This window comes from Pseudomonas sp. Irchel s3a10 (genome assembly GCF_900187525.1).
Lineage (GTDB): Bacteria > Pseudomonadota > Gammaproteobacteria > Pseudomonadales > Pseudomonadaceae > Aquipseudomonas > Aquipseudomonas koreensis_G.
The window spans coordinates 172103-284038 of record NZ_FYDR01000005.1 but is presented as its reverse complement, the minus strand read 5'-3'; the positions used below and the strand labels follow the sequence as shown (position 1 = coordinate 284038).

The following is a 111936-nucleotide window of genomic DNA, read 5'->3' as shown; positions in this document are numbered from 1 at the left end:
TCGCCTCGTTTGACTTTGGCGCAGGCTCGGCAGCTTTTACTGCGGTTTCTTCAACCGCCCCAGCCTTGGCCGCTTCAGCGATTCCGGCCTTGGTATCGCTGTCCGGTTTGCAGGGCTCGCCATAAACCCGTTGCAGGTTGGCGCCATAGAAGTCGTACCAGCGCCCGTTGCCATAGCCGCGGCCCTGATCCGCGCCGTTGCCGCCACGGTTATCGCCTTCGCCAAAATGACTGGCAAGTGGTTCGTCAGGCTTGGGCAGGGATTCGAACATCCACTCACGTCCGGCGACATAGGTCTGATTGACCTGCGGGCTGACGGTGTTGACCCCCAGCGAATAGAACGGATGTCCTTCAGGGGTCACCAGATACCAGCGACCGTCGCGTTTTTCGGTGCGGAAAAAGCCGCTGGCCTTGAACGCCGGGCCTTTGTTCCAGCCACCGAACTTGTCCAGCGAGGACTTTTCGCGCTCGGCCAGCCAGGTTTTCAGCTTTTGCTGTTCCTTGGCGGCGGCAGATTTCAGTTGTTCGTCGTTGCTAATCTTTTCCGGCCATTTGCTGCGGGTCGATTGACCGTAGGCATCCACCAGATTGCCGTAGACAGCCTGGGTTACAGCATCGCCGTCCTGCACGCCGAAACGTTCGAGCAGCAGGCTCTGCGCGGCTTTCGGCTGATCCATCCACAGGCTCACCGACACCACCTGGCTGCGATCCAGTTCACCGCTGCTGCTGGCCAGCAGAATCCGCTGGCCGTCGACAGTCATCGGCATCGGCGGCCCGGCCTTCATGCCCTGGCTCAGCGGCGAGGTTGCCACCAATGGCACCAAGAGGGTTTGCGCCGGGCCGGCCGGCAGGTCGACGCGGCTGGTCAGCGTCTGGCCGTTGTTGCTCTGGATTTGCACGTAGACCGTCACGGCCCAGTTCATTGCGCTCTGCAGACGCAGGCTCATCATGCCCGACTGCGACCAGTCCCAGGCGCCGGTCTGCGGGGTCAGGCGCAGGGTCGGGCGAGCCACCGGGTTGAACGTCACCCGGCGCAGCACTTCACCTTCGGGGGTTTGCTCGGCGTTGGCTTGGGGCAGGTCAGTGTTTTCGGTGAAGACTTTCACCACGTCGGCAGGACGGACGAAGTTGAACAGGGTCTGCTGACCCGCAGGCGCCGCCAGTAACGGGGCAGCAAAAATCAAGGCGAATACGGCAGGCAACGAACGGCGAATCATAAGAACGGAGTTCTCCCTAACGACCAACTAAGGCCAATGGAAAAGCATGGCAGAGAGATAGACAGCGCGGCGGGCAAAACTGCCCACCGTTGTCTCAGGATATTTCACGACGGAATGGCGGCAACGCATTGAGGATCGCCTTGCCGTAGCGCTGGGTGACCAGGCGCCGATCGAGCAAGGTGATGGTGCCGCGGTCTTCTTCGGTACGCAGCAGACGGCCGCAGGCCTGCACCAGTTTCAGCGAGGCGTCGGGCACCGAGATTTCCATGAACGGATTGCCGCCACGGGCCTCGATCCACTCCGACAGCGCCGCCTCGACCGGATCGTCCGGCACCGAGAACGGGATTTTGGCGATAACCACGTGCTCGCAATAGGCACCCGGCAAGTCCACGCCTTCGGCGAAACTGGCGAGGCCGAACAGCACGCTGGAATCGCCACCATCGACCCGCGCCTTGTGCTTGTTCAGGGTTTCCTGTTTCGACAGGTTGCCTTGAATGAACACTTGCTTGCGCCAGTCGCGGTCGAGGCCGTCGAACACGTCCTGCATCTGTTTGCGCGAAGAAAACAGCACCAGCGTGCCCCGTGAGCCTTCGACCAGATCCGGCAACTCGCGGATGATCGCCGCGGTGTGAGCGGCGGCGTCACGCGGGTCGGCCTTCAGGTCCGGGACCCGCAGCACACCGGCGTCGGCGTGATGGAACGGGCTCGGCACCACAGCGGTGACGGCTTTTTTCGGCAGGCCGGCGCGCATGCGGAAACGGTCGAAAGTGCCCAGCGCGGTCAGCGTTGCCGACGTCACCAGACAGCCGTAGGCCACGTTCCACAGGCTGCGACGCAGGGTTTCGGCGGCAAGAATCGGGCTGGCGTTGACCTCGATGTCGAACAGCGAACCGCTTTCGGCCAGCGTCAGCCAGCGGGCCATCGGCGGGCTGTCCTCCGGGTCTTCGGCGGTGAATGCAGTCCACAACTCCCAGTTGCCCGACGCCCGCGACAACAGGCTGCCGAACAGCGGATACCACTCCTCGGCCTGATTACTGGCGATGCCGATGTTGACCTCGCCGTCCATGCCTTCCTTGAGCAGATCGGTCAGGCGGGTGAACAGATCGTTGAGCCGCGAGTAGCCCTTTTTCAGCTCGATGCCCATTTCGCGCATGTGCTCGGGAATCACCCCGCCGACGAAACGATGGCGAGGCCGCTCGCGGCCTTCGACGTCTTCGCCGGGTTTGAAATCGGCAATCTGCTCGCACGCGGTGAACATGAACTGCTGCTGTGTTTTGATCTCGCGCGCCAGCTCGGGCACTTGCTCGATCAGCTTGCCGAGATCCCCCGGCAACGGATGCTGGGCCAACAGTTTGGTGAGGTTCTTCGCGGTGGTTTCCAGCCAGTCGGCGGTGGAACGCAGGCGCGTGTAGTGGGCGAAGTGGCCGATGGCCTTGTCCGGCAGGTGATGGCCTTCGTCGAACACGTAAATGGTGTCGCGCGGATCCGGCAATACCGCACCGCCGCCGAGCGCGAGGTCAGCCAGCACCATGTCGTGGTTGGTGACGATCACGTCGACCTTGCCCATGCCTTCGCGCGCCTTGTAGAAGGCGCACTGGCCGAAGTTCGGGCAATGGCGGTTGGTGCATTGGCTGTGATCGGTGGTCAGGCGCGCCCAGTCGGCGTCTTCCAGCGCGTTGGGCCAACTGTCGCGATCGCCGTCCCACTTATTGCCGGCGAGCTTCTCGATCATGCTGGTGAACAGCTTCTGACTGGCCTCGTCGACCTCGATCTTGAAGCCTTCTTCTTCGAACAGCTGGGCGGTGGCGGTTTGCGCGTGGCCTTCCTGCAGCAGCATGTCGAGTTTGGACAGGCACATGTAGCGACCACGGCCCTTGGCCAGCGCGAAGCTGAAGTTCAGCCCGCTGTTGCGCATCAGGTCAGGCAAATCCTTGTAGACGATCTGCTCTTGCAGGGCCACGGTCGCGGTGGCGATCACCAGGCGCTTGCCGGCCAGCTTCGCCGTCGGGATCGCCGCCAGGCTGTAGGCCACGGTCTTGCCGGTACCGGTGCCGGCTTCCACCGCGACAATCGCGGGGTCGCCACTGCGCCGGCCTTCGTCGTCGGTGTCGATATCCCCGAGGACTTTGGCGATTTCAGCGATCATCAGGCGCTGGCCGTAACGCGGCTTGAGGCTCTTGGCTTCAAGAAAACGCGAATAGGCGCCCTGGATCGTGGTTTTGAGTTCAGTGCTGATCATTGAGTGTCGGGCGCAAAAACGCTGGATAAATTTTCAGTGGTTCGGTTCGGCGGCTATCATACCCCGCGAATCGATCCCGCGCAGAACGGAGTACCCCAATGACACCTTTTAGCCTCGTTTATCCGCTGCATGTCCTGTCAGCCCTGGTCTGGGTCGGCGGCATGTTTTTCGCCTGGATGGTCCTGCGCCCGGCGGCGGTCAAGGCTCTCGACGGCCCCGCTCGCCTGACCTTGTGGGTGGAAGTGTTTCAAGGTTTTTTTCGTTGGGTCTGGGTCGCGGTGATCCTGTTGCCGATCAGCGGCGTGGGCATGTTGCACTTGCAGCAGGTCGGGTTCGAGACCGCGCCGAAGTACGTGCAGGTGATGATCGGGCTGTACGTGGTGATGACGGCGCTGTTTATCCGGATTCAGGGCTTGATGCTGCCGGAATTGCGTAAAGCGGTGGAAGCCAAGGACTGGCCGGCGGGTGCGGCGGTATTGGGGCGGATTCGCCGAGTGGTGGGGATCAACCTGATTGTCGGGTTGGTGCTGGTGGCGATTGCGGCGGCTCGGCCGATGTTCTGACCCGCGGACGGCAAGCACTACAAGCACAATTTGTGGTGAGGGGATTTATCCCCTCACCACAATTGTGAACAGTGCTGTTATTCAGAGGCGCTGTACGGTCACTGCCCCCGCCGCACCCGCAGGCCCCGGCTGACCATCCGCCCCGGCCTTGCCGTTCTTGCCGCCATCGGCGCGATACACCAGGCAGCCCTTGGACTGGCCGCCCTTGCCCGCCTTGCCGCCAACACCTGCCGGGCCTCCTGCGCCGCCAGCGACGTTGACCTTGATCAGCTCGGCCGGGAACTCGCGCGGTACTTCGAGACGCACCAGCGCCCCCGGTGCACCGGGCTGGCCGTCGCTGCCATTGCTGCCATCAAAACCGTGACCGGCCGCACCCCAGGTGCAGCCCGGATCTTCACCGTTGCCGCCATCCAGGCCGACAAAACCCGGCGCGCCGGTACCGCCACGGGCATCCACAAACAGTTTTGGTGCGTTCAAGGCCTTGAACTGCAAATTCAGATTGCGCCCGGCACGGGCGGCTTTTTCATAAGTGCCCGGCGCACCACGTGCGGTAATCAGGCTGCCTTCGGACAGTTCGGCACGAATGACCTTCATGTCCAGCGCTTGTTCGCTCGGAACAATCGCGATGCGTGCTTCATGGCCCAGGCGCAATTCGCCGACGGTCAGCTCGGTCACGTTGGAAGGAATCAGCAAAGTGCCGTAGTCCGCCACGTCCAGCCGTTCCAGCTGCAAGATGCTGGCGGTGTTGGGCAAACGCATCAGGGAATTGGTTTCGACGCTGACCACCTGGGCGCAGGCCAGGGGACTGATGAATGCAGCGAGCAGGCAAAGTTTACGCATGGGAAGAAGCCTCCGGAGCGGCCGGGGCCGGGATGGTTTGCAGGTGAAAAATGCCAAACAGCAGGATGCGCAGACGGTCACGCCACGGGTTGGTACGCCCCTTGAGGCGCGAGAACAGCAACTCCAGCACGTGCAGCGCGAGCAACAAGCCGCCGGCCAGATTGACCAGCAAATGCAGCGGATGCACAAACGGCACCAGCAGATTGACCACCACCACGCACCAGAACAGCAGGGTCAGCAAACGCCCCAGCCCCCAGAAAAACTTCATACGCTCCCCCGTCTCGGAATTATTCTTTGGGCGCACAGTAACGGCTTACGCGGGGGATAAGCCAGAGGCGCAAAAGAAAAAACTTTTGTCAGTCGTCGGATCGCTGCCGGATCGCCGAAAATCGGCGACCGGCAGCTCTAGTCTGCGGACTACAGACGCGTCCTAGCGATTGATATGCAACTCCACCCGACGGTTTTGCGCCCGTCCCTCTTCGGTCGCATTGTCAGCCACCGGCTCGCTCTCGCCGCGCCCTTCACTGGTCAGTTTGTTCGGTGCCAGGCCCTGACTCAGCAGATACGCCGCGACACTGCTGGCACGCCGCTCCGACAGCGCCTGGTTATAGGCATCCGAACCTTTGCTGTCGGTATGGCCGATGACCTTGATGCTGACCACGTCGGCGTTGCGCAACTTGTCCATCAGCGTATCGAGCTGCGCTTTGGCGGCCGGGGTCAGGTCCGATTTGTCGAAATCGAACAACACGTTGCCGGCATCGCTGAGGGTGATGACTTCCGATTGCGGCGCAGGCTCGGGGGCTTTCGCAGTGACCGGATATTGCGGCAGCGGACAGCCGCGGTGATCGACCGGAGTATTTTCCGGGGTGTCCGGGCAACGGTCGCGGCGGTCGAATACGCCATCGCCGTCTTCATCGCCATCCTGGGCATAACAGATCAGCCCGCCAGTCAGAATCCCCAGCGCCGCACCGCCGCCGGCCCAGCCGCCACTTTCAATGGCGCCAAGACCGCCACCGACCAGCCCGCCGATCAGGCTGCAGATCGGCCACGTACGTTGATTGAGGGGGGCATCGCCATCGCTATGAGTGGCGCAACCGGTGAGCAGGCTGCCCAGCAGCAGCACCGGCAAGACGGACCTTGAGAAAACAGTCATTGTGAAAGCTCCTGTGTCACCGGCCCATACCGGTTACACAGGAGTAAAGACCCGCATCCGCGACTGCACAAGCCGCGGATGCGAGAGGGGCTAGCGGACGATTTTGATTTCGGTACGACGGTTCTGTGCGCGACCGTCTGCGGTTTTGTTATCCGCCACTGGCTGGCTTTCACCCATGCCCGAGACCGAGACGAAGCTGGCACGTGGTACACCTTGCTGGATCAGGTAATCCACCACCGAGTGCGCACGACGATCCGACAGTTTTTTGTTGTAGGCATCGCTGCCGACGCTGTCGGTGTGGCCGGTCACAGTCAGTTGCGCCGTGGAGGACTCTTGTTTCAGGCGCGTGGCAACTTTATCCAGCACCTGTTTGTCGGAGCCGGTCAGGGTGGCTTTGTCGAACTGGAAGTGCACATCACGGATAACAATGGTTTCTTCCTTGACCACTACAGCTTCTTCGACCACGGGTGCAGGCGCTGGTGGAGGGCAACCGTCAGCATCAACCTGTACGCCTTTAGGCGTGCCCGGGCACTTGTCGCGACTGTCCGGCACACCATCGCCGTCTTCGTCACCATCACCGTGCACCCAGCAATAGGCCGCTGCCGTACCGCCGACCAAAAGGGCGCCGTAGCCGGCCCACGCCGAACTTTCCGTCGCACCGAGACCGGCACCGACTACACCACCGACCGCCGCACAGGTCGGCCAGTCGGTTTTCTGCAAACCTGCGCAACCAGTCAACACACTGGTTAGCAGAATCAAAGGTAATGCTGTCCGAACTATGCTCATCTGGTTTTCTCCTGAGGGATCGGCTTAGAACCGATTCACGGAGTAAAGACCGGAGTTTTAATCTCCGCCAGCAATAGGCCACTGGCATTTGGGAGCGTGTTCACAGGGATTTGGCACTTTTGCCAGGCGCGACAAATCGGGGTCTAGGCCGGATCCGTCTGGCGCGCTAGTCTTGGCGATCTGATTGAGGAGCTTCGATGAACGTCGCCATTTCTTCGCGCACGCCGCAACAGGCGCTGGCTGCTTTACTGGATCGCTATGCCCCGGCGCGTCTGCTGCTGATCGGCGCCAGCGAATTTCCGGCGCTCGCCGCTTTCAAGCAGGCACATCCGGACACCTGCGTGGCCCACGCCGCACCTGGCGCGCTGCCCGCCGAACTCGCGGCGCGGCGCTTCGACCTGGCGCTGGTGGTCGATTGCCTGGAGCATTTGCCCAAGCGCGACGGCCTGAATCTGCTGGGCGGAATCCGCAATCTCAACGCCAGTCGCATCGCGGTGCTGGCGGATCTGCCGGCCAGCGGCTGGCAGGAAACCGATTTCTATTCGCTGGCGCTGCAGGCCAGCGAACGCTTTCAGCGTGACGAGCAGGTACTGACCCTGTTCACCTATGATCTGCTTGACTACAAACAAGTCCCCGACTGGCTCAACTCGCGGTTCTGGGCCAATCCGGAAAACTTCGGCAAATACTGGTGGTAATGCAATGAGTACAGCCATTTGCCCGTGCGGCAGCGGCAATCTGCTGGAGGCCTGCTGCGGTCACTATCACGAAGGTCACCCGGCGCCTTGCGCCGAAGCGCTGATGCGTTCGCGCTACAGCGCCTACGTGCTGGGGCTGATCGATTATCTGGTGGCCACCACCCTGCCCGCCCAGCAAGCCGGTCTGGATCGCCAGTCGATCAGCGCCTGGAGCGCGCAAAGCACCTGGCTCGGTCTTGAAGTCGAAAGCTCGGAAGTGTTCGGCGGCCAGCCCGAGCACGCTTTCGTCACCTTCACTGCACGCTGGCACGACAGCCAGGGCGAACACAGCCACCGCGAGCGCTCCTCGTTCGTGCAAAACGCCGGGCGCTGGTACTTCATCGACCCGACCGTGCAGTTGAAGCTGGGGCGCAATGACGCGTGCCCGTGTGCCAGCGGGCAGAAGTTCAAGAAGTGCTGTGCGGGGTATTTCGGCGCATAAGAGCCAAAGATTGCAGCCTGCGGCAGCTCCTACAGGGACGCGACTCACTGTAGGAGCTGCCGCAGGCTGCGATCTTTTAGCGTCTAGACTGCCAGCAAAGGGAGTCAACTCATGCTCGGACTATGGCGCACACTCAAAATTCTTCCCCTGCTGCTGATCCTGAACCTCGGCGGTTGCGCCTCATGGTTCAGCGACGACAGCGTCGACCCCGCCGTGCACCTGGTAAAAGTCGAGGTAGTGCGGGCCAAGTTGCTTGAACAGAAATTCATCCTGCACTTTCGCATCGACAACCCCAACGACAGCGACCTGACCGTGCGCGGTCTGGAATACCGGATTCATCTGGCGGACCTGTTGCTGGCCGAAGGCGAGCATGAGCACTGGTTCACCGTCGGGCCAAAACGCAGTGCATATTTCAAAGTGCCGATCCGCACCAACCTGTGGCCTCGGGTAAAAGACGTGGTGAAAATGCTGAAAAACCCCAAACAGCAGATTCCCTATCGGTTGCAGGGCGAAATGGAAACCGGTTTATTCATCGCCCACTACGTGCACCTGGAGCGCAATGGCGTGATAATCCCCGCCGATTTAATTCCGGAGTACAACCGATGACTCAGCAACCTCATGTCCATGGCCCTGACTGCAACCACGATCATGACCATCATCATGATCACGACCATGGCCATGTCCACGGCCCGAACTGCGGCCATGCCCACCAGGAACCGGTGCGCAACGCCCTGAAAGACGTTGGCCGCAACGACCCTTGCCCATGCGGCAACGGCAAGAAATTCAAGAAGTGCCACGGCGCTTGATGCTTCAGGTGAAGATATTCTTCGCCTGACACATTGCCTTCGCGAGCAAGCCCGCTCCCACAGTTGACCGCGTTCCTCCAGCTGGAACGCAATCCACTGTGGGAGCGGGCTTGCTCGCGAAAGGGCCGGTACATTCACCCCGAAATGTTCAGACAGCCGCCAGAATCTGCGCAGCGCTGATCACCGTCGCATATTCCCCGTGCAGATTCCCCAGGGACATCCCGTGCACTTCTTCGGCTGAACGCGGTGTGCCGAAATAATCGGCCTTGTCGAAGGTGAAACACGCGTCCTCCGCCACCCACGTCTCGAACCCCAGATTGCCCGCCGTGCGCGCTGTGGATTCCACCGAGTTGTGGGTCGCTACACCAACAATGATCAATTGCCCGATCCCTGCCTCACGCAACTGTGCCTCAAGCTCCGTGGCACAAAACGCATCCGGCACCTGTTTCTGGATCAGCCATTCGCCGTCCTGCGGCATGAATCTCTGCTGAAATTCCACCCCTGACTGCCCGGGCCAGAACACCGAATCCGGTTCACGCGACAGGTGCTGCACATGAATCACCGGACGATTACTACGGCGCCAAAGCCCCAGCAGATCGAGCATCCGCTCTTCAGCCTGCGGATTATTCCGCCGCCCCAGGCGCGGCTGCAGAATGCCTTGTTGCTGGTCGATGATGATCAGTGCGGCGCTGGCCTTGAGCTCCATGGCTTTTTTCTCATGCAGGGTCAGTGAATTTCCCGCACTTCAGCATCACCGCCACGGGGTGAGCAAGCTCTGATTCAACCCGATCAAGGATCGCCCGGCGACGGTGAACGCGTATGTCTTGGTGCAGAAGATCAACCCGCCGAAATCCTGATATCTGGAAGGATCGTTGTTGTGGCGAGGGAGCTTGCTCCCGCTGGAGTGCGAAGCGCTCCCAAACTGGTCGCCGCGATCTATCAGAAAAATGCGCAGTCTGGATAACGACTGCTGCGCAGCCGAGCGGGAGCAAGCTCCCTCGCCACAAAAACACTGTTATCTCTGCAGATTTGCTGTTGGTCAGACAAATACAGAAATAACCGCTCGCCCCGCTTGCGCGGCCATCTCCCGCTCACTAACGTAGCGGCTTTATTGCGCCCCCAGCCTCTACACCCCGCAGGAGCTTTGCCATGGCCTCGCCAGCCCTCACACATTTTCTTCCCCGGTTCGGCGTTGCCGCAGCAGTGACCGGTGTCTTGAGCCTGTCCGGTTGCCAGACCTGGAACGCGCAGGACACCCTCCCGCCCACCTCCGGCGTGCAACCGCTCAAGGGCCTGGCGCAGAACGTGTCGGTACGCCGCAATGCGATGGGCATGCCGTTGATCGAAAGCAACAGCTTCCACGACGCGCTGTTCGCCCTCGGTTACGTGCATGCCAGCGACCGCATCAACCAGATGGTCACCCTGCGCCTGCTGGCCCAGGGTCGTCTGGCGGAAATGTCCGGTGCCTCGATGCTCGACGCCGACCGCTACATGCGCGCGGTCAACCTGAAGAAAAGCGCCGACGAGCTGTACAAGGCCTCGTCGCCACGCCTCAAGCGGTTCTTCGAAGTCTATGCGCGGGGCGTCAACGCCTACCTGTTCCGCTACGCCGACAAACTCCCGGGCGACCTCGCCGCCAGCGGCTACAAGCCGGAATACTGGAAACCGGAAGATTCGGCGCTGATGTTCGCGCTGTTGAACTTCAGCCAGTCGGCCAACCTGCCGGAAGAGATTGCCTCGCTGGTGCTGGCGCAAACCGTGACCAGCGACAAACTCGCCTGGCTGACCCCGTCCGCACCGGATGAAAATCTGCCATTGGCCGAGGCCGACAAGCTGCAAGGCCTCAAGCTCAACGGGCAGATCCCCGGCCTGAGCGAACTGAGCAACGCCAGTCAGCAATTGGCGGGGAATCTGCTCGGCACTCACACTTCGAACAACTGGGCCATCGCCCCGCAACGCAGCCGCAGCGGCAAGAGCATTCTTGCCAGCGACAGCCATGGGCCATTGGCCGCGCCGTCGCTGTGGACCTTCGTGCAGATTCGCGCGCCGAAATATCAGGCTGCGGGTGTCACCGTGGCGGGTCTGCCGATGGTGCTCGGTGGTTTCAACGGCAAAGTCGCGTGGAGCGCCACCAGCGTGCTCGGCGACAACCAGGACCTGTTCCTGGAAAAAATCCGCCGTCAGGGCACCAGCCTGACCTATGAGGTTAACGGCAAATGGCAGCCGCTGGGCGTGCGCAACGAAACCTATTTCGTCAAAGGCCAGCGACCGATTCGCGAAGCGGTATACGAAACCCGCCACGGTGCGCTGCTCAACAGTGCCCAGGCGGCGCAGGGCAACGGTTTTGGCCTGGCCCTGCAAACCCCGAGCTTCACCGATGACAAATCGCTGGACGCGTTTTTTGACCTGACCCGCGCGCAGAACGTTGAACGCGCGTCAGACGCCAGCCGCGAGATCCGCGCCATCGCCCTGAACATGGTATTCGCCGACGCCAGCAACATCGGCTGGCAGGTCACCGGACGTTTCCCCAACCGGCGCGAAGGCGAAGGCCTGCTGCCATCGCCGGGCTGGGAAGGTCGCTACGACTGGGACGGTTATGCCGACCCGATGCTGCACCCGTACGATCAGGATCCAGCCCAGGGCTGGCTCGGCACTGCCAACCAGCGGGTCATTCCTCACGGCTACGGCATGCAGTTGTCCAACTCTTGGGCAGCGCCAGAACGCGGCGAGCGCTTGGCGGAACTGGCCGGCAGCGGCAAACAGGACGGTCGCAGCGTGATCGCCATGCAGTACGACCAGACCACGACGTTTGCCGCCAAGCTGAAGAAAATGTTTGAAGCGCCGGGCATGAAGCAGCCGCTGAAACAGGCAATCGACGCCCTGCCGGAAGCCGATCGCAGCAAGGCGCGCGAGGCCTTCACCCGATTGATGGCGTTTGACGGCAAGCTCAGCCCGACCTCGGCGGATGCGGCGATTTATGAGCTGTTCCTGCAAGAAAGCATGAAGCAGATGTTCCTCGACGAACTCGGCCCAGAGTCGAGCGCGGCGTGGAAAGCCTTTGTTGCCAATGGCGACTTGTCCTACGCGGCACAGGCTGATCACCTGCTCGGGCGCGAAGACAGCCCGTTCTGGGATGACCTGCGTACCCCGCAGAAAGAAGACAAAGCGCAGATTCTGGCGCGCAGTCTGGCCGCCGCGATCAGCGCTGGCGACAGTCAGTTGGGCGGCGATCGCAAGGCCTGGCAGTGGGGCAAACTGCACAGCTACACGTGGAAAAACGCCAACGGCCAGACCGTTCGCGGCCCGCTGGCTGCCGGCGGCGATCACACCACGCTCAATACCGCAGCGTTTGCCTGGGGTCAGGACTTCAACACCACGCGGGCGCCGTCGATGCGTTTCATCGTCGATTTCAGCCAGAGCGAGCCACTGATGGGCCAGAACGGCACCGGCCAGTCCGGCAACCCGGCCAGCCCGAATTACCTCAACGGCATCGATGCGTGGCTCAAGGGTCAGTACATCGGTCTGCCAATGCAACCGCAGAACTTTGACCGGGTTTACGGCAAGACGCGTTTGACCCTCACACCGGGAAAATAAACGCAATCTCCCTGTGGGAGCGGGCTTGCTCGCGAAGGCGTTGTGTCAGTCCACACATCTCGTGCTGACGCACCGCCTTCGCGAGCAAGCCCGCTCCCACATTGGTTTTGTAGCGACTCGAAAATAATCGATAGAACTTCCAGACTCGCGCCAACCTCATAGCTAACAAGCCCTCCATTCTGGTAACGACATGGACCTTGTTATCGCCCGCCCCGAAGGTTTGTACTGCCCTGCCGGGGACTTCTATATTGACCCCTGGCGCCCGGTCGAGCGCTCGGTGATCACCCATGCCCACGGCGATCACGCGCGTACCGGCAATCAGCATTATCTGGCCAGCAGCGCCAGCGAAGGGATTTTGCGTGCGCGTCTGGGTCAGGACATCAACCTGCAAACCCTCGCCTACGGCCAGCGGCTGACCCACCACGGTGTGACCTTGAGTTTCCATCCCGCCGGGCATGTGCTGGGTTCGGCCCAGGTGCGTCTGGAATACGGCGGTGAAGTCTGGGTCGCGTCGGGCGACTACAAGATCGAACCCGACGGCACCTGCGCGCCGTTCGAACCGGTGCGCTGCCACACCTTCATCACCGAATCGACCTTCGGCCTGCCGATCTACCGCTGGCAGCCGCAGGCGCAGGTGTTCAGTGAGGTCAACCAGTGGTGGCAGGCGAACATCGCTGCGGGCAAGGCCAGCGTGTTGTTCTGTTACTCGTTCGGCAAGGCTCAGCGGATTCTGCATGGCATCGACGCCAGCCTCGGCCCGATCCTCAGTCACGGTGCGGTCGAGCCGCTGAACCGGGTCTACCGCGAGGCCGGGATATACCTGCCACCGACGATCTACGCCGGCGATGTGAAAAAGTCCGACCCGCTCATGCGCCAGGCGCTGGTAATCGCCCCGCCCTCGGCGGGCGGCAGCACCTGGATGCGCCGGTTCGGTGATTACAGCGACGCCTTCGCCAGCGGCTGGATGCGCCTGCGCGGCACCCGCCGGCGGCGCGGCGTGGATCGCGGTTTCGTGCTGTCGGATCACGCCGACTGGCCCGGCCTGCTTTGGGCCATCGAACAGACTGGCGCCGAACGGGTGATGGTCACCCACGGTTCAATCGGTGTGCTGGTTCGGCATCTGCGTGAACAAGGCCTGGATGCGCAGGGTTTCAACACCGAATACGGCGACGACGAAGAGGAAAACATTGGCGCCGAGCCGGTTATCGCCGAGGTGCAAGCATGAAAGCCTTCGCCGAGCTGTACGCCGAACTCGACGCCACCACATCGAGCAACGCCAAACTGGCGGCGATGCAAACCTACTTCGCCCAGGCTGCACCGCAAGACGCGGCATGGGCGGTGTACTTTTTGTCCGGTGGACGCCCACGGCAATTGGTACCGGTGCGCATCCTGCGCGAACTGGCGGTGGACGTCTCGGGGCTGCAACCATGGCTGTTCGAGGAAAGTTATCAGTCCGTCGGCGACCTGGCGGAAACCATTTCGTTGGTGCTGCCGGAAAACCTGCGCAGCTCTGAAGCCGGTCTTGCCGAATGGATCGAAGACAAGCTGCTGCCACTGCGCGGCGAAACCCCGGAATACCTCGCCCGCCAATTGCCCGCACTGTGGGCGCAACTGGATCGGCCGAGCCTGATGCTGTGCATCAAGTTGATCACCGGCAGCTTCCGCGTCGGCGTGTCGAAACTGCTGGTCACCCGCGCTCTGGCGTCGATGGCCGGCCTCGACAGCAAACGCGTGGCGCAGCGCCTGGTGGGGTACACCGACCTGTCGAACCGGCCGAACGCTGCCAGCTACCTGAAACTGATCGCGCCGGAATCCGCCGACGAACACGCGCAACGTGGCGGCCAGCCCTACCCGTTCTTCCTCGCCCATGGCTTGTCACAACCGGTGGAGGAATTTGAAGCGCTGCTGGGGCCGGCGAGCAACTGGCAGGTGGAATGGAAATGGGATGGCATCCGTGCGCAGGTGGTCAAGCGCGAGGGTCGGCTGTGGGTCTGGTCGCGGGGTGAAGAACTGGTGACCGAGCGTTTCCCCGAGTTCGATACATTGATCCACGCGTTACCCGACGGCACGGTGATCGACGGCGAAATTGTAGTCTGGAAAAGTACCCATCCGACCACCGAAGACGCCTTCGATCCGCAATCGACCGCCCCACCGGCGGTGCAACCTTTCGCCCTGCTGCAGCAACGCATCGGCCGCAAAACTCTCGACAAGAAAATCCTCGAAGAAGTGCCGGTGGTGGTGCTTGCCTACGATTTGCTGGAGTGGCAGGGCGAAGACTGGCGCAACCGTCCGCAGGCAGAACGGCGTGCGCAACTGGAGCAAGTCATCGCTCAGGGTAACAACCCGGTGTTACTGGCCTCGCCGATTCTGACCGGCAGCGACTGGTTCGATCTGGCCCGGCAGCGTGAGGCCTCACGGCGCCTGGGGGTCGAAGGCATGATGCTCAAGGCCCGCGATGCGCTGTATGGCGTCGGCCGGACCAAGGACATGGGCGTGTGGTGGAAGTGGAAGGTCGATCCGTTCAGCGTCGACGCGGTGTTGATCTACGCCCAACGTGGGCATGGCCGGCGCGCCAGTCTGTACAGCGATTACACCTTTGCGGTGTGGGATGGCCCGCCTGAGTCCAGCCAACGGGCGCTGGTGCCGTTCGCCAAGGCCTATTCGGGGCTGACTGACGAGGAGATGCGCCAGGTCGACAGCATCGTGCGCAAGACCACCGTGGAAAAATTCGGCCCGGTCAGCAGTGTCAAACCGAGCCTGGTGTTCGAGCTGGGTTTCGAAGGCATCGCCCTGTCGCGCCGGCACAAGAGCGGCATTGCCGTGCGCTTTCCGCGAATGTTGCGCTGGCGCCAGGATAAAACGGTGGATGAGGCGGACAGTCTGGCGACGTTGCAGGACTTGCTGGCCTGACCCGGTTTACCGGGTCATTCATCACTTTTTGACCCAACGAAGCTCCTGTGGCGAGGGAGCTTGCTCCCGCTCGACTGCGCAGCAGTCGCACAATGACGGTCTGTCCGAAAAACGCAGGGGAGTGCTTCGCCCTCCAGCGGGAGCAAGCTCCCTCGCCACAATGGCTCGTCCCACCACTTAAAAACGCGTGCATCGACCCAACATGGTGCAGCCTTCCACAGCCGCCCATTCCCGTGCACCAATCCCTCTCGCCGCCCCCTCCCGCCACCTTTTAAAACACTTGTTCGGGACTCTGGTTCGGAAATTGCTACTTTCTATAGGTCGTACGCGTTCCAGTAACAATAATTCTGCGCCACAAGCGCTCATATTGGTTCTTAGGGATTGAATAATGAAAAAAGCATTGCTGACCCTTTCTGCACTGGCGTTGTGCATGGCCGCCGGCTCCGCGCTGGCCAAGGAATACAAAGAGCTGCGTTTTGGCGTTGATCCTTCCTACGCACCGTTCGAGTCGAAAGCGGCCGACGGCAGCCTGGTGGGCTTCGACATCGACCTGGGCAACGCGATCTGCGCCGAGCTGAAGGTCAAGTGCAAATGGGTCGAAAGCGATTTCGACGGCATGATTCCGGGCCTCAAGGCCAATAAATTCGACGGTGTGATCTCGTCGATGACCGTGACCCCGGCCCGCGAGAAAGTCATCGACTTCTCCAGCGAACTGTTCTCCGGCCCGACCGCTTATGTGTTCAAAAAGGGTTCCGGCCTGAGCGAAGACGTCGCGTCCCTCAAGGGCAAAACCGTGGGCTACGAGCAAGGCACCATTCAGGAAGCCTACGCCAAAGCCGTGCTGGACAAGGCTGGCGTGAAGACTCAGGCCTATCAGAATCAGGACCAGGTTTACTCCGACCTGACTTCCGGTCGTCTCGATGCCGCCATTCAGGACATGCTGCAAGCCGAACTGGGCTTCCTGAAGTCGCCAAAAGGCGAAGGCTACGAAGTCAGCAAGCCAGTCGACAGCGAATTGCTGCCGGCCAAAACCGCTGTCGGTATCAAGAAAGGTAACACTGAGCTGAAAGCGCTTTTAGATAAAGGTATCAAAGCGTTACACGACGACGGCAAATACGCCGAGATTCAAAAGAAACACTTTGGCGATCTGAATCTGTACAGCGGCAAATAATGCCCCGGCGCCCATCCTCGATGGGCGCCTTTTCCATCCGCTCAGGTTGCTGATTTATGTTCGAAAACCTCTTACAAAATCTGGGGCTCTCCGCGTTCAGCCTTCAGGGTTTCGGCCCGTTGCTGTTGCAAGGCACCTGGATGACCATCAAATTATCGGCGATGTCGCTGCTGGTGGCCGTGTTGCTCGGCCTGCTCGGCGCCAGTGCCAAGCTGTCAAAAGTCAAACTGCTGCGTCTGCCCGCCCAGCTCTACACCACGCTAATTCGCGGGGTGCCGGATCTGGTGCTGATGCTGCTGATCTTCTACAGCCTGCAAACCTGGCTGACGTCGCTCACCGACTACATGGAATGGGAATACATCGAGATCGACCCGTTCAGTGCCGGGGTGCTGACTCTGGGCTTCATTTATGGCGCGTACTTCACTGAAACCTTCCGCGGGGCGATCCTTGCCGTGCCGCGCGGTCAGGTCGAAGCCGCCACCGCCTATGGCCTCAAGCGCGGCCAGCGCTTTCGCTTCGTGGTGTTCCCGCAAATGATGCGCTTCGCCCTGCCGGGCATCGGAAACAACTGGATGGTGATGCTCAAGGCCACCGCGCTGGTCTCGATCATCGGCCTGGCCGATCTGGTCAAAGCCGCGCAGGACGCCGGTAAAAGCACCTATCAACTGTTCTACTTTCTGGTACTCGCCGCCTTGATCTATCTGCTGATCACCAGTGCTTCGAACGTCATCCTGCGCTGGCTCGAGCGCCGTTACGCCGCCGGCGCACGGGAGGCCGTACGATGATCGAACTTCTGCAGGAATACTGGAAACCCTTCCTTTATACCGACGGCACCAACATCACCGGTCTGGCGATGACCCTGTGGCTGCTCAGCGCTTCGATCTTCATCGGCTTTCTGGTGTCGATCCCGTTGTCGATTGCCCGGGTTTCCGCGCATTTCTATGTGCGCTGGCCGGTGCAGTTCTACACCTACCTGTTCCGCGGCACGCCGCTGTATATCCAGTTGCTGATTTGCTACACGGGTATTTACAGCCTGGCCGCCGTGCGCGCGCAGCCACTGCTCGACAGTTTCTTTCGCGATGCGATGAACTGCACGATCCTCGCGTTCGCCCTGAACACCTGCGCCTACACCACGGAGATTTTTGCCGGGGCGATCCGCAGCATGAACCACGGCGAAGTCGAAGCGGCCAAAGCCTACGGCCTGACTGGCTGGAAGCTGTATGCCTACGTGATCATGCCTTCAGCCTTACGGCGTTCGCTGCCGTATTACAGCAACGAAGTGATCCTGATGCTGCACTCGACCACTGTAGCCTTCACCGCGACCATCCCCGACATCCTGAAAGTTGCGCGGGACGCCAACTCGGCGACCTTTCTGACCTTCCAGTCGTTCGGTATCGCCGCGCTGATCTACCTGACCATCACCTTTGCGCTGGTCGGCCTGTTCCGCCTTGCCGAACGCCGATGGCTGGCCTTCCTCGGGCCGACTCACTAGGCCCATCTCAGGAATAAAGAGATAAAAAATGCGCCACCTGATTCATGACTTGCTGGCCCCGCTGCCGGGGACCGCACGACAGATCCACAGCTTCCACTTCGGCCCGGAGCAGGCCAAAGGCAAGGTCTACATTCAGTCCTCGCTGCACGCCGATGAATTACCCGGCATGCTCGTGGCCTGGCACCTCAAGCAGCGTCTGGCGGAGCTGGAAGCCGCCGGGCGCCTGCGCAGCCAAATCGTGTTGGTGCCGGTGGCCAACCCGGTCGGCCTCGAACAAGTGCTGATGGACGTGCCGCTGGGCCGCTACGAACTGGAGAGCGGGCAGAACTTCAACCGCTGGTTCGTCGATCTCAGTGAAGAGATCGGCAACGCCATCGAAGGCAAGCTGAACGACGATCCGCAACACAACCTCGAACTGATCCGCACACATCTGCGCGACGCCCTCGCCCGCCAGACCGCCAGCACGCAACTGCAATCCCAGCGTCTGACCCTGCAACGGCTGGCCTGCGACGCGGACATGGTGCTCGACTTGCACTGTGACTTCGAATCGGTGGTTCACCTCTACACCACGCCCGAAGCGTGGCCGCAGGTCGAACCCCTGGCGCGCTACATCGAAGCCCAGGCCAGCCTGCTGGCCACCGATTCCGGCGGCCAGTCGTTCGACGAATGCTTCACCCTGTTGTGGTGGCAATTGAAGGAACGCTTTGGCGAACACGTCGAGATTCCGCTGGGCAGCTTTTCGGTGACCGTGGAATTGCGCGGCCAGGGTGACGTCAATCACCCAATGGCCAGTCGTGACTGCCAGGCCTTGATCGATTACCTGATCCAGTTCGACGCGATCGTCGGCGAAACCCGGCCGCAGCCGCCCTTGCCGTTCCCCGCCACACCGCTGGCCGGTGTCGAGCCGGTCACCACTGCGGTCGGCGGCCTGCTGGTGTACACCGCGCAAGCCGGGCAATACCTGCAAGCCGGGCAACAGATTGCCGAAATCATCGACCCGATCAGTGATCGGGTCACCCCCATTTGCTGCACCGCTGCCGGCCTCATGTACGCCCGCTCGCTGCGACGCATGGCCACTGCCGGCATGGTGATCGCCCACGTGGCGGGCGCCGAAGCCTACCGCAGCGGCTACCTACTTTCGCCTTGAGGATGTCTGTCCCATGTACAAATTGACCGTTGAAGGCCTGCACAAAAGCTACGGCGACCATCAGGTACTCAAAGGCGTTTCGCTCAAGGCCAAAACCGGCGACGTGATCAGTCTGATCGGCGCCAGCGGCTCGGGCAAAAGCACCTTCCTGCGCTGCATCAACTTCCTCGAACAACCCAACGACGGCGCCATGAGCCTCGATGGCCAGGCGATCCGCATGGTCACCGACCGCCATGGCATGCACGTCGCCGACCCGAATGAACTGCAACGCCTGCGCACGCGGCTGGCGATGGTGTTCCAGCACTTCAACCTGTGGAGCCACATGACCGTGCTGGAAAACATCACCATGGCCCCGCGCCGGGTGCTGGGTTGCAGCAAGCAGGAAGCCGAAGACCGCGCCCGCCGCTATCTGGACAAGGTTGGTCTGCCGGCGCGGGTTGCCGATCAGTACCCGGCGTTTCTCTCCGGCGGCCAGCAACAGCGGGTGGCGATCGCCCGGGCACTGGCGATGGAGCCGGAAGTGATGCTGTTCGACGAACCGACCTCGGCACTCGACCCGGAGCTGGTAGGTGAAGTGCTGCGGGTGATTCAGGGACTGGCCGAGGAAGGCCGGACGATGATCATGGTGACCCATGAAATGAGCTTTGCCCGCAAGGTTTCCAGCCAGGTGTTGTTCCTGCATCAGGGGCTGGTGGAAGAAGAAGGTGCGCCGGAAGACGTGCTGGGCAATCCGAAGAGCGAGCGGCTGAAGCAGTTCCTCAGCGGTAACCTCAAGTAACTGGCGCACATAAAACCGGTGGGAGCGGGCTTGCTCGCGAAAGCGGTGGGTCAGTCAGCATTGTTTTGACTGACCCACCGCTTTCGCGAGCAAGCCCGCTCCCACAAGGGTGTATGTACTCGCACAAAATTAAACTTGTCCCTCACCGGCGCGGTCACTGAAGGAACAACTTCAGAGCGCACGCCGCCGGTATGCCCACCTCCACCGACCTCGCAAAACTCTGGTTCAGCGCACGCAACTGGAAGCCGTTCGCCTTTCAAAAGCAGGTGTGGGCCGCCGTCAAACAAGGTCAGTCGGGGTTGCTCCACGCCAGCACCGGTGCCGGCAAAACCTACGCCGTGTGGTTTGCAGCGCTCAATCGCTTCGCCCGCATCAAACCCAGCGTCGCAGACAGCAAAAAACGCAAAGCGCCTGCCGAACCGCTGACCGTGCTGTGGATCACGCCGATGCGTGCCCTCGCTGCCGACACCGCGCGCGCCTTGCAAGCGCCGGTCAGCGATTTGCAGATTCCGTGGAGCATCGGCCTGCGCACCGGCGACACCAGCAGCGCCGAACGCGCGCGTCAGGGCCGGCGCCTGCCGACCACACTGATTACCACCCCGGAAAGCCTGACCCTGCTGCTCGCTCGCGCCGACGCCAAGACTGCGCTATCGAGCCTGCGGATGATCGTCGTCGATGAATGGCACGAACTGCTCGGCAACAAACGCGGCGTACAGCTGCAACTGGCCCTCGCCCGCCTGCGCCACTGGCAGCCCGAGCTGATCGTCTGGGGCGTGTCCGCCACCCTCGGTAATCAGGCCCACGCCGAACAGGTGCTGATCCCACAGGGTGGCGGCATCAGCGTGCAGGGCCAGAGCGAAAAGTCACTCAAGGTCGACACCTTGATCCCACCGGCCATCGAGCGTTTTCCGTGGGCCGGGCACATCGGTCTGAAGATGCTGCCGCAGGTTGTTGCCGAACTGGACGCCTGTGCCAGCAGCCTGGTGTTCACCAACACCCGCGCGCAGTCGGAAATCTGGTATCAGGCGCTGCTCGAAGCGCGGCCGGACTGGGCCGGGCTGATCGCGTTGCACCACAGCTCACTGTCCCGCGAAACCCGCGACTGGGTCGAGCAAGCGTTGAAGGATGGGCAGTTGAAAGCCGTGGTCTGCACCTCGAGCCTGGATCTGGGCGTGGACTTTTTACCGGTGGAACGGGTGCTGCAAATCGGCTCGGCGAAAGGCGTGGCGCGGCTGATGCAACGGGCCGGGCGCTCCGGTCACGCGCCGGGGCGCACCTCGCGAGTGACACTGGTGCCGACACACAGCCTGGAACTGATCGAGGCCGCCGCCGCAGGCGACGCCGTGGAGCAACGACTCATCGAACCGCGTCTGTCGCCGCACAAACCGCTGGATGTGCTGGTGCAGCATCTGGTCAGCATGGCGCTGGGCGGTGGCTTTATTCCCGAAGAGCTGTATGAAGAAGTGCGTGGTGCCTGGGCTTATCGTGATCTGACACTGGCAGATTGGGCCTGGGCGCTGGCTTTCGTACGTCACGGCGGGCTGTCTCTGACAGCCTATCCGGATTATCGCCGGGTCGAACCGGACGAACACGGTGTCTGGCGGGTACCCGATGCGCGATTGGCGCGTCGTCATCGCATGAGCATCGGCACCATCGTCAGCGACGCGAGCATCAATCTGAAATTCTGGAGCAAGGGTGGCGGCGGCAAGCAGTTGGGCAGTGTCGAGGAAGGTTTTATCGCGCGGCTGAAACCCGGCGATGGCTTTCTGTTTGCCGGGCGCCTGCTGGAGTTGGTGCGGGTGGAAAACATGACCGCGTACGTCAAACGCAGCACCGCGAAAAAAGCCGCCGTGCCGCGCTGGAATGGCGGGCGAATGCCACTTTCCAACGAACTGGCCGCCGCCGTGGTCAGCCGCTTCACGGCGGCAGCACGGGGCGAGTTCGTCGGCCCGGAAATGCACGCGCTGCAACCGTTGCTGCAAACCCAGGCGCACTGGTCGGGTCTGCCCACCTCTGACAGTCTGTTGGCGGAGGTGCTGAAATCCCGCGAGGGCTGGCACCTTTTCCTCTACCCGTTTGCCGGGCGCCAGGTGCATCTGGGGCTCGCCAGCCTGTTGGCCTGGCGCGCGAGTCAGCGCCAGCCGCTGACGTTCTCGATTGCGGTGAATGATTACGGGCTGGAGTTGCTCAGCGCCACGCCAGTCGACTGGTCCAGGCAATTCGACGCGGCGCTGCTCAGCCCCGAGCATCTGCTGCGCGACGTGCTGGCCAGCCTCAATGCGGGAGAGCTGGCGCTGCGGCGCTTTCGTGAGATCGCACGGATCGCCGGGCTGGTGTTCGCCGGCTATCCCGGCGCGCCGAAAAGCACCCGACAGGTGCAGGCGTCCAGCGGATTATTCTTTGAAGTGTTCAAGCAATACGACGCTGACAACTTGCTGCTGGCCCAGGCCGGGGAAGAAGTCCTGCGCGAAGAACTGGATATTCGTCGTCTGGAACAGACATTGGAGCGGATCAACCGGATGAAACTGGACATGCATCTGATCAAACGTCCTACACCGTTAGGCTTTCCGTTGCTGGTGGAGCGCATGCGCGAAAGCATGAGTTCGGAAAAACTCGCTGACCGCATCCGGCGCATGGTCGGCGATCTGGAGAAATCCGCCGACAAGGGTAACGCTTGATGAGCAGCGGCTATCCAGTGCGGCTGGCCGGCGAAGACCTCTGGTTGCTGCCGGAAAAGGCCCTGTACTGGCCGGCGCAGCAAGCGCTGCTGATCGCCGATGTGCATTTCGGCAAGGCCGCGGCGTACCGCAGCCTCGGCCAGCCAGTGCCGCAGGGGACCACGGCGGCGAATATCGAAGTGCTCGACCGCTTGCTGGCGAGACTGCCTTGTCGGCAGCTGATTTTCCTCGGTGACTTTCTGCACGGCCCCGGTTCGCATGCGGCGGGCACGCTCAATGCCTTGGCCGAATGGCGTGCACGGCACGCGGATCTGCCGATGACGCTGATTCGCGGCAACCACGACAAACGCGCCGGGGATCCACCGCCGGCGCTGAATATCCGCGTGGTTCCGGAGCCGCTGCTGCTCGGGCCGTTTGCCCTGCAACACGAACCCTACCCGCATCCCGAACGGCATGTGCTGGCCGGGCACGTGCATCCGGTCTATCGGCTTAACGGCAAGGGGCGCCAGCGTTTGCGGCTGGCGTGTTTCCGACTGGGTGAGCGATTGAGCCTGCTGCCGGCCTTTGGTGCCTTTACCGGTGGCTATCAGGTCGAGAAAGATGCGCAGTGCAGGATTTTCGTCATCGGCGACAACGAAATATGGCCAGTCAGCTGAGGTCTTGGGCAAACCTCGACTGACTGGCCATTATGGGGCAGCGGCTCAAGCCACTGGCGCGGGTGGCGGCTCGTCCGGCAGCGTCGGCTCGCCCGGTTCGGTCGGTTGTTCGTTGGGGGTATCGGGATCAGGCTGACCGGGAATGCCGCCAGCCATGTGGAAAGCCGGGTGTGCCAACAATGACCAGGCCAAAACGCCAATCTGATTGGGCTCAAGCCTTGCCAGTTCGGCGGTGATATGCGGATCGATCTTCATGCAACCTCCTCGGCGAAGGCCCGCTTTGCCAGAAGCAAAAACGGGCAGTACACCCCATAGAGTGTCTGCCCGCCAAAGAATTCCCGCGAACCGCCGGATGGATCAGGTACGCGGCAGGGTCACGCCACGCTGGCCCTGATATTTGCCGCCACGATCCTTGTAGGAAACTTCGCATTGCTCGTCGGATTCGAGGAACAGCATCTGCGCCACGCCTTCGTTGGCATAGATTTTCGCCGGCAGGTTGGTGGTGTTGGAGAATTCCAGGGTCACGTGGCCTTCCCACTCAGGCTCGAGCGGGGTGACGTTGACGATGATGCCGCAGCGCGCGTAGGTGCTTTTACCCAGGCAGATGGTCAATACATTGCGCGGAATGCGGAAGTATTCGACGGTGCTGGCCAGGGCGAAGGAGTTCGGCGGGATGATGCAGACGTCGCTGTGGATGTCGACAAAGCTGCCGGCATCGAAGTTCTTCGGATCGACGATCGCCGAATTGATGTTGGTGAACACCTTGAAATGATTGGTGCAGCGCACATCGTAGCCGTAGCTCGACACACCGTAGGAGATCACACGGCTGTCGTCGCTGCCGCGCACCTGGCGCTCGACGAACGGCTCGATCATGCCCTGTTCCTGCGCCATGCGGCGAATCCACTTGTCCGATTTGATGCTCATGGCGGGTGTCCTGAATAGCGAGGTGGAAAAAATCTGTCCGGCATCTTACCGGGCGCGCCGCCGCGTTCAAAGTCCGCGCTGCAATTCTCGCCGAACACGCTGGAAATACAGGCTCTGGCGACGAACCGTCACACCGCCGATCCCTAAAACAGAGAAACCTTCGCAAGAAACATTGGCACGTTCCGGAAAAAGGGTTAAGGTGGCGCCACTGTGTTGCTTGTGTCACTGAGAATCTCTACACGATATGTTGAATTTCGATCCAACCATCTACAAGAATTTTTCCTGCTCTTTGCACTCAGTCTCGGCCAGGGTTCTTCCTGAGTCGCAGTTATCTTTGTTCAAGGAGTTACACCATGTCTAATCGCCAAACCGGTACCGTTAAGTGGTTCAACGATGAAAAAGGCTTCGGCTTCATCACTCCACAATCCGGTGACGACCTGTTCGTTCACTTCAAAGCTATCCAATCCGACGGCTTCAAAAGCCTGAAAGAAGGCCAACAGGTTTCTTTCATCGCTACCCGCGGTCAGAAAGGCATGCAAGCTGAAGAAGTACAAGTTATCTAACTTGTAGCTTCTTTAGAAAAGAGCCCCGCCCTCAAAAGCGGGGCTTTTTTGTGGGCGCGTGTTTTTCGCGGCCAAAAAAAAGCAGCCTCGCGGCTGCTTTTTTTTACTTCGCCTTACCAGGCCACGCCAAACCCTGCGGTATAACGGGTCTTGTTCAAATCCGCGTCGTTGGTGCCGCTGATGATGTCTCGCTCAGCCTTGAGGTTCAGCGAAGCCCACTCGGTAACCTTGTAGCGCAGGCCCATTTCGGCATCCAGCGCATAGTCCGCGACACCGGACAATGGCTTGCCGACTTCGCCGTTGGTGAAGAACTCAACCTTCTTGCCGATCAGGTAGCGGTTGTAGTCCCACTTCATGGCGACGGAATAGAAGTTATCCTTGCTGCCATCGCTGTATTCGTAGTCGGTGCGGTTCAGCAACGAACCCAACGAGAACGCCCCCAATTCGTCATCCCAGAACTGATAGCCCGGACCGGTACCGACTACGCGCTGGCGCGAGAGCTCTTCGATATGATCGCGCTTGTAGTTCAGACGCCCCTGCCAGAACCACTGATCGGTCAGGAAGCGATCAAGGGAGTACTCGGCGCGCCAGTTGTCAGTGGTGGTCACTTCATCCTGCACTTCGCGGTTGTATTCGCCTTCGGCGATGTGCCGCCAGCGCCCGTGACGCGCCGTAGTCTTGAAGCCGATGTCGTAGTCGTCGGTATCCTTTTCCGCACGCTGATAATCCAGCGCCAGATCGACGTTGCCCTTCCACACCAGATCCTCGACCACCGGTTTGGGTTTGAGAATCTGCTGGATGCTCGCCAGCTCGACGGTTTTTGGCGCCTCGCCGTTGGCCAGGGTGACCTTGCCGTCATCGGCGGCGCTCAACGACTTGGCCTTCTCGCCGGAGTAGGCATCCTGCTTGACCAGTAGCTCCTGATCACTCTCCAGGGTCTTGACCTCTTTCCAGTCGATGGTGACCGCACCCGCGTACTGGGTCTGGATCAACAATTTGCCGCCATCGAAAAGGGAGATCTTGCCGCTCAATTTGTCACCGTTCTTCAACCAGACGGTGTCGGCAAGCAAGGGCGTGGACGCACTGAAAACAGCAAGGCACAGCAAGGTTCTGGACAACATAAGCAGATCGAGGGCTCAAGTTTGCGAAAAAGGTCGGCATTATCCGTGGGAATAAGACCCTGACAAGGACTGACCGAACGATTTCCATTGAGTTCATTTCTCATCTGGCCAACCAGCGATTACGCTTGAGCCCATCGATACGTCTATTGTTCAGGAACCGCGCAGGTGAAAGAGCCGAACCCTCCCGATGAAAGTGAAGCGCAAATCCGACGCACGGCGCTTTATTCCACCCTTGCCCAGGTGCCTGAGGGCAAGGTGGTCAGCTATGGTCAACTGGCTGACCTCGCGGGACTGGGGCGTGCCGCCCGCTGGGTTGGCCGCACCTTGAGCCAGTTACCCGGCGATACCCGGTTGCCATGGCACCGGGTGGTGGGCGCCGGTGGTCGGATCAGCCTGCCGCCGGGCAGCCCTTCTGGGGACGAGCAACGGGCACGATTGCGTTCTGAAGGCGTCACCGTCCTGAACAATCGTGTGGATATTCGGCGCCATGGCTGGCGTCCGATAGAGCACAGCGGTTAGAGTGCGCGCTTTGTTTTCGCAATCTTGAGGCAGACTTCAGCCCATGCCCCGTAAAACCTGGCGCGCCGCGCTCGCCGCCTATGCCAGTCCTTCGACGCTCGTGCTGTTGTTGCTCGGTTTTGCTGCCGGCCTGCCGTACATGCTGGTGTTTTCGACGCTGTCCGTCTGGCTGCGGGAAGCCGGCGTTGCCCGTGAAACCATCGGCTACGCCAGCCTGATCGGCCTGGCCTACGCGTTCAAATGGGTCTGGTCACCGCTGCTCGACCAATGGCGCTTGCCTTTATTGGGCAAACTTGGCCGCCGCCGATCATGGCTGGTGCTCTCGCAAACCCTGGTGATTCTGGGCCTGATCGGCATGGGTTTCTGTGATCCGCAGAAACACCTGTCCTGGCTGATCGCCATTGCCGTCGTTGTCGCCTTCGCCTCCGCTACCCAAGACATCGCGGTCGACGCCTATCGCCTGGAGATCGCCGACGACAGCCGCCAGGCCGCGCTGGCCGCCAGTTACATGTCCGGCTATCGCGTTGCCGCCCTGTTGGCCACGGCCGGTGCACTGTTCTTCGCTGAAGGCTTCGGCTCCACCGGCTTCAACTACAAACATTCGGCCTGGACCGGCACCTACGCGCTGTTCGGCGTGTTGATGGTCCCTGCCCTGCTGACGTCGCTGCTGATGCGCGAACCGCCAGTGCCCCTGCGCACGCAGCTGCAGGCTGGCCGCTACAGCTTCGTGCATCAACTGGCCTCGGTATTCGTGCTGATCGTGCTGCTGGTGTCGGTTCCGGCGATGTTTACCCAGCTCTACAACACTGATTTCGCCAGCGTACTGTTCGGTCAGATGAGTCCGCTCGACCTGCTGCTCGAAGACCGCGCCTTCCTGCGCGCGATCCTCTATACCCTGCTCACCGGTCTGTGCCTGTCGACCATGGGCCGTCGCGGCCTGGCGCCGGTACTGACCCCGGTTAACGACTTCATCCTGCGTTACCGCTGGCAGGCGTTGCTGCTGCTCGGGCTGATCGCCACCTACCGCATGTCCGACACGGTGATGGGCGTGATGGCCAACGTGTTCTACATCGACCAGGGCTTCACCAAGGATCAGATCGCCAGCGTCAGCAAGATCTTTGGCCTGATCATGACCTTGGTCGGCGCCGGCATGGGCGGCCTGCTGATCGTGCGCTTCGGCATCTTGCCGATCCTGTTCATCGGTGGCGCGGCTTCGGCGGCGACCAACCTGCTGTTCGTGATGCTGGCGGACATGGGCCCGAACCTGCAGATGCTGGTGGTGACCATCTCCCTCGACAACTTCAGTTCCGGCCTCGCGACCTCGGCGTTCGTCGCCTACCTGTCGAGCCTGACCAACCTCAAGTTCTCGGCCACCCAGTACGCCCTGCTCAGTTCGATCATGCTGTTGCTGCCGCGCCTGATGGGCGGTTATTCCGGGGTAATGGTCGAGAAGTTCGGCTACCACAACTTCTTCTTGATAACCGCGCTGCTCGGCGTGCCGACGCTGCTGTTGATTGCCCTGCACTGGTTCCAGGAAAACCGCCGCGCGGGCCCGACGCCAACGCCCGAGCCTGCACCGACCTCCGTCGTCGAAGAGTCGTAGGACATTTCAGCGACGGCGGGAGGATTCCCGCCGTCGAGCCTCACCGCCGAGCGCAATCCTGTACGTCGGCAAATCTCGCCGGTACACTGCTCCGTCATTTCCAGTCATAGCAACCGACAACGGCCAACCATGCGCACCAGTCAATTTTTGCTCGCCACACAGAAAGAAACGCCTTCCGATGCGGTCGTCGTCAGCCACCAGCTGATGCTGCGCGCCGGCATGATCCGCAAACTCGCTTCGGGCCTGTACACCTGGCTGCCGATGGGCTTGCGGGTAATGCGCAAGGTTGAAGCCATCGTTCGTGAAGAAATGAACGCTGCCGGCTCTCTGGAAGTGTTGATGCCGAGCACCCAACCGGCCGAGCTGTGGCAGGAATCGGGGCGCTGGGAAGAATACGGCCCTGAGCTGCTGCGCATCAAAGACCGCCATGGTCGCGATTTCTGCGCGGGCCCGACCCACGAAGAAGTGATCACTGATCTGATGCGCAACGAGTTGAGCAGCTACAAGCAGCTGCCGATCAACCTGTACCAGATCCAGACCAAATTCCGTGACGAAATCCGCCCACGCTTCGGTTTGATGCGCGGCCGCGAATTCATCATGAAGGACGCCTACTCGTTCCACGCCGATCAGGCTTCGCTGCAGGTCACCTATGACCGCATGCACGAGGCTTACTGCAACGTGTTCACCCGTCTGGGCCTGAAGTTCCGCCCGGTTGAAGCCGACAACGGCTCGATCGGTGGCGCGGGCTCCCACGAATTCCACGTACTGGCCGAGTCCGGCGAAGACGATATCGTCTTCAGCAACGGTTCCGACTACGCGGCGAACATCGAGAAAGCCGAAGCCGTGCCACGCGAAACCTCGCGTCCAGCGCCGGCCGAAGAGCTGCGTCTGGTCGATACCCCAGATACCAAGACCATTGCCGCGCTGGTGGAAAAATTCAATCTGCCGATTGAAAAGACCATCAAGACCCTGATCGTCCACGCCGAAGAAGAAGGCAAGCTGATTGCCCTGATCATCCGTGGCGACCACGAACTGAACGAAATCAAGGCCGCCAACCAGCCAGGCGTTGCCAGCCCGCTGGTGATGGCTTCCGATGCCGAGCTGCGTGACGCCATTGGCGCCGGCGCCGGCTCGCTCGGCCCGCTGAACCTGCCGCTGCCGATCATCATCGACCGTTCGGTCGAGCTGATGAGCGACTTCGGCATCGGTGCGAACATCGACGACAAGCACTACTTCGGCGTGAACTGGGAGCGTGACCTGCCAGTTCCGACCGTCGCCGACCTGCGTAACGTGGTCGCCGGTGACCCAAGCCCGGACGGCAAAGGCACCCTGGAAATAAAACGCGGCATCGAAGTCGGACACATCTTCCAGCTGGGCAACAAGTACAGCAAGGCGATGAAGTGCGAAGTGCTGGGCGAGAACGGCAAGCCGGTCACCCTGGAAATGGGTTGCTACGGTATCGGCGTATCCCGCGTGGTCGCTGCCGCCATCGAGCAGAACAACGACGAGAAAGGCATCATCTGGAGCGACACCCTGGCGCCGTTCCAGATCGCCTTGGTGCCGCTGCGTTATGAAACCGAGCAGGTGCGCGAAGCCACCGACAAACTGTACGCAGAACTGACTGCGGCCGGTTTCGAAGTGCTGCTGGACGATCGCGACAAGAAAACCAGCCCGGGCATCAAGTTCGCGGACATGGAGCTGATCGGCATTCCTCACCGGATCGTGGTCAGCGACCGCGGCCTCGCCGAAGGCAACCTGGAATACAAGAGCCGCACCGAGGCCGAAGCGCAAGCGCTGCCGGTCGCCGACGTGGTGTCCTTCCTTCAGGCCCGTATCCGCCGCTGAATCCAGATAGAGACCTCATGTTCAAGCGAAACACCTTGGGCCTCGGTGGCGCCGCCTTGTGCGGCGCCCTGCTGGTCAGCGGCTGTGCCAATCAGATGTCACAGCGCAGCGAGCACGAAGAGCGGGTCGAGCGCAAACTGCTCGATCACAGCCTGCAGATCGATGTCGGTGAGCCTAAGGTGCTCGAACTGCCGCAACGACGCGTGAAGATCAACGAACAGAAGTCCTTCGAAGTCACCGAGTTCGAAGTCACTCGTCGCTACGATCGCTACACGCCTTACCAGCCCTGGCGCGAAATCTACGAGATTCCGCTGGGCGCGGTGGCTGTGGTCGCCGGTATTGGCGCCAATGTGGTCAACGTGTTCGCTTTGGGCAATCTGCCGGACAGCGTGACCAAGGACTGGTTGAACTACGGCATTGCCGGGGTCAACCCGTTCATGAACGTGCAGTCTCACGGTCGTGCGCAACAGAACCTGGCCGGTATCGATGAAGTCCAGCGCGACAAGCGCACGGAGTATTCGAGCCTGCCATGGAGTGAGCGCCCGGTGCAGGTCAAGGCCGGCAAGCAGACCTTCGACATGACCACCGACCGCAACGGTGTACTGCGCCTGAACCTTCTGGACAGTCCGTTTGCCGAAAATGACCTCAACCATATCGGCAAACTGCAGATCAGCGTCGAAGACGGCAAGGATGACGTGCACAGCGATTCATCGCTGGCAATCAGCAGCCATTTGCGCAGCAAGTTGCTGGAAGCGCACGGGCTGATTTACGACGATCTGGAAGACGACGAAGTGAGCCAATGGGTCCACCGGGTCAAACGTCTGTCGGAGCTGGGTCTGGAAGAAGAAGCCAGCGAGCTGGAGCAAAGCCTGATCGAACTGACACGTAATGATCCGGAGTTGCAGGCTGAGTTTCTCAAGTCGCTGACCAAGGATGCGGGGCGTCTGGTGGCAGATCCGGGACCGAATTAAGCCTGAAAAGCTTCGCGAGCAAGCCCGCTCCCACAGTGATTGCATTCCATTGAAGGAACTCGATCAAAGGTGGGAGCGGGCTTGCTCGCGAAAGCGGCATCAGCAACACCACAGGCATTAGCGCTCAAACAACTCCATCTGCTCAAACCCGCCGCGCAAATCCTCCAGCCTCACCCCTACCCCCAACAACCGCACCGGTTTCCCGCCCCGGTTGAACGCCTGCGTCAGCATCAACTGATAACTGCCCAGATCACGCCCTGCCCCGGCCTGTTCCAGTGTGGTCTGGGTAAAGTCATGAAACTTCACTTTGACGAACGGCTTGCCCGGTCGATAACTGCTGTCGATCCGCGCCATGCGGGTTTTCAGGGTTTCGAGCAGCTCCGGCAGTTTGTCGAGGCAACTGCGCAGATCCGGCAGATCGACGTCGTAGGTATTTTCCACACTGATTGACTGACGGCGACTGTCGTTGTGCACCAGCCGGTCATCAATCCCACGGGCCAGACTCCACAGTCGCTCACCGAAACTGCCGAATTCACGCACCAGCGCCAACTTGTCCCACTCGCGCAGTTGCAGGCAATCGACGATGCCGAACTTGCCCAGTTTGTCGGCAGTGACTTTGCCGACGCCGTGCAACTTGCTCACCGGCAAGCCACTGACAAAATCCTCGACCTGATCCGGGGTAATGACGAACAGCCCGTTGGGTTTCTTCCAGTCACTGGCGATCTTGGCCAGAAACTTGTTCGGGGCTACGCCGGCAGACACAGTAATGTGCAACTGATTGGAGACCCGCCGCCGGATATCCTGCGCGATGCGCGTGGCGCTGCCGCCAAAATGCGCGCTGTCGGAAACATCGAGATAGGCCTCGTCCAGCGACAGTGGCTCGATCAGGTCGGTGTAATCGCGAAAAATCGTATGGATTTCCTTCGAGGCTTCGCGATAGGCATCCATGCGCGGCTTGACGATGGTCAGGTGGGGGCACAGCTTCAATGCATGCCCGGATGACATCGCCGAACGCACGCCGTACGCCCGCGCCTCATAGTTGCAGGTGGCAATCACCCCACGCCGATCCGCCGACCCGCCCACCGCCAGTGGTTTACCAGCCAGGTTCGGGTCGTCGCGCATCTCGATGGCGGCGTAGAAACAGTCACAGTCGACGTGGATGATTTTTCGCTGGGTCATGACGGAAAAGGAAACATGGCGAGCCGGATCCGCAGTATCTCACTGACACCTGTATATAGCACCAGTGGTCTGAAGGTTCTTTTCAGACTGTAGGAAAACAACCATGAATTTATTTTCTCAATCGAAAATCACCGCTCGATAGAGCTGAAAGCCTTGCCCTATCTGCCCTGCGCTCCATTCGTCCACACCGCAAAAAGCGCTAACCGATTGAACAGGAACAGATTTATCCAGATTCAAGGTTGACAGCCCGACGATCCTCTGTAGAATGCCGACACACAGACGCGGGATGGAGCAGTCTGGTAGCTCGTCGGGCTCATAACCCGAAGGTCGTCGGTTCAAATCCGGCTCCCGCAACCAAACATCAAAAAAGGCTACTCGAAAGAGTGGCCTTTTTTGTGCGCGCCTGTTTTACCAATGAGTCACTGTGCCAAGCGCACCTGAGCGAACAGGAAGTCTTTGCATTTCCGAAACTTACCGCCCCGCTGCGACCGTTTGACGCAAATTCACACTTATTTGACCCTTTACGGGATTAGCGGTTGACACCTCGCCGTTCGCCTGTAGAATGCCGCCACACAGACGCGGGATGGAGCAGTCTGGTAGCTCGTCGGGCTCATAACCCGAAGGTCGTCGGTTCAAATCCGGCTCCCGCAACCAAACATCAAAAAAGGCTACTCGAAAGAGTGGCCTTTTTTGTATCTGTGGAAAAAGTCCTTTCGCAACAATGATCTGTCACGCTGCAGTGAAACGCTCAGGACCATCAGACCGACCGAGTTGCGACTATGCTTGAGTCGCAGGCAAGACGTCTGCAATCCATGACCCGCCCTCGCCGATCCCGGATGAGAGGCGTAGTATTTTGTGATTATTTTTTTCTACAGGGATTGGTAACTTGGCTGGATACCTCCATCCTGTCGCGCACAATCCAAGAGGTGATTGATGCGCGCCAACTCGTCTGATCCACAAGACACCGTCACAGCAGAACATCCGATCAAACCCGAGCGCCTGCGCTTGCTGGATCGGTTAAGCAAGTACCGTCAGCCGATCGGTCTGGCAGTCACGTTGCTGCTGTTTGCCATTGCGCTGATTGCCTGCCGCCATCTGCTGAGCGAACTCGATCTGTATGCCCTGCATGACTCGATCCTGGCGGTGCCGAAACCGGCCCTGCTCGGCGCAGTGGCTGCAACGGTGGTCGGCTTCATCATATTGCTCGGCTATGAATGGTCGGCCAGCCGCTATGCTGGCGTGACACTGCCGCCGCGTACTCTGGCGCTGGGCGGCTTCACCGCGTTTGCGATTGGCAACGCCATCGGCCTGTCGCTGCTGTCTGGCGGCTCGGTGCGCTACCGTTTATATGCACGCCATGGGCTGGGCGCCTCCGAAGTCGCGCACATGACGCTGTTCGCCAGCCTGTCGCTGGGTTGCGCCCTGCCACCGCTCGCGGCTCTCGCGACCCTGAGCGACCTGCCCGCTGCCTCCGCCGCACTGGGCCTGTCAGAAGGCTTGCTCGGCACGATTGCCATGGTGGTGCTGGGTCTGGGCGCGATTCTGGCGATCGGCATCTATCGCCGCCGCCTGCCGGAGCAACCGTACCGCGACAACCTGTTGGTCAGGGCCGGTCGCCGGACATTGCGCCTGCCGGGCCGACGCCTGACCTTCCTGCAATTGATCATCACTGCCCTCGACGTCGCCGCAGCCGCCACCGTGCTTTATCTGCTGCTGCCGGAAGCCCCGCCGTTCGGCGCGTTCCTGCTGGTGTACCTGCTGGCCCTGGCCGCCGGCGTCCTCAGCCATGTGCCGGGGGGTGTCGGGGTCTTCGAAGCGATCCTGCTCGCCGCGTTTGCCGACACCCTCGGTGCCGCGCCGCTGGCCGCCGCCCTGCTGCTCTATCGCCTGATCTATGTGGTGCTGCCGCTGCTGGTGGCCTGCCTGTTTTTGCTGATCAACGAAGGCCAGCGCCTGTTCCAGACCCAGACCATGCGCGCCGCATCCGGTCTGGCCGCGCCGATTCTGGCGGTGCTGGTGTTCCTGTCCGGCGTGGTGCTGCTGTTTTCCGGTGCCACCCCGGAGATCGACACGCGTCTTGAACACATCGGTTTCCTGATCCCGCATCGCCTGGTCGACGCCTCGCACTTCGGCGCCAGCCTGATCGGCGTGCTGTGTCTGCTGCTCGCACAGGGCCTGCGCCGTCGCCTGTCAGCGGCGTGGATGCTCACCACCATTCTGTTGCTGGTCGGCGCGCTGCTCTCGCTGCTCAAAGGCTTCGACTGGGAAGAAGCCACGCTGATGACGCTCACCGCCGCGCTGCTCGGGGTGTTCCGCCGTTCGTTCTATCGCCCGAGTCGCCTGACCGAACTGCCGTTCTCGCCGCTATATCTGGTGGCCAGCCTCTGCGTCCTGGGCGCTTCGACCTGGTTGCTGCTGTTCGCCTACCAGGACGTGCCTTACAGCCATCAACTGTGGTGGCAGTTCACCCTCGATGCTGACGCCCCGCGCGGCCTGCGTTCGTTGCTCGGCGCCGCCGTGCTGTTGCTGGTGATCGCCCTGACTTGGCTGCTGCGTACCGCGCGCCCGGTAATCCACCTGCCGACCCCGGACGAACTGGATCGCGCCGCGAAAATCCTGATGGCCTCGTCGCAACCCGATGGTGGCCTCGCGTTAACCGGTGACAAGGCGTTGCTGTTTCACCAGAACGACGAAGCCTTCCTGATGTACGCCCGCCGTGGCCGCAGCCTGGTGGCACTGTACGACCCGATCGGCCCAAGCCAGCAACGCGCCGAGATGATCTGGCAGTTCCGCGACCTGTGCGACATCCATCACGCCCGTCCGGTGTTCTATCAGGTACGTGCGGAAAATCTGCCGTACTACATGGACATCGGCCTGACCGCGATCAAGCTCGGCGAAGAAGCCCGGGTCGATCTGCAGCGCTTTGACCTGGAAGCCAAGGGCAAAGAGATGAAGGACCTGCGCTACACCTGGAACCGTGGCACCCGCGACGGTCTGTCGCTGGAGATCCATGAGCCAGGCCAGGCGCCGATGGACGAGCTGAAAGTGATTTCCGATGCGTGGCTGACCGGCAAGAACGTGCGCGAGAAAGGTTTCTCCCTCGGTCGGTTCAGCGACGATTACCTGAAGCATTTCCGTATTGCGGTGATTCGCTTCGAAGGTCGCCCGGTGGCGTTCGCCAACCTGCTCGAGACTTACAGCCATGACCTGGCCAGTCTCGACCTGATGCGCTCGCACCCGGACGCCCCCAAGCTGACCATGGAGTTCCTGATGGTCGGCCTGATTCAACACTATAAGAGTCACGGATACGCGCGCTTCAGCCTGGGCATGGTGCCGTTGTCGGGGTTGCAACCCCGGCGTGGTGCACCGCTGACCCAGCGTCTGGGCTCGATGGTCTTCCGCCGTGGTGAGCAACTGTACAACTTCCAAGGCTTGCGCCGCTTCAAAGACAAGTTCCAGCCTGACTGGGAACCCCGTTATATGGCAGTGCCCGCCGGACTCGATCCGCTGGTGGCGCTGGCCGATACTGCTGCCCTGATCGCGGGCGGCTTGACTGGATTGGTGAAACGCTGATGATTCAACGCTCCCTGAAGTACATCCTGGCCGCACTGATCGTGCTGGCCGTGATTGCCGGCGGCGGTTACTGGTACCTCAAACGCCCGGCACCGCAACCGACTCTGCAACCACTGACGGCCGCCGACGGCACGGTCATGACCCGTGTCATTCCCGGCACCCAGCCCAAGGCGCAGGTGCTGGTCGCGGTCAATGACGACCAGAAGCTGACCGACAACCAACTGAGCACCCTGAGCCGCAGCGCCTCGGCGCAGATCGTTCAGGTGATTCTGCCCAAGGACTGCCTGCAACAGAGCCGCGCCCTGCAAACCGGCCTGCGCGAACTGAATGGGCCGGCCACACTGGTCAGCGGTATCGGCCCTGGCGCCGTGCTGGCCTGGCGCTGGTTATCCGAGCAGAAGGACGACAAGGCCCAGGCGATCTCGGTTGACCTGGCGCTGGAAAAACCCGGCTGCACCCACCTGCTGCCGAAATCCGCGGCGCATGGCCACTGGCTGGTGGCGTGGAACGACAACCCGGACGACACCAGCGCCGGTTTCGTGCGCGATCAACCGAACGCCGAAACCAGCATCAGCGACTACGACATCAACCTGCCGCAAGTGCTGAACAACGAGCTGCGCAAGATCCTCGTCGGCGGCGACAAGGCCAACGGCGGTCTGGCAATCCCGGTGGTGGAAGTGCCGGCCGGTCAGGCCAAAGACACCGTGACCCTGTTCCTCTCCGGTGACGGCGGCTGGCGCGACCTCGACCGCGACGTGGCAGGCGAGATGGCCAAGATCGGCTATCCAGTGGTCGGCATCGACACCCTGCGCTACTACTGGCAGCACAAGAGCCCTGAGCAAAGCGCGCTGGACCTGACCGAACTGATGCAGCACTACCGGCAGAAATGGGGCACCAAGCGCTTCATCCTGACCGGTTACTCGTTCGGTGCCGACGTCCTGCCGGCGATCTACAACCGCCTGCCGGACACCGAGCAGCAACGCGTCGACGCCATCATCCTGCTGGCCTTCGCCCGCACCGGCAGCTTCGAAATCGAAGTCGAAGGCTGGCTCGGCAACGCCGGCAAAGAAGCCGCCACCGGCCCGGAAATGGCCAAGCTGCCCGCCGCCAAGGTTGTGTGTATCTACGGCGCCGAAGAAACCGACGAGAGCGGCTGCACCGACAAGACCGCAGTCGGTGAAGCGGTGAAACTGCCCGGCGGCCACCACTTCGACGAGAACTACCCGGCGCTGGCCAAGCGCCTGGTGGAGTTGATCGAGAAGCGTCAGAGCAAGGATCAGCCGGCAGAGTGATCTGAGCCGGCAGAACAAAAAGCCCCCGCAACTTCGCAGTTGCGGGGGCTTTTTACATTCCAGGGGATCACCCCATTCTCGGGAACATCCCAAATCCCCTGTGGGAGCGGGCTTGCTCGCGAATACGGTTTATCAGTCAGCCTATTCGTCGACCGACACTCCGCTTTCGCGAGCAAGCCCGCTCCCACTCGGGAATTACGCTGGACCCAAATAATCGTTAGTCCTGGCAAGCGTATCTTGCCCGCATATAGTCATGGCTGATCGCTTGAGCCGGATCGAAGTTGATCAATCGCTCCATAGCTTGCGCTTCAATCCGAAGGCTCTCGAGATCCTCCTGCTTTTCTTGTTCCGATGATTCCGTCATACGCGTCTCGCTCATTTGCACACGCCAGTTCGTGTCAGAAGTTTAGTATCGTTTACTTCCAGTCTCGCAATATCGGATGACGCCCACAGACCTTGTAGGCAAACTCCGAAACTCGTATCTGGGCGCTGTGCCGCTCTATTGCGCTGTTTTTCGACGGGATACTCTCTGGACGTCGCTGACCCATTCAGCACCACGCCTGGGCTGCGCATTACCTGACGGTGATGGGCAAAGCCTTGATTGATGACGTGATCCAAGCGCTGATGCCGCGACCTGCGCGGACGAAGACTGAATCTGAAGAAGAATTGCCTGAAAGCCACTGACACCACAGAATCCTTGTGGGAGCGAGCTTGCTCGCGAATGCGGTGGATCAGCCACCACATGTCTCGACTGACACTCGGCCTTCGCGAGCAAGCTCGCTCCCACAGGGGATTTGCAGTGGGTTAGAGGTTTATGTGAAGCACAAAAAAGCCCCCGCCAGCCTTGAAGCTGACGAGGGCTTTCCAGTTAGGGCGCGGCTACATCTCGACCTGCGTCCCCAACTCAATCACCCGGTTGAGCGGCAGATTGAAGAACCGCAAGTTGCCGTTGGCATTCTTCAACATGAACGCAAACAGCGCCTCGCGCCAGCGGGCCATGCCTTCGAGTTTCGAGGCGATTACCGTTTCGCGGCTGAGGAAATAGGTAGTGCGCATCGGGCTGAAGTCCAGTTCATCCAGGTGGCACAGTTTCAGTGCCTGCGGCACGTCCGGCTCGTCGGTGAAGCCGAAGTGCAGGATCACCCGGAAGAAGCCTTCGCCGTGGGCCTCGACTTCGAAGCGACGCGATGGCGGCACGCGCGGGATGTCTTCGTAGACCACAGTCAGCAGCACCACTTGCTCATGCAGTACCTGGTTGTGTAGCAAGTTGTGCAGCAGCGCGTGCGGCACCGCGTCGGAGCGCGCGGTGAGGAACACCGCAGTGCCCTGCACACGGTGCGGCGGTTGCACGCGGATGCTGCTGATGAAGATCGGCAGCGGCAGCGCGCCTTCGTCGAGACGATCGACCAGCAGCTCCTTACCGCGCTTCCAGGTGGTCATCAGGACAAACAGCACAATACCCGCCAACACCGGGAAGGCACCGCCCTGGATGATCTTCGGTACGTTGGCAGCAAAGAACAAACCATCGACCAACAGGAACCCGAGCAGAATCGGCACCGCCAGCAGCGGTGGCCATTTCCACAGCAGCAGGATCACCGCCGCCACCAGAATACTGGTGATCAGCATGGTGCCAGTGACCGCCACGCCGTAGGCAGACGCCAGTGCACCGGAGGATTCGAAACCGATCACCAGCAGGATCACTCCAACCATCAGCGCCCAATTCACCGCGCCAATGTAGATCTGCCCCTGTTCGGCACTGGACGTGTGCTGAATGTGCATGCGCGGGATGTAGCCGAGTTGAATGGCTTGACGGGTCAACGAGAACGCACCGGAAATTACCGCTTGCGAAGCGATCACCGTGGCCAGGGTTGCCAGCATCACCAGCGGCACCAGTGCCCAGTTCGGCGCCAACAGGTAGAACGGGTTACGTGCCGCTTCCGGGTTTTCCAGCAGCAATGCGCCCTGACCGAAGTAGTTCAGCACCAGCGCCGGCAGCACCAGAACCAACCATGCGCGGGCAATCGGCTTGCGCCCGAAGTGGCCCATGTCGGCGTAAAGCGCTTCGGCGCCGGTCAATGCCAGCACCACCGCGCCGAGAATCGCCACGCCCATGCCCGGGTGCACGATGAAGAAGCGCACGCCCCAGATCGGGTTCAGTGCATTCAACACTTCAGGGTGTCTGACGATCCCGCTGATACCCAGGCCGCCCAGCACCAGGAACCACGCCACCATCACCGGGCCAAACAGCTTGCCGATGCGATCGGTGCCGTGTTTCTGGATCAGGAACAGTGCGACAAGCACCACCAGCGCCATCGGCACCACCCAGCGCTCCAGGCCGTCGAATGCCAGCTCCAGACCTTCAACCGCCGACAACACGGAAATCGCCGGGGTGATCATGCTGTCGCCATAAAACAGCGCTGCTCCGATCAGCCCCAGAATCACCAGTACCGCCTGCAGCTTCGGGTAGCGACTCGATGCACGTCGCGCCAGGGCAGTCAGCGCCATGATCCCGCCTTCCCCCTGGTTGTCGGCGCGCAGTACGAACAACACGTACTTGATCGTGACCACCCAGATCAACGACCAGAAAATCAACGCCAGAATCCCGAAGACCCCGTCGTGGTTGACTGGCACCCCGTAGTGACCAGCGAAAACTTCTTTGAGGGTGTACAACGGGCTCGTGCCGATGTCGCCGTAAACCACCCCGACTGCCGCGACCAGCATGCTCAGCGGTTTTGCAGCCGAATGCTCGGCGCCCGCCGCCTGACTACTTGCCTGACCCATCCAACACTCCTGATTCTCGAACCGGCTTCTTTGATGAAGCACTATGCTTTGTGATGCAGCATGCGCTGTTTTACCTGTTGTTACAGACGTTTTGTTGACTGTAAAAAATCGGTAAAGCTCAACGGCGCGAAGCATAGCGCAGCACTCGTCGTATTTCCCTGCATAAAGCTGGTCAAGTGCGTTACTCATCGCTAGAATTGCGCACTTTTTGATCAGAGGCGCGCCCTAAGCGCCCATCCGTCGGTTTTCCCACACGGCAAGCGACGTCACAAAATACCGAGGTTAGACATGTCCACCACTCCTGCGCCGGCCAATCCAAAGGTTGGCTTCGTATCTCTGGGTTGCCCGAAAGCACTGGTCGACTCCGAGCGCATCCTGACCCAGCTGCGCATGGAAGGCTATGACGTGGTGTCCACCTACCAGGACGCCGACGTGGTGGTGGTCAACACCTGTGGTTTCATCGACTCGGCCAAGGCTGAGTCGCTGGAAGTGATCGGTGAAGCGATCAAGGAAAACGGCAAGGTGATCGTCACCGGTTGCATGGGCGTGGAAGAAGGCAACATCCGCGACGTCCACCCGAGCGTGCTGGCCGTGACCGGTCCGCAGCAGTACGAACAAGTGGTCAACGCCGTGCACGAAGTGGTGCCGCCGCGTCAGGATCACAACCCGCTGATCGACCTGGTACCGCCGCAAGGCATCAAGCTGACCCCGCGTCACTACGCGTACCTGAAGATTTCCGAAGGCTGCAACCACAGCTGCAGCTTCTGCATCATCCCGTCGATGCGCGGCAAACTGGTCAGCCGTCCTGTCGGCGACGTGCTTGACGAAGCTCAGCGCCTGGTCAAGTCCGGCGTCAAAGAGCTGCTGGTGATTTCGCAGGACACCAGCGCCTACGGCGTCGACGTGAAGTACCGCACCGGTTTCTGGAACGGCGCGCCGGTGAAAACCCGCATGACCGAACTCTGCGAAGCGCTGAGCACCTTGGGTGTCTGGGTCCGTCTGCACTACGTTTACCCGTACCCGCACGTTGACGAGTTGATCCCGCTGATGGCCGCCGGCAAGATCCTGCCGTACCTGGACATCCCGTTCCAGCACGCCAGCCCGAAAGTGCTGAAGTCGATGAAACGCCCGGCGTTCGAAGACAAGACCCTAGCGCGGATCAAGAACTGGCGCGAGATCTGCCCGGATCTGATCATCCGTTCGACCTTCATCGTCGGCTTCCCGGGCGAAACCGAAGAAGACTTCCAGTACCTGCTGAACTGGCTGACCGAAGCCCAGCTCGACCGCGTCGGCTGCTTCCAGTATTCGCCGGTAGATGGCGCCCCGGCCAATGATCTGAACCTGGAAGTGGTGCCGGACGACGTCAAGCAGGAGCGTTGGGAGCGCTTCATGGCGCACCAGCAGGCGATCAGCTCGGCACGCCTGCAAATGCGCATCGGCCGCGAGATCGAAGTGCTGGTGGACGAAGTCGACGAGCAAGGCGCCGTCGGCCGCTGCTTCTTCGATGCCCCGGAAATCGACGGCAACGTGTTCATCGACAACGGCAGCAACCTCAAGCCGGGCGACAAGGTCTGGTGCAAGGTGACTGACGCTGACGAATACGACCTGTGGGCTGAGCAGATCTAAGCACCACACAGTACCTGTGGGAGCGGGCTTGCTCGCGAAGGCGGTGTATCAGTCACTGGATATGTCGACGGATACACTGCTTTCGCGAGCAAGCCCGCTCCCACAGGGGATAGTCGTGTCATCAAAAGCCCCGCTCTTTTTACGAGATGCGGGGCTTTTTTACGGCTATCGTTTGCAGTGGGAAGGAATCCCGCTCATCCATTTGAAAAGAGGCAGACGGGCATGCGTCAGCATTCGGTCATTCACACGCCGAAACTCAGCGATTATCAGGAACTGACCCGGGTCTGGGAGGCCTCGGTTCGCGCGACCCATGATTTCCTGCCAGACAGCTACATCGAGTTGCTGCGCAATCTGGTGCTCACCCGCTATCTGGACGCGGTGATGCTGATTTGCACCAGGGATCATCAGCAACGCATCACCGGATTCGCTGGGGTGACGGCGGGCAAGATCGAAATGCTGTTTATCGATCCCGCCCACCGTGGCCAGGGTTTGGGCAAGAAACTGCTCAACTACGCCATGCAGCATCTGAATGCCGATGAACTCGACGTCAACGAACAGAACCCGCAGGCACTGGGGTTTTACTTCAAGCAGGGTTTTGAAGTGATCGGCCGCTCGGAAGTGGATGGCATGGGCCAGCCATATCCGCTGCTGCATATGCGCTTGCGGCAGAACCAGCAGCGTTCAAGCCACGCCTGACATACCAATGAACCCTTGTAGGAGTGAGCCTGCTCGCGATAGCGCCGGACCAGCCGACATCAATGCTGAATGTTAGACGGCAATCGCGAGCAGGCTCACTCCTACAAAAAACACCTACCGAAATGGAACCGGGCTTAACCGGCGCCAGGCAGGTACAATGCCCACCCCTTTTTTGTTACGGCCCTGTCATGACTGACCCGATTCGCCTCTCCAAACGCCTCATCGAACTGGTCGGTTGCTCCCGCCGGGAGGCCGAGCTGTTCATCGAGGGCGGCTGGGTCACCGTGGACGGCGAAGTGATCGACGAACCGCAATTCAAGGTCGGCGACCAGAAGGTCGAGCTCGACAAGGATGCCAAAGCCACCGCGCCGGAGCCGGTCACGATTCTGCTCAACGTGCCGGCCGGCATGGATGTCGACACCGCCATGCAATCGCTCAGCGCCGACACCCTCAGCGACGAGCACCGCTACGGCAAACGTCCGTTGCGCGGGCACTTTCTGCGTCTGACCGCCAGCGCCGATCTGCAGCCCAAGGCCAGCGGTCTGCTGGTGTTTACGCAGGACTGGAAAGTGCTGCGCAAACTGACCGCCGACGCGGCCAAGATCGAGCAGGAATACGTGGTCGAGGTCGAAGGCGACATGGTTGCCCACGGCCTCAATCGCCTGCAGCACGGCCTGACTCACAAGGGCAAGGAGCTGCCGCCGGTCAAGGCCAGCTGGCAGAACGAAAACCGCCTGCGCTTCGCCATGAAGAACCCGCAGCCGGGGATCATCGCGCAGTTCTGCGAAGCGGTTGGCCTGAAGGTCGTCGGCATCCGCCGCATCCGTATCGGCGGCGTGTCGATCGGCAAGGTTCCGGTCGGCCAATGGCGCTATCTGTCCGGCAAAGAGAAGTTCTAAGGCTTCCACTGCTGCCAAACATTCCGGCAGCGCGCCTGCGTGCTGCCCACAACGATTATCAGGATTACCCACATGATTCATAACGACGTACTGCGCAGCGTGCGCTACATGCTCGACATCAGCGACAAGAAAGTCATCGAGATCATCAAGCTCGGCGGTCTGGACGTGGAGCTCAAAGACGTCGTCGCGTACCTCGACAAGAAAGAAGAAGACGAAGAAGGCTTCGTGCGCTGCCCGGACGAAGTCATGGCGCACTTCCTCGATGGCCTGGTGATCTTCAAACGTGGCAAGGACGAAAGCCGTCCGCCGCAGCCGATCGAAGTGCCAGTGACCAACAACATCATCCTGAAAAAGCTGCGTGTTGCCTTCGAACTGAAAGAAGACGACATGCACGCGATCCTCAAGGCTGCCGAGTTCCCGGTGTCCAAGCCGGAGCTGAGTGCACTGTTCCGCAAGGTCGGCCACACCAACTACCGCGCGTGCGGCGACCAGTTGCTGCGTAACTTCCTCAAGGGCCTGACTCTGCGCGTTCGCGGCTGATCTGCGCCACTAGCTCTGAATCGGCGGCGCGGCCTTCGCGAGCAAGCCCGCTCCCACAGGTTTTGTGGCTGACACAACACCGGACTCCACTCGAGACCCCTGTGGGAGCGGGCTTGCTCGCGAAGACGTCGGCCCCGTCATCACCTGCCTTGAAGCCTTGCGGGTTATCATGCCCGCCCCGCTCCCGCCTTGATTACCGAACATGACTTACAACGTCTCACCCATCGGCTTCGTGCGCTCCTGTTTCAAGGAGAAGTTCGCCATCCCGCGCCAGCCGCAACTGGCCCCCGCCGCCCGTGGCGTGCTGGAGCTGGTGGCGCCGTTCGATCAGGGAGACGCCGTGCAAGGTCTGGAGCATGTCAGCCATGTCTGGCTGTTGTTCCTGTTTCATCAGGCGCTGGAAGAGAAGCCGCGCCTGAAAGTGCGCCCGCCACGGCTGGGGGGCAACAAGTCCATGGGCGTGTTCGCCACCCGTGCGACTCACCGCCCCAATGGCATCGGGCAGTCAGTGGTGAAGCTGGACAAGGTCGAGGCCAATCGGCTGTTCATTTCGGGTATCGATTTGCTCGACGGCACGCCGATCCTCGATATCAAACCCTATGTGCCTTACGCCGATATCATCCCCGAAGCCTCCAACAGCATCGCCAGCGCCGCGCCACAGTTGATTGACGTGCGGTGGACGGACGCCGCGCTGCAACAGGCGCATGGCCATGCTCAGCGCCTCGGCGAGCCGCTGGTCGAGTTGATCGAGCAGTGTCTGGCGCAGGATCCGCGCCCGGCGTATCAGACGCCGGCACCGGAGCGCGAGTACGGTGCGCAGTTCTGGGATCTGGACGTGCGCTGGCATTACCCGACGCCGGAGCAGATTTGCGTGCTGGAAGTGATCCCGGCCTCGGCGTAAACCCCGGAAACGAAAAAGCCCGCGCTGCCTTCTCAGGCAACGCGGGCTTTCGCTTTTCTGTAGGAGTGAGCCTGCTCGCGATTGCGTTGGGTCAGTCAAGATTGATACCGACTGACACGGCCCTATCGCGAGCAGGCTCACTCCTACATTTTGTTCCTTACTTCTCGACGAACGCACGCTCGATCAAGTAATCACCCGGCTCGCGCATCCGCGCCGAGATCTTCAGGCCGAAGCTGTCGAGCACTTCGCTGGTCTCGTCGAGCATGCTCGGGCTGCCGCAGATCATCGCGCGGTCGTCCTGCGGGTTGATCGGTGGCAGACCGATGTCGCTGAATAGCTTGCCGCTACGCATCAGGTCGGTCAGACGGCCCTGGTTCTCGAACGGCTCGCGGGTCACAGTCGGGTAGTAGATCAGCTTGTCACGCAGCGCTTCACCGAAGAACTCGTTCTGCGGCAGGTGCTCGGTGATGAATTCACGGTAGGCGACTTCGTTGACGTAACGCACGCCGTGCACCAGGATCACTTTTTCAAAGCGCTCGTAGGTTTCCGGGTCCTGGATCACGCTCATGAACGGCGCCAGACCGGTGCCGGTGCTCAGCAGATACAGATGCTTGCCCGGGTTCAGGTCGTCGAGCACCAGGGTGCCGGTAGGCTTCTTGGAGATGATGATCTCGTCGCCTTCCTTGAGGTGCTGCAACTGCGAGGTCAGCGGACCATCCTGCACCTTGATGCTGAAGAACTCGAGATGCTCTTCCCAGTTAGGGCTGGCGATCGAGTAAGCGCGCATAAGCGGGCGGCCGTTGGGCTGTTGCAGGCCGATCATCACGAACTGACCGTTCTCGAAGCGCAGGCCCGGATCGCGGGTGCACTTGAAGCTGAACAGAGTGTCGTTCCAGTGATGAACACTGAGGACACGCTCGTGGTTCATGTTGCTCATGTACGTGGGACTCCTGGATATTGGGTCTGCGCTCGCCTTTGCGGCCAACAGTGCGCAATTGCATCGCATTCTAATAGCGACGACAATATCTGTTAACTGGATTATTAAGATAAGGGTTATCGGTTATATCGATATGCGATTTACTCTTCGTCAACTGCAAGTCTTCGTCGCCGTCGCCCAGCAGGAGAGCGTATCCCGTGCTGCGGGTCTGCTCAACCTCTCGCAATCGGCGGCAAGCACCTCGATCACCGAACTGGAGCGCCAGTCCAGCTGCCAGCTGTTCGATCGCGCCGGCAAACGGCTGAGCCTCAACGCCCTCGGCAAACAGCTGCTGCCGCAAGCGGTGGCCCTGCTTGATCAATCCAAGGAAATCGAAGACCTGCTCAACGGCAAATCCGGTTTCGGCTCACTGTCGGTGGGTGCCACCCTGACCATCGGCAATTACCTGGCGACCCTGTTGATCGGCGGTTTCATGCAGCGCCATCCGGAAAGCCAGGTGAAGCTGCATGTACAGAACACTGCCAATATCGTGCATCAAGTCGCTCATTACGAAATTGATCTGGGTCTAATCGAAGGCGACTGCAGCCACCCGGACATCGAAGTGCAGAGCTGGGTGGAAGATGAACTGGTGGTGTTTTGCGCACCGCAGCACCCACTGGCCAAACGTGGCAGCGCGACCATGGAAGAGTTGACGCACGAGGCGTGGATCCTGCGTGAACAGGGTTCCGGCACGCGCCTGACTTTTGATCAGGCCATGCGGCACCATCGCAGTGCGCTGAATATCCGTCTGGAGCTGGAACACACCGAAGCGATCAAACGCGCGGTGGAATCAGGGTTGGGGATTGGCTGTATTTCGCGGCTGGCGCTGCGTGATGCGTTTCGACGCGGCAGCCTGGTGGCGGTGGAAACCCCGGATCTGGATCTGGCCCGGCAGTTCTACTTCATCTGGCACAAGCAAAAGTACCAGACCTCGGCCATGCGCGAGTTTCTCGAGCTGTGCCGCGCCTTCACCGCCGGGGTGCAGCGCAGCGACGAGATCGTCTTGCCGAGTATCGCTTAAAGCAGAATCACCGCCCACACCAGGGCAATCATGCTCAGGGCCACGAATTGCGCGGCACTGCCCATGTCTTTGGCGTTCTTCGACAGCGGGTGCAGTTCCAGAGAGATGCGATCGATGGCCGCTTCCACCGCCGAATTCAGCAACTCGACGATCAGCGCCAGCAGGCACACAGCGATCAGCAGTGCCTGTTCGACGCGACTGACATTCAGGAAGAACGTCAGCGGAATCAGCACCACATTGAGCAGCACCAGTTGGCGAAATGCGGCTTCGCCGGTGAAGGCTGCGCGCAGGCCGTCCAGCGAGTAACCGGAAGCGTTGAGGATGCGTTTCAGGCCGGTCTGGCCCTTGAAAGGTGACATAACGTAAAAACCAACCAGAAAGGAGTGGGAAAGCTAGAGCAACAAAAGTCAAAAAAGCGTGAAGGCGCCAGCTTTTACTGGCTCGGAATTGACTCAAGTTGTTGCAGAAGTAATGCCGCCTGCGTCCGGGTGCGCACATTCAACTTGCGAAAGATCGCCGTGACGTGGGCCTTGATGGTCGCTTCGGACACGCTCAACTCGTAGGCAATCTGCTTGTTCAGCAGGCCTTCACAGACCATGGTCAGTACGCGGAACTGCTGCGGGGTGAGACTGGCCAGGCCGTCGCTGGCGGCTTTGGCTTCATCGGAGACACTGACGGCTTCGAACGCCTGCGGGGGCCAGAACACATCGCCATCGAGCACCTTGCGCACGGCTTGCTGAATCACGTTCAGGTCGCTGGACTTGGGAATGAAGCCGCTGGCGCCAAACTCGCGGGACTTGACCATGACCGAAGCTTCTTCCTGCGCCGAAACCATGACCACCGGAATCTGCGGGTACTGCCCGCGCAGCATGACCAGACCGGAAAAACCGAAAGCGCCGGGCATGTTCAGGTCCAGCAGGACCAGATCCCAGTCGGATTTTTCGGTCAGGCGCGCTTCCAGCTCGGCGATGCTCGCCACCTCCACCAGTCGTACATCCGGGCCCAGGCCCAGGGTCACCGCTTGATGCAGTGCGCTACGAAACAGAGGGTGATCATCGGCAATCAGGATGTCGTATGTGGCCATTGTTCAAATGATCCTGTTTTTGATGGCAGACCCGACGCATTCGGGCCTCGCCAAAACAACTCGAGATACCGCCGCACAGCGCTATCCACAGGGGCACGTTCAACACCAATCACGAGCAAACACGGCGTTTCAAACCTTGGCCGCACCCCAATCGGCGCCAAGCATGCCCAGCGTAGCCGGGGTGGTCAAGCAGCACGGCCGCCGCTGGGTGAAGTATGGGCCACTATCGGGCCAACACGGCTTGCGGCTTTCGTATATAAGGCAACAGCTCGGCGTGGGCCGGGGTCGACTCGTTGAGCGGCAACTGTTGTTTGGCGCCCAGATAATGCTGGCTGAACACATCGAAGTAAGCGTCCAGTGCCGACGCTGCGTCGCTGTCCCCGGCCAGTTCCAGACACAACGCCGCGACTTCGGCGGTGCACAGGTGCTCGCTGCGGGTGGAACGGCGCAAGCGATAGCGCGAGAGTCTGTCGGGCAGCAGGCTGAGAATCGGCAAGCGGTCAAAATACGGACTCTTGCGGAAGATCTTGCGCGCTTCGGTCCAGGTCGCATCCAGCAGAATGAACAGCGGACGTTTGCTGCTATCGAGAGCGACAGTGTTGGTCACGCGTGCCGGTTCGACGTATTCGCCGGGAAATACCAGGTACGGCTGCCATTGCGGATCATTGAGCAACGCCAGCATCTGCGGGTCGGGTTCGGTGCGCGACCAGATGAAGGCATGGTTGTCACGCACCACATCGGCAATCAGCCAGCCGGTGTTGCTGGGTTTGAAGACTTCCTTGCCGGTCATGATCAGGCACACGCCGGAGCGGGTTTCGACCGTCGGTCGCCAAGCGCACAGGCAATGGCTGATGATCACCCGGCAATCGCGGCAACGCTCGGAGCGAAAACCTCGGGCCTGAATCGGCTTGATACCTTCGTCCTCGCGCTGGTCACGCAAGCGGGCTACGGCGTTGGGGGCATGATGGATCACGGGCAACGCCTTATGGCAGGAAAACTCGACACGCACAGCACTCGGCAAGGCAATAAAGGCTGGCAGTTTACCAGAGCGGCGAGCGCAAACCTGTACCGTCCCGACCGGCTCCCCTATAATCCGGCGCCACTGAACGCACAGCCACAGGGCTGGTCGAACCACCAGTCACTGAATCAGGAGAGTTTCATGCTGCGCCTTATCGTTCCTACCGCGGCCATCGCACTGGCGTTGTCCTTCAGCGCACAAGCGGCGTCCCTGAAAGAGCAGAATCTGAACAAAGAACTGCGCAACATCGCCGCACAAAGCAGCGTCGGCACACCACGGGCGATCAACGAAGACATTCTCGATCAGGGCTACACCGTTGAAGGCGTTACCCTGATCAACCACCTGAGCGTGCAGGCCAGCCACGCCGAAAAGATGCGCGCCGATCCAAAAGCCGTGTATTTCCAGTTGGGTGCTTCGGTGTGCAACAACCCGTCGTACCGCAAGCTGATGGCCAAGGGCGCGATCATGCGTTACGACTTCAGTGAATATAAAACCAACAAGGCCATCGGTTCGGCCAGCTATCAGGATTCCGATTGCCCGAAAGCCGCCCCGGTGAAAAAGAAGTAATCATCGAGTATTGGCGCGCCGCTGTTCATCTTCGGCGCGCAATTCGGCCACCAGGGCCTGCAAGTAGCGAGACCGTCGTTCTCCGCCTGCCAACCGACGGCAGCACTCCTCTTCGAGACTCACTTGATTGGTCTCGGCTGCCGCTTTCAGCATCCGATACAGCTGCGTATCGATCTCCAGAACCACTCTGGCCATCTCTCCCGCCTCCTTGCCTGCTACCCGCGAATCCTTGAAAAGCGCGCACCCTGCGTACGATTGCTGACTCAAAGCTGTCGTACAGTGCCTGTAGGTTAGTAAATCAGAGTGATTGCTCTACGGCGTACCTTCGGACGAGTGGTGAACACTCATTTCCAATAAACCCGCAACGGTTGCCAGGAAAGCCTGCGCGGCGTAAAGATCAATTCAGCGCAATGGCTCGCGAGGGTCTAGATTCAAAGTATTCCCGATCACCTGTTCACGGCAGAAAAAGGAGCTGCCGAGTGTGTGTTTTTTTGCAGCGCGGCACTGACGCCGCACGTCAGGGCCACCCGCTCTGTGCAGAAGGAGACGTTGAATGCCTTACCAACCGAATGACCTGCTCAGCCGTCATTTTCAGGAAAGCGGCCCCGACCTCATCAGCAAGGTCGAAGAACAGCTCAAGCAGATTTCCCCCAACAGCCCGAATCTGCCGATTTATCGCGACATGATCCTGACCGTGCTGCGCATGGCCCAGGAAGATCACAACCGCTGGAACGCCAAGATCACCCTGCAGGCCCTGCGCGAACTCGAGCAGGCGTTCCGAGTGCTGGAACAATTCAAGGGACGACGCAAAGTCACCGTATTCGGCTCGGCGCGCACGCCGGTCGAGCACCCCCTGTATGCAATGGCCCGAGAGCTCGGCGCAGCCCTGACACGCTCGAACATGATGGTCATCACCGGTGCTGGTGGCGGAATCATGGCTGCCGCGCACGAAGGCGCCGGGCGTGACCACAGCCTCGGGTTCAACATCACCCTGCCCTTCGAACAACATGCCAACCCGACCGTAGACGGCACCGGCAATCTGCTGCCGTTCCATTTCTTCTTCACCCGCAAACTGTTCTTCGTCAAGGAAGCCGATGCGCTGGTGCTGTGCCCTGGCGGGTTCGGTACTCTGGACGAGGCACTGGAAGTACTGACGCTGATCCAGACCGGTAAAAGCCCGTTGGTGCCGGTGGTGTTGCTGGATGCGCCGGGCGGAACCTTCTGGCAAGGCGCGCTGGATTTCATTCGCCAGCAACTTGAAGAAAACCGCTACATTCTGCCCACCGATCTGAAATTGATGCGTCTTGTCTATAACGTCGATGAAGCCGTGGAGCAGATCAACCAGTTCTACAGCAACTTCCACTCCAGTCGCTGGCTCAAGCGTCAGTTCGTGATTCGCATGCATCACAAGCTCAGCGAGCAGGCTCTGGAACATATGCAAGAAGCTTTCGCCGATCTGTGCCTGAGTGATCAGTTCCATCAACACGCTTACAGCGGCGAGGAACATGACGAAGCGCAGTACAGCCACCTGGTGCGGCTGGCTTTCGCGTTCAATGCCCGAAATCATGGCCGTCTCAGGGAACTGGTGGATTACATCAACCTCCCGGAAAACTGGGTTCAAACCAAAACGCAGACCACCCAACGTGCACGTGAGCCATCAAAGGTAAGTTGAAGGCAAAAAAAAACGGCCCGCTATTTTCATAGCGGGCCGTTTTTTTAAACCGATTTAATCGTCCATGCCTCTGCCGCTGAACAAGCGGTTGATCATCTCCATCGAAAACCCCCGATAGGCGAGAAAGCGGCCTTGTTTGGCGCGTTCCTTGGCGTCAATCGGCAAGTGTCCGGAGAACTTGCGTTGCCACGTCTCGCGAAGCTGCTCCTGCCAATCGATACCGCTTTCACGCAGGGCGAGTTCGATATCGGCGCGTTGCAGACCTCGCTGACCCAGCTCTTCGCGAATGCGCAAGGGGCCATAGCCTGAGCGGGCACGGTAGGAAACAAAGCTTTCGAGGTAACGGGCTTCGGAAAGCAGCCCCTCTTCCGTCAACCGGTCGAGGGCTGTTTCGATCATTTCCGCCTCAGCGCCGCGCTGACGCAGTTTGCGCGTCAGTTCGACTCGACCGTGCTCGCGTCGAGCGAGCAGATCCATGGCAGTTCGCCGCACCGCGACGAGGGTATCGAGTACAGCGGTGGTCATCGCTGCGATCAGATATCAGCGTCAGCCAGGTCGTCTTCGGTCTCTTTGACCGCAGAAGCCTTGGAGTCGGCAATCACCGCTGGCGACAGCAGTTTGTCACGCAGCTGCTTCTCGAGCTTGGCAGCGACTTCCGGGTTGTCTGCCAGGAACTTGGCCGAGTTGGCCTTGCCCTGACCGATCTTGGTGCCTTCGTAGGCATACCAGGCGCCGGACTTCTCGACGAAACCGTGCAGCACGCCCAGGTCGATCATCTCGCCATTGAGGTAGATGCCCTTGCCGTAAAGGATCTGGAACTCGGCCTGACGGAACGGGGACGCCACCTTGTTCTTCACAACCTTGACGCGGGTTTCGCTGCCGACCACTTCATCACCTTCCTTCACCGCGCCGGTACGGCGGATGTCGAGACGGACCGAGGCGTAGAACTTCAGCGCGTTACCACCGGTGGTGGTTTCCGGGCTGCCGAACATCACGCCGATCTTCATGCGGATCTGGTTGATGAAGATCACCAGGCAGTTGGCGTTCTTGATGTTACCGGTAATTTTACGCAGCGCCTGGGACATCAGACGGGCTTGCAGGCCCACGTGCATGTCACCCATTTCGCCTTCGATTTCAGCCTTCGGTACCAGTGCCGCCACGGAGTCGACGATGATCACGTCTACTGCGTTGGAGCGCACCAGCATGTCGGTGATTTCCAGCGCCTGTTCGCCGGTGTCCGGCTGGGAAACCAGCAGGTCGTCGACGTTGACGCCCAGCTTGCCGGCGTACTCAGGGTCGAGGGCGTGTTCAGCGTCGACGAAAGCGCAGGTCGCGCCGGCTTTTTGCGCCTGGGCGATCACGGACAGTGTCAGTGTGGTTTTACCGGAAGATTCAGGACCGTAGATTTCAACGATACGGCCTTTTGGCAGACCGCCGATGCCGAGTGCGATGTCCAGACCCAGAGAGCCGGTGGAGATAGCCGGGATCGCCTGACGGTCTTGATCGCCCATACGCATTACGGCACCCTTGCCGAATTGACGTTCGATCTGACCCAGGGCCGCAGCCAAGGCTTTCTTCTTGTTGTCGTCCATTAAAGTCCTCACGTAATCAATAAGGCCTGACGGCCAACACCTGTATAAGTAGCCAGTATTATTCCACAGCGTTCGCGGATCGCCTACCCCTGATTTTCGATTTCTCGTGCCGCTAGTCGCAGCAGCCCCTCTAGCGCGGCCTTCACCGTTTGTCGGCGCACTTCATCACGGTTGCCCGAGAAGTGCTGAACCTCGCTGGAAACAGCATCGCCCACGCCCCAGGCCAGCCAAACCGTGCCCACCGGCTTGTTCGGTGTACCGCCGTCGGGACCTGCCACGCCGCTGACTGCCACGGCAAACCGCGCCAGGCTGTGCTTCTGTGCACCACGCACCATCGACTCGACGACTTCGCGACTGACCGCGCCCACCGTGCCGAACAATTCGGCGGGTACATTCAATTGCTGGGTCTTCTGCCGGTTGGAGTAGGTCACGTAACCGGCCTCGAACCACGCCGAGCTCCCGGGAATCCGCGTGATCGCTTCGGCAATCCCGCCACCGGTACACGACTCCGCCGTGGTGACGTGGGCGTTGAGTAACTGCAAACGTCGGCCAAGCTCGGCAGCCAGTTGAGTGATCTCTTTCACGGTGCGCTCCGGATCGGGTGGAATGACCACCACCGTACACGAGCCGGTTGCGCTTTCAATACACAGACTCATTCAAAATGTTCGGGCGCCAGCGCTCTGACATAGGCCTGACACGCCTGCAAGGCAATCAGTCCGCGGTCACCGGTGTCGGTGATGGCGATAATTCGTTGAGCATGCGCCGGGTCAATTCGGGCGCGTACGGCTGCATGATCCACGCCGCTGGCGCCGGCGGTGGCTGGCACCCCACAGCCTGGGGCAGCATCGCCGGCGTCGATGAGAACTGACAGGCGCAGATCAGCAGTGGCAAGACGATCGCGCAGGCGATCTTGATCACGTTGGGCATCGTTCATGGCTCGATAGTGGGTTTGTTCACTGGCCGCCAGGCGTTGCTCAAGGGCCAGACGTTTATCCTGCTCGATCTGCTGCGCGCTGGCTGCGGCCACATTCAGCTGATTGAGAGTGTCGGCGTTTAACCGCGCCTGCTCTGCCAGTTGCCGCCCGTAGCGCCAGTCCTGAAACTGCCAGGCCAGCGCGGCGCCTCCCAAGGTCAGTAACAAAAAGCCGGTTAAACGCCAGGAGACGGACATAGCACCGCCCTCGCCCGCGCCCAGATATCCAGCCGATCCTGCAGGCCATTCAACCCGCCGTTGATTCGGCGGGTGATGCTGTTGAACTGGTCGCGATCGGCCAGATCGTTCAGGCCGTTCTGTTCCCAGAACCATGCCGCCGATTCCGCTGCCCATTGCGGTTGCTCAAGCAATTCCGGCAAGGACAGCAAGCGCTCGTCGCCGAACAGGCCGAGGCTGCACTGCCGATAGTTACTGCGCCCGGTGATCTGAATCAGCCCACGGCCCCGGTACTTTTGTCCGTCGCCATCGGCCTCGGGCGTGTTGCCCAGACGTAACGCCAGCGTGCCGGTGTCGTATTTGCTCAGGTACTGGTTGTTGCCCAGCTCGCGCACGTATTGCAGTTGCCCCGACTCATGGCCGACTTGCGCCAGGAACGCGGCGATGCGTTTTGGCGAGTCGATATGGCGGCGAGTCATTGCGTTATTAAGTGCAGAAACAAAAACGCCCGCTTGGGAGCGGGCGTTGGGCATGATGGTTTTAAGGTTGTCTTCAGTTATTTGCATGATGCGTGTTCCTCCCTGGAGGCTCCGATTGAATCATGGTTGGCGGACAACGCCCCCCAGCCATTTTTTTGCCAGAGTTGTCAGGGTGTTGTTCGGTGCCGCGACTTCGGGGGCTGTGAACACCCAGCCGAGGGTGCCGAAGTTGGCATTCCAGTCGATTTGCGGTAGCGGAGTGATGTCGGTGATATCGACCCAGATCAGATCCGGGTGGAACATCTCGGCCATGTTGCCGTCAGTCGAGAACAGCTCGACCACGGTGTTGTTGACGATGCGTGCGTAGGTTTTCATCAGGCGTACTCGTAGATGATTACAACGCCACGGGCTCCGGCACCGCCGGGTCTACCCGGTTGATTCGGGGCGTTGGCGATGCCGCCCGCTCCGGAACCATATCCCGAGCCGGGTGCAGCACCAGCTGCCGCAACGCTGCTGCCAAATCCGCCCGCGCCCAAGGGCGAAAGCGCTCCATGTCCGGCAAGAATCGAACTGCTGACGCTGATTCCAGGACTGCCCGCAGCCCCTGCGCTGCTGACAATAGTTACGCCAGTGGCCGCAGTGCTGGGGAAACCACCGACAAACAAGCCAAAATCAGCGAGTCCAATCACACCGACGTTTGGTGCGCCGCCACCACCAGGTGCGGAGACCAAGGATCCGATTGAACTCGTTCCACCGGGCCCTGCATTACCACCGATTACGCCGCCAGCACCTGCTGCGCCCACTGTCACGATCTGGCTAGCGCCGACACTTGAGGAAGGGATCCAGGCTTCGGCATAACTGCCTGAAGCGCCACCTCCCGAGACGGTGATCTGACTGGCATTCGTCGCGGCAATCCCTGCGCTCCCGCCACCTCCGCCGACAATTTTCACCAGCACATTCTTCATCCCCACCGTCGGCACATAAGTGCCAGACGAGGTAAACGTCTTCACTCCCAAAAACCGTCCACTCGCCGCACCGCCACCACTGGCATACACCAGCACCCAACTATCCAGCGCCGCGCTGTACACCACCGAACACACACTGCCGGCGACAATCTCGGCAGGTCGCAACACACTCAACGCCAGACTCAGCAGCGGCTTGGGCAGCAAGCCATTGGGCGCAAACGTACTCGCCCCGGTATTGGCATTGCCAGCGGTAAAGCGCAGCGCCAGACCGTCCTTCAATGAAGCGATGGCGGGCACGTAGTTGGCCATGTACAGATTGGCGGCACCGATATCGGTCGCATGCTTGTCTTCACCGGCCTGACTGATTTTTTTCAGCGCCTGCAACAGTTGCGTCGCATCGGTTTCGCTGGGTTCAAGACCCGCAGATTTGACAACATTCAACAGTTCATCGGTGACGCTGTTGCCCCAGGTTGCCGGGATCAGCGATCCGGGCAGGCCGGCGACGGCGTCTTCATTGACAAACTTGCCGTTCACCAGCCCGACGCTGGGAACGCTTTTTGGATAATCCATTTCAACTTCCCTGATGAATTACAGCGCAGCAGCCAGCCACCTCGGCGCTACCGGTCGATGCTCGCTGAACGGAAAAAATGAACCTTGCGGCCAGTCCCGCAACTCACGGCGATAGGTTTGCAGCTCGGCATATTGCTCGGTGGTCAATGTAGTACCGCCACCATCCTCGAGCTCATCGCGGTCACGTGCTACCAGACCGTCGGTGGCGGACAGTTGCGCCGTACGCCATGAGCGCTCGATATCAGCCGCTTCATCTGGTGAAGGAGGCGGTGGATCGACCAGGATCGGATAGCCGTTATCCGCTCGCACGCCGATCACTTTCGGTGTGATTGCCATCTGCTGCAGCAACGAAATCCAGTAACCCTGAGGAATTTCGATAACGTCGTCGGGAATGTCCGTCGAATTGATACCCGGTACATAGGCGCCCCGGGTACTGGCGCTGAATAAAACATTGAACGGATTCATTCAATAGCCCTTCGCAAGGTAAAAAACACCCCAGTTCGCACTGACGTCACCGTTGTAGCTGCGGACCTTCAGCCGGCAGCCCTGTCTCGTCGCAGAGGTGGAGAGCATGATCACCATCGCGCCGTCGCCCCCCGAGTGGATGGCCACGATCGAGGAAAACGCGTTGGGAAAAGAGATAGGAAAACTGACATTAACTTCGCCTTTGGCATCCGTGGTGCCAACCCCCCACTGGTCGATGTTACCGCTGGGATAGCGTTGATAACCGACGTTGCCTACGACACCGGAATGCGCTGTGGCATACCTGTCGCTGACCGATCCGCCATATAAACGCCACTGATTGCTCAGCTTGATCAGATAAGCGGAATCACCAAGATCCAGCTTCAGCGGTCCGAATGTGCCATTACAGGTTTCAATCTGTTCATTGGCTGCCGGACTGATCGTTAAAATGCCGGTGCCCGCATTGATCACGTGAAGGGTACTGGCGTGGGCAATTCCGTTGGTTGAAGGCAACGTCGCAGTGATCGGCGAGTTACTCGCAAAGCTGGCGACTCCACCGATATTGGCAGCGTTTAGAACTGTGCTCGCTCCATAGGACGCGAAACCGGAAAACTGCAAACCCGTTCGGGTTACGAATTCAGTCGTTGCAACCGATTTGCCACTGTCGAATTGCGGCGCAGTCACAAATAACTTGTTACTGCGTAAAGCCCCCAACAGTTGATCATTGGCGGACTCTGCAGGCGTAAGACCGGCAGCCTGGATGACCTTCAGTAATTCCTGCGTGACGCCGTTCCCCCAACTCGCTGGAATCAACGATCCTGGTTTACCCGCAACCGGATCTTCATCGACAAACTTGCCGTCCACCAGGCCTGCACTGGGAATACTTTTTGGATAATCCATTACTCATCTCCTGATCTGAAAACACATGCAACTTGATGGCGTTAGCCAACATCAGCGGCGAGCCACTCAGGGACCGAAGGCCGGGAAACTGCCGAAGGAAATTGACTTGAATCAGGCCAATCGCGCAGCGCCTGGCGGTACTCCAGCAACTCCAGATATTGCGCAGCCTTGAGCGTCGTCCCACGCCCCAGTTCCTGCTCATCACGATGCCGCGTCACCCACCATTCGGTGGCCGACAGGCTGGACTGGCGCCAAAGGCGCGCTGCCGCCAGAGGCTCTTGCTCATCGGGGACTATTTCGGGGGCAGCGACCGGACTGACCGTTACAGGCAACGGCGCAATCTCCTGGCGCAGTTCGCCGATGGGCGCGCCGATTTCGATCTGCATGCCCTCCGGCACTTGCACCATTGATTCGACGAAAACGGGGGCAAACAGTTGGGTGATTGCGTAGTCGCCGGTGTCGATCAGTTCGACCGCGACACCGTTTTCCATTCGTGCATAACGGGCCATTATTCGTACTCCCAGATTTCACAGAAGGCGTTGCCGCCGGCACCGCTGATGATTGAAGCCGACGCGCTGACCGAGCACGAACCGCTGCCGCCCGAACCACGGATACCTGCGTTACCAGCCGTGTTGGATCCGGTAAAAGCTGCACCGCCGTCGAACGGACTCGGAGCCCCGCAACCCGAGAGCAGCCCCCAATTGGCGTTACTCATCCCGAAGCCCCCCGTGACGCCGCGGGCGCTGCATAAATTGCCTCCAGTTACCGTCCCGCCGACCCCGCCCTGAATGAATCCGGACGATGTAGCCGAAGTCACGATTGCCAGTTTTTGCCCACCGCCCCCACCCGAAACGCTCATGTAGGCGCCAAAAGAAGCACCACCACCCGCCAGACCTGTGGTGTTGCTGACTGCACCGCCCGCGCCCAGCGAGACCGGTACGCCAGCCAGCATTTGGGCGGTAACGTCATACAGGCTTTCCGCGTAAGCACCGGAACCACCACCGCCACCAAGCATCTGGCTACCTGCCGGCACCGGCTCACAACCGCCACCCGAACCACCCGCCCCCACCAACCGCACGCGAATCCGTTTGGCCCTGGGATTGGGCTTGTAAACCGTGATCCCGACCGTCTCGATCTGCCGCACCGCCAACAACCGCCCCACCGCATCGGTGATGCCATAACCGGCCAACGTGGTCGGGGTGTTTTTCAGTTTGCTGAAGTCGACCAAAGCACCGATGGCCATTGCCAACTGGTCGGTTCTGGCTTCATCAGGCGTCAGACCGGCAGCCTTGATCGCGTTGAGAATCTCTTGCGTGACGCTGTTGCCCCACGCGGCCGGAATCAACGATCCCGGTGAACCAGCAATCGGGTTTTCATCGACGAAACCGCCGTTGACCAGGCCAACGCCGGGAATACTTTTTGGATAATCCATTGCACTGCTCCCTGTGCTGAAATCAGTCGGCTACGGCTGCGCCGGGCGCGACCGGCCAGGTAATTTCGTAGGGGAATCCGACCTGCTTTTCGATGCGATTCAGCTCGACGCTGTAGAGCTTCCATTCGATCAGCAGCAGTTGTTCGTCATGGTTGGCATCGCCGATGTCTTCGGCGTATTGCAGCGGCGCGATGCGCAGGACGGCGTCGCGCAGCAACACATCTCTTTGAGCAAGAACGACGCGTTTGCGATCCGCCAACTGCGCGACGTCATCGACCTGCCACGCATTGTCCACCCAGGCATGGAAGCCGCCCGGCCATGGCAACGAGGTGAAGCCTTCCGGCAACTCGCCCAATGCCGTCCAGGTTTGCCTCATGCCGGTGTCAGTGCGGTAAACATCGCCGCGATAGTCCGCTTGCTGTTGCAGAGAGCCATTGACATAAGCCCAGGCAAAACCGCTTGGGGCCGGGGAAAGTTCGATACTCAGCGTCACGGCGTTACTCGGCAGTTGCAAACCGATCCCCGGCACCAGTGGAAACTCGACAGGTCCGGTTAATGCACCGCTATCGTCTATCAGATAATTGAACATGTGCACCTCAGATCAGTTTGATACGCGCGGGATAGGCGATATTTCGCGGACGGGTTTCCGCCGAAAAATTGCCGATGTTGCCGATGTAAGTGTCTGAGTCGAATGCAGGGTTGGGGTACGTTGTTGCCACGGTCGTTGTCGTCGGTGAAAAGTTGACATTGGTGCCGACATCCCAGACACCGTCTGGAATCGCCGGGGCCGGTTTGAAAGATGCCCCTGTTCCCGTGGGCAGGTAATGGTTGTGACTCTGCAACGCATGCATTTGCAGGCTACCGGACACACGACCGGGATCAACATTTCTGGTTTCACTGAGCACTCGCAGAAACTCACCACGAATCTCGGGAATCCGGAAATTCGAGGCACCATCGCCGCTGGTCCAGCCGCCCTCCCGACCGGTTCTGGCCGCTTCGGTCGTCAACGCTCCGGACGCCTGAGCAAAATCCCACAACCAAGGCCATTCGGCGCGTTTGAACAGATCACCGTTGGGAAAGCCATAGCCACCTGGATTGAGCGACAGAGTGGTTTCAAAAAACGGCCGCCCCAAAGCGCTGTTATCAAAGCGACCGATCGGCCACCAACTCCCCGCCCCGTCACTGCGCAAATGCCACCAGTCTCCGTTGCCCATCAGCACCAGAAAGGGGTAACCGCCAGGCGAGAGGTGTGTGTGAAAACGAACCTTGTCAGCGTCGGAGGTCTGCACAACGAGTCGATTGCCGCTGTTGTCCATCCGCCGGACAATAACGTCGCGAATACCCAAGGCAGCGTTGGCCGATGGCAATGTCACCGTCACCGGCGCGGGGCTGCCGTCGATCAAAACAAGTCCCAACTCAGCTTCAGTCAGCGATCTGGATGTCGCCAGACGAGTGACCACCGAGCGCATCGGACTGGCGGTGCCGACAATCGACTGAATCGCCTTGTACAACTGACCGGTGTCGGCTTCAGAAGCCACCAACCCGCCACCGTTAATCACACTCAGGATCTCCTGAGTCACGCTGTTGCCCCACACCGCCGTAATCAACGAACCCGGCGTGCCTGCCACCGGGTTTTCATCGACAAAGCGGCCATCAACCAGACCGACGCTGGGGACGCTTTTTGGATAATCCATAGGTTTCTCGTTCCTCTGAAATAACAAATGAACCGCGTCGTGGCGATCGCGAGTACGAGCCAGCGGCGGTCTGTTTTCTGAAAATAAAAAGCCCACGGTGAAGTGGGCTTGGGTGCTAGATCCAGCAGATGGACACCGGCGTGCCGGTCAGCGGATTCTCATCGGCAATTTGCCGTGCATCCGCCCGGGACTGGGCGCACTTTTTCGGATAATCCATTTATCCGACTCCTCAACGCTGCGTCATGCATCACGATTTGGCCCGCGTCCTTGCCCGGGGCTTTTTCACCACAACGTCGCCTGCTAGCGACAGCACTGGGCGTTGTGCAACGGCGGGAAACTGCGCCGATGAGGGCCAATTGCGCAGGTTGCGGCGATACTGCTGCAACGCTGTGAATTGCTCGGCGGACAGCGTGGTGTCTTGCGCGTTTTCCAACTCGTCGCGGTGACGTGCAACCAGCGGATCTGTTTCGCTCAATTGCGCATCACGCCACTGACGCTCGGTGATCGTGGCCTCTGCCGGCGTAGCGGGCGGTGCATCGGCCAGAATGGGGAAGCCATTGGCGCGACACACAATTACCTGATTGCGCTTGCACCCTTCGATCAACTCGTTGCGGTGCGACGGCGAGATTTCGACGGCATCCTTGGGAATCGTCGAATTGACACGAGAATCAAAAAATCCCTGAACCGAAGGGCTCCAATAAATTTTCATGAACGACCTACTTACCTATGGCGATGTACTGCGCGCCCAGAGACGGACTGGAGCCCCGGGAAACAATGGTAGACAGACTCCGGGTACTGGCTGCGATATAACCGATGGATCCAGAGGAGGCGGTGTAATCGTTGCAAACCATCACCCGAAAAAAGTTTGAATTGAAGCTCACCGGAAGCGTGGTGATCACATCAGTGGTGGCGCTATTGATCCACCCCCACTGAATAATCAAGCCGCCCATCCAGGACGGAAAAGCGAGGTACCCGGTGCCTCCACTGTTAGCCAGACTGAACCCGAGCTTGAGCTTCTTCGGGGTCACTGCCACCGTGTCATCAACACCAGTCCCCACCTGATCCTGAGTCGCGACTTTCATCACTCCGGCAGCGGTTTCGCTCGCCTGTCCAGGCAACCGGTCGCTGATGCTTTTTGTAATCGCCTGCTGCAGCTGAGCGTGATTCTGTTCATCCGGCACGATGGCAGCTGCCTTGATGACATTGACGATTTCTTCCGTCACGCCGTTGCCCCACGCAGCCGGAATCAACGAACCCGGTTTGCCGTTGATGGCGTCCTCATCGACAAATTTCCCATTCACCAGACCGGCGCTGGGCACACTCTTCGGATAATCCATCCCGTCATTCCTCCCTAGTCATAATTGATGTGCACCTTGGTATGCGCCGGCGCACTGCGGTGGATCAGGCACTCCAGCGCCGAGCCCGGGTTGACGCCGAAGCGCTCGCCCCAGTAACTCGCGCCGTAACGCCGGCCGAGCAGCAGGCGGCCGCCGGTGTTGAGGGTCCACATGAATTGCGCTTCCCAGGTACCCCAATGCGCCGAGCCGAAACGCGAGCGGCCCATGCGTGGGGCTTCGTGTTCGGTGATGCTGGCGTTGGGGTAGCCCTGGCTTTTGGCGATGTCGAGGTAATAACCGACGGCCTGGCTGCCGACCGCGAGCAAGCGTCGGCGTACGGCGAGGCGGCGGTCGTCGAACAGCGGTGTAGCGCCCAGGCACGGGTCGGGCAGCTCCATCACCCGCTCCCAGTCCGGCACCAGTTCGCTGACACCGGCCGGGTCCATCTCGTTGAGCAGGTCGGCGGCGCGGGCATCGAGGCGCGCCAGTTCGACGGCGACGCCTTGTAGCACTTCCTCGAGTTCCGGAACGCGCTCCGGGTCCCACGCTGGGCCGCTGGGCAGCAACGCGCGCAGCTGCGCCTGATATTGCGCGGCGGTTCTTATGCCCCCCATACGCAACCTCCGAAGGTCAGCAGTTCGCTTTGCCCGGCAGGCACATCAGCGGCCGGTGCGGTCAGCGTGTGATCGTACTCACCGCCGGCGCTGCTGATGGCTTCGCGGATATGGCTGATCAGCAGCGGTACACCGAGGTCGGCCTCGCGGTTGTGCAGGTCGCGCAATTGCGCTTCAACGGCGGCGCGCACCGCAGTGGTGTCTGGATTGACGCTCTTGAAGCGGTAAACCACCGGCACCTGAATCGGCCGCTGCACGTGCACTTCCGCCGTCACCGGGCGCAGCGGTTCGATGTACTCCTGAACCTCCGCCAGTTGTTCGTCGTTAGGCACCGGTTGCGGGTCTTCATCACGCATGATGAACACCGTCACCGTACCCGGCCCAAGGAAACCACCGCGGCACCAGGCCCGCGTCACGCCCGGCACTTCCAGCGCCCAGGTCTCGTAGTCGCTGGCCGAACCGCCGTGGGGGATCACGCGATAAGAGCGGATCACCCGCGAGCGCAACGACTCCAGGCTTTCCCGCGCCACCCCGCCGCTGAGGCCGGGCGCGAGCACCACAAAACTGTTGCCGACCACGCCGGCGATCGGCTGCACCGGGTTCAGCGCCAGACCGCCATCGGCATTGCCCAGGCTGCCAGCATCGAGCGCCGCGATGGTGGTGGTATTGCTGCCATTGACGGTGGTGCGCGCGGCGGTGACTTTGTAGGTACGGCCATCGCTCGCTTGCAACAGCGTGTCGACATCCAGCACCGCGCCTGCGGTTGCGGTAAAACTGACGCTGCCGGTGGCGACTTGCGCCGGTTTGCGCGGCTGGTTCAGGCGCAGGGCGGCGATGCGTTCGAGGGTCGATTCGTCGGCCTTGTCCGGCAGGATCTGCTCGGCAATCCAGTCGAGATAACCGTACAGACCATACGCGGCGCCACCGAGGGTGCGGGCCAACACTTGCGCATCGGACTGGCGCAGCGAATCGCCGGCCAGGTCGCTTTGGGTGCGTTTGATCAGCACCGGCAGCGAAGGGGTTTCAAACGGCATAGATCACCTGCCAACTGTTATCGGGGTTGATGTCCAGACGTTCGCCGTCGGCCAGGGTCAGGACCGTGCGCAGGTTCAGGCGCTGGGCGTCGAGGCGTTCGCTGATGATGTCGATGGCGCTGCAGTGGCCGTCGTCGATCAGCCATTGCAGGGCTTCGCGGGCATAGAACTCGGCGTCCATCTGGGTCTGTCGGGTCAGCTTGACCCGACGCAAAAGCCACAGCCGCGAACCGATGCGATCGTCGGCGACGCTGGGAAAGCTGTCGCCCCACCAGCCGAAGCGCTCCTCGTCGTCGAGGGCGTCGTCATCGGCGGCGCGGCGCCAGGTGAACAGGCTGATGAGCACGGCGCGGGTCAGTGCGGCGTGGAGGTTCTGGCTGATAAACATCATTGGCCTCCTGCCGGCACACCGGTCTGGCCGCTACCGGCCTGCACGCCGACGTGCACGTGTTTGATCTGGCTGATGCCACCGGCGAGTTGATCGCCGGTGGAAACGATCTTGCCGGTCTGGTTGATCACCGGCGTGTCGAAGTTCACCGCGCTGCTGGCGCGGATGTTCAGGGTGGCGGTTTCGATGTCGATGATTCGCCCGCGCTTGAAGTGAATCCTGTCGCCCTCATCGGTGTAGAGCGCCACTTCGCCCGAGGCCAGCGACTGCAGGCGATAACGGCGATCGGCGACCACCAGGGCGATGGCGTGAGAACGGTCACCGCCGAGAAACGTGACGATGCCTTCGGCGCCGGCCAGCGGGTTGCTGGTGAAACCGTAGGGTTCGAAGTGCTCCAGGTCGTCGTTCACTTCACCGGCGGTGAGGCGCATTTGCAGCGATTGCAGCTTGGATGCCGAATGGGCGAGCACGACAGTGCCGCGCGCCAGCAGGCGTGTCAGTAGGCTCATGAAATGTCCTCAGAGAGCAGACCCGACACGAACAACATGTGGGAGCGGGCTTGCTCGCGAAAGCGGTGGGTCAGTCAATGGGATGTTGGAGCTGCCGACGCTTTCGCGAGCAAGCCCGCTCCCACAGGGGATGGGTGTCAGGCTCAGGTTTTTTTCGGGGGTGTGGGATCGGGATCAAAGGTCTGCGGCGGCGCCACTTGCAGGGTGGTCACCGAGCCTTGCGCCGACAGCGAATACGTCACTTTGGAGATCAGCATGTCGCCGTCGAAGCCGAGCACCGGATCCTTGACCTTCACCAGCGTGTTGTGGCGCCACAGATCGCCATTGGTCTGGCGCCAGCCCTGCACCTGATAGGTAGTGGTCTGCGCCCGACCAACGCGCGTGGCGCTTTCCCAGAGCGCCCGTTTGAGCGACAGATCAGGATTGATCTGCAGGCCCTCGTTGATCACGGTGACGCGGCGGCGCTTGTAGCCCAGATCCGTGGCGATCGATTCAATCTCGCTGACCGCCGCGCCGCTTTTCTGATCGTTGCCTTTCTGCTGGCCAATGACCCGGTATTCAGAGAACACCTGGCTGTAATCCATCGGCGCGTTGGCCGAGAGGATGTTCTTGCCCAGTTCCAGCGCATCGCTGGCGCGGCCAGCGCTGCCGGGTCTGGCCAGTACCAGCCGTCCTGACGCATCGTCGGTGGAGAACACCCGAAACAGCGAAAGCAGACGATCGATCGATTGAAACACCGTTTCCCCCGGCACCAGGGTGTAGCTGCCCAATCGCGTGGTTTCGGCAATCTCGCTGACCACCTTGACCTTGTAAGTCGCCGCCAAAGCCTCGACGATGCCCAGCATGGGCTGGTCTTTCCACTGGTTAGGACGGTTGATTGCGGCACAGTCCACCAGATCCTGAGTACAGGAACTGCCCTCGATGGTCAGGCTGATCTGGCGTCCGTCGTAGCTGATCGGCGCCTTGAACACGTAGCCGGTGAGCACCAGGTCCTGGCCGATCTTCACTTCGCACGGATCGCCCGGTTTGATCGGTTTGTCCACCGTCTGCCCCGGCCACTGCCAGGTGATGTCGAGTTTGAAGGTACGAAACTGACGCTCCAGATCAGCCGTGATTTCCACACTTTTCCAGCCGCCGTATTCCATGTTGTCGACGGTCAGCGTGACGCGGTTGTCTATCTCGCTCATGGTTTACTCCCCGGAGACTTTCACTTCGTTGGGTGAGAAACCGGGATGGGTGATCCCGTTGCGTTGAGTGATTTCCGTGACTCGCGTCGCATCGCCAAGGTACTTGTAGGCCACCACCAGTGCCGGAAAGCTTTCCTGGAACGACTTGCTGACTTGCCGTACACCCGACGATGCCACGGCCTTGAGGTGCGCAATCAGCGCCTCTTTCACATCGCTGATGGCCTGATAGTGCACCGGGCCGGCCTTGTCCAGCATCGGATTGATCGCCACCGCCACGGCCTCTCGCAGTGCCTGCATGTCGTCACTGACCGGTACTTCCTGGCGGGTCACCGGGCTTGTCGCCTGCTGCCCTACCGTAGGTGTCGATGACAGTTTCACCGGGCTTGTCGCCACCGGCATCGACGCCACCCATTGCGCCACTTTGACCAGCACCGTGTCCTGCACCAGATCGGCCATGGCTTGCGCCGCCGCGTTGGTGTCCTTGCCGGTGGTGATCTTCGGCGCATCAGCCTTGCGGATGGCTTCGAGTTGTTGGGACACGTCGGCAATCACGCCACGGTAGCCCTCCTTCGCGAATTCCTTCAGTTCCTTGATATCGCCGAGCAAGCCCTTGAACTCCGCCGCGACTTCCTTGGGCAATTCCTTGACCGCTTTGACCAGTTCGGTGATCTGCCGATACTGCTCAATCAGCGGTTTGAGCTGCTCCTTGATCACCTCGTAAACCCCGGTCAGGCTGTTGCGCAGATTGGCGATGCCGATCCGCGCGGCCTTGATCAACGTCATCGCCTGCTCGAAGCGCGCCACCGCCGAACCCAACAGCGTGTCAGCCTTGGCCAAGAGAATTTTTTGCGTACTGACCGTGGCGGTCGGAAACGGCAACGGCCGGTCGGGATAGAACTTCAGACTGAACGTCACCAGCCCGCCGTCCTGGCGGGTGTGGGTCATATCGCATTCGCCGACCTTGACTTGCATGCGTCCGAGCCACGGATGCACCAGTTCACCACTGCCTGCCTCCAAGGCCTTGAGCAGCTTGTCGCGCTGCTCCAGGCAATCGGCGCCGATGATGAACGCCGTGAGGTCGTGGGTCTTGGCCTGCTGGCCGAGATCCTCGAAATACGGCAGGTCGCGTTGCGGATACTCGTGCAACTGACCTTTGCGACCGACCGGGGTTTTCGCCTGATCGATCCAGAACCCGACACCGCGAAACGATGCCGGCAACAAACGGTCACGCCAGTTCATTGGAACCTCCTGCCGACAGCGAGCGATAGCCGATGCGCGAAGACAGCGCCAGGCCCGGTTGATTGGTTTGTGGTTGATCGGTGCGCAGCCCCGCCGGCGCATTTTCGAAGCGCACGGTCAGGCCGCCTTCGAGTTGCGTGCGGTTGTTGACAGCGCTTTGCTGGATCAGAGCGCTGGAGGTTTGTGGCAGCGATCCGCCCTGCAACGCCCCGTTTCCAGCAGACGCGGGACCTGCGCCAAAGAACGCCGGCGCCAGCTCACCCTTGCCTTCGGCATTGGTCTGGCGCTGCGCCTGGGTCAGCGTTTCAACCTTGCCGGTGACCTTGGCGATCAACCCGGCGAAACCACCGTCGAACAGCTCCTTGATCGGCGCGATGACGGTTTGCAGCTTTTGCCACAACTCGCCGAACCACCCGACAATCGGCCCCCAGCTCTCGATGATCTGATCCAGAGGTTTCCATTCGAACAGCGTGTGCAGGAAGTCCACGACCGGCGCAGACGCCGCCAACACGACATCCCACAGCGCCGAAAAGACGTCGCCGACCGGCTGCCAGTACTGCGCAATCTGTTCCAGCGGCGACCACTCGAACAGACTGGTGAAAAAGCCTTTGACCCGCTGCACTGACGTTTGCAGTGCCGTCCAGATCGGTTCGAAGTACCCGACGACACCACCCCAGGCGCTGGTGATCATTTCCATCGGGAAATAATCGAACAGTTCCCGAAATGTATCCCGGGTGCTTTGCACGGCCGATTGCAGCGTCGTCCACAGCGGCTGGAAGTACGCAACAACACCGCCCCAGGCGCTGGTGATCATCTGCATGGGCGAGAAATCGAACAACGACACCAGAAACTCTTTAGCCGGCTGCGCGACTTTTCGCAGGCCATCGAACATCGGTTCGAAGAACCTGACAACACCGCCCCACGCACTGTTGATCATCTGCATCGGCGAGAAGTCGAACAGGTTTCGGAGGAACGCCATCACCGGCACACTCAAGGCCTTGAGCAGTTCCCAGATCGCCGAAAACAGCCCCGTCAGCGGCGCCCAGTTTTCCAGGATCATGCCGGCGGGCGTCCACGAGAACACCGATTTGAAGAAGTCGATTACCGGCGCAGTGACGGCTTTGACCTCGTCCCACATGCCCGAGAAGAATCCCGCGACCGGTGACCACAGCGCTGCCAGTGCATCCAGTGGTCGCCAGTCAAGAATCGAGCGCAACGTCGCCATCGCACTCGCACCGATGTTTTTCACGCCTTCCCACATGCCTTTGAAGAACGCGCTGATCGGCGTCCAGTTGGCATAGATCAAACCGGCCGCCACCGCGATGCCCATGGCGATGAGCATGATCGGATTGGTCTTGAGCACCATGCTCATGACATCGAACACTTGCGTGGCGCCGGTGACCGCGGTTTGCATCGCCGAGAAGGCGATGGCCCCTGCAGCCAGGCCTTCCACCAGTTGCGGGTTGTCGGCAAGCAGGCTGCCGAACTGAGTCAGCATTGGCTCAAGCCCGACGACCAACGCACCGACTGCTGGCACCAGCGCCGCGTCAACAGCAGCGGAAACCTTTTCCATCGACGCACTGAACACGTTCATGTTTTGTGCTGCGACTTTCGGCGCCGCAGGCAGATCGACGGTTTTCGCCGTCTCGCTGACTTCAGTCAATTTGCCCTGAAACGCTGCCGCCGATTTGATCCCGTCCACGAACGGCGTGATCACGCTGCCGCCCTTGAACAGACCGCTGATGTCCAGTTTGCCGAGGCCGGTCTGTTCGAGATTTTTCTTGAAGCTCTCGACCTTTACTCGCAGGGCGCCGAGTTTGGGCGACAGTTCATCGATGCCCGTGATCAGCACCGGTGTTTGCACTTTCTTTTCTTCGTCTGCCATCACTGCACCTGCTGCATCGCATTGATCCGTTGCGCGTGCTCCAGCGATTCGCGGAGCACATCCAGTGGCCTGGCCATCATCTGTTCGGGGTCAACCTTCCAGAACCAGGCCAGGTCATAGGCGACTGCGATCAGGTCGGTGATGGCTCCGACGCCGCACTCATGAAAAAACTCGCAACGGCCCAGCTCAGCGCGTTGAGGTCAGCCAGATCGAGCTGGTTGACCGACGACGGCGGGATGCCGGCGCACACGGCGATGTATTTGGCCGCCACGTCCATGTCGAGGCTGACTTCTTCGCTTTTATCGATCTTGTACGGCAGCGCCTTGATCGCTCGCACCTCCTGCACCGTCGGACGGCGCAGGACGAGTTCGGTCAGGGGCTCGCCGTGAGCTTCGATCGCAACCTGAAGCTTCACGGCGCCGCTCATTGCCAGGTCCCCTTGATGCCTTCGAATTTCAGTTCGATGGTGGCGTCATCGCCCTTGGAAACCGGCTCTTCGACCAGATAGGCACCGGCCAGCACGTAGACTTTGCCGTTGCTGAATTCGCAGGTGACAGTGATGTCGGTGCCTTCGATCAGCTTCTTCAGCGGGAAGTCGGCGGTGTGCAGCGCGGTCACCTTGAACGATGGCGCGATGTCGGTTTCCTTGTAGAAACCCGGCACGACGGTTTCGCGTTTGACGGCCATCAGCGAGGCTTCGCAGCCGCCGTTGATAGTCAGTTGTGCACCGTCGACTTTGACGTAGCAGGTGCCTGCAATCACTTGACCCATGGTGTTACTCCCTTCAAATAAAAAAGCCCACCGAGGTGGGCTGAATGCTTACGGCCAAACGCGGCGATCAGGCCGCGTCGTCGTATTGCAGACGGAATTGGTTGAGCAGTGCGAACACGCGCAGACCGTTGATGTAATCCGGCGGGAACAGCACGTTCACGCGGCTCGGGTCCTGCACGTCGCGCTCGACGATCAGGTGCTCGGCGAACAGCTCGGCGTTCTCCACGTGGCCTTCCAGTTCCAGCTTGGCGTACTGGGCGATCAGCTCGCCGCGAATGGTCGCCGGGGTGACGATCGGCTGGCCGGCGCCGAAGCGGGTGCCGTCGGAAGCCAGTTTGTGCCGGCCGTACTTGCTGGTGATCACGCTTTGCAGACGGCGCACGATGAACGCCGACTGGTGCATGGTTTCGCTGTCCAGGTAGGAGTTGTCGGCCTGACCGTAAGCGTTTTTCTGGTAGGTGGTGATCGAGCGCTGGATGCGCACGTAGCCGCCTTCGTAGTAGGCGGTGGCGATGCCGTAGTTGAGCAGCGACTGACGCTCGGTCAGGGTGAAGCGTTCGCTGGCCGGTGCCGGGTCAACACCCGGCAGGCTGCCGCTCTGGGTTGGACGGCTGGCGTCGGCGGAGATGAACACCGCGGTGCGTGCAGCCAATGCAGCGGCTTGTACCCAGAACGGTTGCGGTACGCCCGGCTCCAGCGCCTGAATGGTCATGTGCTGGTCGTTACGTGCCTGGCCAGCAGCAACCAGGGTGCCGACGGTGCCGCGCTTGGCGCTGTAGACGTGACCGAACAGTTGCTTGGCCCAGGACCAGCGACCAGTGCTGTCATCCATCACCGCTTGCCAGGTGTTGAGGGTCGACAGATCCGACCACGGCAGCGCGATGAACTCGAACGGCTCGTCGCCCAGTGCAGCCACGGCTTCCACCTGGTCTGGCACACCGGCGCCGCCGGTCATGGCGGTGATCGCAGTGGTCAGGCCGGCCGGGGTTTCTTCGCCGTTGCTCTTGCCCAGGCGATTGAACTGCAGGCTGATGTCGTTACCGCTGTCGCCGGTCCACTTGGCGTTCAGGGTGACCACACCTTCGGCAGCCGCAGCGCTCACCGGCAGATCGGCGGTGGCGTTGATTTTCTGCGCCAGTGCAGTAGCCGCTTGAGCAGCGGTGGCACCGTTGACCACGGTGGCCTGCACACGCACACCAGCGACGTACAGGTTGAGCACGCCAGCCTGAGTCGCGGTGCCAGTCAGGGTCAGCACGCCTTTGGCGATGGCGCCTTCAGTGTTGTGCAGCGGCAGGCACCAGATCTCGCCGATCGGGTCGGCCTTGCGGAAGGTCTCGTACATCGAGGCGAGCATCGAGCCCTGACCACCGATGCTTTTTGCCAGCGCGACGCTGGAGACCAGCACCAGTTTGCCGACTTCAGTCGGGGCGATGTTGTCGTTGACCTGAGCGACGATCAGACGGCGCATGGCCGAGGTCGCGCTATTGGCGGCCGAGTTGTCCATTTCGGCATAGAACAGCGGTACACGAATGTCCGCGGGGATGTTGCTGAATCCGATCGCCATTATTTGGCTCCCTGTGCTTTGACTTTTACGGTTTTGATAGTGATATCGCCGTCGGCCAGACGTCGGCGCCACCAGGCGCTGTCCAGCACTTCACGGCCTTCTTTGGGCAGCAGATCGCCCGCTTCCGGGTCAGGCACGGCACGGCCAGCGGCCGGCAGTACGGTGATGCGATTGCTCATGGGGTTACGTCTCCAGAGAAAGTCAGTTCCACGCGCCCGTCAGGGCCCGGGTGTTTCAGATTGGGGTCGGCCGGATCGATCGCATCGACCCGCACGGTGACCCCGCTAAAGGACGACAAACCGTCCAGTTCACGTTCGTGCCAACTCTCCGCAGGCTGACTGGGCAGATTGCGGCCGAGCTGGAACTCGGCAAAAAAGCGCAGCCGATAGAAGGCCCGGCTGCTGTTGATCGAGACCATCTCGCCGCCGTCGTAGACGATGGCGCTGTAGTTGGAATCGGGTTTGAACCCCACCAGCGCGCGCCACAGTTCGGCGCGCAGGTCGTGCAACAGATCCAGCGCTTTTGTGGCGTCCGTGGCATCAAGCGCCAAGACAATTTCGAAGCGGTCGCGGATCGGTTGCGCGGTGAGGTTTTGTGCGGTGCTGTTGCTGGCCAGATCGGCCAGCGGCAGCACATGGGCCGAGGGTGTCGGCAGATCGGCATTGCCTTGCAGCAACGCCAGATCGACACCCACCGCAATGTGATTGGCAAGGCCTGGGCATTGCGCACGCAGTTGCGTGAGGATCGGGGTGATCTTCATGGTGGTGTTCCAGAGTTGAAATGAGTTGCAGAAAACACCGCGAATCCACTGTAGGAGCGAGCCTGCTCGCGAAGGCGGTGCCACATTCAAAATCAATGTGCCTGACACACCGCTATCGCGAGCAGGCTCACTCCTACAGGGGACTCGTGGGCTGTGAGATCAGTCCTTGGCTTCCGCCTTGGGATCAAGGCCGCTGGCATCGATCACGCAGCGATAGCTGTTCTCGCGATTGCCACTGGCGGTGACTTTTTCGATCGACCAGCGCCCACGCATGAAGTCAGGCCAGGTCTCATCGAGCAGCACCAGACCTTCGGCCGCCAACCGTGGGTCACCGGGACAGGTGATTTTCACCTTGTACTTCTGCCGGAGCATCTTGCGCACTTCGCCCTCGCCGACGGCGATCGCATCGGCTTCGCTGGGTTGCTTCTGACGGAGGGTCTTGAACGGCGCAAACCCCGTTTCAACCCAGCGCAACACACCTGCAGCGCCATCCCAGAAACAGGTCTTGCAACCCTTGGTCTGCTCGCGGGCAGACTCCTCCAGCGTGGCGCTGACGAATGCGTGATCGCCGGGACGGTTGTTGCTGGTGACCGACAAGGTCACGTCTGCCAGCACCTGACCCGACAACGATTTGGTCTGGCCGGGACGGGCCAGCACGTACACGTCGTTGTAGGGTTTGGTCACCGCGTTGTACTTTTTCGCCAGGCGCGTCAGAAAACTCATGTCGGTTTCGTTGGACTGGTCGACGTGCTCGATCCTGATCATCGACACCTCGGGCGCAACGCGCGGTGAAAAGCCATGGCTCGACACCAGTTTGCGAAACAGCGCACCCAATGTGGTCGGGCCATGACTGGCCGTGCGACGTTGCTTGAAGCCCGTCTCATCATCCTTGCTGAACGGCGCCGCCGTGGCCACCAGAGTCAGGCGGAACGGGAACAGCGTCGGCGTCAGGCGCGTCACTTTGAACTGGCCCTTGTCGACCATTCCCGACTCCAGATAACCGACCTCAAGGCCGATTTTTCCACCCAGATCCGGCAGCCCTTCGAGGCCTTCAAGATCGATCGTCAACGTAAGCTGATCGGACTCGAAACCGGCTGCATCGATGTGTTCCCAACTGATCAGGCGTTGATTGAGCAGGGCCGAATGGGCCCCGTAGAGTCTTACCGCCGGGGTGAAACCCAGTGCCATGCAACCTCCTTAATCCCAGGCCGTGAGCGGTTTGATCGTGGCCGGTTTCGAATCGAGTTCCGGCAACGTGACCCAAACGCCCGCAGGCAGGATCGGGCCGTGTTCGGCCAGGGTCGGGTTGAGTTTCCACAGGGCCTCTTCGGCGGTGTCATCACTGCGCCCGGTTTCGCGGTAGAGCAGCAGATTCACTGAATCACCGGCCACGCTTCGTACCTTACGCATTGTTGAACTCCGTTAACCCGACCACCCACTTGATCACCATCGCGGTGCCGTCATCGATGACCTCGCTCTGGTTCTCGTCGATGCTGTTGATCCGCCACAGGCCCCAGTTGCGCCCGATACCGTCAATCAACGGCAGCGGCACCCGCTGTGCCTGAAGTGCGCGTAATTCATCGAGTCGGTCCATGGCCACGGCATACATCGAGGTGCCGCTGATGGTCAGCGATTCCGCTTTCTGCCCGGTCTGACTGGACTTGGGTTTGCTGGTCAGGATCTGGATGTCACTCCAGCCACCGTCGGACTTTCGCGCCAGCGTGCTGTAGGCGAAGTTGCGCGAAAGGCCAAAGATGAAACTGCCCAGCGCCATTTGTTGTTTCATCAGGCGACTCCATCGGTGAGGGCTGCGTCACGGCGGGTGGCGAGAGCGTTGGTGCCTAAAGCGGGTGTGAATGCGGTATCGAAATGGCTGCGCATAACCTGCGAAACCACATCGCCGATTTTTTCGGCATTGAGCGCATCACTGCCGCTGATCTGCACTAACGGCGAGTAGGTGTAATTGGGGAGTTGCGTCTGAGCGCTGGACAGATCCTTGGCCACTTGCGCGGGGGGCGCTAGTTTGTCCTCGACAGGTTTCCCCCATTGTTCCCCCACATAGGAGCCGATTATTCCACCCAGAGTCCCGCCGATGAATGTGCCGATACCGGGCGCAATGAACGTGCCGATCGTGGCGCCAATGGCGGTTCCGGCGAGTTCGCCGGCGGCACCTTTAACAGCTTGATCATCGCCTTCGCGCCAGCCTTTCAATCCGGTATAGGCCGCATGGGCGATGGCCAGAGGTGCACCTATCTTGACGGCAGGCAATGCCTTGGCAGCATACGGTGCGAGTCTGGCACTGGCGCCTTCAGCCAAAGGCATGATTTTGGCGGCAGCCCCTTTGAGCCACTCAGGTCGCATATTTTTTGCAACGTCACCGACCATCCTCAATCGCGTCAGTGCATCATCGAACATCGGTGCGATCCTGGCCGTCACACCGCTCAAACGGCCGCTCCCGCGGGCACCTGACGTCGAGGCACGCGCCCCGATACGAGAGGGTGCGCGTCGCCCCGACCTGCGGGCCGGTCGACGTTTTTTTCCACCACCATCATTGCCGTCATCGCCTGCCATGACGTCGGCAAGATCCGATGGCAAACGCGCGGCAGCAAGGCGTAACAGCTTCGCACTAACGGTGTCGAGCACCGAGGCAACACCGGTTTTCAGCGCCCCTCCCACAAACGGCAGAGCTGCAGCCCCAAGCAGAACCAATCCTGCCGTAAGCGCCGGAAATGCCTCAGCCGCTGTACTCACGCCATTAACCAGTCCGGTGAGCACCACGGCGGCCCCGTCGGCCAAAGGAGCCAATGCCGTGCCGAATGCCGTAGACAATCGGTTCAGACTTGCATCCAGCGCGTTCCAGCGCCCCTGCGATGTATTACCGACAGCTTCGGCGGCTTGCGCTGCTGCACCGCCGTCGGCGCCACGCTCCGAAGTCGCGTATTGGCGCTTGTCGGCCACTTGCGAAAATGCGTTTGTTACATCCTCGGGTTTCTTCAGCAGTTCAAGAACTCTGACGTCGTTTTCGCCGAATAGCGTCTTCGTCAGTGCTGCACGCTCTTGCACAGGTTGTTTATTGAGCGCGGCGAAAACCGCGCTGATGGCAGCGGGAGCATTCTTGCGCATCTCACCCGCCAGCGATTCGGGGTTCAACCCTAACCGGGCCAGGGCCGTACGCTGATCCGTTGATGCTGATTCGCCCTTGGCCAGCGCAGAAACGATGCCCTTCAAAGTGGCGCTGGCGCCCTCCTTGTCTGCGCCACTGTTGAGCAGCGCAGCCGCGAGTGCGGCCACCTGTTCCGGGGTCATACCTGCAGTGATTGCCGTTTCGCCGGAACGCTGCACAACCGCACCGATGTCGGCGGCCTTGGCGTCCAGGCCGCTGCTGCCCAGGTAACTCGTCGCGTCGGCCAGATCCTGACTCTGGTATCGATCCAGCTTCAGCGACGAACGCCAGGCTGCCAACATTTCGCCAGCCGTTTTGACGTCGGTCCTGAACGCCGATGCGTTGACCGCCGCATCTCGGGAGAACCACTTCAGTTCGTTCGCCCGCTGATCACCCTTGGCACCATCGGCAATACCGGCTCGGGCTCCGGTGAGTTGCACTTGCAACAGATCTGCGCTGGTCGCACCGCTGGCTGCTACCTGCTTCTCGCTGGCCAGTTCCAGTGTGCGTTCAGAATGCGTTTGCAGCTGAGCCTTGCTCAGCTTCAGCACCTGATTGAGTTCAACCAGCGCGGTCTCGTTAGCCATCGCCGATTGCAATTTTTTTGGCGGCGGACGCTGCTCGATCTCGGCCTTGAGTTTCGACTTCGGTTCACTATTGGCCGCTGGCGGCGTCGCAACGACCTTGAACAACGATTGCTGGCTGACCAGCAGCTCACGCAACCTGATCTGCTCCTGCGTCAGCAACCGAATGTCCTGGCTTGCCAACGCCAGTGTCAGGTTCAGATCCTGCAGCGATTTGCCGAGGTTATCGGGCAACGTAAATCCGCCGTTTGTGTTACCGCTCTCACCGGCGTATGCGAGCGCATATTTACTCTCTGCCATGCCGCTCTACTCCTGTTTCACGCCAAGGCGAGTGATCGCTATGTCGTAGCGGCGCAACGCCTTTTCGGCGTCCCATTCCAGAATCTCCGCTTCACTTACCGGGTAAATGAGCGGGACGATATCGAGGATTACTTCGATGTCGCGTTCCGAAAGTAGGCCGCCGGCTGGTTTAAAAAATCGTCGATGCGCACCTGCAATTGGGTCCAGTCCGGGACGCTTAGCTGAGCCAGATCGGGGATCATCAGGCCGGTGCAATGGGCGGTGATAAATTCGGCGCGTTCCTTGGCCGTTTTCAGTTTTTTCATCACTTTGGTGGCGCGCAGTGCGGGCATTTCCAGCGACAGCGAGGTCACGGTGCGGCCAGTCACGGCGAGCGGTTGCAGCAGTTGCACTTCGTCAGGATCGGCGGACTTTTCTGCATCCTCGACCTGCTCCAGAAAGTACGACGCCGGACGGATCGACATCTCGTGCACGTACTGGGCGATGCTCACGTAGTCCGGGCGTTTGAGCTGGTCGAGCTCCTTGACCGACAGGCCGGTGGCGAGCAGCGCCAGTTCGAAGAACTGATCGTCTTCATCATCTCCGGCGCGTTCCAGCGCTTCTTTCTGCGCGGCGTAGAACAGCGGCTTGAGTTGGATCTGCTCGATCTGCGCGCCGTCGTCACCGGTGATCGGCGACAGCAGGTCATGCTTGGGTGGCATCCACGACATGTATGAATTCCTTGGTGATTCTTTTTTAGGGGGTATCGCTATTCCCTTGTAGGAGTGAGCCTGCTCGCGATAGCGATCTTTCAGACACATTGATGTTGCATGTGCTGAACTCATCGCGAGCAGGCTCACTCCTACAGGGTTTATGGTGTGCCGAGGGTTACGGCATCAGCACCGCACGGCGCGCATCACCAAGGATGTCGACGCCGTTGAGCACGAACTTCTGGGTGCGCACGTCGATGTCGATCACCGGCACGCCGTTTTCCAGGCGGTTGTAGGTGCGGCAGGACAGCTCCAGATTGGTCTTGGGTTTTTCGCCCATTTTCACTGCGGTTTCTTCAAGAGATTTCAGCTTGCCGCCGACGGTGTGATAGGTGAACCAGGTGTTGCCGTCCTGATCCTGACCAGCCTCACGCACGTTCAGCAGGATGTCGTCGCCCAGCTTCACGCCCAGTGCGAGCATGACTTCGGCACCCAGGCCTTGCAGGGTCAGCTTGGCGTTGAGCGCTTTGCCGCCCTTGGCCATTTCTTCGACGATGAAACGGCCGCCACGCATTTCTTCCACGTCGAATTCGATCTTCGGCGGAGTGAATTCCTCAACGGTCGCCGACAACGGCAGGCCTTGCAGGGTGGCCGCGATGGCCTGTCTTACGCGGTTGGTAAACATTAGAGAACGTCCTCCAGGAACTGCTCGATGATTTCATCGCGGGCGTTGAGTTGATAAACCATGTGTTCGTTCGGCGCGTAGCGGCCGTAGTCGATGACCACGTACCAGGTGCCGTTCTTGTACTTCTCGACGCTGTTGAGTTCCGGGTGCAGATAGACGCTGCCACCAGGAATGGTTTCGTCAGCGACCAGGGTCTGCAGCCAGTCGTTGATGCGCTTGACCTCCTGATCCATGAACGACTTGGTCAGGTTCTTGGCCATGGCTTTCTGGCCGGCCTTGACCAGCTTGCGGCTGATCGCATCTTCGAGGCCGACGTAGCTGATGAACTTGCCGGTGATCGAGCGGTTACCCAGCAGCGAGAAGCCACCGAGCACGGTGCGGGCGTAATAGCTGACACCGTAGCGGTTGAGCAGATCGCCTTCGGTGGAGGTGTCGAGAATGTTGTATTCAACGACGCGGGACACGTCTTCGGCGTAGGTCACCTGGTTGCCCGGGCTTTCCCACTGCTTGACCTTCGCCAGCGCGGCAATCGCCAGACTGGACGGCGCGAGGAACACATTTTTCTTCGCCGCTTTCGAGTACACCGCCGGCATGTTGTGCACCACCAGGCAACGGTCGAAACCCAGATCAGCGCCGCCGAGTTCCTGGCTGTAAGTCACTTGATCAGCGACCGAAGCGTCTTTGCCGTCCAGTACCACACGGGCCTTGATGCGCTTGCCGAACGAGGCGAACTCGCTGGCCACCGCTTTGGTGCCGGTGAAGCCCGGCGCGCCGATGATGGTCAGGTCTTCCGGGACGCTGCCCAGTGCGGCCAGGCCGAGTTTGCGGCCGGTGGCTGGCTCAACACCGCCGATCACCGCGTTGACAGTGTCGGCCGGGGTTGCGCCCGCTTCGACGATCACCACGTACACCGGCACCTTGACCACTTTGAGGATCTGGTAAACCGCGTGGTACAGCGTGCCCTCTTCGGCGCCGGTCGGATCGAGCAGCGCGTGGGTGGTGAAGCTGCTGATGCGGAACGGTGCGTTACGCGGAATCAGCGGATCGGCTTTCGGCGCGGTGCCGACCAGACCGATGACGTTGTCACCCAGGCCACCCATGGCCTCGGGGGATTCAGTGGCATTGACGGTAATGCCGTTGTGCTCGAAGTTCAAAACCTCAGCCATGGTTAGTCAGCCTTCTTGGCAGCGGCCTTTTTGGCCTGGGTGGAGGGTGTTTTCAATTCCAGTCGACCGGCGCTGTGCAGCGCACTGGCCTCGACGTCGAGCAGATCAAGGTCTTGACCGACGCTCGACCAGTGCCCACCACCGGTGGGGAATGGAACGAGCACGGTGTAGGTTTGGCGGGTTGCCATTTTTCGTTTCTCCATAAACGGGAAAGCCCCTCGTGGGGAGGGGCTTTGGCGGGTGTTGATTTGTTTTAAGCGGACAAGAAAACGCCCCGAGGTGCGGGGCGTTTACTGGGGAGCCGAGACGGATGTCGCTTGTAGAGAATCCGGCCAACCTTCTTCGAGCATTTCCTCGGTGTAGCTGCCCACTTCAATGGCCCGGAGCAACTCAAGCTCTCGGTCGAAGCAAGCCTGGACGTGCGCCCTTACGGCTTTGGCAATGGCGAGAATCTGTTCGGCGCCGATCTCGACAAAACCATTGAGGGTTTTGAAGTTGCAGCGGTACTCGGGGTCGAGAATGGCGGACAGACCGGTGCTGGCGATTAGTGCCTGGCTGTCGCGAGTGGATTCGATCAAAAGGCCCTCCACATTTACTCCACTGGCCTCTCGTCGAAACCGTTCATTCGCGATGAGCATTGGCCAGTTCGGTGCAACAGCCGGAAATGGTTGTTTGACAACTGAACCCTCTACCAACATCCAGATGCCATCATTTTCCCGGATCGTCTTGAAATACAGATCGTCCGGTATCTCGAGAGCACCCTCGGGAATTTGCTCGTGAGTTGCGGAATCATAGCGGCCACACAACTCAAAGTTCTCATTGAATATTGCGTATTTCATTCTGGCTCCTAGTAACCAACGGCAAGCCATCGAGCGATCTGCTGACCGGTATACGTGTTCTGAAGTTTGAACTGATTGTTACTGATCATATCCGCATTAACGGTTCCCTGAGCGGGAGTCCCGAAACTTGCTGTGATGCTTGCACACGCGGCAGGAAAGGCCAGTGGAAAGGGATACGTCCCCGTCGTGCTGCCAGGAATGTTCTGATATCCCCATTGAATGACAATGCCCCCAAGCCATGAGGGGAAAACGATATAACCATTGGCCTGTTTGAGAATCTGAAAACCCCAGCGCAACTTTTTTGGTGTGACGAAGGTTTGATCGTCAGTACCCGAGTCTGTCTGCGCTTGAGAGGCAACTTTCGCTGTGCCTTGATTGAGTTCGGTCGCTTGTTGAGCCAAAACGGTCAACGCGCCGATATCGATACTTCCCTGATTGATCGGCGCGTTCCAGGCTTTGATGCACCACATCACTGCCAGGTTGCGTGGGCGGGTTTCTGTCGAAGTGCGTGCCACCCTCGAAGCATCGAACGACATATTGATGACACCGGTAGAGGCTGTGCCTGCGGGGAGTTGAGTCCCACCTGCCGCTGTCGCACTGAAAGCGCCGCCGACCGTACCTGTTGCTGCAAGCTGAACACCGTTGTTCGCGGCATACTGCCCTGTGATGTTCTGAAGCGAGTCGAGTTGATAACCGCCGATTGCCCTACCCGCATCAACACCGCGCCCATGATCCCAACCACGCAAGAACTCGCCACGCGAATCCGGTAGCCGGAAATTGCCTATCCCCTCGTCTCCCTTGTTGTAGGTGCTGCCGAGAAACGCCGCCAAATCCGGATAAGTCGCAATGCTCTGCACACTGCCATCCAGTTCCAGATAACCCGGCGCGACGATCCCCGTCGGGAATGCCAGAACGGCCCCCACCGGAACAGCGGATTTGAGCCGTTCGACTTCCTTGGCCAGCGCGGCGACATCGATGGTTCCCTGATTGACCGGGGCGTTCCAGGCTTTGATGCACCACATGACGGCGATGTTGCGGGGGCGGGTTTCATTTCCCCCTGCATTGACGGTAGTTGTGGGCGACGTCAAATTGTTTGAATCAGGCCCTGAAGTTGCCAGATACCCACCCGTAGCGGGAGGTGTTACGACACCGTTAACAACTCCAGCGCTCGTACCCCCAAAAGGGTCAATGTTTGCAGCTACGCTGTCAAAGTAGCGGTGACTGTGACTTTTATAATCATCAGCCTGAAAGCTACCGACTTGACGTCCCAAGTCGACTCCCCGCCCATGATCCCAACCGCGCAAGAACTCGCCACGCGCTTCAGGCAAACGGAAATTGCCAACCCCCTCATCACCCTTATTAAACTTGCCGCCCAGATAAGCGCTCAAATCCGGGTAAGTCGCACTGCTCTTGACGCTGTTATCCAGCTCCAGAAAACCCGGCGGCGGTGCATCAACCGGGAACGCGACAATCGACCCCACCGGCAATGCCGATGCCTTGGCAATCAACGCCTCGACTTCAGCTTTGGTGTAGGAATCCTTGATGCCAAAACCGGCCAACGTTTCAGGATTCGCACCTGCCGTCGCCCGACCATATTCATCAACCGTCAGGCTCTTGTAAGTCCCGGCAGCAATCCCGGTACGCCCGGCGAGCATCTTGAACGTCAGCGCGGTGGTGCCGAGGGTGATCGGCGCATTTGTGGTCAGGTGCCACAGCGAATCGCCGTTCGCCGTACCCTCCTCGACCATGACCGTAAGGCCCGGCGTGACCTTGGCGCTGGTATTGGCATCAGTCGCCCGCACCCAGTCACAATTGGCGACGATCCACGGGCCGTTATCCTTGGCCAGGGTCTGGTTCGTCAGCAACACGCGGTCACCGGCAATCACGGCCACGCCGTCGATCTGTTGCGCACCGTTCAACACGATGTTGGTAGAGGCCGCGACGCGCACCGATTGCTTGCCATCCAGTTTGCCGAGTTCTTCGGCGAGATAACTCATGACCCAGGCACGTGTGGCTTTGACCACCGTGTCATCAATCAACAACGTCACCAGCGACGCATTGCTGGTCTCGAAAATCGAGCGAATGTAGAACTCTTTCCCCGAGCCCGACGTCGCCAGCACCGGCTTGAACGACTCCGGATATTTGACGATGGCGTAGAGAATCCCGGTGTCAGTCCACAGCCCGGCTTCACGCACATACCAACCGCCAACGTCCGGCGGAATGGTCACTTCGGCCAGCAGCCAGCTCGGGTTTTTCTCGTCCTGGAACAGGGCATTGAGCGGCCCGCGCCAGACTTCGCGTGCAAGTGCCGTGGCGGTGGCGGCAGGGTTGTAGACCTTGCCATTGCCATCGCCGACAGAAATCTGCGTCAACTTGATCGGTACGCCCGCGGCCTTGCACGCCGTTTCGTAGGCAATCCCTGCGTTGGTGAGCAGGGTGTAATAGTCAGCCATTCAGGCCCCCTGAGGATAAATAGTGGATGTTTCGACGGTGTACATCGCGGCGGCCATGAACGCCTCGCCAGAGGTTTCGAGCCCTTCGATGAACACCGGATAAACCGTCGTCAACTCACCGCAGAAAGTCGCAGCGGCGATGCAATGACTGCCGAACGCGCTCAAGCCAACTGTCACCGAAAGGATGTCCCGTTCGCTCTTGGCATCCGCCAGACGACGGTCGAGACGGGCGTCGATTTCTGCGCTGTAAGGTTGATCGCTGAAAGCGCGCACGCTGAAGCTGTAAGGCACGCCGGGAGGCGTCTGTTCGTACCAGGCGCGGACTTCGGGGCGCAGTTGCAAACCCTTGGCCGCGTTTTCCAGCGCCTTGCGAGTGCCGGCCTGGCGTGCGGTGGGCCAGGCCAGTTCGACGGTCAGGCGCTTTTCCGCTTCCGGTGCGCTGGTGCTCCATTCGGCGACACCGCGATCCGCTGCCAGATACGGCAGAAATGCCACCGGTGTTTCGCTCGGGTTCATCAGCTCGGGGAACGGCGGCGCGATGCGATCAAGCAGCGCGTCGAAGCCCAGATCCAGTCCACGTTCGAGTGGAGAGCTGTTGGCCGGCAGCAACGTCGGGCTATGCGTTGGCTCACTCATAGTGTCAGCACCTCGACCTCGACCGCCGTGCAGTACGGCGCCTCGAAGGCGCTGGTGATGATCGGCTCCAGCGGCTCAAGAATCTGCAGTTGCACGGCGCCGGCGCTGTGCAGCGTGTAGTCGATCCAGCTCGGATCGACCCGCCCTTCGAGGCGATGGCAACTGTCGGCGTAGGCCTGCAATTGTTGCTGCGCGGCGACTTTGGTCAGGCCCGAGTCGGGGCCGGAATTGATCTTCGCCACGACACGAATCTTGTAGCGTTGAATGTCGGCAGCCTTGACCGTGACCAGGTCGGTTTCCGGCCGCACATCAGGGCGGGCGAAGTGCTGACGCACGCCATCCAGCAACGCTGCAGACGGAGTGCCATCGCCGTCTCGCGACAGCACCGTGACCTGCACCTCGCCCGGCGCAGTACGCCGACCGTTGCCGTCCTTGACCTGTGCAGCGAGGCCGTCTGGGTTGAAGGTGTAGGTGACGTTCACCACACCGCCATCGCTGGATTCGACCTTCACCGTTGGCCGTTCACCGAGGGTGAATACCTCGCGGCGATACTGCATCCGCGAGCCCGCAGCCGGCGCATGCGGCGCCAGGTAGTAGCGCAACCGGGCGTCTTCGTCACTTTCATAAATCGGTGGTATTGGCGGGAAGGCTGCCGGGTCGCCCGCGTCGAGCAACTGCCTTTCAAGGCCCATGTCCGCCAAGCGTGCGTCGAGGTTGCTGCCGGTCGCCCACCACGCCAACATCTGCTTGATGCGGGCGTTGTATTTGCGTTCGTGGGTTTGCAGGCGCACGCAGAAGGCTTCCAGCGCCAAGGTCAGCAGCTCGCTCTCGTTTTCCAGGCTGGTCTTGAGTTTCGCCGCGCTTTCGGGCGCTCGGGCGCCGACGTACTCGACGACGAAGGTCTTGAACTCGGCGAGCAAGTCTTCGAAAGCGTCGACAGTGATCAGCGCCGGTTCGGCCAATTGGTTCTGGCCGGGGATCAACATGCTCATGTCACGACCTCGAATGTCTGTTGACGGTTTTTCCAGGTGCCGGCGAAACGCAGCAGCAGGCCGGCGCCGTGACGGCTGGCGACGATCACGCTCGGCTGAAAATCGCTGATCCCGTTCTGCGCGTTGTAGAACGCCTGAGCCGCGTGGCTCTGCGCCAGAAGCAGAACGTCGTCACCGAGGTTCTGCCCCAGCAGCGTGGGGATCAGCGAGCCATAAAGGGGCCTTTTTTGCCGGGTGCCCAGCGGCGTAGTCAGAGCCCGGGTCGCGCGCTGCACAAACTGCAGCCAGTCATCGACCGTGGCCCCGCTGTCTCTATCGATTCCGATCATGGGAAGCTCTTGATTCAGGGGCTGATGACGCGGCCCTGGTGATCCACCAACGGGCCGCTGAAGTGCACGCCCGAGGCGTCGATGGTCAGGCCGACGGCGCCCAGTTGCAGGCTGATCAGCTGTGGCGTCATCGTCAGTTGCGCCGGGCCGATGCTCAGTGCAAGCGATTCGCGAGAGCCACTGAATGCGGCCGGGCCGTTTTGCCAATGCAGGGTGTGCGTGGCGTCGTCGTAGCCGCTTTCAGTGCCGTCGACATGCACCCGGCGCGTCAGCGTCGGTACCGTTGCCGTCGGTGGAAAGCGGTCACTGTTCAAACCGAACAACGCGACGCTTTGTGCGCCGCTTTCACCGCTGCCGTAGTTGAACAGCAAACACTGTTCGCCCACGCTCGGAATCCGCGATTCGCTCTGCGCTCCGGCGCTCGGGTTGAAGAACTTGATGGCAGGCGTCAGCAGTCCACCGTGGCTGACCTGACAAGTGTTGCTCGCAGCATCGACTGCCTGACACACGCCGATGCGACAGAAACTCTCGGCGCGGCGGTGCAGGTCATCGAGCTCCGCTTCCATCTCCGCCAGCCGCTCGATGATCGGCCCCAGTTGCATGCGCAGTAATGCGTCGAACATCGATCAAGCCTCCAGCGCGGTGTATTGGTCGGGGTCGTCGATGTCGCTGACTTCCCAGGTACGGGCGAATTTCGGCGTGCCGAGCGGGTCGTCGAGCAAGGTCGGACCGAGATAGAGGGTCTGGGTGAAGGTCAGCGTCCATGCCTTGTATTGCTGATCGGCGCGGACAAGCAGTGACGGCAAACCATCAATGTTCATCGGCAAATCGCATTGAGCGCCGGGCAGGCCCCAACGGTTGTCGGTGATCAGGTTTTTCAGCACGGCGATCAGATCGCAGGCGGCAAAGGCGCTCGCAGAAAGTGCCGGAATGACTTGCAGCGATACCGTCATGACGTGGGCGATACGCCCGTCGGCGCCACGCACTCCGGGTGCATTACGGTCGAAGTCGATCAACGCCCAGGCCTGAGCGCCGGGTGCCGTGAAGTCGTCATGATTGCCAACCTGCAGATTCAGGCCGTCGCTGTTGCGCAAGATTGTCGCCATCGCCGTGAACAGCTGCGAAGGCTGCTGGATCGGTGCGGGCATGCATGACCTCCTTTTCAATTGTCCACGCGCAGCCCCGCCGCATCAGTTGCAGCGAGGCAGGAAAGTGTTGAGTTACTGGGGATCGCGCGGCGGGGGAACTTCGCAGACGCCGATGCGCTTGGCGGCCCAGCGTTCGTACAGACCGATGGCCACGTCGGCCCCGGCCATGGCGGTCAGGCAACCGAAGGCGCCGGCCGCCCAGATCGACAGCCCGGCGGCGTAAAGCAGCATGATCGCCGACACGCCGCAGATCATGCAGGCGCCGGAGCGCAGGGCCAGACGCCGCAGCAATGACCAGCCACGAGCGCCCTCCTTGTCGGCGCGCCACATTTCGCCGGACACCCCGCCCACCACGGCGAGGAGGATGACCAGCCAGATCGGCATGTCCGCCAACGCTTGTTGCTCGGTTGTCATGTCACGCCTCCCGGGAGTGCGGATGAATAAAAGAACTGTGAGAAGCCAACCAACGCAGCTACCCGGTTCTGGGCGCTACAGGCGTTCAACAATGACGTTATCGATAAAGGCAAAGTTGGCGTTCGGGTTTTGCTCGTTAAAAAATGCGAGCGTTGTCTGCGCTGTGATGGCAGTGAACTCGTAAGTGATGGTGCTCCACTCCACTGCAACACCTTTAGCCGTCGGGGTATTGAACGTCGACGTTTGCCCGGCCACTTTTACCTGGATGACACCGTCACCGGAGCGGCTGGCAAACCGCGAATTGCCTGCACTGAAGGTGAGTCGATACTTCGCCCCGATGGTCGTGGCGAAGTTCTGTTGAATCCCGCCACCATTGCCATAAACATAATTGGCCAGATCCACGATCATCACGCCGTCTGCTGCGACGGAGCCGCCAATTGCATTTGGCATGTTGAAGTACTCGGCACCGGACAGAAAGGTTGTCCAACCAGTGATTGCATTGGTTTTGGCGGGGGTGTCCAGAATGCAGCCACCACCGCAGGTCGACTGTTCAAAACTGCCGTTGACCAACAAGTTGGCTGCCAGCACATTCGTGCCTGCACCGAGCAACATTGCGCTGGCCAGGAACGGAGCAAGATATTTCTTAAACATATTCGGGTTTCTCTTCCGTGAAAGGATTGATGGGTAATGCCTCAGGGGTTATTGCGAACAAGGCAGGCATTCCAAAAAGCCCGGCAATTACGCCGGGCTTTTCAGTAATGCGCTCCTTCGCCTTCCTTCAAATCCTGTGTTCGAGAAGGAAGCTGACTTTTCGGCGCTACTGGCGCGGTACGAGTCCATTCAAATTGTTTTTCCGACCGCGGTCCCTGCCCGCCGGATAACTGCTCTTGGTGCTTTACGCTGCACACCCGGGTCAGTTGCCAACCCTCTGAACCGTTGAGGCCGGTTCATCGCTGCCTGTTCTTGTGGAACTAAAGAGCTGTTGTTGCCAGCCGCTTTGTCGAGCGGCTTGGTGGCAAGAATATGCATGGATGCATATACAGTCAATGCATAAATGCATTTATTTATACGCAATAAATGCACGAGCGCATGCAGACCGCATAAATCAAGGCTTCGAGGGTTTTTTTTCAGGCGAAAAAAAACCCGCCAGGAGGCGGGTTTTCTACGAAGGGGGATGGCCTATCGGGCGTACATGCCCCACCAGAAGACGTGACCGAGGATGACGATCTGCTCTTCCTGCATGTCCTGAAAGCTGTAGTCCTCGTCCGGATGCTCATCACGGTTGAAACTACGCAGGCGGATGCCGGTCGGCAGACGGTAGAGTTGCTTCACGCGCAATTGACCGTTGTGGTTGATCGCGTACAGGTCGCCATCGATGATGTCGCCGATCCCGCACTTGCCCGCATTCACACCGACAGTGGCGCCGTCACGCAACACCGGCATCATGCTGTTACCGCGCACTGTCACGCATTTGGCCTGGTCGAACTGCACACCGTTATGGCGCAGGCTGCGCTTGCCGAAGCGCAGACTAGAGCGTTCGCTCTCTTCGATGACGAATCTTCCTGATCCAGCAGCCAATTCAACCTCGCGAAGAAAGGGCACCGACACCTCGTCGTCATCGACAGGGGTATCGTCGTCCCACAGGCTTATGTCCTTGAGTTCCGCATGCACGTCATCGCGCGCGCCACCGGTCGCGGTCGCGACGTCGGCGCGGCCACGCAATTGATCGGTGCTCACATTGAAGTATTCGGCAATCTTCGAAATGTGTTTATCCGAAGGATCGACGATCTTCCCGCTGAGAATCCGCGAGAGCGTTGATTGAGGCACGCCGGTGCGACGGTGGAGCTCCGTGGGGGAGATCCCGTGCTGGTCGAGCAGTGCTCTTAAGACGGAGGATACGTTGCGTTTTTGCATAACGCGCATAGTGCTTGAAGTTTTTTCCGAAGACAAATGCTGATTTGCATAAATCGTGCATAAGTCACAAATAAACGCAGAAAGTGTCAGCGGGCCGTCATGCCTGCGTCGAGCCGACCGCCCATGGTAACCTTGCGCCCATCGCGGAAAAGCCCGGCGGTTGCCCTCGCTTTTGCCCTACATCATTTAACGAGTTACCTGACAATCCGATGAATAAAGCCGTCTCCGACCTGTCCTCCCACACCCCGATGATGCAGCAGTACTGGCGCCTGAAGAACCAGCACCCGGATCAGCTGATGTTCTATCGCATGGGCGACTTCTACGAGATCTTCTATGAAGACGCGAAGAAGGCTGCCAAGTTGCTCGACATCACCCTGACCGCACGTGGTCAGTCGGCGGGGCAAGCGATCCCGATGTGCGGGATTCCTTACCACGCGGCGGAAGGTTACCTGGCGAAACTGGTCAAGCTCGGCGAGTCGGTGGTGATCTGCGAGCAGGTCGGCGATTCGGCCACCAGCAAGGGCCCGGTGGAACGTCAGGTGGTGCGCATCATCACACCGGGTACGGTCAGCGACGAAGCGCTGCTCGATGAACGCCGCGACAACCTGATCGCCGCCGTTCTGGGCGACGAGCGTCTGTTCGGTCTGGCGGTGCTGGACATCACCAGCGGCAACTTCACTGTGCTGGAGATCAAGGGCTGGGAAAACCTGCTGGCGGAGCTGGAGCGGGTCAACCCGGTGGAGCTGCTGATTCCGGACGACTGGCCGAAAGACCTGCCGGCGGAAAAACGCCGGGGCGTGCGTCGTCGCGCGCCGTGGGATTTCGAACGTGATTCGGCGCTGAAAAGTCTCTGCCAGCAGTTTTCCACGCAAGATCTCAAAGGCTTCGGTTGCGAAACCCTGACCTTGGCTATCGGCGCCGCCGGTTGCCTGCTGGCCTATGCCAAAGAAACCCAGCGCACCGCCCTGCCCCATCTGCGCAGCCTGCGTCATGAGCGTCTGGACGACACCGTGGTGCTCGACGGTGCGAGCCGCCGCAATCTGGAACTGGATACCAACCTGGCCGGCGGCCGCGACAACACCCTGCAATCGGTGGTTGATCGCTGCCAGACTGCAATGGGCAGCCGTTTACTGACCCGCTGGCTGAACCGTCCGCTGCGCGATCTGACCGTGCTGCTGGCGCGGCAGACCTCGATCACTTGCCTGCTCGACGGCTACCGCTTCGAAAAGCTGCAGCCGCAGCTCAAGGAAATCGGCGACATCGAGCGGATTCTGGCGCGGATCGGCCTGCGCAACGCGCGTCCCCGTGACCTCGCTCGCCTGCGCGATGCTCTCGGTGCCTTGCCGCAACTGCAAGTGGCAATGACCGACCTCGAAGCGCCGCACCTGCAACGCCTGGCGACCACCACCAGCACCTACCCGGAACTGGCGGCGCTGCTGGAAAAAGCCATCATCGACAACCCGCCAGCGGTGATCCGCGACGGCGGCGTGCTGAAAACCGGTTACGACAGCGAACTCGACGAGTTGCAATCGCTGAGCGAAAACGCCGGCCAGTTCCTTATCGATCTGGAAGCCCGGGAAAAGGCCCGCACCGGTCTGGCCAACCTGAAAGTCGGTTACAACCGCATTCACGGCTACTTCATCGAACTGCCGAGCAAGCAGGCGGAATCCGCCCCGGCCGACTACATCCGTCGCCAGACCCTGAAGGGCGCCGAACGCTTCATCACACCGGAGCTTAAAGAATTCGAAGACAAGGCGCTGTCGGCGAAGAGCCGTGCCCTCGCTCGCGAGAAAATGCTCTACGAGGCGCTGCTGGAAGATCTGATCAGCCAGTTGCCACCGCTGCAGGACACTGCCGGCGCATTGGCCGAGCTGGATGTGCTGAGCAACCTTGCCGAGCGTGCGCTGAACCTTGATCTGAACTGCCCGCGCTTCGTCAGCGAGCCGTGCATGCGCATCACCCAGGGCCGTCACCCGGTGGTCGAGCAGGTGCTGACTACGCCGTTCGTGGCCAACGACCTGAGCCTGGATGACAACACCCGGATGCTGGTAATCACCGGCCCGAACATGGGCGGTAAATCCACCTACATGCGCCAGACCGCGTTAATCGTACTGTTGGCGCATATCGGCAGCTTCGTGCCGGCGGCCAGTTGCGAACTGTCGCTGGTGGACCGGATCTTCACCCGGATCGGTTCCAGCGACGACCTGGCCGGCGGCCGTTCGACCTTCATGGTCGAGATGAGCGAAACCGCCAACATCCTGCACAATGCCACCGAACGCAGCCTGGTGCTGATGGACGAAGTCGGTCGTGGCACCAGCACCTTCGATGGTCTGTCCCTGGCATGGGCCGCCGCCGAGCGTCTGGCGCATCTGCGTGCCTATACTCTATTTGCCACGCACTATTTCGAACTGACCGTGTTGCCGGAAGCCGAGCCTTTGGTGGCTAACGTGCACCTGAACGCCACAGAGCACAACGAGCGCATCGTATTCCTGCACCATGTGTTGCCGGGGCCTGCCAGCCAGAGCTACGGCCTGGCGGTGGCGCAACTGGCCGGCGTGCCGAGTGAAGTGATCGTGCGTGCCCGCGAGCACCTGAGCCGACTGGAAGACACCGCATTGCCGCACGAAGCGCCCAAGCCTGCCGTCAAAGGCAAACCGGCCGCCCCGCAGCAAAGTGACATGTTCGCCAGCCTGCCGCATCCGGTGCTCGATGAGTTGGCCAAAGTGGATCTCGATGACCTGACCCCGCGTCGAGCGCTCGAATTGTTATATGCACTTAAGAACCGGATCTAAGCAGCGAAGAACCGGATATAACGCAAACGGCTTCAAGCTGTTAGAATCTCGCGCGGTTTGGGATGCTGCTGGCTAATAGCCTGGCTGGCAGACATCGCTCCCGAACCTGGCGACCCCAACCGTGAAGGGGCTACGCTGCCGCCGCCTGAGGAGAAAATTAGAAATGACCTTCGTCGTCACCGACAACTGCATCAAGTGCAAGTACACCGACTGCGTAGAAGTCTGTCCGGTGGACTGCTTTTACGAAGGCCCGAACTTCCTGGTGATTCACCCGGATGAGTGCATCGACTGCGCCCTGTGCGAACCGGAATGCCCGGCCGTCGCGATTTTCTCCGAGGACGAAGTTCCGGAGGATATGCAGGAGTTCATTCAACTCAACGTTGAATTGGCTGAAATCTGGCCGAACATCACCGAGAAGAAAGAATCGCTGCCGGATGCCGAAGAGTGGGATGGCGTCAAAGGCAAGATCAAAGACCTCGAACGCTGATCTGTCGCGCGTTACCAAAAGGCCCCTTGCGGGCCTTTTTGCTTTTTCGGATTCTACTTTTCTACAGGCAAAAAAAGGGGCGGTTTGACCCGCCCACATTTTTTCCCTATTCCCTGTATTCCTTTTCATCGTCCTGATGAATCGCGTCCTGCGATGTCCGTTCCCCTCTTCCTTGAAGGGCGTGTCTGTCCGTCGACACAGTGCTGATACTAAAGAGTTCCCCGCCGGGAGCAATCGGCCTCGCGGGCTGAAAATCGCTGTAATAAGCACTTCACATTATAAAATAAGCTTATTAATCAACTAGTTAAATACGCCAGCCGTGAGCAATCGACGTCTGCCGTCCTGCAAAAATAGGGAACGCTTACGAAAAAGTAAGCCAAGGCTTACACCGCGAGACTACAAACGATGGAAATGCTAACCGTATGTCCGGCAGTGAACGTTGTGGCGAGGGAGCTTGCTCCCGCTTGAGCACGCAGCGCTCATGAACCATTGGCGTTGCTGCGCAACCCGGCGGGAGCAAGCTCCCTAGCCACAGACAATATTCAGCCAATATCCGAGCAATAAAAAACCCCGAACCAGTCGGGGCTTTTTATGGGCAGGCGTCAGAGGCGCTTACTGGAACAGCGACTCGCTCGACAGGCCATTCTTCTCAAGGATTTCGCGAAGGCGCTTGAGGCCCTCAACCTGGATCTGCCGCACCCGCTCCCGGGTCAGGCCGATCTCCAGGCCTACGTCTTCCAGCGTGCTGCTCTCATGGCCGCGCAGGCCGAAGCGGCGTACGACCACCTCGCGCTGCTTGTCGGTCAGTTCCGAGAGCCATTGATCGATGCTCTGCGACAGGTCGTCGTCCTGCAGCAGTTCGCATGGATCGGTCGGACGGTCATCCGTCAGGGTGTCCAGCAGGGTTTTATCCGAATCCGGACCCAGCGAGACGTCGACCGAAGAAACCCGCTCGTTCAGACCGAGCATGCGCTTGACCTCGCCCACCGGTTTTTCCAGCAGGTTGGCGATTTCTTCGGGTGAGGGTTCGTGATCGAGCTTTTGCGTCAGCTCCCGTGCCGCCCGCAGGTACACGTTGAGTTCCTTGACCACATGGATCGGCAGCCGGATGGTCCGGGTCTGATTCATGATCGCGCGCTCGATGGTCTGACGAATCCACCAGGTCGCGTAGGTCGAGAAGCGGAAGCCGCGCTCGGGATCGAACTTTTCCACTGCGCGGATCAAGCCGAGGTTGCCCTCTTCTATCAGATCCAGCAGCGACAACCCCCGATTGACGTAACGCCGAGCGATCTTCACGACCAGCCGCAGGTTACTTTCAATCATACGCTTGCGCCCCGCCGGATCGCCACTTTGCGACAGACGCGCAAAATGAACTTCTTCCTCGGGGGAGAGCAGTGGAGAAAAGCCGATTTCGTTGAGATACAGCTGCGTGGCATCGAGTGCCCGGGTGTAGTCGATGTACTTGTGTTGTTTAAGTGAAGCGGAGTGTTTGGATCTGGAACGAACGGAAGGTGGAGCAGCCCCTTCATCATTCGACATCGAATCCGAATCGATGCCGGCCTCCATAAGGAGAACCTCATCGTCGATGTCAAACTCCGGCACTTCTTTACTGAGAGCCATTGTTATAGTCCTTTGGTGAGTTCGACCCCAAGCTCAAGCGACGCCTTTATCCTTGGCAGCGCTGGAGCCTGTCCCCTCTACGCGACGGAACAGGCTGGCCTCAAATCAACGTCTGGGCAGGAACTGCAGCGGATCTACTGGCTTACCTTGTCGGCGAATCTCAAAATGCAGTTTCACCCGGTCTGTACCCGTTGACCCCATTTCGGCAATTGTCTGTCCGACCTTGACCTGCTGCCCCTCCCGTACCAACAGCCTGCGGTTATGTCCGTAGGCACTGACGTAGGTTTCGCTGTGTTTGATGATGACTAATTCGCCGTAGCCCCTTAAGCCACTCCCGGCGTAAACCACCGTCCCATCAGACGCAGCTAAAACAGGCTGTCCCAAATCTCCGGCGATATCAATTCCTTTATTCAAACTACCGTTTGAAGAGAATTTTCCAATCAGAATGCCATTAGATGGCCATCCCCAGCCGGTCGGGGCCGGGCCCGGTGGAGGCATCGGAGCCGGGGTCGATTTGTTCGCGACGGACGGTGCAGTCCCCGCAGAACCTGCCTTGGAGCCGGTCACCGTGGTGGTCGTGGTGCCATTCGCCTGACGCCGGATTACCGTGGTTTTGCTTGAAGACGATGGTGAGGAACTGCTGTTGCTCACCACCGCCGTCGGCGTTGAACCGGTGCGACCGTCGAAGCGAATTGTCTGACCCGGGTGGATCGTATACGGCGTAGGAATATTGTTCCGGGCCGCGAGGGCTTTGTAGTCCCAGCCGTAGCGAAAAGCGATGGAAAACAGCGTATCGCCCGGACGGACTACATACTGCCCGGTCGTGACGGCAGGACGCTGAGCCGCTGCACTGTTGCGATCGACCACCCGCACATTGCCCGATTTGGTGCTGGAGCAACCGACCAGCAAGGTGCTCAATACAAGGCCAGTCACCAGGCGCTGAAAGCTCGTGTTACCCATACGCTGCGCAATGACTGTGAGACTCACCCGCCGCTCCCTTTGTGGTGGCTGAATATGTGGAATGCCGAATCGCGGCAAGTAGTGTCGCAAGTATAACGGGCTGAACAGGCTTTACCGTTAAAGATGCGAAAACGCGACACGCACACGTTTGCCCGTGGATATTTCGTCGCGTTTAAACCATCGCTGCCGGTGTAAGACACAGGCCAGCGCAAGGAATTCAGCGCCCGCAAACAAATGCTCAGGCCAGCGGGCCATTGAGCAACGGCACGAAGCGCACCGCCCCCAGAACGTGACGGGAAAAGCCGTGTTCTTCGCGCACGATCAGCATCAGTTGCTGCACTTCCCCCGAGCCGACCGGAATCACCATCCGCCCGCCAGGTGCCAGTTGATCGAGCAAGGCCTGCGGTACATCGGTCGCGACTGCGGTGACGATGATGCCGTTGTATGGAGCCAGCGCCGGCCAGCCTTCCCAGCCATCGCCCCAGCGAAACACCACATTGCGCAGGTTGAGTTCGACCAGGCGCTCCTTGGCCCGATCCTGCAAGACCTTGATGCGCTCGACCGAAAATACCCGCTCAACCAGTTGCGACAGCACTGCGGTCTGATAGCCCGAACCGGTACCGATCTCCAGCACCTTGTCCAGCGGCCCCGCCTCCAGCAGCAGCTCGCTCATGCGCGCCACCATATAAGGCTGGGAGATGGTCTGGTTGTGGCCGATCGGCAGCGCGGTGTCTTCATAGGCGCGATGCGCCAGCGCTTCATCGACAAACAGATGACGCGGCGTACGGCGGATCACTTCCAGCACCTTGGCGTTGGACAGGCCTTCTTCATATAGACGCTGGATCAGACGTTCACGGGTGCGTTGCGACGTCATGCCGATGCCGCTGCGCAGCCTGTCTTCGTGTTCACGAGCCATCAGCGCAGTCCCTCCAGCCAGCCATCGAGACTTCTGAAGGCATCATTGAAGGTGCGGTCGAGCTGCAATGGCGTGATCGACACATAACCCTGCATCACCGCATGAAAGTCGGTGCCCGGGCCGCCGTCTTCGGCGTCGCCGGCAGCGGCAATCCAGTAACCGGCCTTGCCACGCGGGTCGACCACTTTCATCGGCGCTGCCGCGCGGGCGCGATGGCCCAGACGGGTCAGCTGAATGCCGCGAATATGGTCGATCGGCAGATTGGGAATGTTCACGTTCAACACCGTGCGCGGCGGCAGGTCCAGCCCGGCGTGGGCTTCGACCAGTTTGCGCGCGAAATGTGTTGCTGTCGCCAGATTGTCCACTTGCCGCGAACACAGCGAGAAGGCGAACGAAGGGCGCTCGAGAAAGCGCCCTTCGAGGGCAGCCGCCACGGTGCCGGAGTACAGCACGTCATCGCCCAGATTGGCACCAAGGTTGATCCCGGAAACCACCATGTCCGGCTCGCGCTCCAGCAGGCCGTTGAGGCCCAGGTGCACGCAGTCGGTCGGGGTACCGTTGAGGCTGATGAAACCGTTGGCCAGGTATTGCGGGTGCAACGGACGGTCGAGCGTCAGCGAACTGCTGGCGCCGCTTTTGTCCTGCTCCGGGGCGATAACCACGCACTCGGTGTAATCCGCCAGCGCAGCATAAAGCGCGGCGAGACCGGGTGCGGTTACCCCATCGTCGTTAGAAATCAGAATACGCATGGGCTGTCCGTCTGCCCCACCGGCACCAGATCAACGAGTTCGCGCACCAATACGGTGGCGAAGCATCCGGCCGGGAGGACGAATTCCAGTTGCAGAATGTCAGGCTGGGGATAATGCCACGACAACCCGCCAATGGGCAGCCGCAGGATGCGACGTTCGTGGCTCATTCCGGCATTGATCAACCAATCGCGCAGATCCGCCTCACGCTCGGCAATCCCCTGCTCCAGATCATGGACAGCGCCAGCGGCAGGTGAGTCACCTTCGCCCCACTGCGGACCGGTCGGGTGCAGGTCGAGAATCGCCAGGCGCGGATCGCTGCATTCGGCAACACCCGCCGGGAAGAAACTGCGGCTGTCGGTGAACGCCAGCAGATCGCCGACCTGTGCCTGCTGCCACGTGCCATCGGCTACCCGCGCCGCCAGTACCTGATTGAACAGAAAACTGCGCGCCGTCGACAGTAAACGCGAGCGCACATTGCGCTGCTCCGGCAACGCCTTGCGCGCCGCCCAAGCACGCGCATCAACGACGTTACCGCCGTCATGGCCGAAACGCTGGGCGCCGAAATAATTGGGAATGCCTTGTTTAGCGATCAGTTGCAGACGCTGTTCGATTGCGTCCTTGTCGCCGGCAAACTGGGTCAGGCGCAAGGTGAAGCCGTTGGCCGAATGCGCGCCGCGTTGCAGCTTGCGCTTGTGCCGCGTGGTCTTGAGGATCTTCAGTGTGTCGTTTTCCGCCGCCGACAGATCCGGGTCAGCCTTGCCCGGCAGTTGCACGCTGAACCACTGGCGGGTCAGTGCCTGACGATCCTTGAGCCCGGCATAACTGACAGTGCGCAATGGCACGCCGGCTGCCTTGGCGATTCGCCGCGCTGCTTCTTCGGTGTTCAGGCCACGTTTTTCGACCCAGATCCACAGGTGCTCACCATCGCCGCTGAACGGGATGTCGAGCACTTCATCGACCTGGAAATCTTCGGCGATGGCTTTCAGAACCGCAGTGCCGAGCGGTTCGCCATAGGCCCGCGGGCCGAGCAATTGCAGTTCGTTCATGCGCGCAGCAACAAGGCAACGGAATGCACGGCGATGCCTTCTTCGCGACCGACAAAGCCGAGCTTTTCGGTGGTGGTAGCTTTCACGTTCACTTGATCCAGTTCAACTTGCAGATCGGCGGCGATCAACGCGCGCATCGATTCGATATGCGGGGCCATCTTCGGCGCCTGAGCGACGATGGTGTTGTCGACGTTGCCGACTTTCCAGCCTTTGCCGTGGATCAGCGCGACCACGTGCCGCAGCAGCGCGCGACTGTCGGCGCCCTTGAATTGCGGGTCGGTGTCCGGAAAGTGTTTGCCGATATCACCCAGCGCGGCCGCGCCGAGCAAGGCATCGCTCAAGGCGTGCAGCAGGACGTCACCGTCGGAGTGAGCGAGCAGCCCGAAGCCGTGTGCAATGCGCACGCCGCCCAGAGTAATGAAATCGCCTTCAGCGAAACGGTGAACATCGTAGCCGTGGCCAATACGCATAAAAAAACGCCCCGATTTTTGTCAGGGCGTGATTCTACCTGCATTAACCGCGCAGGGCTTGTGCGTGATGCTGCAAGTGGTCGTCAATGAAGCTTGAGATGAAGAAATAGCTGTGGTCGTAGCCCGGTTGCAGGCGCAGAGTCAGCGGATGACCCGCTTGTTTTGCAGCTTGTTGCAGGGCTTCGGGTTTGAGCTGAGTGGCGAGGAAATCATCGCGATCCCCCTGATCGACCAGTAACGGCAGTTTCTCGTCAGCTTCAGCGATCAGCGCGCAGGCATCCCATTCTTTCCACTTGGAACGGTCTTCGCCCAGATAGCGGGAGAATGCTTTCTGCCCCCACGGGCAATCCATCGGATTGTTGATTGGCGAGAACGCCGACACCGACTGATAACGCACCGGATTGCGCAGCGCGCAGACCAGTGCACCGTGACCGCCCATGGAGTGGCCGCTGATGCTGCGTTTGTCTGACGCAGGGAAATGCGCTTCAACCAGTGAAGGCAATTCCTGCACGACGTAGTCATGCATCCGATAGTGGCGCGACCACGGTTCCTGCGTGGCATTCAGGTAGAACCCGGCACCGAGACCAAAATCCCAGGCGCCATCAGGATCACCCGGCACATCCGGGCCGCGCGGACTGGTGTCCGGCGCGACGATGATCAGGCCCAGTTCGGCCGCCATGCGCATCGCCCCGGCCTTCTGCATGAAGTTCTCGTCGGTGCAGGTCAGACCCGACAGCCAGTACAGCACCGGCAGCTTGCCGCCCTGCTCCGCTTGCGGCGGCAGGTACACGGCGAACACCATGTCGCAGCCAAGCACGTCGGAACGGTGCCGATAGCGCTTGTGCCAGCCGCCGAAACTTTTCTGACAAGAGATGTTTTCCAGACTCATGTAAAGACTCCTACGCGGTCCCGGCTACAAACCTTCAAGGTCTGTAGCCGGGGCGTCGCGATTGATCAGAAATGAATGACGGTACGGATGCTCTTGCCTTCGTGCATCAGGTCAAACGCCTTGTTGATATCTTCCAGGCCCATGGTGTGGGTGATGAAAGTATCCAGCGGGATCTCGCCGGTCTGCGCCATGTCGACGTAGCTTGGCAGCTCGGTACGGCCACGCACACCGCCGAACGCGGAGCCACGCCAGACGCGACCGGTCACCAGTTGGAACGGACGGGTAGAGATTTCCTGACCGGCACCGGCAACACCGATGATTACCGATTCGCCCCAGCCCTTGTGGCAGCACTCCAGCGCAGCGCGCATCAGTTGCACGTTGCCAATGCACTCGAAGGAGAAATCGACGCCGCCATCGGTCATGTCGACGATCACTTCCTGGATCGGACGATCGAAATCTTTCGGGTTGACGCAATCGGTAGCGCCCAGCTGTTTGGCGATTTCGAACTTGGCCGGGTTGATGTCGATGGCGATGATGCGTGCGGCCTTGGCCTTCACTGCACCAATGACTGCCGACAGACCGATGCCGCCCAGACCGAAGATCGCCACGGTGTCACCCGGCTTGACCTTGGCGGTGTTGAGCACTGCACCGATGCCGGTGGTCACGCCGCAACCGAGCAGGCAGACCTTTTCCAGCGGCGCATCCTTGGCGATTTTCGCCACGGAGATTTCCGGCAGTACGGTGTACTCGGAGAACGTCGAGGTACCCATGTAGTGGAAAATCGTTTCGCCCTTGTAGGAAAAGCGCGAAGTGCCGTCCGGCATCAGACCTTTGCCCTGAGTAGCACGAATCGCCTGACACAGGTTGGTCTTGCCCGACTTGCAGAATTTGCACTGGCCGCATTCCGGGGTGTACAGCGGAATCACGTGGTCACCGACGGCGACCGAGGTCACGCCCTCGCCGATGGCTTCAACGATCGCCCCACCTTCGTGGCCGAGGATCGACGGGAAGATCCCTTCCGGATCCGCACCGGACAGGGTGTAGGCATCGGTGTGGCAAACCCCGGAAGCCACCACGCGCAGCAACACTTCACCGGCCTTGGGCATGGCGACATCGACTTCTACGATTTCCAGCGGCTTCTTGGCCTCGAAGGCAACGGCGGCGCGCGACTTGATCATGCTGACTCTCCAGTAAATCCATTGAATAAAAAAACCAGACCGGCAGTGTAGTTCAGCGCCAACTGATTAATAATCAGGACAAATGCAAAATATTATTGCTGTACAGGGATAATCAGATGTCCGAAAACCGTTGGGAAGGTATCGACGAGTTCGTCGCCGTCGCCGAATGCAGCCAATTCACCGCGGCGGCCGAACGCCTTGGGGTTTCTTCCTCACACATCAGTCGACAAATCGTACGGCTGGAGGATCGATTGCAGACACGCCTGCTCTATCGCAGCACCCGTCGCGTGACCCTGACCGAAGCCGGACAGACCTTTCTGCAGCATTGCCAGCGTCTGCAGGACGGTCGCGAAGAAGCCCTGCGCGCGGTCGGCGACCTGACCAGTGAACCAAAAGGCATGCTGCGCATGACCTGCGCCGTGGCCTATGGCGAACGGTTTATCGTGCCGCTGGTGACGCGGTTCATGGGGCAATACCCGCAACTGCGCGTCGACATCGAGCTGAGCAACCGTCAACTCGATCTGGTGCATGAGGGACTGGATCTGGCGATCCGTCTGGGTCGGCTGCAGGATTCACGACTGGTCGCCACGCGTTTGGCACCACGGCGCATGTATCTGTGCGCGTCTCCGTCCTACGTGGAACGGTATGGCCGCCCACACAGTTTGTCGGAACTGAGTCGGCACAATTGCCTGATCGGCAGTTCGGATCTGTGGCAACTGGAACAGAACGGCCGGGAATTTTCCCAGCGCGTACAGGGAAACTGGCGCTGCAACAGTGGGCAAGCGGTGCTGGATGCGGCGCTGCAAGGGGTCGGCCTGTGTCAGTTGCCGGACTATTACGTGCTCGAACATTTGCACAGTGGCGCGTTGATTTCGTTGCTGGAGGCGCATCAGCCGCCGAATACGGCGGTGTGGGCCTTGTATCCGCAGCAGCGGCATTTGTCGCCGAAGGTGCGCAAGTTGGTGGATTTCTTGAAGGAAGGGTTGGCCGAGCGGCCGGAGTATCGGAGCTGATTGAATGGGTTGTCTGTGCGGACGCCTTCGCGAGCAAGCCCGCTCCCACAGGGGATCGGCGGTGAATGCAAAATTTGTGTTCGGCGCAGTTCAAGGGTGGGAGCGGGCTTGCTCGCGAAAGCGATCAAACAAGCGCCACAGCACTCAGCGGCGATTGGCCCAACGCTGGCGCAACCACTCCAGATCTTCCGGCCGGGTCACCTTGAGGTTGTCCGCCCGCCCTTCGATCAGGCGCGGTGCCAGACCGGCCCACTCCATCGCCGAGGCTTCATCGGTAATCACCGCGTCTGCGACCAGACTGTCAGCCAACGCCCGATGCAACGCGCCGAGGCGGAACATCTGCGGCGTGTAGGCTTGCCAGATCACGCTGCGATCAACGGTCTCGAGCACACGACCGTGCTTGTCGACCCGCTTCAAGGTGTCGCGCGCCGGCACGGCCAGCAGACCGCCGACGGCATCATCCGCCAGTTCAGCCAGCAGCTTGTCGAGATCGTCACGGCTCAGGTTAGGTCGGGCCGCATCGTGTACCAGCACCCAGTCATCGTCATCGGCACCTTGCGCATGCAGATGCAGCAAGGCGTTGAGCACCGACCCGGAACGCTCGGCGCCGCCCTCGACCCGCTGAATCCGCGAGTCGCTGGCGCAGGCCAGGTTTGGCCAATAAGGATCATCAACTGCCAGACTGACCACCAGGCCCTTGAGGCTCGGGTGATCAAGGAAACAGCCGAGGCTGTGTTCGAGAATTGTGCGTCCGCCCAGTTGCAGGTATTGCTTGGGACGGTCCGCGGCCATTCGGGCACCGACGCCCGCGGCAGGAATCACGGCCCAGAAGGCCGGCAGGGAATCGATCATTGCGCGAGCTGGTAAAGGGTTTCACCGTCCTTGACCATGCCCAGCTCATGGCGAGCCCGCTCTTCAACGGTCTCCATGCCTTTTTTCAATTCGCTGACTTCAGCGTCCATCACCCGATTGCGCTCCAGCAGGCCTTCGTTCTCGGCGTGCTGATCAGCAATCTGCTGCTTCAGCTCGGCGACCTGCGCCAGACTGCCATTGCCCACCCACAGGCGGTACTGCAGACCGGCCAGCAGCAAGAGCAAAACGAGAAACAACCAGTAAGGACTGCGCATCGAATATCAGGTATCCAGTGAAAAAAGACAGCCACGCGAAAACTTTGAAACGTCTGATAGCACGAAGCCTGGAAGATCCAGGCTTGTGCATGTAAGGCATCAGATTAGTGGCAAATCCATCGCTGTCACGACTTTTCCGACACAATCCGGTGTCTTTTTAACATTTACAACTCAGCCGCGGAACTCGCTGCGACCGTTGTACTTGGCTTTGCCATTCAACTGCTCTTCGATACGCAGCAGTTGGTTGTACTTGGAAACGCGGTCGGAACGGCACAGCGAACCGGTCTTGATCTGGCCAGCCGAGGTGCCCACAGCCAAGTCGGCAATGGTCGAATCTTCGGTTTCGCCCGAACGATGCGAGATCACGGCGGTGTAACCGGCAGCCTTGGCCATCTGGATGGCTTCCAGGGTTTCGGTCAGGGTGCCGATCTGGTTGAACTTGATCAGGATCGAGTTGGCGATCTTTTTATCGATGCCTTCTTTCAGGATCTTGGTGTTGGTCACGAACAGGTCGTCGCCCACCAGCTGGGTCTTCTCGCCGATCTTGTCGGTGAGGATCTTCCAGCCAGCCCAGTCGGATTCGTCCAGACCGTCTTCGATCGAGATGATCGGATAACGTTCGGTCAGGCCTTTCAGATAATCGGCGAAACCTTCAGCGGTGAACACCTGGCCTTCGCCGGACAGGTTGTACTTGCCGTCTTCGTAGAATTCGCTGGCCGCGCAGTCCAGCGCCAGGGTCACGTCGGTGCCCAGCTTGTAACCGGCGTTGGCCACGGCTTCGGAGATCACTTTCAGCGCGTCTTCGTTGGACGCCAGGTTCGGTGCGAAACCGCCTTCGTCGCCAACGGCGGTGCTCAGGCCACGAGCCTTCAGCACAGCTTTGAGGTGATGGAAAATCTCGGTGCCCATGCGCAGACCTTCCGAGAACGTCTTGGCGCCAACCGGCTGCACCATGAATTCCTGGATGTCGACGTTGTTATCGGCGTGCTCACCACCGTTGATGATGTTCATCATCGGAACCGGCATCGAGTAAACACCCGGGGTGCCGTTCAGGTTGGCGATGTGTGCGTACAGTGGCAGATCCTGGTCCTGTGCAGCCGCCTTGGCCGCAGCCAGGGACACGGCGAGGATGGCGTTGGCGCCCAGTTTTGCCTTGTTTTCGGTACCGTCGAGCTTGATCATCGCGTGGTCGAGGGCTTTCTGGTCGCTTGGGTCAGTGCCCAGCAGCAGATCGCGGATCGGACCGTTGATATTTTTTACTGCCTGGAGCACGCCCTTGCCCAGGTAACGGCTCTTGTCGCCATCACGCAGCTCGAGCGCTTCACGCGAGCCTGTGGATGCACCGGACGGCGCGCAAGCGCTGCCGATGATGCCGTTGTCGAGAAGCACGTCCGCTTCCACGGTGGGATTGCCACGGGAGTCGAGAACTTCACGACCTTTGATGTCGACGATTTTTGCCATTGTTGTAAACACTCCAAAGTTGACGAAAACGACGCAGCTAGAGGAAATCTTTTTACCGTCGGCAAGTGGTGTGCAGCGGGCAGCTTGCAGACGACAACGCACATGCCCGAGGGCATGCGCGACAAATCGTGCGGTACTTTACCGGAGAAATGAGCTTTAGGCGGTTTCTACCGTCGGAAAACTCTTCACCAGTTCGTCCAAAGCTTTGAGCTGGGCCAGGAATGGCTCCAGTTTGTCCAGACGCAAGGCGCAAGGGCCGTCGCATTTGGCGTTGTCCGGATCCGGGTGCGCTTCGAGGAACAGACCGGCCAGCGACTGGCTCATGCCTGCCTTGGCCAGATCGGTGACCTGTGCACGGCGCCCGCCGGCGGAGTCGGAACGACCGCCAGGCATTTGCAGCGAGTGGGTCACGTCGAAGAATACCGGGTACTCGAACTGCTTCATGATGCCGAAGCCGAGCATATCGACCACGAGGTTGTTATAGCCGAAGCTCGAACCACGCTCGCAGAGGATCAATTGATCGTTACCCGCTTCCACGCACTTGTTCAGGATGTGTTTCATTTCCTGAGGCGCGAGGAACTGGGCTTTCTTGATGTTGATCACAGCGTTGGTCTTGGCCATCGCGACGACCAGATCGGTCTGGCGCGACAGGAAGGCCGGCAGCTGGATGATGTCGCAGACTTCAGCGACGACCGCGGCCTGGTCAGGCTCGTGGACGTCGGTGATGATCGGCACGCCGAAGGCCTGTTTGATGTCCTGGAAGATGCGCATGCCCTCTTCCAGGCCAGGGCCGCGATACGAAGTCACAGAAGACCGGTTGGCCTTGTCGAAGCTGGCCTTGAACACGTAAGGGATGCCGAGTTTCTCGGTGACCTTCACGTACTCCTCGCAAACCTGCATGGCCATGTCACGGCTTTCCAGCACGTTCATGCCGCCGAACAGCACCATGGGTTTGTCGTTGGCGATTTCGATGTCGCCGACGCGGATGATCTTCTGTGCCATCGGGTTACGCCTTCTTCTGGTGTTGAGCCAACGCAGCTTTCACGAAACCGCTGAACAGCGGGTGACCGTCACGTGGCGTCGAGGTGAACTCCGGGTGGAACTGGCAAGCGACGAACCATGGATGATCCGGTGCTTCCACCACTTCTACCAGCGCGGCGTCAGCGGAGCGACCGGAGATTTTCAGGCCAGCTTCGATGATTTGTGGCAGCAGGTTGTTGTTCACTTCGTAGCGGTGACGGTGACGTTCAACGATCACGTCCTTGCCGTAGCAATCGTGCACCTTGGAGCCGGCTTCGAGCAGGCATTCCTGAGCGCCGAGGCGCATGGTGCCGCCCAGATCGGACGCTTCGGTACGCACTTCAACGGCGCCGGTGGCGTCTTCCCACTCGGTGATCAGACCCACGACCGGATGGCCGCTGGCGCGATCGAACTCGGTGGAGTTGGCGTCTTTCCAGCCCAGCACGTTACGGGCGAACTCGATGACCGCCACTTGCATGCCCAGGCAAATGCCCAGGTATGGAACCTTGTTTTCACGAGCGTACTGGACGGCGGTGATCTTGCCTTCGACGCCGCGCAGACCGAAGCCGCCCGGGACGAGGATCGCGTCGACACCTTCGAGCAGTGCAGTGCCCTGGTTCTCGATGTCTTCGGAATCGATGTAGCGCAGGTTGACCTTGGTACGGTTGCTGATGCCGGCGTGGCTCATCGCTTCGATCAGCGATTTGTAAGCGTCCAGCAGCTCCATGTACTTGCCGACCATCGCGATGGTGACTTCGTGTTCCGGGTTCAGCTTGGCGTCAACCACTGCGTCCCACTCGGACAGGTCAGCGCTGCCGCATTGCAGGCCAAAACGCTCGACAACGAAATCATCCAGCCCCTGGGAATGCAGGATGCCCGGGATCTTGTAGATGGTGTCGGCATCTTCCAGCGCGATCACCGCACGTTCTTCAACGTTGGTGAATTGCGCAATCTTGCGACGCGACGAAACGTCGATCGGGTGATCGGAGCGACATACCAGTACGTCGGGCTGCAGACCAATCGAACGCAGTTCTTTTACCGAGTGCTGGGTTGGCTTGGTCTTGGTTTCGCCGGCAGTGGCGATGTACGGCACCAGGGTCAGGTGCATCAGCATCGCGCGCTTGGCGCCGACTTCGAAACGCAGCTGGCGGATGGCCTCGAGGAACGGTTGCGACTCGATGTCACCCACGGTGCCACCGATTTCGACCATGGCCACGTCAGCGTCACCGGCACCCTTGATGATGCGACGCTTGATTTCGTCGGTGATGTGCGGGATCACCTGGATGGTTGCACCCAGGTAGTCACCACGGCGCTCTTTGCGCAGCACGTGCTCGTAGACACGGCCAGTGGTGAAGTTGTTGTTCTGGGTCATGGTCGTGCGGATGAACCGCTCGTAGTGGCCCAGGTCCAGGTCGGTCTCGGCGCCGTCGTGGGTGACGAACACTTCACCGTGCTGGAACGGGCTCATGGTGCCCGGGTCGACGTTGATGTACGGATCCAGCTTAAGCATGGTGACCTTAAGCCCCCGCGCCTCCAGGATGGCCGCCAATGAAGCCGAGGCAATGCCTTTCCCCAATGAAGAAACAACACCGCCCGTGACGAATATGTAGCGCGTCATGAAAAACCCTAGAAGTCTGCGTTAAAGCGGTACGAGCCGCCGGGGAAAGCGAAGGAAGGCCGAAGCCCCCGATCACCTGCATTAATCACAGTGCACCTTTCAAAAAAACCGCCGCGTTGGGACAGACCGGCAGATGAAACACCGGTACGTTGCTCGCTACACATTTTTTGGAATCGCCCAGCAAAGACTGCTTGGTAATCGGCAACTCCTGCAATTCAGGCGAATCCACAGAAGTTGTATCAAGAAGGGAGCGTAGTCTACCGGAATGCCCCTTTCATCTCAAACCTTGATCTTCGTCTGTTGGCTGCCAATGCAATTTCCAGCCGTCCGTCCCATGCCCGTCAAGGCCCGGCAGGTTCGCCACGGCGAGCAATTCTGCGCCGCGAAACAGCAGCGGCAATCTGCCACGGACAAAGGCCGGCACTGCGCGCTCATTGAGCAGGCGCTTGAGATCGCGATGGCCGCGCTCCGCCAGATGCATCACTTCGCCGCCCTGCCGATAGCCAATGCGCAGTGGCCCGACGGGAGTCTGCCCGCTGAACATGACACGCCCGTTATTCGCCAAGCTTAGCGGCGTCGACGGCTCATGCCAGTCAACGCTGACCGCTGGCGCCCGCAGCCAGTCGCCGCTCAACCACCATACCCGGCCGGCGCTGCGATGCAGTTCACCCTCGGCCAGACGCCAGATCGGCGAAGCATCGTTGGCAGCGCCGCACAGGTTGTCCCAACCCGACCAATGGTCAGTGTCGGGCAGCCGGGTCAGCGGTTCGAGCCAGTGGCTGAGTGCATTGCGCTGACGAGCGGCGGACAGACTCGTCAGCGGCGCCAGCTCCAGTGACGGCAGGCCCAGCCATGAAAACTCGCTCGGTGTGGTGGCTTGGGCCAGATCGAGCTGCGCCAGCTCATCGAGCAAGCCCTGCGCCTCACGCAGGTGCGCCGCGCTGCGGGCCATGCTCGCCTGCGCCTGCGGCCAGCGCACGGTGAGCAACGGCAGCACCTGATGGCGCAGATAGTTGCGTGAGAACTGTCGATCCTGGTTTGACGGGTCTTCGATCCAGCTCAACTGATGCGCGCGGGCGTAAGCCTCAAGCTCGGCGCGCGTGACGTCGAGCAATGGCCGCACCAGCGTGCCCTGCCCCAACGGTCGCTGCGCCGGCATCGCCGAAAGTCCGCGCACGCCGGCACCGCGCATCAAGCGAAACAATAGGGTTTCGGCCTGATCATCACGGTGCTGCCCGGTCAGCAGCAAATCCCCGGCCTCGGTCAGCGATGAGAACGCGGCATAACGCGCCTCCCGCGCCGCCCGCTCCAGACTGGCGCCGGGCTGCACCGCCACCCGTATCACTTGCAGTGGGAAGCCCAGTGCGTCGCAGACCGACTGACAATGCGCCGGCCACGCATCAGCCGCAGCCTGGAGGCCATGGTGGATATGGATGGCGCTGAGCGTCGGCAGGAAATGGTCTTTGGCGAGATGGGCAAGCAGATGCAGGAGGACGGTGGAGTCCAGGCCACCGGAGAAAGCCACGCGCCAGGTCCTGGCATTGCGCCAGGCTGCAAGGTTCAGCAGAAGCCGGGACGGCAGATCACTCACGGACTGACCCCTATCTAACTGTTTGCCCAAATCAAATGTGGGAGCGGGCTTGCTCGCGAAGGCGTTTCAACAATCAACACATCTGTCGACTGTTATACCGCTTTCGCGAGCAAGCCCGCTCCCACATTGGGTATTGCGAGATCTGTCAGAGACCGTAGCTCATCAGACGATCGTAACGACGCTTGAGCAGCGCTTCATTGTCGAACTTCTTCAGCATCGCCAGTTGCGAGCTAAGTTCGGCACGGATCGACGCAGCGGCAGCGGCCGGATCACGGTGGGCGCCGCCCAGAGGCTCGCCGATCACCTTGTCAACGATACCCAGACCTTTCAGGCGCTCGGCAGTGATGCCCATCGCCTCTGCGGCGTCCGGCGCTTTTTCGGCGGTTTTCCACAGAATCGAAGCGCAACCTTCCGGCGAGATCACCGCGTAGGTCGAATATTGCAGCATGTTCAGCTGATCGCAGACGCCGATGGCCAGTGCACCACCGGAACCACCCTCACCGATTACGGTGGCGATGATCGGGGTCTTCAGACGCGACATCACGCGCAGGTTCCAGGCAATCGCTTCGCTCTGGTTGCGCTCTTCAGCGTCAATGCCCGGGTAAGCACCCGGGGTGTCGATGAAGGTCAGGATCGGCATCTTGAAACGCTCGGCCATCTCCATCAGACGGCAGGCCTTGCGGTAGCCTTCCGGACGCGGCATGCCGAAGTTGCGGCGTACCTTCTCGCGCACTTCACGGCCCTTCTGGTGGCCGATGATCATCACCGGCTGATCTTCCAGACGTGCCACGCCGCCCACAATGGCCGCGTCGTCGGAGAAGTGACGGTCACCGTGCAGTTCATCGAACTCGGTGAAGATGTGCTCGATGTAGTCGAGGGTGTACGGGCGTTTCGGGTGACGCGCCAGGCGTGCGATCTGCCAGCTGGTCAGCTTGCCGAAGATGTCTTCGGTCAGCGTGCGACTCTTGTCCTGCAGGCGGGAGATCTCATCGCCGATATTCAGCGAATTGTCATTACCGACCAAGCGCAACTCTTCGATCTTGGCTTGCAGGTCGGCGATCGGCTGTTCGAAATCTAGAAAATTCGGGTTCATAGGCGTCCGTCTTGGGTCGTGTCCCAAGTGAGCTTGGGCCGGCCGGTTGTCTATTCGCGCCCTACCTTAAGGGAGAGGCGCGCTGAGGTCGAGATTAAAAATTCAGGTTGCGGGCAAGCGCAATGATGGCACTTGCCGGTCAACGGTATTGGAGGAAGACGTTGTCTCGCCCGAACTGGTCACGCAGGGCTTGAATCAAGGCATCCGCCGGATCTATTCGCCAAGTCTCGCCGAACTGCAGCAAGGTCTTCGCATCAGGGCTGGTGTACTCCATGGTGATCGGGCACGCCCCACGGTGACGCTTGAGCAGTTCACCCAACCAGCGTAGCTGATCGCCTTTCAAATCCTGAGTGTGCAGCTTCAGGCGCAGGCTCTCGGCCAGATTGGTCCGCGCATCCTCCATGCTCATCACCCGCTTGACCCGCAAGCGCAGGCCGCCGGAGAAGTCGTCGTTGCTGACCTCGCCTTCGACCACCACCATCGCATCGGTCTGCAGCAGTGACTGCGCGGAGTGGAACGCATCGGCAAACAGCGACGCCTCGATCCGCCCCGAGCGGTCGTCGAGGGTGATGAAGCCCATCTTGTCGCCCTTCTTGTTCTTCATCACCCGCAGGGCAATGATCATCCCTGCGACCGTCTGGGTATCCCGAGCCGGTTTGAGATCAATGATGCGCTGCCGGGCGAAACGGCGAATCTCGCCTTCGTATTCGTCGATCGGGTGACCGGTCAGGTACAGACCCAAGGTGTCTTTCTCACCCTTGAGGCGCTCCTTGAGGGTCAGTTCCTTGGCCTTGCGATGCGTCGCGTAAACGTCGGCATCTTCTTCGACGAACAGCCCGCCAAACAGGTCGGCGTGGCCGCTGTCGTGGGTGCGTGCGGTCTGTTCGGCGGCCTTGATCGCCTCTTCCATGGCCGCCAGCAGTACCGCGCGGTTACGGTCGATGTTGGCCTGATAAGCCTTTTGCTCGTCATGGAAATACGGGCCGAGGCGATCCAGCGCGCCGCTGCGGATTAAACCGTCCAGCGTGCGCTTGTTGATGCGCTTGAGATCGACCCGGGCGCAGAAGTCGAACAGATCCTTGAACGGGCCCTCCTGACGCGCCTCGGTAATCGCTTCCACCGGGCCTTCGCCGACACCCTTGATCGCGCCGAGACCGTACACGATGCGGCCGTCGTCGTTCACCGTAAACTTGAACTCCGAGGTGTTCACGTCCGGCGCGTCGAGGCGCAGCTTCATGGTGCGCACTTCCTCGATCAAGGTCACGACCTTGTCGGTGTTGTGCATATCCGCCGAGAGTACCGCGGCCATGAACGGTGCCGGGTAGTGAGCTTTCAGCCAGGCGGTCTGGTACGACACCAGGCCATAGGCGGCGGAGTGGGATTTGTTGAAGCCGTAACCGGCGAATTTTTCCACCAGGTCAAAGATGTTACCGGCGAGGTCGGCGTCGATGTTGTTGGTCGCGCAACCTTCAATGAAACCGCCGCGCTGCTTGGCCATTTCCTCGGGTTTCTTTTTACCCATGGCTCGCCGCAGCATGTCCGCACCACCGAGGGTGTAACCGGCCATGACCTGAGCGATCTGCATCACCTGTTCCTGATACAGGATGATGCCGTACGTCGGCGCCAGAACCGGCTTGAGGCCTTCGTACTGGTAGTCCGAGTGCGGGTACGCCAGTTCGGCGCGACCGTGCTTACGGTTGATGAAGTCGTCCACCATGCCCGATTGCAGCGGGCCCGGACGGAACAGCGCCACCAGTGCGATCAAGTCTTCCAGGCAGTCGGGCTTGAGCTTTTTGATCAGCTCTTTCATGCCGCGCGATTCAAGCTGGAACACTGCCGTGGTTTCGGCCTTCTGCAGCAGGCTGTAGGTCGGTTTGTCATCGAGCGGGATAAACGCGATGTCCAGCGGCTCTTCACCGACCTTGGCGCGGTCACGGTTGATGGTTTTCAGCGCCCAGTCGATGATCGTCAGGGTTCGCAGGCCGAGGAAGTCGAACTTCACCAGACCGGCGGCCTCAACGTCGTCCTTGTCGAACTGGGTTACCAGACCGTCACCGGCCTCGTCGCAATAGATCGGCGAGAAGTCAGTCAGCTTGGTCGGCGCGATTACCACACCACCGGCGTGCTTGCCGACGTTACGCACCACGCCCTCAAGCTTGCGCGCCATCTCCCAGATTTCCGCCGCCTCCTCATCGACCTTGATGAAGTCACGCAGGATCTCTTCCTGCTCGTAGGCTTTTTCCAGGGTCATGCCGACTTCGAACGGAATCATCTTCGACAGACGATCCGCCAGGCCATAGGACTTGCCTTGCACCCGCGCCACGTCGCGTACCACAGCCTTGGCGGCCATGGAACCGAAAGTGATGATCTGGCTCACCGCGTTGCGACCGTATTTCTCGGCCACGTAGTCGATCACCCGGTCACGACCGTCCATGCAGAAGTCGACGTCGAAGTCGGGCATCGAGACCCGTTCCGGGTTAAGGAAACGTTCGAACAGCAGGTCGTATTCCAGCGGATCAAGGTCAGTGATCTTCTGAACGTAAGCCACCAGCGAGCCGGCACCCGACCCCCGGCCAGGACCTACCGGCACGCCGTTATTCTTGGCCCACTGGATAAAGTCCATCACGATCAGGAAGTAACCGGGGAAGCCCATCTGGATGATGATATCCAGCTCGAAATTCAAGCGGTCGACGTAGACCTGACGCTTGGCTTCGTAGTCTTCGGTGGTGTCCTTGGGGAGCAGCACCGCGAGGCGCTCTTCGAGACCTTCGAAGGACACTTTGCGGAAGTATTCGTCGATGGTCATGCCATCGGGGATCGGGAAGTTGGGCAGGAAGTGCGTGCCCAGCTTGACTTCAATGTTGCAGCGCTTGGCGATCTCGACGGTGTTTTCGATCGCGTCGGGAATGTCGCTGAACAGCTCGGCCATTTCCTCGGCGCTTTTGAGGTACTGCTGATCGCTGTAATTCTTCGAGCGCCGCGGATCGTCGAGGGCGCGGCCCTCACCGATGCACACGCGGGTTTCGTGGGCAGCGAAGTCTTCCTGCTTGATGAAGCGCACATCGTTGGTCGCCACCAGTGGCGCGCCGAGCTTGTCGGCCAGGGCCACGGCACCATGCAGTTGTTCTTCGTCGTTGGGGCGATTGGTACGCTGGATCTCCAGATAGAAACGATCCGGGAACACCGCCATCCATTCACGCGCCAACGTTTCGGCTTCGGCCGGGTTGCCACTGATCATGGCCATGCCGATCTCGCCTTCTTTGGCGGCGGACAGCATGATCAGGCCTTCGTTGGCCTCGGCGACCCATTCACGCTCGATGATGATCATGCCGTTGCGCTGGCCCTCGATGAAGCCGCGCGAGATCAACTCGGTGAGGTTGCGATAGCCCTTGGCATTCATCACCAACAGGCTGATCCGGCTCAATGGCCCGTCCGGATCCTTGTTCGACAGCCACAGGTCGGCACCGCAGATCGGCTTGATGCCGGCGCCCATGGCGTTTTTATAGAATTTGACCAGGGAACACATGTTGTTCTGATCGGTGACTGCCACGGCCGGCATGTTCATGCCGGTCAGCGCCTTGACCAGTGGCTTGATCCGCACCAGCCCGTCGACCAGGGAGTATTCAGTGTGCAGGCGTAGATGAACGAATGAAGCCGGCATAGTGATCCTGTCCAGTTACATAGAGACAACAAGGCCCGGATTGTACCGGGCCTCGAACAAAACATCAGCCTTGCGCCTAAACCTGCGTCAGGCCTTCGAGCGCCTCGTAAGCCTGACGCACCGGGGCAAATGAGCGCCGGTGAATCGGCGTCGGTCCGAGTCGTGCCAACGCTTCCAGATGAACGGGCGTCGGGTAGCCTTTATGACCGCCGATGCCGTACCCGGGGTAGATCAGTTCGAACGCCGCCATTTCACGGTCGCGGCTGACCTTGGCCAGAATCGACGCGGCCGCGATGGCCGGTACCTTGCCGTCACCCTGCACCACCGCTTCGGCGCGCATCGGCAGTTTCGGGCAGCGGTTGCCGTCGATCATCGCCAGTTTCGGCTGAATATGCAGCCCGGCCACCGCGCGCTGCATGGCGAGCATGGTCGCGTGCAGGATATTCAGCTCGTCGATTTCTTCGACTTCAGCGCGAGCGATGCACCAGCTCAGGGCTTTCTCGATGATCTCGTCGTAGAGCTTCTCGCGCTTGGCTTCGGTGAGTTTCTTCGAGTCGTTGAGGCCGAGGATCGGCCGGTTCGGATCGAGGATCACCGCCGCCGTCACTACTGCACCGCACAGCGGGCCTCGACCGACCTCGTCGACACCGGCCACCAGCTCTTCGACTTCGGCGACCAGGGTGAAATCCAGACCCATCTGCATCGTGTTGCTCATTGTTTCTGACCGATCAGGTTGAGGACGGCATCCGCCGCCTGATTGGAAGCATCCAGGCGCAAGGTGCGGTGGATCTCGTCGAAGCCACGGGTCTGCTCTTCGCCGCCTTCGATCAGCGGCGAAAGGGTCTGCGCCAATGCCTCGACTGTCGCATCATCCTGCAACAATTCTGGCACCAGCAGACGCTGAGCCAACAGGTTGGGCAAGGACACGTACGGGCTCTTGACCATGCGCTTGAGAATCCAGAAGGTCAGCGGTGCCAGGCGATACGCGACGACCATTGGCCGCTTGTACAGCAACGCTTCAAGCGTCGCCGTGCCGGAGGCGATCAACACCGCGTTGCACGCCGCCAGGGCCAGATGCGATTTGCCGTCGAGCAGGGTTACCGGCAAGTCGCGGCCAACCAGCAACTCTTCGAGCTGAGCGCGACGCTCGGCATTGGCGCACGGAATCACAAAGCGCAGCCCCGGGTGCATGGCCCGTAGACGTTCGGCCGTATCAAGGAACAGCCCTCCGAGACGGCCGACTTCGCCACCGCGACTGCCGGGCATCAACGCCACCAGCGGCCCGTCGGGCAAGCCGAGTTCGGCACGCGCTGCGGCGCGATCGGCCTGCAGCGGAATGGTATCGGCCAGCGTATGACCGACAAACCTCACCGGCACGCCCTTCTCTTCGTAGAATTTCGCTTCGAACGGCAACAGGGTGAGCATCAGGTCGCAGCCTTCGCGAATCTTCAGCACACGCTTCTGGCGCCAAGCCCACACCGACGGGCTGACGTAGTGCACGGTCTTGATCCCGGCCTGACGCAGCTTGAGTTCGATGTTGAGGTTGAAATCGGGAGCGTCGATACCGATGAACACGTCCGGCTTCTCGGCAATCAACGTGGCGATCAGCTCCTTGCGGCGCTTGAGCAACTCGCGCAGCCGCCCGAGGACTTCCACCAGCCCCATGACCGACAGACGCTCCATGGGGAAATAAGATGTCAGGCCTTCGGCCTGCATCAACGGGCCACCAACGCCGATGAACTCGACTGCCGGATGTTGCGCCTTGACCGCGCGCATGAGACCGGCGCCCAGAATGTCACCGGAAGCTTCGCCCGCCACCAGCGCA

General features: G+C 60.4%; 114 protein-coding genes, 2 tRNA genes and 1 pseudogene (2 of these 117 only partly in view). 36 read left to right on the top strand and 81 right to left on the bottom strand.

What is annotated here, in order from left to right; all coding sequences use genetic code 11:
- Together CKW11_RS17100 and dinG are read right to left on the bottom strand one after the other, a co-directional pair.
- Positions 1-1216, bottom strand: the 5' portion of a protein-coding gene (locus tag CKW11_RS17100) for a beta-galactosidase (protein WP_095138446.1). 1280 nt of this gene lie to the left of the window's left edge; 1216 of the gene's 2496 nt are visible here — the first part of the coding sequence; the start codon lies at positions 1214-1216; its stop codon lies off the left edge, out of view.
- Positions 1217-1310: 94 nt separating this feature from the next.
- Positions 1311-3455, bottom strand: a complete 2145-nt coding sequence (gene dinG / locus CKW11_RS17095; RefSeq protein WP_003222341.1) for an ATP-dependent DNA helicase DinG — start codon at positions 3453-3455, stop codon at positions 1311-1313.
- Between the two features lie 98 nt (positions 3456-3553).
- Between dinG and CKW11_RS17090 the strand changes: the two genes are divergently transcribed.
- Positions 3554-4018 (top strand): DUF2269 family protein, encoded by a 465-nt coding sequence (locus CKW11_RS17090; protein ID WP_095138445.1) that lies wholly within the window; start codon positions 3554-3556, stop codon positions 4016-4018.
- An 81-nt stretch (positions 4019-4099) separates the two neighbouring features.
- Here the strand turns inward: CKW11_RS17090 and CKW11_RS17085 are convergent, their stop codons facing one another.
- The 4 genes from CKW11_RS17085 to CKW11_RS17070 form a co-directional block, all read right to left on the bottom strand.
- Positions 4100-4858: a hypothetical protein gene (locus CKW11_RS17085; RefSeq protein ID WP_095138444.1), complete on the bottom strand. Its 759-nt coding sequence runs from the start codon at positions 4856-4858 to the stop codon at positions 4100-4102.
- Positions 4851-5126 (bottom strand): DUF1145 domain-containing protein, encoded by a 276-nt coding sequence (locus CKW11_RS17080; protein WP_095138443.1) that lies wholly within the window; start codon positions 5124-5126, stop codon positions 4851-4853. Before CKW11_RS17080 ends, CKW11_RS17085 begins: the two co-directional genes overlap by 8 nt.
- A gap of 162 nt (positions 5127-5288) precedes the next feature.
- Complete coding sequence (locus CKW11_RS17075; RefSeq protein ID WP_095138442.1) at positions 5289-6011, bottom strand: OmpA family protein; 723 nt, start codon at positions 6009-6011, stop codon at positions 5289-5291.
- A gap of 90 nt (positions 6012-6101) precedes the next feature.
- Entirely contained in the window at positions 6102-6797 is a 696-nt protein-coding gene (locus CKW11_RS17070) for an OmpA family protein (protein WP_095138441.1), read from the bottom strand.
- A 197-nt stretch (positions 6798-6994) separates the two neighbouring features.
- Here CKW11_RS17070 and CKW11_RS17065 point away from each other — a divergent pair, with 197 nt between their 5' ends.
- From CKW11_RS17065 to CKW11_RS17050, 4 genes are all read left to right on the top strand, one after another.
- A complete protein-coding gene (locus CKW11_RS17065; protein ID WP_095138440.1) occupies positions 6995-7492 on the top strand; it encodes a DUF6231 family protein in 498 nt (165 codons plus the stop codon).
- 4 nt (positions 7493-7496) lie between these two features.
- A complete protein-coding gene (locus CKW11_RS17060; RefSeq protein WP_027614356.1) occupies positions 7497-7973 on the top strand; it encodes a YchJ family protein in 477 nt (158 codons plus the stop codon).
- Between the two features lie 111 nt (positions 7974-8084).
- Positions 8085-8579, top strand: coding sequence for an LEA type 2 family protein (locus CKW11_RS17055; protein ID WP_095138439.1), 495 nt, complete (start codon positions 8085-8087; stop codon positions 8577-8579).
- Positions 8576-8779, top strand: coding sequence for an SEC-C metal-binding domain-containing protein (locus tag CKW11_RS17050; protein ID WP_003198420.1), 204 nt, complete (start codon positions 8576-8578; stop codon positions 8777-8779). Before CKW11_RS17055 ends, CKW11_RS17050 begins: the two co-directional genes overlap by 4 nt.
- Positions 8780-8927: 148 nt before the next feature.
- On the opposite strand, the gene CKW11_RS17045 is transcribed toward CKW11_RS17050, so the two are convergent.
- Complete coding sequence (locus CKW11_RS17045; protein ID WP_095138438.1) at positions 8928-9485, bottom strand: cysteine hydrolase family protein; 558 nt, start codon at positions 9483-9485, stop codon at positions 8928-8930.
- Positions 9486-9928: 443 nt separating this feature from the next.
- Here CKW11_RS17045 and CKW11_RS17040 point away from each other — a divergent pair, with 443 nt between their 5' ends.
- The 10 genes from CKW11_RS17040 (at position 9929) to pdeM (ending at position 23205) form a co-directional block, all read left to right on the top strand.
- Positions 9929-12373, top strand: a complete 2445-nt coding sequence (locus CKW11_RS17040; protein ID WP_095138437.1) for a penicillin acylase family protein — start codon at positions 9929-9931, stop codon at positions 12371-12373.
- Between the two features lie 190 nt (positions 12374-12563).
- Complete coding sequence (locus tag CKW11_RS17035; protein WP_095138436.1) at positions 12564-13598, top strand: ligase-associated DNA damage response exonuclease; 1035 nt, start codon at positions 12564-12566, stop codon at positions 13596-13598.
- Entirely contained in the window at positions 13595-15283 is a 1689-nt protein-coding gene (locus tag CKW11_RS17030; protein WP_095138435.1) for an ATP-dependent DNA ligase, read from the top strand. The genes CKW11_RS17035 and CKW11_RS17030 overlap by 4 nt, the downstream gene beginning before the upstream one ends.
- Positions 15284-15671: 388 nt before the next feature.
- The gene (locus tag CKW11_RS17025; protein ID WP_042557957.1) at positions 15672-16454 is read left to right on the top strand and encodes a transporter substrate-binding domain-containing protein; all 783 of its coding nucleotides are present in this window, start codon (positions 15672-15674) and stop codon (positions 16452-16454) included.
- A gap of 56 nt (positions 16455-16510) precedes the next feature.
- On the top strand, positions 16511-17239 hold the full coding sequence (locus CKW11_RS17020; protein WP_047601190.1) for an ABC transporter permease: 729 nt from the start codon (positions 16511-16513) through the stop codon (positions 17237-17239).
- Positions 17236-17946, top strand: coding sequence for an ABC transporter permease (locus CKW11_RS17015; RefSeq protein ID WP_095138434.1), 711 nt, complete (start codon positions 17236-17238; stop codon positions 17944-17946). Before CKW11_RS17020 ends, CKW11_RS17015 begins: the two co-directional genes overlap by 4 nt.
- 28 nt (positions 17947-17974) lie before the next feature.
- The gene (locus CKW11_RS17010; RefSeq protein ID WP_095138433.1) at positions 17975-19093 is read left to right on the top strand and encodes a succinylglutamate desuccinylase/aspartoacylase family protein; all 1119 of its coding nucleotides are present in this window, start codon (positions 17975-17977) and stop codon (positions 19091-19093) included.
- 13 nt (positions 19094-19106) lie between these two features.
- Positions 19107-19871 (top strand): ABC transporter ATP-binding protein, encoded by a 765-nt coding sequence (locus CKW11_RS17005; RefSeq protein WP_003222314.1) that lies wholly within the window; start codon positions 19107-19109, stop codon positions 19869-19871.
- Between the two features lie 191 nt (positions 19872-20062).
- A complete protein-coding gene (locus CKW11_RS17000; RefSeq protein WP_095138432.1) occupies positions 20063-22549 on the top strand; it encodes a ligase-associated DNA damage response DEXH box helicase in 2487 nt (828 codons plus the stop codon).
- Entirely contained in the window at positions 22549-23205 is a 657-nt protein-coding gene (pdeM, locus tag CKW11_RS16995) for a ligase-associated DNA damage response endonuclease PdeM (RefSeq protein ID WP_095138431.1), read from the top strand. The genes CKW11_RS17000 and pdeM overlap by 1 nt, the downstream gene beginning before the upstream one ends.
- A 45-nt stretch (positions 23206-23250) precedes the next feature.
- Here the strand turns inward: pdeM and CKW11_RS16990 are convergent, their stop codons facing one another.
- Together CKW11_RS16990 and dcd are read right to left on the bottom strand one after the other, a co-directional pair.
- Positions 23251-23460, bottom strand: a complete 210-nt coding sequence (locus tag CKW11_RS16990) for a hypothetical protein (protein ID WP_095138430.1) — start codon at positions 23458-23460, stop codon at positions 23251-23253.
- A 102-nt stretch (positions 23461-23562) separates the two neighbouring features.
- Positions 23563-24129, bottom strand: a complete 567-nt coding sequence (gene dcd / locus CKW11_RS16985) for a dCTP deaminase (protein WP_095138429.1) — start codon at positions 24127-24129, stop codon at positions 23563-23565.
- 353 nt (positions 24130-24482) lie between these two features.
- Between dcd and CKW11_RS16980 the strand changes: the two genes are divergently transcribed.
- Positions 24483-24692, top strand: coding sequence for a cold-shock protein (locus tag CKW11_RS16980; RefSeq protein WP_002554837.1), 210 nt, complete (start codon positions 24483-24485; stop codon positions 24690-24692).
- A 113-nt stretch (positions 24693-24805) separates the two neighbouring features.
- On the opposite strand, the gene CKW11_RS16975 is transcribed toward CKW11_RS16980, so the two are convergent.
- Complete coding sequence (locus CKW11_RS16975; RefSeq protein WP_095138428.1) at positions 24806-25813, bottom strand: DUF481 domain-containing protein; 1008 nt, start codon at positions 25811-25813, stop codon at positions 24806-24808.
- 165 nt (positions 25814-25978) lie between these two features.
- On the opposite strand from CKW11_RS16975, the gene CKW11_RS16970 reads away from it, so the two are divergent.
- The 4 genes from CKW11_RS16970 to CKW11_RS16955 all read left to right on the top strand — a co-directional run bounded on the left by CKW11_RS16970 (position 25979) and on the right by CKW11_RS16955 (position 30751).
- Positions 25979-26332, top strand: coding sequence for an MGMT family protein (locus tag CKW11_RS16970; RefSeq protein ID WP_095138427.1), 354 nt, complete (start codon positions 25979-25981; stop codon positions 26330-26332).
- Between the two features lie 43 nt (positions 26333-26375).
- On the top strand, positions 26376-27935 hold the full coding sequence (locus CKW11_RS16965; RefSeq protein WP_095138426.1) for an AmpG family muropeptide MFS transporter: 1560 nt from the start codon (positions 26376-26378) through the stop codon (positions 27933-27935).
- Between the two features lie 129 nt (positions 27936-28064).
- Positions 28065-29780, top strand: coding sequence for a proline--tRNA ligase (locus CKW11_RS16960; RefSeq protein WP_095138425.1), 1716 nt, complete (start codon positions 28065-28067; stop codon positions 29778-29780).
- 17 nt (positions 29781-29797) lie between these two features.
- Positions 29798-30751 (top strand): hypothetical protein, encoded by a 954-nt coding sequence (locus tag CKW11_RS16955; RefSeq protein WP_095138424.1) that lies wholly within the window; start codon positions 29798-29800, stop codon positions 30749-30751.
- A gap of 117 nt (positions 30752-30868) precedes the next feature.
- On the opposite strand, the gene dinB is transcribed toward CKW11_RS16955, so the two are convergent.
- Positions 30869-31930 (bottom strand): DNA polymerase IV, encoded by a 1062-nt coding sequence (dinB, locus tag CKW11_RS16950; protein ID WP_095138423.1) that lies wholly within the window; start codon positions 31928-31930, stop codon positions 30869-30871.
- Positions 31931-32210: 280 nt separating this feature from the next.
- On the opposite strand from dinB, the gene CKW11_RS16945 reads away from it, so the two are divergent.
- The 4 genes from CKW11_RS16945 (at position 32211) to CKW11_RS16930 (ending at position 36795) form a co-directional block, all read left to right on the top strand.
- Positions 32211-32287 (top strand) — tRNA-Met (locus tag CKW11_RS16945).
- Between the two features lie 220 nt (positions 32288-32507).
- Positions 32508-32584 (top strand) — tRNA-Met (locus CKW11_RS16940).
- Positions 32585-32863: 279 nt separating this feature from the next.
- The gene (mprF, locus tag CKW11_RS16935; RefSeq protein ID WP_095138422.1) at positions 32864-35503 is read left to right on the top strand and encodes a bifunctional lysylphosphatidylglycerol flippase/synthetase MprF; all 2640 of its coding nucleotides are present in this window, start codon (positions 32864-32866) and stop codon (positions 35501-35503) included.
- Positions 35503-36795 (top strand): virulence factor family protein, encoded by a 1293-nt coding sequence (locus CKW11_RS16930; protein ID WP_095138421.1) that lies wholly within the window; start codon positions 35503-35505, stop codon positions 36793-36795. The genes mprF and CKW11_RS16930 overlap by 1 nt, the downstream gene beginning before the upstream one ends.
- A gap of 217 nt (positions 36796-37012) precedes the next feature.
- On the opposite strand, the gene CKW11_RS28660 is transcribed toward CKW11_RS16930, so the two are convergent.
- Positions 37013-37174 (bottom strand): hypothetical protein, encoded by a 162-nt coding sequence (locus tag CKW11_RS28660; protein WP_177440008.1) that lies wholly within the window; start codon positions 37172-37174, stop codon positions 37013-37015.
- Between the two features lie 176 nt (positions 37175-37350).
- Between CKW11_RS28660 and CKW11_RS16925 the strand changes: the two are divergent.
- A pseudogene (locus CKW11_RS16925) lies at positions 37351-37479 on the top strand (DUF3077 domain-containing protein); the annotation flags it as partial.
- A gap of 195 nt (positions 37480-37674) precedes the next feature.
- Here CKW11_RS16925 and CKW11_RS16920 read toward each other — a convergent pair.
- A complete protein-coding gene (locus CKW11_RS16920) occupies positions 37675-39516 on the bottom strand; it encodes a potassium transporter Kup (RefSeq protein WP_371917882.1) in 1842 nt (613 codons plus the stop codon).
- Between the two features lie 348 nt (positions 39517-39864).
- Here CKW11_RS16920 and rimO point away from each other — a divergent pair, with 348 nt between their 5' ends.
- The 5 genes from rimO (at position 39865) to tsaA (ending at position 44238) form a co-directional block, all read left to right on the top strand.
- A complete protein-coding gene (rimO, locus tag CKW11_RS16915) occupies positions 39865-41202 on the top strand; it encodes a 30S ribosomal protein S12 methylthiotransferase RimO (RefSeq protein WP_095138419.1) in 1338 nt (445 codons plus the stop codon).
- A 222-nt stretch (positions 41203-41424) separates the two neighbouring features.
- Positions 41425-41898, top strand: coding sequence for a GNAT family N-acetyltransferase (locus CKW11_RS16910; protein WP_095138418.1), 474 nt, complete (start codon positions 41425-41427; stop codon positions 41896-41898).
- Between the two features lie 188 nt (positions 41899-42086).
- Positions 42087-42797: an rRNA pseudouridine synthase gene (locus CKW11_RS16905; RefSeq protein ID WP_095138417.1), complete on the top strand. Its 711-nt coding sequence runs from the start codon at positions 42087-42089 to the stop codon at positions 42795-42797.
- A gap of 72 nt (positions 42798-42869) precedes the next feature.
- A complete protein-coding gene (locus CKW11_RS16900) occupies positions 42870-43337 on the top strand; it encodes a DUF1456 family protein (RefSeq protein ID WP_095138416.1) in 468 nt (155 codons plus the stop codon).
- Positions 43338-43539: 202 nt separating this feature from the next.
- Positions 43540-44238 (top strand): tRNA (N6-threonylcarbamoyladenosine(37)-N6)-methyltransferase TrmO, encoded by a 699-nt coding sequence (gene tsaA / locus CKW11_RS16895; RefSeq protein ID WP_095138415.1) that lies wholly within the window; start codon positions 43540-43542, stop codon positions 44236-44238.
- 157 nt (positions 44239-44395) lie between these two features.
- Here tsaA and fpr read toward each other — a convergent pair whose 3' ends face one another.
- Positions 44396-45175, bottom strand: a complete 780-nt coding sequence (gene fpr, locus CKW11_RS16890; RefSeq protein WP_007908723.1) for a ferredoxin-NADP reductase — start codon at positions 45173-45175, stop codon at positions 44396-44398.
- Between the two features lie 133 nt (positions 45176-45308).
- Here fpr and CKW11_RS16885 point away from each other — a divergent pair, with 133 nt between their 5' ends.
- Positions 45309-46235: a LysR family transcriptional regulator gene (locus CKW11_RS16885; protein ID WP_027611091.1), complete on the top strand. Its 927-nt coding sequence runs from the start codon at positions 45309-45311 to the stop codon at positions 46233-46235.
- Here the strand turns inward: CKW11_RS16885 and CKW11_RS16880 are convergent.
- The 3 genes from CKW11_RS16880 to CKW11_RS16870 all read right to left on the bottom strand — a co-directional run bounded on the left by CKW11_RS16880 (position 46232) and on the right by CKW11_RS16870 (position 48289).
- A complete protein-coding gene (locus tag CKW11_RS16880) occupies positions 46232-46594 on the bottom strand; it encodes a diacylglycerol kinase (protein ID WP_003222276.1) in 363 nt (120 codons plus the stop codon). The genes CKW11_RS16885 and CKW11_RS16880 overlap by 4 nt on opposite strands.
- 74 nt (positions 46595-46668) lie before the next feature.
- The gene (gene erdR, locus CKW11_RS16875; protein WP_027611090.1) at positions 46669-47319 is read right to left on the bottom strand and encodes a response regulator transcription factor ErdR; all 651 of its coding nucleotides are present in this window, start codon (positions 47317-47319) and stop codon (positions 46669-46671) included.
- Between the two features lie 223 nt (positions 47320-47542).
- Positions 47543-48289 (bottom strand): tRNA-uridine aminocarboxypropyltransferase, encoded by a 747-nt coding sequence (locus CKW11_RS16870; RefSeq protein ID WP_177440015.1) that lies wholly within the window; start codon positions 48287-48289, stop codon positions 47543-47545.
- A gap of 189 nt (positions 48290-48478) precedes the next feature.
- On the opposite strand from CKW11_RS16870, the gene CKW11_RS16865 reads away from it, so the two are divergent.
- Complete coding sequence (locus tag CKW11_RS16865; RefSeq protein ID WP_095138413.1) at positions 48479-48904, top strand: PA3611 family quorum-sensing-regulated virulence factor; 426 nt, start codon at positions 48479-48481, stop codon at positions 48902-48904.
- Here the strand turns inward: CKW11_RS16865 and CKW11_RS16860 are convergent, their stop codons facing one another.
- On the bottom strand, positions 48905-49099 hold the full coding sequence (locus CKW11_RS16860) for a hypothetical protein (RefSeq protein ID WP_095138412.1): 195 nt from the start codon (positions 49097-49099) through the stop codon (positions 48905-48907).
- Positions 49100-49457: 358 nt separating this feature from the next.
- Between CKW11_RS16860 and CKW11_RS16855 the strand changes: the two genes are divergently transcribed.
- Positions 49458-50576, top strand: a complete 1119-nt coding sequence (locus tag CKW11_RS16855) for a TIGR00730 family Rossman fold protein (protein WP_095138411.1) — start codon at positions 49458-49460, stop codon at positions 50574-50576.
- Between the two features lie 54 nt (positions 50577-50630).
- On the opposite strand, the gene recX is transcribed toward CKW11_RS16855, so the two are convergent.
- From recX to CKW11_RS16630, 45 genes are all read right to left on the bottom strand, one after another.
- A complete protein-coding gene (recX, locus tag CKW11_RS16850) occupies positions 50631-51101 on the bottom strand; it encodes a recombination regulator RecX (RefSeq protein ID WP_003222270.1) in 471 nt (156 codons plus the stop codon).
- An 8-nt stretch (positions 51102-51109) separates the two neighbouring features.
- Positions 51110-52168, bottom strand: a complete 1059-nt coding sequence (gene recA, locus CKW11_RS16845; RefSeq protein WP_003222269.1) for a recombinase RecA — start codon at positions 52166-52168, stop codon at positions 51110-51112.
- Between the two features lie 83 nt (positions 52169-52251).
- Complete coding sequence (locus CKW11_RS16840) at positions 52252-52752, bottom strand: CinA family protein (RefSeq protein WP_095138620.1); 501 nt, start codon at positions 52750-52752, stop codon at positions 52252-52254.
- A gap of 68 nt (positions 52753-52820) precedes the next feature.
- On the bottom strand, positions 52821-53339 hold the full coding sequence (locus tag CKW11_RS16835; RefSeq protein WP_095138410.1) for a lysis system i-spanin subunit Rz: 519 nt from the start codon (positions 53337-53339) through the stop codon (positions 52821-52823).
- Complete coding sequence (locus tag CKW11_RS16830; protein WP_095138409.1) at positions 53318-53884, bottom strand: glycoside hydrolase family 19 protein; 567 nt, start codon at positions 53882-53884, stop codon at positions 53318-53320. Before CKW11_RS16830 ends, CKW11_RS16835 begins: the two co-directional genes overlap by 22 nt.
- A 33-nt stretch (positions 53885-53917) precedes the next feature.
- A complete protein-coding gene (locus CKW11_RS16825) occupies positions 53918-54172 on the bottom strand; it encodes a hypothetical protein (protein ID WP_095138408.1) in 255 nt (84 codons plus the stop codon).
- Positions 54172-55332, bottom strand: coding sequence for a hypothetical protein (locus CKW11_RS16820; RefSeq protein ID WP_095138407.1), 1161 nt, complete (start codon positions 55330-55332; stop codon positions 54172-54174). The genes CKW11_RS16825 and CKW11_RS16820 overlap by 1 nt, the downstream gene beginning before the upstream one ends.
- A gap of 18 nt (positions 55333-55350) precedes the next feature.
- Positions 55351-55797 carry a phage tail assembly chaperone gene (locus CKW11_RS16815; protein ID WP_095138406.1) on the bottom strand — a complete coding sequence of 149 codons (447 nt, stop codon included), beginning with the start codon at positions 55795-55797 and terminating at the stop codon, positions 55351-55353.
- Positions 55798-56694: a phage tail protein gene (locus CKW11_RS16810; protein ID WP_095138405.1), complete on the bottom strand. Its 897-nt coding sequence runs from the start codon at positions 56692-56694 to the stop codon at positions 55798-55800.
- Between the two features lie 41 nt (positions 56695-56735).
- Positions 56736-57203, bottom strand: a complete 468-nt coding sequence (locus CKW11_RS16805) for a phage tail assembly chaperone (RefSeq protein WP_095138404.1) — start codon at positions 57201-57203, stop codon at positions 56736-56738.
- Positions 57203-58126, bottom strand: a complete 924-nt coding sequence (locus CKW11_RS16800; RefSeq protein ID WP_095138403.1) for a hypothetical protein — start codon at positions 58124-58126, stop codon at positions 57203-57205. The genes CKW11_RS16805 and CKW11_RS16800 overlap by 1 nt, the downstream gene beginning before the upstream one ends.
- 22 nt (positions 58127-58148) lie before the next feature.
- A complete protein-coding gene (locus CKW11_RS16795; protein WP_095138402.1) occupies positions 58149-58715 on the bottom strand; it encodes a tail fiber assembly protein in 567 nt (188 codons plus the stop codon).
- Positions 58716-58722: 7 nt separating this feature from the next.
- On the bottom strand, positions 58723-59820 hold the full coding sequence (locus CKW11_RS16790) for a phage tail protein (RefSeq protein ID WP_095138401.1): 1098 nt from the start codon (positions 59818-59820) through the stop codon (positions 58723-58725).
- Between the two features lie 247 nt (positions 59821-60067).
- Positions 60068-60529, bottom strand: coding sequence for a phage tail assembly chaperone (locus CKW11_RS16785; RefSeq protein ID WP_095138400.1), 462 nt, complete (start codon positions 60527-60529; stop codon positions 60068-60070).
- A gap of 7 nt (positions 60530-60536) precedes the next feature.
- Positions 60537-61157 carry a hypothetical protein gene (locus CKW11_RS28855; RefSeq protein ID WP_256582084.1) on the bottom strand — a complete coding sequence of 207 codons (621 nt, stop codon included), beginning with the start codon at positions 61155-61157 and terminating at the stop codon, positions 60537-60539.
- A gap of 14 nt (positions 61158-61171) precedes the next feature.
- Complete coding sequence (locus CKW11_RS16775; protein WP_095138399.1) at positions 61172-61771, bottom strand: YmfQ family protein; 600 nt, start codon at positions 61769-61771, stop codon at positions 61172-61174.
- Positions 61759-62805 (bottom strand): baseplate J/gp47 family protein, encoded by a 1047-nt coding sequence (locus tag CKW11_RS16770; RefSeq protein ID WP_095138398.1) that lies wholly within the window; start codon positions 62803-62805, stop codon positions 61759-61761. Before CKW11_RS16770 ends, CKW11_RS16775 begins: the two co-directional genes overlap by 13 nt.
- Positions 62795-63193 carry a phage GP46 family protein gene (locus CKW11_RS16765; protein WP_095138397.1) on the bottom strand — a complete coding sequence of 133 codons (399 nt, stop codon included), beginning with the start codon at positions 63191-63193 and terminating at the stop codon, positions 62795-62797. The genes CKW11_RS16770 and CKW11_RS16765 overlap by 11 nt, the downstream gene beginning before the upstream one ends.
- Entirely contained in the window at positions 63193-63702 is a 510-nt protein-coding gene (locus CKW11_RS16760) for a phage baseplate assembly protein V (RefSeq protein WP_095138396.1), read from the bottom strand. The genes CKW11_RS16765 and CKW11_RS16760 overlap by 1 nt, the downstream gene beginning before the upstream one ends.
- Before the next feature lie 143 nt (positions 63703-63845).
- The gene (locus CKW11_RS16755) at positions 63846-64889 is read right to left on the bottom strand and encodes a phage baseplate assembly protein (protein WP_095138395.1); all 1044 of its coding nucleotides are present in this window, start codon (positions 64887-64889) and stop codon (positions 63846-63848) included.
- 3 nt (positions 64890-64892) lie between these two features.
- Positions 64893-66128 carry a DNA circularization protein gene (locus tag CKW11_RS16750; RefSeq protein ID WP_095138394.1) on the bottom strand — a complete coding sequence of 412 codons (1236 nt, stop codon included), beginning with the start codon at positions 66126-66128 and terminating at the stop codon, positions 64893-64895.
- On the bottom strand, positions 66115-68013 hold the full coding sequence (locus CKW11_RS16745; RefSeq protein ID WP_095138393.1) for a phage tail protein: 1899 nt from the start codon (positions 68011-68013) through the stop codon (positions 66115-66117). The genes CKW11_RS16750 and CKW11_RS16745 overlap by 14 nt, the downstream gene beginning before the upstream one ends.
- Positions 68014-68143: 130 nt before the next feature.
- Positions 68144-68440, bottom strand: coding sequence for a phage tail assembly protein (locus tag CKW11_RS16740; protein ID WP_003222226.1), 297 nt, complete (start codon positions 68438-68440; stop codon positions 68144-68146).
- Positions 68437-68784: a phage tail tube protein gene (locus CKW11_RS16735; protein WP_095138392.1), complete on the bottom strand. Its 348-nt coding sequence runs from the start codon at positions 68782-68784 to the stop codon at positions 68437-68439. The genes CKW11_RS16740 and CKW11_RS16735 overlap by 4 nt, the downstream gene beginning before the upstream one ends.
- A gap of 67 nt (positions 68785-68851) precedes the next feature.
- On the bottom strand, positions 68852-70348 hold the full coding sequence (locus CKW11_RS16730; RefSeq protein ID WP_095138391.1) for a phage tail sheath subtilisin-like domain-containing protein: 1497 nt from the start codon (positions 70346-70348) through the stop codon (positions 68852-68854).
- Positions 70348-70527 carry a DUF2635 domain-containing protein gene (locus tag CKW11_RS16725; RefSeq protein WP_095138390.1) on the bottom strand — a complete coding sequence of 60 codons (180 nt, stop codon included), beginning with the start codon at positions 70525-70527 and terminating at the stop codon, positions 70348-70350. Before CKW11_RS16725 ends, CKW11_RS16730 begins: the two co-directional genes overlap by 1 nt.
- Entirely contained in the window at positions 70524-71108 is a 585-nt protein-coding gene (locus tag CKW11_RS16720) for a hypothetical protein (RefSeq protein WP_095138389.1), read from the bottom strand. Before CKW11_RS16720 ends, CKW11_RS16725 begins: the two co-directional genes overlap by 4 nt.
- Positions 71109-71267: 159 nt before the next feature.
- Positions 71268-72296, bottom strand: a complete 1029-nt coding sequence (locus CKW11_RS16715) for a phage tail protein (RefSeq protein ID WP_095138388.1) — start codon at positions 72294-72296, stop codon at positions 71268-71270.
- A gap of 9 nt (positions 72297-72305) precedes the next feature.
- Entirely contained in the window at positions 72306-72518 is a 213-nt protein-coding gene (locus tag CKW11_RS16710) for a tail protein X (RefSeq protein ID WP_095138387.1), read from the bottom strand.
- Positions 72511-72894 (bottom strand): phage tail protein, encoded by a 384-nt coding sequence (locus tag CKW11_RS16705; RefSeq protein ID WP_047601251.1) that lies wholly within the window; start codon positions 72892-72894, stop codon positions 72511-72513. Before CKW11_RS16705 ends, CKW11_RS16710 begins: the two co-directional genes overlap by 8 nt.
- Positions 72894-75155, bottom strand: coding sequence for a phage tail tape measure protein (locus CKW11_RS16700; protein WP_095138386.1), 2262 nt, complete (start codon positions 75153-75155; stop codon positions 72894-72896). Before CKW11_RS16700 ends, CKW11_RS16705 begins: the two co-directional genes overlap by 1 nt.
- Before the next feature lie 128 nt (positions 75156-75283).
- A complete protein-coding gene (locus CKW11_RS16695) occupies positions 75284-75865 on the bottom strand; it encodes a phage tail assembly protein (protein WP_095138385.1) in 582 nt (193 codons plus the stop codon).
- Between the two features lie 157 nt (positions 75866-76022).
- A complete protein-coding gene (locus CKW11_RS16690; protein ID WP_016985055.1) occupies positions 76023-76529 on the bottom strand; it encodes a phage major tail tube protein in 507 nt (168 codons plus the stop codon).
- Positions 76529-77695 (bottom strand): phage tail protein, encoded by a 1167-nt coding sequence (locus CKW11_RS16685; protein WP_095138384.1) that lies wholly within the window; start codon positions 77693-77695, stop codon positions 76529-76531. The genes CKW11_RS16690 and CKW11_RS16685 overlap by 1 nt, the downstream gene beginning before the upstream one ends.
- A gap of 2 nt (positions 77696-77697) precedes the next feature.
- Positions 77698-77883: a hypothetical protein gene (locus tag CKW11_RS16680; RefSeq protein WP_007964321.1), complete on the bottom strand. Its 186-nt coding sequence runs from the start codon at positions 77881-77883 to the stop codon at positions 77698-77700.
- Positions 77884-77985: 102 nt separating this feature from the next.
- Complete coding sequence (locus CKW11_RS16675; protein ID WP_095138383.1) at positions 77986-78534, bottom strand: DUF4376 domain-containing protein; 549 nt, start codon at positions 78532-78534, stop codon at positions 77986-77988.
- Between the two features lie 8 nt (positions 78535-78542).
- Complete coding sequence (locus tag CKW11_RS16670) at positions 78543-80987, bottom strand: phage tail protein (protein ID WP_095138382.1); 2445 nt, start codon at positions 80985-80987, stop codon at positions 78543-78545.
- The gene (locus CKW11_RS16665; RefSeq protein WP_095138381.1) at positions 80988-81623 is read right to left on the bottom strand and encodes a phage tail protein I; all 636 of its coding nucleotides are present in this window, start codon (positions 81621-81623) and stop codon (positions 80988-80990) included.
- Positions 81620-82615 carry a baseplate J/gp47 family protein gene (locus tag CKW11_RS16660; protein ID WP_095138380.1) on the bottom strand — a complete coding sequence of 332 codons (996 nt, stop codon included), beginning with the start codon at positions 82613-82615 and terminating at the stop codon, positions 81620-81622. The genes CKW11_RS16665 and CKW11_RS16660 overlap by 4 nt, the downstream gene beginning before the upstream one ends.
- Positions 82612-82944, bottom strand: coding sequence for a phage baseplate protein (locus CKW11_RS16655; protein WP_095138379.1), 333 nt, complete (start codon positions 82942-82944; stop codon positions 82612-82614). Before CKW11_RS16655 ends, CKW11_RS16660 begins: the two co-directional genes overlap by 4 nt.
- Positions 82945-82958: 14 nt before the next feature.
- Positions 82959-83567, bottom strand: a complete 609-nt coding sequence (locus tag CKW11_RS16650) for a phage baseplate assembly protein V (RefSeq protein WP_095138378.1) — start codon at positions 83565-83567, stop codon at positions 82959-82961.
- A 3-nt stretch (positions 83568-83570) separates the two neighbouring features.
- Positions 83571-84092, bottom strand: coding sequence for a hypothetical protein (locus tag CKW11_RS16645; RefSeq protein ID WP_095138377.1), 522 nt, complete (start codon positions 84090-84092; stop codon positions 83571-83573).
- Positions 84093-84164: 72 nt separating this feature from the next.
- On the bottom strand, positions 84165-84506 hold the full coding sequence (locus CKW11_RS16640; RefSeq protein WP_095138376.1) for a phage holin family protein: 342 nt from the start codon (positions 84504-84506) through the stop codon (positions 84165-84167).
- Positions 84507-84581: 75 nt separating this feature from the next.
- Positions 84582-85157, bottom strand: a complete 576-nt coding sequence (locus tag CKW11_RS16635; RefSeq protein ID WP_027611050.1) for a DUF642 domain-containing protein — start codon at positions 85155-85157, stop codon at positions 84582-84584.
- 528 nt (positions 85158-85685) lie between these two features.
- Positions 85686-86429 (bottom strand): XRE family transcriptional regulator, encoded by a 744-nt coding sequence (locus CKW11_RS16630; RefSeq protein WP_095138375.1) that lies wholly within the window; start codon positions 86427-86429, stop codon positions 85686-85688.
- 200 nt (positions 86430-86629) lie between these two features.
- On the opposite strand from CKW11_RS16630, the gene mutS reads away from it, so the two are divergent.
- On the top strand, positions 86630-89212 hold the full coding sequence (gene mutS / locus CKW11_RS16625; RefSeq protein ID WP_095138374.1) for a DNA mismatch repair protein MutS: 2583 nt from the start codon (positions 86630-86632) through the stop codon (positions 89210-89212).
- 163 nt (positions 89213-89375) lie between these two features.
- Positions 89376-89699: a ferredoxin FdxA gene (fdxA, locus tag CKW11_RS16620; RefSeq protein ID WP_003222178.1), complete on the top strand. Its 324-nt coding sequence runs from the start codon at positions 89376-89378 to the stop codon at positions 89697-89699.
- A 612-nt stretch (positions 89700-90311) separates the two neighbouring features.
- On the opposite strand, the gene rpoS is transcribed toward fdxA, so the two are convergent.
- The 8 genes from rpoS to CKW11_RS16580 all read right to left on the bottom strand — a co-directional run bounded on the left by rpoS (position 90312) and on the right by CKW11_RS16580 (position 97527).
- On the bottom strand, positions 90312-91319 hold the full coding sequence (gene rpoS, locus CKW11_RS16615; protein ID WP_095138373.1) for an RNA polymerase sigma factor RpoS: 1008 nt from the start codon (positions 91317-91319) through the stop codon (positions 90312-90314).
- A 105-nt stretch (positions 91320-91424) separates the two neighbouring features.
- Positions 91425-92306 (bottom strand): peptidoglycan DD-metalloendopeptidase family protein, encoded by an 882-nt coding sequence (locus CKW11_RS16610; RefSeq protein WP_095138372.1) that lies wholly within the window; start codon positions 92304-92306, stop codon positions 91425-91427.
- 211 nt (positions 92307-92517) lie between these two features.
- Positions 92518-93153 carry a protein-L-isoaspartate(D-aspartate) O-methyltransferase gene (locus tag CKW11_RS16605; RefSeq protein WP_169841266.1) on the bottom strand — a complete coding sequence of 212 codons (636 nt, stop codon included), beginning with the start codon at positions 93151-93153 and terminating at the stop codon, positions 92518-92520.
- Positions 93154-93194: 41 nt separating this feature from the next.
- On the bottom strand, positions 93195-93944 hold the full coding sequence (surE, locus tag CKW11_RS16600; RefSeq protein WP_095138371.1) for a 5'/3'-nucleotidase SurE: 750 nt from the start codon (positions 93942-93944) through the stop codon (positions 93195-93197).
- Positions 93932-94990: a tRNA pseudouridine(13) synthase TruD gene (gene truD, locus CKW11_RS16595; protein ID WP_095138370.1), complete on the bottom strand. Its 1059-nt coding sequence runs from the start codon at positions 94988-94990 to the stop codon at positions 93932-93934. The genes surE and truD overlap by 13 nt, the downstream gene beginning before the upstream one ends.
- A complete protein-coding gene (ispF, locus tag CKW11_RS16590; RefSeq protein WP_095138369.1) occupies positions 94987-95460 on the bottom strand; it encodes a 2-C-methyl-D-erythritol 2,4-cyclodiphosphate synthase in 474 nt (157 codons plus the stop codon). The genes truD and ispF overlap by 4 nt, the downstream gene beginning before the upstream one ends.
- Positions 95461-95503: 43 nt before the next feature.
- Positions 95504-96349: an S-formylglutathione hydrolase gene (gene fghA / locus CKW11_RS16585; RefSeq protein ID WP_095138368.1), complete on the bottom strand. Its 846-nt coding sequence runs from the start codon at positions 96347-96349 to the stop codon at positions 95504-95506.
- A 65-nt stretch (positions 96350-96414) separates the two neighbouring features.
- Entirely contained in the window at positions 96415-97527 is a 1113-nt protein-coding gene (locus CKW11_RS16580) for an S-(hydroxymethyl)glutathione dehydrogenase/class III alcohol dehydrogenase (protein ID WP_095138367.1), read from the bottom strand.
- Between the two features lie 116 nt (positions 97528-97643).
- Between CKW11_RS16580 and CKW11_RS16575 the strand changes: the two genes are divergently transcribed.
- Positions 97644-98540 (top strand): LysR substrate-binding domain-containing protein, encoded by an 897-nt coding sequence (locus CKW11_RS16575; protein WP_095138366.1) that lies wholly within the window; start codon positions 97644-97646, stop codon positions 98538-98540.
- Between the two features lie 144 nt (positions 98541-98684).
- Here CKW11_RS16575 and ispD read toward each other — a convergent pair whose 3' ends face one another.
- The 10 genes from ispD to lpxB form a co-directional block, all read right to left on the bottom strand.
- Positions 98685-99392 carry a 2-C-methyl-D-erythritol 4-phosphate cytidylyltransferase gene (gene ispD / locus CKW11_RS16570; RefSeq protein ID WP_095138365.1) on the bottom strand — a complete coding sequence of 236 codons (708 nt, stop codon included), beginning with the start codon at positions 99390-99392 and terminating at the stop codon, positions 98685-98687.
- Positions 99389-99667, bottom strand: coding sequence for a cell division protein FtsB (gene ftsB, locus CKW11_RS16565; protein WP_007964293.1), 279 nt, complete (start codon positions 99665-99667; stop codon positions 99389-99391). Before ftsB ends, ispD begins: the two co-directional genes overlap by 4 nt.
- A 171-nt stretch (positions 99668-99838) precedes the next feature.
- Positions 99839-101128, bottom strand: a complete 1290-nt coding sequence (gene eno, locus CKW11_RS16560) for a phosphopyruvate hydratase (protein ID WP_095138364.1) — start codon at positions 101126-101128, stop codon at positions 99839-99841.
- Positions 101129-101284: 156 nt separating this feature from the next.
- Positions 101285-102130: a 3-deoxy-8-phosphooctulonate synthase gene (kdsA, locus tag CKW11_RS16555; protein ID WP_007954807.1), complete on the bottom strand. Its 846-nt coding sequence runs from the start codon at positions 102128-102130 to the stop codon at positions 101285-101287.
- Positions 102131-102134: 4 nt separating this feature from the next.
- The gene (locus CKW11_RS16550) at positions 102135-103766 is read right to left on the bottom strand and encodes a CTP synthase (protein WP_095138363.1); all 1632 of its coding nucleotides are present in this window, start codon (positions 103764-103766) and stop codon (positions 102135-102137) included.
- Between the two features lie 274 nt (positions 103767-104040).
- Positions 104041-105357, bottom strand: coding sequence for a tRNA lysidine(34) synthetase TilS (gene tilS / locus CKW11_RS16545; protein WP_177440007.1), 1317 nt, complete (start codon positions 105355-105357; stop codon positions 104041-104043).
- 145 nt (positions 105358-105502) lie between these two features.
- The gene (locus CKW11_RS16540; protein ID WP_064586192.1) at positions 105503-106450 is read right to left on the bottom strand and encodes an acetyl-CoA carboxylase carboxyltransferase subunit alpha; all 948 of its coding nucleotides are present in this window, start codon (positions 106448-106450) and stop codon (positions 105503-105505) included.
- 139 nt (positions 106451-106589) lie between these two features.
- Positions 106590-110111 carry a DNA polymerase III subunit alpha gene (dnaE, locus tag CKW11_RS16535; protein ID WP_095138361.1) on the bottom strand — a complete coding sequence of 1174 codons (3522 nt, stop codon included), beginning with the start codon at positions 110109-110111 and terminating at the stop codon, positions 106590-106592.
- Between the two features lie 76 nt (positions 110112-110187).
- On the bottom strand, positions 110188-110814 hold the full coding sequence (gene rnhB / locus CKW11_RS16530; protein ID WP_095138360.1) for a ribonuclease HII: 627 nt from the start codon (positions 110812-110814) through the stop codon (positions 110188-110190).
- 8 nt (positions 110815-110822) lie between these two features.
- Positions 110823-111936 carry the 3' portion of a lipid-A-disaccharide synthase gene (gene lpxB, locus CKW11_RS16525; protein WP_095138359.1) on the bottom strand. It continues 17 nt past the right edge of the window, so 1114 of the gene's 1131 nt are visible here — the last part of the coding sequence; its start codon lies off the right edge, out of view; it ends in the stop codon at positions 110823-110825.

Excerpts from the sequence above, each read along its gene's own strand:
- dinG (WP_003222341.1), bottom strand. The coding sequence starts at position 3,455 with ATGATCAGCACTGAACTCAAAACCACGATCCAGGGCGCCTATTCGCGT.
- CKW11_RS17090 (WP_095138445.1), top strand. The coding sequence starts at position 3,554 with ATGACACCTTTTAGCCTCGTTTATCCGCTGCATGTCCTGTCAGCCCTG.
- CKW11_RS17085 (WP_095138444.1), bottom strand. The coding sequence starts at position 4,858 with ATGCGTAAACTTTGCCTGCTCGCTGCATTCATCAGTCCCCTGGCCTGC.
- CKW11_RS17080 (WP_095138443.1), bottom strand. The coding sequence starts at position 5,126 with ATGAAGTTTTTCTGGGGGCTGGGGCGTTTGCTGACCCTGCTGTTCTGG.
- CKW11_RS17075 (WP_095138442.1), bottom strand. The coding sequence starts at position 6,011 with ATGACTGTTTTCTCAAGGTCCGTCTTGCCGGTGCTGCTGCTGGGCAGC.
- CKW11_RS17070 (WP_095138441.1), bottom strand. The coding sequence starts at position 6,797 with ATGAGCATAGTTCGGACAGCATTACCTTTGATTCTGCTAACCAGTGTG.
- CKW11_RS17065 (WP_095138440.1), top strand. The coding sequence starts at position 6,995 with ATGAACGTCGCCATTTCTTCGCGCACGCCGCAACAGGCGCTGGCTGCT.
- CKW11_RS17060 (WP_027614356.1), top strand. The coding sequence starts at position 7,497 with ATGAGTACAGCCATTTGCCCGTGCGGCAGCGGCAATCTGCTGGAGGCC.
- CKW11_RS17055 (WP_095138439.1), top strand. The coding sequence starts at position 8,085 with ATGCTCGGACTATGGCGCACACTCAAAATTCTTCCCCTGCTGCTGATC.
- CKW11_RS17050 (WP_003198420.1), top strand. The coding sequence starts at position 8,576 with ATGACTCAGCAACCTCATGTCCATGGCCCTGACTGCAACCACGATCAT.
- CKW11_RS17045 (WP_095138438.1), bottom strand. The coding sequence starts at position 9,485 with ATGGAGCTCAAGGCCAGCGCCGCACTGATCATCATCGACCAGCAACAA.
- CKW11_RS17040 (WP_095138437.1), top strand. The coding sequence starts at position 9,929 with ATGGCCTCGCCAGCCCTCACACATTTTCTTCCCCGGTTCGGCGTTGCC.
- CKW11_RS17035 (WP_095138436.1), top strand. The coding sequence starts at position 12,564 with ATGGACCTTGTTATCGCCCGCCCCGAAGGTTTGTACTGCCCTGCCGGG.
- CKW11_RS17030 (WP_095138435.1), top strand. The coding sequence starts at position 13,595 with ATGAAAGCCTTCGCCGAGCTGTACGCCGAACTCGACGCCACCACATCG.
- CKW11_RS17025 (WP_042557957.1), top strand. The coding sequence starts at position 15,672 with ATGAAAAAAGCATTGCTGACCCTTTCTGCACTGGCGTTGTGCATGGCC.
- CKW11_RS17020 (WP_047601190.1), top strand. The coding sequence starts at position 16,511 with ATGTTCGAAAACCTCTTACAAAATCTGGGGCTCTCCGCGTTCAGCCTT.
- CKW11_RS17015 (WP_095138434.1), top strand. The coding sequence starts at position 17,236 with ATGATCGAACTTCTGCAGGAATACTGGAAACCCTTCCTTTATACCGAC.
- CKW11_RS17010 (WP_095138433.1), top strand. The coding sequence starts at position 17,975 with ATGCGCCACCTGATTCATGACTTGCTGGCCCCGCTGCCGGGGACCGCA.
- CKW11_RS17005 (WP_003222314.1), top strand. The coding sequence starts at position 19,107 with ATGTACAAATTGACCGTTGAAGGCCTGCACAAAAGCTACGGCGACCAT.
- CKW11_RS17000 (WP_095138432.1), top strand. The coding sequence starts at position 20,063 with ATGCCCACCTCCACCGACCTCGCAAAACTCTGGTTCAGCGCACGCAAC.
- pdeM (WP_095138431.1), top strand. The coding sequence starts at position 22,549 with ATGAGCAGCGGCTATCCAGTGCGGCTGGCCGGCGAAGACCTCTGGTTG.
- CKW11_RS16990 (WP_095138430.1), bottom strand. The coding sequence starts at position 23,460 with ATGAAGATCGATCCGCATATCACCGCCGAACTGGCAAGGCTTGAGCCC.
- dcd (WP_095138429.1), bottom strand. The coding sequence starts at position 24,129 with ATGAGCATCAAATCGGACAAGTGGATTCGCCGCATGGCGCAGGAACAG.
- CKW11_RS16980 (WP_002554837.1), top strand. The coding sequence starts at position 24,483 with ATGTCTAATCGCCAAACCGGTACCGTTAAGTGGTTCAACGATGAAAAA.
- CKW11_RS16975 (WP_095138428.1), bottom strand. The coding sequence starts at position 25,813 with ATGTTGTCCAGAACCTTGCTGTGCCTTGCTGTTTTCAGTGCGTCCACG.
- CKW11_RS16965 (WP_095138426.1), top strand. The coding sequence starts at position 26,376 with ATGCCCCGTAAAACCTGGCGCGCCGCGCTCGCCGCCTATGCCAGTCCT.
- CKW11_RS16960 (WP_095138425.1), top strand. The coding sequence starts at position 28,065 with ATGCGCACCAGTCAATTTTTGCTCGCCACACAGAAAGAAACGCCTTCC.
- CKW11_RS16955 (WP_095138424.1), top strand. The coding sequence starts at position 29,798 with ATGTTCAAGCGAAACACCTTGGGCCTCGGTGGCGCCGCCTTGTGCGGC.
- dinB (WP_095138423.1), bottom strand. The coding sequence starts at position 31,930 with ATGACCCAGCGAAAAATCATCCACGTCGACTGTGACTGTTTCTACGCC.
- mprF (WP_095138422.1), top strand. The coding sequence starts at position 32,864 with ATGCGCGCCAACTCGTCTGATCCACAAGACACCGTCACAGCAGAACAT.
- CKW11_RS16930 (WP_095138421.1), top strand. The coding sequence starts at position 35,503 with ATGATTCAACGCTCCCTGAAGTACATCCTGGCCGCACTGATCGTGCTG.
- CKW11_RS28660 (WP_177440008.1), bottom strand. The coding sequence starts at position 37,174 with ATGAGCGAGACGCGTATGACGGAATCATCGGAACAAGAAAAGCAGGAG.
- CKW11_RS16920 (WP_371917882.1), bottom strand. The coding sequence starts at position 39,516 with ATGCTGGTCGCGGCAGTCGGGGTGGTTTACGGCGACATCGGCACGAGC.
- rimO (WP_095138419.1), top strand. The coding sequence starts at position 39,865 with ATGTCCACCACTCCTGCGCCGGCCAATCCAAAGGTTGGCTTCGTATCT.
- CKW11_RS16910 (WP_095138418.1), top strand. The coding sequence starts at position 41,425 with ATGCGTCAGCATTCGGTCATTCACACGCCGAAACTCAGCGATTATCAG.
- CKW11_RS16905 (WP_095138417.1), top strand. The coding sequence starts at position 42,087 with ATGACTGACCCGATTCGCCTCTCCAAACGCCTCATCGAACTGGTCGGT.
- CKW11_RS16900 (WP_095138416.1), top strand. The coding sequence starts at position 42,870 with ATGATTCATAACGACGTACTGCGCAGCGTGCGCTACATGCTCGACATC.
- tsaA (WP_095138415.1), top strand. The coding sequence starts at position 43,540 with ATGACTTACAACGTCTCACCCATCGGCTTCGTGCGCTCCTGTTTCAAG.
- fpr (WP_007908723.1), bottom strand. The coding sequence starts at position 45,175 with ATGAGCAACATGAACCACGAGCGTGTCCTCAGTGTTCATCACTGGAAC.
- CKW11_RS16885 (WP_027611091.1), top strand. The coding sequence starts at position 45,309 with ATGCGATTTACTCTTCGTCAACTGCAAGTCTTCGTCGCCGTCGCCCAG.
- CKW11_RS16880 (WP_003222276.1), bottom strand. The coding sequence starts at position 46,594 with ATGTCACCTTTCAAGGGCCAGACCGGCCTGAAACGCATCCTCAACGCT.
- erdR (WP_027611090.1), bottom strand. The coding sequence starts at position 47,319 with ATGGCCACATACGACATCCTGATTGCCGATGATCACCCTCTGTTTCGT.
- CKW11_RS16865 (WP_095138413.1), top strand. The coding sequence starts at position 48,479 with ATGCTGCGCCTTATCGTTCCTACCGCGGCCATCGCACTGGCGTTGTCC.
- CKW11_RS16860 (WP_095138412.1), bottom strand. The coding sequence starts at position 49,099 with ATGGCCAGAGTGGTTCTGGAGATCGATACGCAGCTGTATCGGATGCTG.
- CKW11_RS16855 (WP_095138411.1), top strand. The coding sequence starts at position 49,458 with ATGCCTTACCAACCGAATGACCTGCTCAGCCGTCATTTTCAGGAAAGC.
- recX (WP_003222270.1), bottom strand. The coding sequence starts at position 51,101 with ATGACCACCGCTGTACTCGATACCCTCGTCGCGGTGCGGCGAACTGCC.
- recA (WP_003222269.1), bottom strand. The coding sequence starts at position 52,168 with ATGGACGACAACAAGAAGAAAGCCTTGGCTGCGGCCCTGGGTCAGATC.
- CKW11_RS16835 (WP_095138410.1), bottom strand. The coding sequence starts at position 53,339 with ATGTCCGTCTCCTGGCGTTTAACCGGCTTTTTGTTACTGACCTTGGGA.
- CKW11_RS16830 (WP_095138409.1), bottom strand. The coding sequence starts at position 53,884 with ATGCAAATAACTGAAGACAACCTTAAAACCATCATGCCCAACGCCCGC.
- CKW11_RS16825 (WP_095138408.1), bottom strand. The coding sequence starts at position 54,172 with ATGAAAACCTACGCACGCATCGTCAACAACACCGTGGTCGAGCTGTTC.
- CKW11_RS16820 (WP_095138407.1), bottom strand. The coding sequence starts at position 55,332 with ATGGATTATCCAAAAAGCGTTCCCAGCGTCGGGCTGGTGAACGGCAAG.
- CKW11_RS16815 (WP_095138406.1), bottom strand. The coding sequence starts at position 55,797 with ATGAATCCGTTCAATGTTTTATTCAGCGCCAGTACCCGGGGCGCCTAT.
- CKW11_RS16810 (WP_095138405.1), bottom strand. The coding sequence starts at position 56,694 with ATGGATTATCCAAAAAGTATTCCCAGTGCAGGCCTGGTGGACGGCAAG.
- CKW11_RS16805 (WP_095138404.1), bottom strand. The coding sequence starts at position 57,203 with ATGGCCCGTTATGCACGAATGGAAAACGGTGTCGCGGTCGAACTGATC.
- CKW11_RS16800 (WP_095138403.1), bottom strand. The coding sequence starts at position 58,126 with ATGGATTATCCAAAAAGTATTCCCGGCGTTGGCCTGGTCAACGGCGGT.
- CKW11_RS16795 (WP_095138402.1), bottom strand. The coding sequence starts at position 58,715 with ATGTTCAATTATCTGATAGACGATAGCGGTGCATTAACCGGACCTGTC.
- CKW11_RS16790 (WP_095138401.1), bottom strand. The coding sequence starts at position 59,820 with ATGGATTATCCAAAAAGCGTCCCCAGCGTCGGTCTGGTTGATGGCCGC.
- CKW11_RS16785 (WP_095138400.1), bottom strand. The coding sequence starts at position 60,529 with ATGAAAATTTATTGGAGCCCTTCGGTTCAGGGATTTTTTGATTCTCGT.
- CKW11_RS28855 (WP_256582084.1), bottom strand. The coding sequence starts at position 61,157 with ATGGATTATCCGAAGAGTGTGCCCAGCGCCGGTCTGGTGAATGGGAAA.
- CKW11_RS16775 (WP_095138399.1), bottom strand. The coding sequence starts at position 61,771 with ATGGGGGGCATAAGAACCGCCGCGCAATATCAGGCGCAGCTGCGCGCG.
- CKW11_RS16770 (WP_095138398.1), bottom strand. The coding sequence starts at position 62,805 with ATGCCGTTTGAAACCCCTTCGCTGCCGGTGCTGATCAAACGCACCCAA.
- CKW11_RS16765 (WP_095138397.1), bottom strand. The coding sequence starts at position 63,193 with ATGTTTATCAGCCAGAACCTCCACGCCGCACTGACCCGCGCCGTGCTC.
- CKW11_RS16760 (WP_095138396.1), bottom strand. The coding sequence starts at position 63,702 with ATGAGCCTACTGACACGCCTGCTGGCGCGCGGCACTGTCGTGCTCGCC.
- CKW11_RS16755 (WP_095138395.1), bottom strand. The coding sequence starts at position 64,889 with ATGAGCGAGATAGACAACCGCGTCACGCTGACCGTCGACAACATGGAA.
- CKW11_RS16750 (WP_095138394.1), bottom strand. The coding sequence starts at position 66,128 with ATGAACTGGCGTGACCGTTTGTTGCCGGCATCGTTTCGCGGTGTCGGG.
- CKW11_RS16745 (WP_095138393.1), bottom strand. The coding sequence starts at position 68,013 with ATGGCAGACGAAGAAAAGAAAGTGCAAACACCGGTGCTGATCACGGGC.
- CKW11_RS16740 (WP_003222226.1), bottom strand. The coding sequence starts at position 68,440 with ATGAGCGGCGCCGTGAAGCTTCAGGTTGCGATCGAAGCTCACGGCGAG.
- CKW11_RS16735 (WP_095138392.1), bottom strand. The coding sequence starts at position 68,784 with ATGGGTCAAGTGATTGCAGGCACCTGCTACGTCAAAGTCGACGGTGCA.
- CKW11_RS16730 (WP_095138391.1), bottom strand. The coding sequence starts at position 70,348 with ATGGCGATCGGATTCAGCAACATCCCCGCGGACATTCGTGTACCGCTG.
- CKW11_RS16725 (WP_095138390.1), bottom strand. The coding sequence starts at position 70,527 with ATGAGCAATCGCATCACCGTACTGCCGGCCGCTGGCCGTGCCGTGCCT.
- CKW11_RS16720 (WP_095138389.1), bottom strand. The coding sequence starts at position 71,108 with ATGAAGATCACCCCGATCCTCACGCAACTGCGTGCGCAATGCCCAGGC.
- CKW11_RS16715 (WP_095138388.1), bottom strand. The coding sequence starts at position 72,296 with ATGGCACTGGGTTTCACCCCGGCGGTAAGACTCTACGGGGCCCATTCG.
- CKW11_RS16710 (WP_095138387.1), bottom strand. The coding sequence starts at position 72,518 with ATGCGTAAGGTACGAAGCGTGGCCGGTGATTCAGTGAATCTGCTGCTC.
- CKW11_RS16705 (WP_047601251.1), bottom strand. The coding sequence starts at position 72,894 with ATGAAACAACAAATGGCGCTGGGCAGTTTCATCTTTGGCCTTTCGCGC.
- CKW11_RS16700 (WP_095138386.1), bottom strand. The coding sequence starts at position 75,155 with ATGGCAGAGAGTAAATATGCGCTCGCATACGCCGGTGAGAGCGGTAAC.
- CKW11_RS16695 (WP_095138385.1), bottom strand. The coding sequence starts at position 75,865 with ATGTCGTGGATGCCACCCAAGCATGACCTGCTGTCGCCGATCACCGGT.
- CKW11_RS16690 (WP_016985055.1), bottom strand. The coding sequence starts at position 76,529 with ATGTTTACCAACCGCGTAAGACAGGCCATCGCGGCCACCCTGCAAGGC.
- CKW11_RS16685 (WP_095138384.1), bottom strand. The coding sequence starts at position 77,695 with ATGGCTGAGGTTTTGAACTTCGAGCACAACGGCATTACCGTCAATGCC.
- CKW11_RS16680 (WP_007964321.1), bottom strand. The coding sequence starts at position 77,883 with ATGGCAACCCGCCAAACCTACACCGTGCTCGTTCCATTCCCCACCGGT.
- CKW11_RS16675 (WP_095138383.1), bottom strand. The coding sequence starts at position 78,534 with ATGAAATACGCAATATTCAATGAGAACTTTGAGTTGTGTGGCCGCTAT.
- CKW11_RS16670 (WP_095138382.1), bottom strand. The coding sequence starts at position 80,987 with ATGGCTGACTATTACACCCTGCTCACCAACGCAGGGATTGCCTACGAA.
- CKW11_RS16665 (WP_095138381.1), bottom strand. The coding sequence starts at position 81,623 with ATGAGTGAGCCAACGCATAGCCCGACGTTGCTGCCGGCCAACAGCTCT.
- CKW11_RS16660 (WP_095138380.1), bottom strand. The coding sequence starts at position 82,615 with ATGAGCATGTTGATCCCCGGCCAGAACCAATTGGCCGAACCGGCGCTG.
- CKW11_RS16655 (WP_095138379.1), bottom strand. The coding sequence starts at position 82,944 with ATGATCGGAATCGATAGAGACAGCGGGGCCACGGTCGATGACTGGCTG.
- CKW11_RS16650 (WP_095138378.1), bottom strand. The coding sequence starts at position 83,567 with ATGTTCGACGCATTACTGCGCATGCAACTGGGGCCGATCATCGAGCGG.
- CKW11_RS16645 (WP_095138377.1), bottom strand. The coding sequence starts at position 84,092 with ATGCCCGCACCGATCCAGCAGCCTTCGCAGCTGTTCACGGCGATGGCG.
- CKW11_RS16640 (WP_095138376.1), bottom strand. The coding sequence starts at position 84,506 with ATGACAACCGAGCAACAAGCGTTGGCGGACATGCCGATCTGGCTGGTC.
- CKW11_RS16635 (WP_027611050.1), bottom strand. The coding sequence starts at position 85,157 with ATGTTTAAGAAATATCTTGCTCCGTTCCTGGCCAGCGCAATGTTGCTC.
- CKW11_RS16630 (WP_095138375.1), bottom strand. The coding sequence starts at position 86,429 with ATGCGCGTTATGCAAAAACGCAACGTATCCTCCGTCTTAAGAGCACTG.
- mutS (WP_095138374.1), top strand. The coding sequence starts at position 86,630 with ATGAATAAAGCCGTCTCCGACCTGTCCTCCCACACCCCGATGATGCAG.
- fdxA (WP_003222178.1), top strand. The coding sequence starts at position 89,376 with ATGACCTTCGTCGTCACCGACAACTGCATCAAGTGCAAGTACACCGAC.
- rpoS (WP_095138373.1), bottom strand. The coding sequence starts at position 91,319 with ATGGCTCTCAGTAAAGAAGTGCCGGAGTTTGACATCGACGATGAGGTT.
- CKW11_RS16605 (WP_169841266.1), bottom strand. The coding sequence starts at position 93,153 with ATGACGTCGCAACGCACCCGTGAACGTCTGATCCAGCGTCTATATGAA.
- surE (WP_095138371.1), bottom strand. The coding sequence starts at position 93,944 with ATGCGTATTCTGATTTCTAACGACGATGGGGTAACCGCACCCGGTCTC.
- truD (WP_095138370.1), bottom strand. The coding sequence starts at position 94,990 with ATGAACGAACTGCAATTGCTCGGCCCGCGGGCCTATGGCGAACCGCTC.
- ispF (WP_095138369.1), bottom strand. The coding sequence starts at position 95,460 with ATGCGTATTGGCCACGGCTACGATGTTCACCGTTTCGCTGAAGGCGAT.
- fghA (WP_095138368.1), bottom strand. The coding sequence starts at position 96,349 with ATGAGTCTGGAAAACATCTCTTGTCAGAAAAGTTTCGGCGGCTGGCAC.
- CKW11_RS16580 (WP_095138367.1), bottom strand. The coding sequence starts at position 97,527 with ATGATCAAGTCGCGCGCCGCCGTTGCCTTCGAGGCCAAGAAGCCGCTG.
- CKW11_RS16575 (WP_095138366.1), top strand. The coding sequence starts at position 97,644 with ATGTCCGAAAACCGTTGGGAAGGTATCGACGAGTTCGTCGCCGTCGCC.
- ispD (WP_095138365.1), bottom strand. The coding sequence starts at position 99,392 with ATGATCGATTCCCTGCCGGCCTTCTGGGCCGTGATTCCTGCCGCGGGC.
- ftsB (WP_007964293.1), bottom strand. The coding sequence starts at position 99,667 with ATGCGCAGTCCTTACTGGTTGTTTCTCGTTTTGCTCTTGCTGCTGGCC.
- eno (WP_095138364.1), bottom strand. The coding sequence starts at position 101,128 with ATGGCAAAAATCGTCGACATCAAAGGTCGTGAAGTTCTCGACTCCCGT.
- kdsA (WP_007954807.1), bottom strand. The coding sequence starts at position 102,130 with ATGGCACAGAAGATCATCCGCGTCGGCGACATCGAAATCGCCAACGAC.
- CKW11_RS16550 (WP_095138363.1), bottom strand. The coding sequence starts at position 103,766 with ATGACGCGCTACATATTCGTCACGGGCGGTGTTGTTTCTTCATTGGGG.
- CKW11_RS16540 (WP_064586192.1), bottom strand. The coding sequence starts at position 106,450 with ATGAACCCGAATTTTCTAGATTTCGAACAGCCGATCGCCGACCTGCAA.
- dnaE (WP_095138361.1), bottom strand. The coding sequence starts at position 110,111 with ATGCCGGCTTCATTCGTTCATCTACGCCTGCACACTGAATACTCCCTG.
- rnhB (WP_095138360.1), bottom strand. The coding sequence starts at position 110,814 with ATGCAGATGGGTCTGGATTTCACCCTGGTCGCCGAAGTCGAAGAGCTG.